Origin of the sequence: Robbsia andropogonis (assembly GCF_000970345.1) — a bacterium.
In the GTDB taxonomy this organism is placed as follows: Bacteria; Pseudomonadota; Gammaproteobacteria; order Burkholderiales; family Burkholderiaceae; genus Robbsia; species Robbsia andropogonis.
The window spans coordinates 287085-402427 of sequence record NZ_LAQU01000001.1 but is presented as its reverse complement, the minus strand read 5'-3'; the positions used below and the strand labels follow the sequence as shown (position 1 = coordinate 402427).

Here is a 115343-nt window from a genome sequence, read left to right as displayed (position 1 = left end):
TGCAGTGAACGCGCCAGCTCGGGCGGAGCATTCAATAGTAGACGAGCACCATGACGACGACAGCATATCCGCGCTTCCCGGGCGAGCCAGGCATATTGCGCTGGTGTCACCGTCTTCGCGCGTAATTGCACCAAGGTAATCCCACCGGCAAGCGCCGTTTCCAGATGATCGATGAAAGTCGACAGGGGCGCGTCAGGTGCGGGCTCCGGGGTAATAAGGTAACGCCGTGGCAATGGGGCGGACAATGTCATGGGATAAAATTGGCGCGATACCGTTACCTTACACACTTTCTATCGAGGAGGGCGCGCGCGGCGACCCTTCCGGCACGGCGCCTTACGTTCCCGCGCGGAACTCTATGCGACGATTCCGCGCGCGCCCCTCCGCGGTATCATTTGGCGCAATCGGTTGATCCGGGCCAACGCCGCTGCTGTCCATCTGCTGCGCGGGGATGCCCCGTCCCACCAGATACCCCTTCACGGCATCGGCTCGCGCTTGTGACAGCGCGATATTCGAGCGCCGATCACCGGTGTTGTCGGTATGGCCGATAATCGCCACACGCGTGCCCTGCATCGTCGACAGGGCAGTCGCCATCTGATCCAGGATCGCCTTGCCTTCCGGCGCCAGCACGGAACTACCGATCTCGAATTCGATCGTACGATTCGCCAGTGTCCGGTCTAGCAGGTTCTGCTGCTGTTGCGGCGCGGCCACCCGCAGTCCGTTGCGGATAGTGAACGTCGGATTCAACGCGACGGCCATTTCGCTGGCAACTTGCTGGCGCTGCGCTTCGTTGCCTACCTCTCCGCGGATATCGATCTGCGTGCCGTCGATCTTCAACTGCCCGCGATGCACGGTCTTCAGGTTCGGCGCCAATAACTTCTGTACATTGCCTGACCAGTTCGCAGGCGTGGATACATTGCCCACGGTGATCTGATCCTGTACGTTATCGGCGCCGTACAAGGCCTGTACGCGTGCCAGCACGGCCGCCTTTGTCGCGTCATCGGGAACGATACCACCCACCACGACCTGCCCTGGCCGCGTGGCGCCGCCGGGGCCCGATGCGGCACCATTCACCGTCGTCGTAACGGGTGCGGTCGATGTGACGGCTGCCGCACCGCGACCGTTGTTTCGGCTGATGGACCCGGCGCCGCCGTTGCCACCGTCGAGCACGGTGGCTTGCGCGTTGTCACCGCCGATCCGATTCACCACGACATTGCCACTGCTATCGTCGGCGAGTGCGGGTGTGCCAATGATCGTCGTGCCCAGTAGTATTCCGCTCGACATCGTCAGCGCCAATAACGTGTTACGCGTCTTTGGCGGTGTGTGTAAACGCTTCGAACCCATCCACTATTCCCCGGTAAAGACTTCGCGGAACGTATCCACGGCGACGCGCAACGACAGTTGCGGTTGGTCCAGATAACTGACGAGTTTGGTCAGTGACGAATCGGCTCGCGCCTGATCGTCCACCCATTCCGGATCGTCGATGTCGATGTTCTGCGTCATGTAGGCTTGCGGATCGAACACGCTGTGCAAGGTGCGTGCGGAGCCGCCATCCAGACCGATGATCAGACGGTCGCGGCCCTGAATCCTCGTCATGACGATGGCCACCTCGAAGTCCGCGCGGGACACGAACGGCGCGCATAATTCCAGCCACAGTACCGCCACCAGACTCCGATACAACGGGTCCGTCGGCAGTGGCAGGGACAAGCCCTTTTCCACGCGTGGCGTGGTATTGCCAATCAACGGCTTCAGCAGGATGCCAAGCGCCAGCAGCGTGCGGCGCGGATTGACCGCCGCGCCACCGGAAGCCGCTTTCAGCATGGTCGTCAGTCCTTCGAGCGTCTGGTGATCGAGGAAATCGTCGAACGTGCCATCGTGCGGACTGCCCGGTCCCGTCACGTCGACGGTGACCAAGGTATCGGCCAGGTTCTGCAGCGCACCCGCGGGATCTTGCGGGCCCAGCAACGGCATCATGTGGGCCTCGGCGCGTGCCCAGAGCCGGGCGAGGGCCAGCGGACTGCGCGTCTGGAAGTGCATCGGATGTTGCACTTCGAACGCCGCGGCGACGATAAATGGAAAACGTCGCTGCGATGCGTCGCCGCTGGCGGCCAGATGCCCCGCGACCGCGATCTTGCTATGTGAGCCCAGGAACGCGAAGTGCAGTGGCGCGATGGTGTCGTAGACCAGCTTCCAGCGTGGATCCTCGGCCATCATCTCCATGGTTCGCGACAGCCACTGGTCCAGCGTGTTCAGCAGTTGCGGGTTTCGCGCGCTGCGTACGAAATCGCCACGCGACGGCAACTTGCCGAAGTACTCCAGGTGTTGCTGGATCGCTTTGCTCATGGGTTACCTCCCGCGGATGCACCGTTGCCCGGCGCCGCCAGCGCCCCTGAACCGCTCGCTGTCGATACGACGCCGCTGCCAGGGTTTGCCGGTGCGCCGATCCGTGCGCCTGGCACCGGCATCGTCACGATACTGGCCGGGAGCGTCAGGCCGAGCAAGCTCTGACCTCCCGCGCCTGATTTACCCCCGGCGCTGTCGCCGCTTTGCGCACTGCTGATGATGCGCATCCGGGCGGTCACCGTCACATTGCCCTGAGTCCATGCCAGATCGAACGTGCCGTCGGCTTTTCGTTTCGGATGACCGGCATCCAGCAGTTTCTCGAGCCCATAGTTGCCCGGTTGGTTAAACAGTTCGATGGTCCGGCCGTCATACGAGGTCGCCGTCAACTGCGCGCCCGGCTGACCATTCGGATTCGGCCAAACGAAGTTCGTCCATTGCGGCGGCGTATTCCGATAACGCAATACCTGACTGTCGATCGTGATGGCGTATTCGGTCGTGCCCGGGCTCGGCTCCGGCAGGATCTGGAATACCGTCTGGGGTTGCTGCGCGGCTGCACCGCCGGATGCCGCGCCACCGGCGAGCGGCGCCACCCAGCGACCGAACCCGGCGATGAAATCAGGCGCCAACTGCAGCCCCATGTCACCCCAGGTGCGCGGGCTCAAGACATCACCGCGCCGGACTACCAGCGGTCCCAACGTGCCGGAGACGAAGGTCGAGATCGTGCCGTTCGGACCGAACACCTGACCGATCTCGGCCGGGGCGGCTTCTACCTTGCCGTTCGCGTCGAACGGATATTTGGTGGCCAGGCTGGTCTGGAACGGCTGGTAGATCTGCGCCGCCCAGATCTTGTTGATCTCGCCACTGGTTGCACGCGTAATCACCGCATACCCTTCCTGCAGCGGGCGTACCAACAGCGGCCGCAGTGCATTGCGCTGGTCCTCGCCGAGCCCGTTCAGCATCTGCTCGTCGACGTACGTCAGGGCGTCCGAGAGTTCCGAACCATTGCCATCCAGGGTCTGCTGCATCAAGAGCTTCGCGCCCGGTCCGGGCTCCCCCTGGTTCTTCAACGTATTGAAGCGTGAACGCACCTTGCTCAGGCGATCCATATACGTGCGCAGCATCGAGCCTTCCTGCCGTTGCATCACGATACGGCCCAGGCCGGTGAATGCCGTGCCCACGGGACCGATCGGCATGGCCACCGGCTTGCCGTTGATGTCGATGTTCGCCGTATCCGGCACGTTGCTGCTGTTGAACAGGTTCTTGAACCAGTTGATGACGCCGGTCTTCGCTCGCGTGATGCCGGTGTTCAGCAGCGACGGGTTGTCCCACGACGTCTGTTCATATGCAGTCTCCAGCAGCTTGCGGATCGGGGAGTCCTGCGGATCACCAAGGCGGTCGAGTGCATTCGTCGCTTGCACGAAGGTGCCGAACTCCCGCACCGAGATGCCGTTCATGAATTGCTGCCATTGCCTTGCGTACTCGGCCTTGTACATGCCGACCAGCGCCTTCTGGATCTGTTCGGGACTGCCATCCAGCGTCAGGTCATTGCTGTCGGTGCTGTCCAATACCCAGTCCTTCGCCTGCAATTCCTTTGTCGCCGCGTCGCGGATGGCCGGTTGTACATAATCGAACCAGGCTTCGCGTGTGAACGTGCCGGGAATCGCATAGCTGCCCGCCACCAGCTTGCCATCGTCGGGCCCAAGGATACGGGCGACTGTCATTGGCGCATAACGGGTGGATGCACGCGCCTTGATCTCCTCATACACACGCTCGCGTGCCGGCATGCCGCTGACCACGCGTCGCAGATCGGCGCGCGTCTGGTCGACCAGCGCGAGGTTCTCCTCGATCATCGGCCAGTCGTCGTCATTGACCCGCGACAGGTAGAACGTGATCATGCGTTCCGCGCTGCGGATCATCTGGTCGCGTGGCATCGCCCCGCGATTGGTTTCCAGCCAGCCCCGCCAGAAACGGGCCAATTGATCCGTCAGATGCGCGATTTCCACATGACGCTTGTCGCCGAGCATCAGATACGTCTTGAGCGCGTTATAGGCATCCTGCACGTTCGTCGGCGATGCATCGGCATAGAGGCCGTTGCTCGGTGGCGCGCCATTGGGCGTGATCGCATTTCTGCGCGTGGCCTGCAGCGCCGAGGGCGCGTTGGCCTGCGCATTGACTTCGCCGGGTGCGTGATTCAATGGCGATAAATCGCTCGCATGCGCGTTGACATCGCTCAGGAAGGCCGCGAGGTTCGCGGAGACCGGTGACAGCAACAACTGCTTGATACCGTAGTAGTACTCGTCAAGGAGCCGTTGTTCCAGACGATCGCCTTGGTAAAGCCCGAATGACAGCGACAGCGGCCGATTCTGGCGGAACTGTTCCAACTGCTGGATACGGTCTTCGAGGATGTCCATGCCCTCGAGTCGAGATTGCAGGTCCGTATGTTCACTCTGCAGACGCGCGACCTTGTCGAGATCCGCTTGCACGTTGCGGGTCAGTTGCTGGTTATTGAGCGTCGACCAGGTCCAGACGCCCAGCATCAACGCCAGCGCCGTCACCAGGCTGAAGAACGTCAGGTAGCGTGCCCGTGTTTTCAACGGGCTGGCATATTGCCGTACGGTCTTGCGATCGGCAAACACCACTTTCGAGAAAAAATCGCGCAGGAAGAAGCCGTGCTTGCTCAGGGTCGTCGACGCGTTCGGCAACGGGTTGCCGCCTAGCGCGAAGCGCCGCGCGATTCGTTCCGACGCCGCGCTGTTGGCCACGCCTTCCTGCAATGCGCTACTGAAGTAGAACCCGCGGAACACGGGTTGGTACTGAAAGGGATTCGTTTCGAACAACGTTGCCAGGAAGGACCGCAGCGACGCCTTGATTGCCGAGAATTCCAACGGGAAGCTCAATTGGCCAGGTGCCAGCGTGCCGTTACGACTCAACGCGATCTGCGCGATGCTGATGTCCTTCAAGCCGTCGTGCAGTTCGTCGAAACGCTTGTCGAATTGCGCCACGGCGTCCACTTTCTCGCTCGGCTCGTACGGGAAGCTCGAGCCCCATACCCGCTCGAATTCAGTGCGGTCGCCACCGCCGAAGAATTCGGTGAAACCGGTGACCAGGTCCGCCTTCGTGAACATCACGTAGACGGGTGCGAAAACTTCCAGTTTTTCTGTCAGTTCCTGGACGCGTTGGCGCAGGTTCTTTGCCAATTCAATGGCGAACTCCGGTTTGCTGCCGGTCAGTTCGGCGATACTCGCGGTGACGATGATGCCGTTGATCGGCGCCCGTGGCCGGTACTTCTTCAACAGGCCGAGGAAACCGAGCCATTCGCTGCGATCTTCTTCATGCACGGCATAGCGGCCGGCGGTGTCCAGCAGGATGCCCTCGGTCGTGAAGAACCAGTCGCAGTTTCGCGTACCCCCTACGCCGTGAATCGCGGCACTGTTTTCACCGGCGAGCGGGAATTGCAGGCCGGAGTTCAGGATAGCCGAGCTTTTGCCTGCCGATGGATTGCCGATGACGATGTACCAGGGCAATTCGTACAGTGCGCGGCTACCGCTCATCTGCCCGATTTTTGACGTCTTGATCGTCCGGACCGCTTGCGCGAGACGGCTACGCAGACCGTCGAGTTCCGCCTGGCGTGCCGGATCGGCGCCGGGTGCCGGTTGCGCCGTTTCCACCTGCTGCTCCAGCGCTTTATTGAGCCGTGCACCCGAGCGGTGCGCCTTCAGATACTTGAAGAGCCGGATCAGCAGCCACAGGAGCAAGAGCATGCCGAAGACGGCGACCGCCCAGACAAGGCGTATGCGTAAGGCGGTCGCGCCCAGGAACAGGAAGCCGACCAGCGCCAGCGCACCAATGATCGACAACGTACGGGTATGGGTCAGTATGCGAAGCAAGCGTTGCATGAAAAGAGGCGATCCTGTTCTTGGATGTCTTACGGGCCAATAGAGGCGGAAGGTGTCGCACCATTCGCATCGGGGTACGGCACTTTCGGCGGATCAGGCGGCTAAGGGTTGCACATGCGTTTGTGAATCGGCTGGTATGTTGGGGTGGGTCGGCGTGCCGCTGGAAGCGGACTGTTCGGATGTGTCCGGGGGCGATGCAATGCGCCGGTCGGTGGGGGGGACACCAGCACGCGTCACGAGCATCGCCAGGGCTTGCCGCTCGGAAAGCGTCATTGCGAGCGCTGGATGACCATGCTCGGCGGTGTCGGCGGCGGCCAGCGCGACACTCAGCAATGCGCCGGCCGCACCGGTCTCGCCGCACGCGCCACGGATGGCGAAGCAGTCGCGCCGTGCCGCCAGATGCGCGACTGCCTGCGCCCAGAACTGGGACATCTTTATCGATTCGGGCCCAGTAGCGCCGACATCGGAAAACAGCGCGCCCATCGTCTCGGCGGACGTGGCCGATGCACGCAATGTCTCGTGCGTCAGCGCTTCCCAACTTGGTGGCGGGCGGTTGCCATCGTGATTGTCGTTGCCTTCGGTCTCGGCATCGCGCGTGGGAAGGACATCATGCTCGGCAAACCCGGGCGCGCTGATGATCACGTCGGGCTCGTCGAGATACGGGTGCGCAGTGCCTGATGGCCTGCTTGCTCCCGGCTCGCGCGACGGCATTTCCCCAGGCAAGCGATCCGGCCCGGCCGATGCCGCATGTACCTCCGGCATCGCGCCTAGAACGATCGCAACGGCCGCTTCGCCTGCCGTCGCCGTCTCGCTTCCGGGGGCATCGTATATCGACGAATGCGTCGCGGCGATGATGACCACGGCCGGCGGCATGGTGTGTCCGATGCCATGCGATGCGGCGTCGTGAACCGGAGGCGGTGTGCGGTGCAGCCGGTCGATCGCATCCGCGACGACGCGATAGGCATCGTCGCTGCTGGTAGCGGTGCTGGCGTGGATCTGCATCGCGACCGTCGAGGCAACACCATGCTGGGCGGCGACCTCTTCGTGCATCTGCTGGAGTGCCCGGATGGTCTGCTGCGTCAGCGCGGATGACCAATCCGCTGGCGCGATGGCGATAAGTTCGACTGCGAACGACCGGACCGGACGCACTGTATCGGAATGCGAGGTTGCCGCAAGACTATCGGCACATGCTTGATGCAGTTGCAGGAACGCGTCCCGGCAGACGTCGAGCAGCAAGGTGACCGCGCGCAGCGTACCGTCCGCCAGGGAGGGCGGCAGGCCGCCAAGGGAAGCGCCACCGGCTTCCAGGCGCAGGCGCGTATCGGCCAGCGCCGTCGACGGCAGATCCGATATACGAGCGACACGGCGCGGATACCCGGCCTGGTTTAGCAGCGTGGGATCGAGCGGCGCCGTTTTGCCCTGCTTCAACTGGGCCTTGATCAGTCCTGCCTTGGTCCCGAGCGGGCTACGCATGATGGCATGGCGGAACGCCGCGGATGGCGCCGGTCGTGGCGTGACCTTGTTGCCGGAGGTCTCGGGTTGGGGTGCCGTATCGATGCTGCCTCCCTGCGGCGCCGCGCCGGGTGTTTGCAACGTGTGCTTGATGCTGCCGATCATGCGGCCCAGGAGCGTGTAGGCAATGACGATGACCGACGGCATGAGCACGAGGTAGTCGGTGATGTCGCGCGTCGATGGCACGCGATTGCCATGCTTCCACCACGCGATCACGGCCATCCAGACCAGCGCGAAAACCGCGAAGATCGACAGCAACGTTTTGAGGATCTGTTTGATGGGGAGCGTCTGCATGGCGCTTAACCCCGCAGGCGCGCGACGCGGCTGATGACACGGCACGACACGCCGACGGCGAAGCGCCGTGTCGTGCCTTGATGCGTTCTCCATCCCCGCCTGCGAACGGCGCCGCGTGCGCCGCTACGGTCTGGCCGGTCCCCGAGGGCGATGCGTGGCCGTATCATGCTTTGTTATTCTCTACAGTCGTCTACAAAATGGCAACACTGGCAGTGCGGGGGCGTGACGTCCGTCGATGCCCCGGCCGACCGGCCTACTCCAACGGATTCAAAGGTTTTGATACCCCCATCTTGAATCCTGGTTTGTGATACTCGACGTGTCCGTAATCATGGAACGACCAGTCCCCGCCCCAGACCAGTCCCACCTCCGCGGCAGTCTTGCCGTACAACGCATACCCCCGCATGGCCCACGGATCTTTTTCCGAGATCACGACCTTGCCATCGCGCAAGAAGGCGTTATCCGCTGCTAACCCATATTGGTGATAACTGCGATTCGCCCCTGCCTGTGTCACCTGATTCCCCGATGACGCCAGGCTGGCTTGTCGATCAGGGCTGCGATAGCCCTCCAGCAACACCATCTGATAGCCATATCGCTCCGCCATCAACTTGTAGACCAGTAACAACCGCGTCCGGAAGTCCGCATCCAGCAGGCTCCAATCGCGGCTGGCATTGCGAATTTGCGGCCGGATCTGCTCTACTTCCCGCGTCGTGAAGACTTCCGGCGGCGGCGCCGGCGGCGGTACCAATTGTTCTCCGTGCAACAAGGCATCAATCTTCGCATCGGACACGTCTGTCGTGTCCGAAAACTGGAATATCTGCTGTTTGCCACGGAGGGATAATGCAATTAATGGCGGCGTGGCGAGTGTTCCTATCGAAATGAGTAGTAACAAACGACGGCGAACTAGCATATCCCGGAATCGAGCCGATGTCGATGCAGCCGCACGCGCCGAATGCGTTAAGCCTTTTTCCCCATGGGACGCAACAGTACCAAGTGTGCCGGTAATACGTCGAAATGCCCGTGCGGTATGTTCTACCGCCTGCGCACGTGCATCGGGAAGAAATACCAGAATAGCAATGCCCACCGCGGCAAGAAAATAACCCGACAAAGCGAAAAAAATCACGATCTTAGATGCTTTCGAAAGGAGGTGTTACACATGGTGTGGCGAAGCATTTCTAATCCTGAGCGATGTGCATTAAAATCCTCCGACATGTTCGCATGCCGCCGTGCCTTATGAAAAGATTGCCAGACGTCTTAGCGACCGCATGCATGCTATTTGTCGTATTTTTTATGAAAGCGTGAACGGAGCGATGATCGACGTTCCATGGTTCTTGGTAAATGGATAGGCAAATGCGCGGTGAGGGTTAGAAGGCTGTCGTAAAATATGGATTAGAAAGGTCGGTCTGCATTACGCGTATACGCTCATATGGTTGCTTAGACATATGACGTGAAAATTGGATTGATCGGTTGTGCATGCGTCGCCATTGCGCCGGTATTGATGAACGAAAAGAATCGAAGAGAGAGGATGAGCGACGGAAACGGAGTAACGCCGCCCAAGCAGCCGCCGAGTCTGGTTGGCGGAGCCGCATCATCGTCCACCGCACCGAAGCCGGCTGGCGCGGAGCCCCGTATTCTGGCGGGTCTGGACGGGAAAGGGGCGAAGGCGGTCAAAGGCGGGGCCAAGGCCGCGCCGGTAGGGCCACGTGGCGCGCGTAAGGGGACCTGGATCGGCGTCGTCGCGTTACTGGCATTGGTCGTGGTGGCGGGCGGTGTGTGGCGCTCGCAGCAGCGTGTGAATCGTGACGAACCGCTCACCGATGCACGCGTGTCTTCCGGTACAGCGGATGGCTCGGCCGTGCGGGCGCAGCAGGGCGAGGAGCATCCGCCCCCTTCAGGCACCGCACGGATGCAAGGGACCAATAACGCAGCGGGGGGGAGTCCGCCGCCGACTCAGTCGGCAACGATCGTCAATGACACGTCGGGACAACCTGCAACTGATTCGAGAGTGACGCCGCCTGCATTGGCGGCACAGCAGGAAGATCCCGTAAAGGCGCTGGCCGAGAAAAACGATACGCCTGATAAGCGGCGTGAAACGACAGCCCCTTCGGGTGCGGCCGATGCCAAGGCAAAGCGCGCCGAAAAGAAAATGACGCGGCATGAGCGCTTGCTCGCGGAGCGGGAGGAGCGGGCGCGGGAACGGGCGAACGATCCCACGCAAGCGGCGCCAGCCGCAAAGAGTGAGGACCCGGATGCCGATATTCTCGCGGCGCTCTTCAAGCACACGAATGCGACCGATGCGAAGGGCTCGCCTGTTGCGACATCGAAAGGCGCGGTGTCGGCCAAGTCGCACGGGTCGGCAAAACCTGTCGCGGGCAGCCTTGCCGCGAAGGTGGAGGCGTGCCGCAGCAAGGGTTTCTTTAACGGTGAGGTGTGTCGCTGGCAGGTCTGTAACGGTCACTGGGGGAGCGATCCGGCTTGTCCTGGTAATCCGCAACCATCGGCTGCCACGTCCGCGCATTGATTCGGTGAGACGACGCCCACGGGCTCCGGCGAGGGCCGGATGCGCGGGCATCTTTAACCGGTACAGGCCTGTGCCTGATCGCGAAAATGCCATTGCGCGTATCGTGCATGTACTTTGGCATCGAAACGCCTGGCGATGCCCATCGTCAGGTTGGTCCGGGGATATGTCATGAAGTCTGGCAACAGGGTAAAGTGACTGACAGCGTGCCTTTGCGGGACGAGATTGCTGGTCGATCGTCATTCCTCGCGGACGCCATCACGCGTTTCCGGCCTACCTGTTTGATCGCTACCGAATTGCTGCTCATGATTGAAATCCGTGACGAAACGCCCGTATACGGGCCGCCGGACCGTTGTGAAGGGTGTCATTCACCCGAGGCCGTACCCATCGAGATGGCCTTTGCCTTCCAGCCGATCGTCGATCTGACGACGGGGATGGCCTATGCGCATGAGGCGCTGGTCCGAGGGCCTCACGGAGAGCCGGCGGAATCCGTTCTGTTGCAGATACGCGACGAGAATCGCTACCAGTTCGACCAGCAGTGCCGCACGAACGCCATTGCGCAGGCGGCGGCCTTGGGCATGCAAAGTTTCCTGTCGATCAATTTCATGCCGAACGCGGTCTATCAACCGGCGGCGTGCATTCGCAGCACGTTCGAGGCGGCTAAGAAGCATGGTTTTCCACTGGAGCGGGTTATTTTTGAGACGGTGGAGGCCGAGAACGTCATCAGCCGTCGTCATCTCGTCGAGATCTTCCGCGCGTATCAATCGTTTGGTTTTCAAACAGCCATCGATGATTTTGGTGCCGGTTATTCGGGGCTGACCCTGCTCGCCGATTTTCAGCCGGATCTCATCAAGCTCGACATGGCGCTCGTGCGGCATATCGATCAGGATACTGTCAGGCAACGGATTGTTTGCGGGGTGCTGCAAATATGCCGCGACCTGGGGGTTCGGGTCATTGCCGAAGGTATCGAAACGGCGGGCGAGCGGGACTTCCTGGCGCGTCACGGCGTGACCCTGATGCAGGGCTTCCTGTTCGCGAAGCCGGCGTTCAATGCCATTCCGGAAATCGCGAATGTGTCGTAGTACACCGATCTCCTGAAACCGAACGGTCACGCGCCGTTATCCCCTTTCGTGCCGGGAAACGACGGGGGCAGCAGGTGACCGATCTTGTTCGAATCCGGCAGGATCGGTGCCGTTTCAGACTCGGCCTCTTCTGGCGCCGATACGCGGAAAGCCCGCTACCACGAACGCTCTACCGCATGGATACCGGCCAGCTCACAGGCCGCCTCCCAGACATCGCAACGCGCGCGAGCGGCTCCGAATACCTGTACGCCCAGCGTGGCGCCGTCCAGCAGCATCACGAGAATGGGCGCCACGTCCTGCGCTTTTTGCGGGTCGATGATATCGGAGAGGATATCGGCGATAAAGCAGGTCAAATGCGACTTCTGTTCGACATTGATTCGATGGATCTGCGTTCCCTTGTCGGAGAACTCGTACGCCGCGTGGGCGAACATCGATCCGGTGAATCCCTCACTGTTGAACCAGTCACGGTGCCAGTCGAATACGCGCTTCAGGCGTTCCACCGGCTCCTGGACAGCCGTTACATAGCGTTCGAGCGATTCGGCATCGCGGTATTGGCAGGTTTTCAAGACGGCCACCACCAGATCGCCCTTGGACGGGAAATGGCGATACATCGTCATCTTCGACACTTTGGATTCAGCGATGATCCAGTCGATGCCGACTGCATGATAGCCATGCTTGCCGAACAGCGTCGTCGCTGCTCGCAATATCTGTTCTCGTTTTTCTGGCACGGAGAACCTACTTGGTCAGGACGGTTGGAAGGAAAATGTCGATCATGCACGGGTACGGCATGAACCAGGCCGGAACCCTGAGGCGCCGGCACGGCGTGGCGTGTGGAAGTCTTGTTATAGGCTACATTGTCGAACGGCGTTACAGCCCGTTCCTTGTTTTAACCGGCGAAATTTAAGAAAATTCATTGCCCGGTATTTCGATTATAGGGAAAGTTTTGGCATTCGGCAGGAGGCATCTAAAAAAGCGGTCGTGGCATGGCGAGACGCATTGGTCGGCTGCCGGATAAGAAGAGTCGTGGACGGTTGTGGAACGGTGCCTGCACGGTGTAAAGGCCGATCGATGCAGGCGTCGTGAAGTGCCAGGGCACCTGTGCGCCAAATCCTGTCGTGGGTGTGGCAAACGCGGTGTTTTGTGGGAGCGTGATGGATAATCGAGGCGGTGTGATCCACGCCACCCATCGCCTTCGTTGTTTTTTTAATCGTGAAAGCGATAACGGGATTCCTGCCTGATGACTGACGTATCGCGGCACTTGCCTACTTCCGATCCTACCGGTGCGTCTGTCACGACACCGGACATCGTGGCACGCCACGCGCTTGCATGTACGCTGGCGCGTTCGGCGGGACGCCTCGCGCTGGCCTTCTTCCGGGAGCGTGACACATTGCAGATAGAGCACAAGGGTCTGCAAGACGTGGTCAGTCGCGCCGATCGTGATGTGGAGCAATTCATCCGCGCCGGTATTGCGAACGCCTTCCCCGACGATGCATTCCTGGGTGAGGAAAGTGCGTCCGAACAGAGAGCGGCCGTTTCCTCCTTGGGCCATGTCGCGGGCGGTCAGGCTGACAAAGCCGCACCCGATGCCGGCGCGGGTGTCGAGATGGGACAGGACGGCCTGACTGGCGCCAGCCAAAGCGCGCTCTGGGTAGTCGATCCGATCGACGGAACGACCTGTTTCTTGCAGGGCATGCCGGTCTGGTGCATCTCGATCGGCGTGGTCATCGATGGCGTGCCGCGCATCGGCGCGGTCTACGATCCCAACACTGATGAGCTCTTCCACGCGATGGACGGTGCGGGTGCCTGGCTTTCGACAACCGGCCCGAACGGCGTGCCCGTCGAGAAACGTTTACTGGCGCATCATGCGGCGTCGTTTCGCGACGGGCCGCTCGGCCTGGGCTATTCGCACAAAGTGCCGGCCTCGACAGTCGTGCCGTTTCTGGACACGTTGTTGGCTGAAGGCGGCATGTTCATTCGTAACGGGTCCGGGGCGCTGATGATCGCTTATGTTGCGGCGGGCCGGTTGATCGGCTATTACGAGCCTTTCATGCATCCCTGGGACTGCATGGCGGGCCTTGTGCTTGTACGGGAAGCCGGGGGTATCGCGGAGGATTTCCTTGCCGGTGACGGCTTGCGTCGCGGCAATCGGGTGATCGTCGCGGGCCCACGGTTGTTCACATCGCTGTGGCAGGCAGTTGATCGGACGTCGGGGATCGTGGCACGTTGATGGCCGCATCGACCATCCGTATCTCGCGTATCGGTTGTGCGAATGCAATGCCGAACGCCGCGAGCCCATCGACGATGGCGAGGTTCAGCGCCTGTTGGCAATCCATGTAGGTCGCATAGTCGGGGCGCGTCACGTAGTAGACGACTTCGAATTCCAGGCCGCGCTCGGCAAAGGCGGCGAAATGGACACGATCACAGCGCGTGTGCGGAATCTGTGCAAATGCCTGCTCCACCATGGCGGGTACCGCGCGCAGACCTGTGGCGGGTGTCGCGTAGGCCAGACCGAAGCGGAAAACGATGCGTCGTGTCTGCATGCGCTGGAAGTTGTGGATTTGCTGGCGGAGCAACTCGGTATTGCCGCAAATGATTTCTTCACCGCGCAAGCTGCGGATGCGCGTGGTCTTCATGCCCACCTGTTCGATGGTGCCACTGACATCGCCGAACGCGATGAAGTCCCCAATGCGAAACGGCTTGTCCAGGCCGATCGCGAGCGAAGCGAACAGGTCGCTCAGCACACCATGCACGGCAAAGCCGATCGCGGCCGCGCCAATGCTCAGGCTTGCGACAAAGGCGGTGATGTTTACGCCACCCTGTGCCATCAGGGAAAGCAGGAAAAGCGCCCACATCACGGTGCGCACGGACCAGGCAAGCACGCGGACGATGACGGGGTTGATGCCGTCGTCGCTGTCGAGGCCGATCGATGGTTGTGGCGTGACGGATGCGGTCCGCGCGCCGTCAGGTCCAAGGGTCCGTGAATCGGTTGCCCTCGCCGCCGCCTGCGCCGCGGCGAGGGCAAGTGCGGCGCGCTGCGTTCGATGCCGTTCGAGGTAGCGATGGCTTAAAAGACCCACCGCGCGACTGGCCCATAGCGCGCATTGCAACAGGATAACGGTCTGCCATCCGCGCTGCGCCCAGGTCAGCACCCCGTTGGCGATGTCGCCCTGTGATGTGGCCACGGCGCTCAGCCCGGTCAGCACGGCAACCGCCATCATCATCGGTCTCCGCGTATCGTCCAGCAAGGCGACGACGATGTCCGTCAGTGACAACCGCGCCTTTGGTTCGCTCGTGGCGGCTATCGGCGCCCCATCTGTTTCATGTGGCCCGTCTTCCCGTGCCGTCCTTGACGCCGCGGCAGACAATTTGCACATGGCCCAGCGTCGCAAGCCGTCGAGCACGGGATAAGTAACGGCGGCAATGATTACCGCACTGGTCCATTGAAGCGGCGTGAGGCCGCAGAACGTGACGGTGGTAAGCCAGGAGGGAGGTGTCAGGGTTGACATGTGCCGATAAAGACGCGAACGTGAGGTGCGTTGCCGGGCAAGGCAATGGCATTGCCCGGCAGTTGCGGAACGTCAGTGTAAGGGCTGTGGCATCTCTAAAAAACCGGTGGATTTGTCGGATGCCGATGGCTTGATGAAAGGACAGTGAAACAACGTGATGGATAAAGAATACGACGCGCTCACCTTGCTGAAGGCGGAAGCACCGCCGATGCCACGGGGGCCTGCGGACGTGCGCCCAAGCGGGATGCCGGACCGTATCTACGGTGCATTGCTCGGTCAGATTCTAGATGGCATCTACCCGCAGGGCAGCCGTCTTCCCTCGGAACACCAACTGGCGGACGCATTCCAGACGTCGCGGCCGACAGTGCGCGAAGCGCTGGCGCGATTGCGCGCCGATGGCATTATTCAGACGCGTCACGGTTCCGGCACAACAGTGGCGCATCGTCCGGACCCGGATGTGCGCCGTTTCGCGCCGCTGGAGACGTTGTCGGATATTCGCCGTTGCTACGACTTCCGGATCGTCGCCGAAGCAGGGGCTGCGGCCCTGGCGGCAACTGATGCCGGCGAGATGGAGCGTGAGGGAGTGCATCAGGCGAATCACGCATTGATGCGGGTGATCGAGACTGGCGGAATCGGCGCCGACGAGGATTTCGCTTTTCATGCCGCCATTGCACGAGCATCGATGAATCCCTATTTCGTCACCGTGTTGGGCTTTTTGCACGAGCAAGTGCTGTTCAGCATGAACCTGTCGCGTAACCTGTCGTTGATCAAGACGGCGGCGCGGCGTCGCGAAGTGCAGGCGGAGCATGCGGAAATCGTGGCCGCAATCGATGCACGAGATGCCGAGGCTGCGTCTGTTGCAATGCGCCATCACCTTGAACACGCCGTTGTCCGCATGTTCGGCACCTAGACGGCCTTTGCCGGCACCAGGCAAAATGCGCTACAGTGCGGATAGGTAAAGTTGTTTGACAACTTGGTCGTCACGTCTGATACCGCCCGCGCGGTGCCGGTGCGACGTCCTTGGCCCGCCTGGAGTGACGATGCGAACCGATGCGTTTCTTCCCGAGGAATTGGGCGCGACCGTGATGGCGGTGCCCCCGCTGGCGCGTCGCGCGGATTTCTCCCTGGACCCGGTGCAGAACCGGCGCTTGATGGCGCACATCGCGCAGGGCGGTGTGCGCACCTTGCTGTATGGCGGCAACGCCAACCTCTACCACGTGCCCATCAGCGAATACGGGACGCTGCTTGATATGCTGGCGGAGCAGTCCGATGCGGGGATGCGTGTGATTCCGGCCATCGGCGCCGATTACGGCAAGATGCGCGATCAGGCGCGAATGCTCCGGGAACGGGACTATCGCACCGCGATGGTACTGCCGATGGCGGGTTTTACCACTCCGTCGGGGGTCTACGACGGGTTGTCGCATATTGCCGAGCTGGCAGGTTTCCCGCTGACGTTGTATATCAAGCACGAAGCGTATCTGGACCTGGATACGCTGGCGCGGCTCGTCGAGCAAGGTGTGCTGGCGGCGGTGAAATACGCGATTGTCCGCGAGCAGCCGGAAAACGACCCGTATTTGCGCGCCTTGATCGATCGCCTTGCCGGATCGGCGTGCCTCGAAAAGCTGGTCAGCGGCATGGGCGAGCGTCCGGCGATTACTCATGTCAACGCGTATGGCCTGGCGGCGTGGACGACCGGTTCCGGCTGTATCGCGCCGCGTGCCGTGATGCGTCTGTTCGACGCGGTCAAGGCGAACAGGCTCGACGAGGCCTACGCACTGCATGCCCGTTTCATGCCGCTGGAGACGTTGCGTGACCGGATATCGCTGATCCGGGTGCTGCACGACGCGGTCACGGTCAGCGGCATCGCCGACATGGGGCCGATGCTGCCGCTGCTCTCCAACACCGACGCGGCGGACATGCCGGCTGTCCGTGAGGCGACGCGGACGCTGCTCGAATTCGAGCAGTCTCTCACCTGAGCACGCTCGGTTCGCGGCTTCCTTGGACGCGCACCGCCTGCCCGACTTTGACGACGTGATCGATGTCACTGCCTTGGTGACCGCACACAACGCCGCCGCATGGCCGTTGCGCCCGCGCTTCGGCAGCGCGGCGATACAGCTGCATGACTTGTTCGTTTGCCACAGGCTGTCACAATGGCGATTTTTGCTTGGTGTAAGGTAATCGAAACTACAGCACCGGGTATCGCCATTGGATCGGCCGGTACAAACTGAAAGCACCGGGGGCGAACCTCTGGGAACAAGCGTCTTGATGGGCGTGTGACAAGTCAATGCAATGCAGGAGAGCAGGTTGAGGCAGCCGGTAGACGACTCGCGGCATGATCGCCACGAGGACGAAGAGGATCATGCAGGGCAACCCGAGGGAGCGGCGGCGTCGCGAGCAGGCGGTAATGGCGTATCGCCGCTCGTTGAACACGCGTCCGGTGCGCTATCGCAAGAAGGGATTGCGATAACGCCACTCGAAAAGCAACCGGACGCGACCCGCCGGTCTTTGGTTGGGCGTGCGGTGTTCGGTGTACCGCTCACACTTGCTGGCGCGGGATGGACCGCGCGTGCGGCTGCGGACGCGATAGAGGCGGGCGATACGTCCGCCAGGCAGTCCCGGTCGGCATCGGCCGACGCCACGCCGGGCGAGGCAAGTGTCGTGGCGCTATGGCCGGCAGGACGCATCCCCGGTGTACGAGATGCCGCGCGGTTGGCCGCGATGGGTGCGGAGCGCGTCAGTGCAAGCGGCGCGGTGCGTAACGTCTCGCAACCGCGGTTGCGTGTCTATCTGGCCGATCCGGCGCGGCGCACTGGCATGGCGGTCCTGGTAATTGCCGGAGGCGGCTATGCCCAGATCGAATGCGGCCATGAGAGTACCCCCGCGTGCCGTTGGTTGCAGTCGATCGGTATCACCGCGTGTGAGCTGATCTATCGACTGCCGCGGCCGGGCTGGGATCGCCTGGCGCCGTTGCAGGATGGGCAACGGGCCATGCGCGTCATTCGCGCCAACGCCCAGGCCTGGCATGTCGATCCAAGCCGTGTCGGAGTGATGGGGTTTTCAGCCGGCGGCCATTTGGCGGGGACGACCGCCGTCACACCCGGCATCGCGCGCTATGCGCCGATGGATGCGGTGGACGCGCTGCCATCCGGGGCGATGTTTGCAGCCCTGATATACCCGGTATTGACGCTGATGCCGCCGTTCGATCGTACCCGCACGCGACGATCGCTGCTCGGTCGCGACGACGGGGGTGACGTCCCGGCCTTACCCGCGCATGCCGACGGGCATGCCAACCGACGCGGCCATCCAAGCGTGGCAAACAGCGACATCCCCGATGCGGCGCAGAGCGAGGCAGCTGCGGCGTTGTCGGTCGATCGGCATGTGGATGCCAACACGCCGCCGATCTTTCTCGCGCAGGCGACCGACGATCCGATTGCGCCGGTGGACAACAGTCTGCTGATGTACGCCGCAATGCGCGCGGCCGGTCGCCCCGTGGATATGCATCTGTTCCAGTCGGGTGGCCATGGCTGGAGCCTGGGGCGACCCGGCACCGAACAGACGCTATGGCCGGCGTTGTTCGAGCGCTGGCTTGCGCTGATCAAGGTTTAGGCCGGCCCATTGGTCGACTCAGGCGGCGCGCCGGTCGGTGCCAATGGCGCCAGGCGCAGCCGTGTGAAATGCGAGACGAAAGGCGTGAATGCCATGAATCCCTTCACGGCCTCGAATTCCGGCGTGTCATAGACCCAGTCGCCTGCGATCGTATAGACCGCCGCGTAGGCCGGGCCGTCGTCGATGGCCTTGTAGCGGCTGCCCGTCAACCAGCCTGGGCACGACAGGATCGCGGGCAGATGCACTTCGTCATACCAGCGATTGAACGCCGCTTCCTGTTCAGGCGCGATATCGACGCGGACGATATGGATGTACGGACCCGCGGCATTGGCGGGCAGGCGATCGACGGGAAACTTCACTGTGTCTGCTCCACTGGTTTTGGCTTGACCCGCGGAAACTTCAGCGTGGCTTCGGCCTTCAGGACTTCCGTGCCTTCCTCGTTTGTCGCGCTGGCGTGCCACACGGCGGTCCGTGTCTCCGATTGCATCGCTGCGATCCAGACGCGAAAGCGTAGCGTATCGCCGTAGAATACCGGTCCGGTAAACCAGAAACGATCCTCGATCGATACCCCCAAGGTGCCAACCAACTCTGCCGTCAACACGCTGGTACAGATACCGGCCACCAGAATGCCCGGTGCCAGACGCCGGCCGAATCGGGTCTTGCCGGCATACCCTTCATCGATATGCACCGGCCCGAAATCACCGGTGGCCGCTTCATACAAGGCACCATCGGCTTCGGTGATGGTCTTGCACAGGGAGACCTCGTCGCCCACGTGCAGCGTGTCGAATGGTTTGATGTCGTACATCGCGTTCCCCTGATCAACCGACCAGCGGCAGCATGGCCGCCGTGCCGCCAATCACTTGCCTGCCGCCGTCTTCGGTGTCGATCACGCAACGCACGTCGAACGTCAGCGCGGTTGCGGCGACCCCGGTCACCGTGGCAATGGCCTCGATCGTGCTGCCCACGACCACCGGCGCGTCGAATGCCAGGTCGAGCTTGCCAAGGCGCCAGGCCTTGCCGGCTATTCGGTTCAGGCACGTCGATGCCAGGGCCAGCACAGCCATCTCGAAACTCAGCATATTTGTAAAGCCCGCTTCACGCGCGGCGGCGGCATCGACGTGCAGCGGTGCGAGGTTACCGCTTATCCCCGTGAAGAACGCTTGTTCGGCCACGGTCATCGTCTTGCGGAACGACATCGTCGCTCCGGCTTTCAGGGTCGTTTCGTTTTGCATCGCAGGAAGGCATGTGTCAGTGAATGAGGCGCGACAAGTCAGGCATGCCGAACGGGCACGGACCGGCTTGCGCACAATGGCGCCGCGCGTGCCTACAACGTCAGGCCGCGCTTGATCACGCTGCGCGCGATCAGCATGCGATGGATTTCCGATGTGCCGTCGTAGATACGCGTTACGCGGCTGTCGCGATAAATGCGCTCCAGCGGCATTTCCTTTGTGAAGCCCATGCCGCCGAATACCTGGATGCCGCGATCCGCCACGCGACCGATCATCTCCGAGGAATACAGCTTCACCATGGATACCTTGTCGCGCACGTCACGGCCTTGGTCCAATTCCCACGCGGTGTTCATCACCATCATCCGCGTGGCGAAAATTTCCGTGGCGGAGTCCGCGATCATCTGCTGCACCATCTGAAAGTCGCCGATGGGCTGGCCGAACTGCTTGCGCTCGGCGGCATGGTTGCGCATCAGCTCCAGCACGCGCTGCGCCATGCCGCAGGCGCGCGCGCCGATGTGGCCAAGGCGGATGCCGGCCACGCTATCCATGATCAACTTGAAGCCGCTGCCCAGCGTGCCGAGGATCTTGTCCTTCGGGATGCGGCAGTTTTCAAATACCAGTTCCGCATGACCATAGCCACGATGGCCCATCATCGGCTGCTTGCCGGTCACGTGGAAGCCGGGCGTGCCCTTGTCCACCAGGAACAGCGTGATGCCGCCGCGGGCCCGCTTTTCTTTATCCGTCAGCGCCATGACGATAACGTAATCGGCAATGTCGCCGTCGCTGATGAAATGCTTGCGGCCATTGATGATGAAGTCGTCACCGTCCTCGGTGGCAACCGTCGAGATCGACGCCGCATCGGAACCGGCGCCGGGCTCCGTGATCGCCATCGCGCAGATCTTCTCGCCACGCACGGTGGGCAACAGGTATGCGTCGCGTTGCGCGCCGTCGCAGGCCAGCAGCATCGGATACACCTGACCGAAGATACGGCGGATCAGTGCGTCGGACGTCTTGCCCAGTTCTTCCTCCACAAAGCACATGTCGACATGCGACAAGCCGCCGCCGCCTACGTCCTCCGGCATGTTCATGGCGAACAGACCCAGCGACATCGCCTTGTCGCGGACGACCCGCAAGGTGTCCGCCGGGATCACGCCGGTATGTTCGGTTTCCGCTTCCAGCGGCTGCACTTCGTTGGTCACGAACTTGCGGACCGTATCCACCAGCATCTGGGTTTCGGAGGAAAGGGAAAAATCGATCATGTCAGTCTTCGTGGTAAGCAGGTTCAGGCAGGCGCGGCGGCGCGGATCACGCCGCGTGCGATCAGGTCGTCGATGTCGTTTTGCGCGTAGCCCAGTTCGGTCAGAATCTCCATCGATTGCGCGCCCAGCGGCTGCGGCGCGCGCGCGACACCGGGCGCTTGCCCGTCGAAGCGCGCCGGGTGCATGACAAAGGTCACCGGCTTGCCTTCCACGCCTTCCACGGTCTGGAATGTTTCCAAGTGCGTCAACTGCGGATCGGCCTGCAGGTCGTCGTAGTCCTGCACGGGGCCGTGCCACACGTCGGAATCGGCCAGCTGCGCGAGCCACTGCGCGGTGGTCCTGGTCTTCAATCGCGCGCTGACGAGGCGGACAATCTCTTCACGGCGCGTGTAGCCGGCATCATCGGGAATATGGGCGAGGGCGGGTTCTTCCAATGCGCTTGCCAGCGCTTGTGGCGTCGCCATCGAAATGGCGAGGTGACCGTCAGCCGTGGCGTGAATGCCGTACGCGCCGCCGCTGAACCAGCTTGCCAGGCCCGCCGGTCCGCGCGGCGAATCACTGCGTGCGCCATTCAGCCAGGCCGTCAACGATTCGGCTTGCAGATCGATCGCCGCTTGCAGGAGGCTCACTTCCACCAGGCGGCCTTCCCCGGTGCGCTCGCGGTTGAACAGTGCCGCCAGAATGCTCATCACGTAGATCACGGCGGCATGCTGATCCACCACTACCGGGCCGACCGCGGTGGGGGGACCATCAGCGCGGCCCGTGCGCGCGGCCAGGCCGGAAAGCGCCTGCAACAGCAGATCCTGGCCAGGCTTGGCCGCGTAGGGGCCCGAGCCGCCATAACCGCTGGCGCTGGCGTAGATCAGGCGTGGGTTGATCGCCTTCAGCGCGTCATGGCCGAGGCCCAGACGGCCCATGGCGCCAGGCCGGAAGTTTTCCATCAGCACGTCGGCGTCCTTGACCAGCCGTTGCGTCAGCGCACGGCCTTCGGCGCTCTTCATGTCGACCGACAGGCTGCGCTTGTTGCGGCCGGTGGTCAGCAAGTTGACGCTCTGCGTGCCGACGAAGTGATCCGCCACCGCCCAGTTGCGATGAAACGCCCCATCGATGGGCTCGACGGCGATCACGTCCGCGCCCAGATCCGCGAGCATTTGCGCGGCCATCGGGCCGGCATGGAAGTGGTTGAAGCTGATGACACGGACGCCGTCGAGGAGTTTCAGCATGATGTTCCGATTGGTTTGCATACGTCTGACATGGCCCGTCTGCGGCATGGCGGCGTTTGATGCCGGCAGCGCTGGCAGACGGGTTGTTGACGCTATTCAGCATAGCAATCGGAAGAAGCGCGGCGGGCGTATCGCACTATTAAATGCATGGCGCCGACTATAAGCGAGCCTCATGATTGCCCCCCGCGCGAGAGGGGAGGGTGTACGCGACAGGAAACGTTGCGTACACCGCCGCGCGTTGCAGGGGGATGCGCGGCACTGTGTGTTGCCGCACCCTCAATGGCCGCCGCCGATTGCCCGTCGGCGTCGGCCAGCCAGTGAGGTGGCGCCGATAAAGGGTGGTTAGTCCGGCAGATGCGATTGCGCGCGTAGCGTGCCGACGACTTCGCGCGCGTGTTTGACGAAGCTTTCGGTCAAGCGCTGGCGGGGTCGATCTTTCGGCAACAGCGCGCACAGCGAGATGGGCATGCCTGAACGGAACGGACGAACGACGATGCTGCCTGGTGGCTGACTCAGTGCCGACAGTTCATCGGTCAGCGACACGCCCAGTCCCTCCGCCACCAGGCGACAGGCCACATTGGAGAAACGCACTTCGATATCCGGTACGAAATAATCGCCGTCGGCCTCGAACGCTCGCTCCACCAGCAAGCCCAGGGGACTGCGGGCCGGCGCGCCGATCAATCGGCGGCCGCGCAGCGCGGCGGGCGTGACGATGTCGCATTTCTCCAACGGGTCGCCCGGCGGTGCTGCGCAGACGATCCGTAATTCGCCGAGCGATTCGTTGATCAAGCCCGGCCGCGTGGGTGGCATCATTGACAGGCCGAGATCGGCCATGCCGGAATCGAGACTCTCCAATATCGCATCCACGCGCATGGTTTCCAGATGGACCTTGACCTTCGGATGATCGACGGCAAACCGCGCGAGTGTCTTTGGCACGAGCCATTCCGACAACTCCGCGGTGGCAAACACGCGAATCACGCCCGCGCGGCCGGTTCGCAGGTCCCAGGCCTTTGTTGGATAGCTTGATGCACGAGGAACAACGGCTCGGCGTCGTCGAACAGCATCTTCGCTTCCGAGGTGGGAATCAGGCGGTTACTGATGCGGTCGAACAGCGGAAAGCCGAGCTTGGCCTCCGCCAGGCGGATCGCATTGCTGACGGCAGGCTGCGACATGCCGAGTTCGGTGGCGGCTCCCGTGGTTGTCCGGTAGCGCATGACCGCGCGCAGTACCTCGAGTTGTCGCAGATTGATCAGGACACGTGCGCTGGGTGGATTGCCGCCCGCGTCATCCTGCCTTGACTGACCATTACCCCTGCCACTTTGTGCATTGGACCGGTATTCCGTTGCCATCCTTTCCCTTAGTTCAATTTTCCACGGCGTTGCAAATCCGGCACAGCCCCATCCGGGCCAATGCGGTGCCCGCTTGCATGCCGTCAGCGCGATTCCACGCTTGCCTCGCGCGCGACCGCCAATGAAGCAGTGCCACATCGGCCCATGCAATACGCTCGATTGCCGTTCGCGCGTAGGGTTGCCAGTCTCTTCCCGGCAATGCGCGCGGACATGCCATTCTGACAAGATCCCCTGTCGAAGCTATAACTATCGATTATAGTCGGCCGTTTTTTTTTCACTGGCGCGTCGGGATGGCGCGCCGCTAATGTCTCAATACCGCAGCCGCCTAGTCATTTACACGCCTGGCGACACACCGTTGGCGACGGCTGGCCGGTATCCCGTGTTCGCTTGCGGCATAAGCGGTCACCACACCGCATCCTGGAGAGACCATGTTTTCACGCCGCCATATTGCGCCCACCGTCGCGACCATGCTCGCGACCGCTTTGACTTCGTGCGTCGCCATGGCGGTGCTGGCCACATCCGCGCAGGCCGCGTGCATCGCGGTTCCCGCCGGTGACCTGGTGAGCAGCGGCCATCTGCAACTGTCGATCAATCCGACATTGCCACCGCTGCAGTTCGTCGACGAGACAGGCAAGATGAAGGGCATGAACGTCGATCTGGCCGAGGAGATCGGCAAGCGGCTGTGCCTGAAGGTCGACCTGCTGCGCATGGATTTCCCGGCGATGGTGCCAGCGTTGAATGCGGGCCGTTTCGATGGGATCAACACCGGTATGTTCTGGACCGAAGCCCGTTCCAAGTCGATGTACACGGTGCCGTATGCAATGTCGACGATCGACGTGATCGCCGATCCGTCGCAGAAAGCGACGCTGAACGACGTCAAGGGCCTGGCGGGCCACTCGGTGGGCGTCGAGGCCGATTCCTACCAGGAAAAGTGGCTGCGTGAGCGCGCGAAGGAAATTACCGACGCGGGCGGCAAGCCCTTGGACATCCACGCATTCCCGACGGCAAGCGACATGCTGGCGGCATTGCGCGCGGGCCAGTTTGATTTCGCGGCACTGCCCAGCTACACCGGCGCGGCCGTGGTGAAGTCCAAGCGGGCGAAACTTGTGCTCGGCGGTCAAGGTGGCACGCCTACGACGATGGCATTCCGCAAGAAGGCCGTGGCCGAAGCGGTGGCGAAGGCGATGGACGACATGATGCAGGACGGCTCGTATGCGAAGCTGATGGACCGCTATGGCATGACGAAGATCAACACACCGCATATCACGCTGGTGGGTTCCGGTCCGGCGTGAGTGTCGCCCTCGTGGCCGCCGCCCGGCGAATGCAGGCCAGGTTCGAGGTTCCCGAGGCGTTCGGCGCGGCGGCCATTTTCTATCTGTTATCGACAACCTACCGCCCGGTGCTTTGTGCAACGCTGGTTGTAAGCCTACCTTCGGGGCCGAGCATTCGGCCGCCGGTGATCGAGAAATAAGGAATGACGATGACGACGCTTTCCCTGACGGGTGTGGTGGTCGCGACCGTACTGCCGTTTGACGCGGGCCAGGAAATCGATTGGGCATCCTATGCGCGCGTGGTCCGTTATTGCGTGATGGCCGACGGCATCTCCGCCGTGCTGGTCAATGGTCATGCCGGTGAGGGTGGCGCGCTGACGCCCGACGAACGCGACGCAGTGATCCGCGCCACGCGCAAGACGATGCACGACGGCGGCCAACAGGCCAAGCCGTTGATTGCAGGCATCATCGCGCAGAGTACCCGCGAGGCGGTGCTGGAGGCGCGGCTTGCGAAGGCGGCCGGCGCGGATGCATTGACGATTTTCCCGCCGGCATCGTTTGGCGGAGCACGTACCGAGATGGTCGTGTCGTATGTGCGCGCCATCATCGCCGCGGCCGACCTGCCGGTGGCGATTTTCCAATATCCGCTCGCGTCCGGTTATGGCTATTCGACGCAGACCCTGATCGAACTGGCCAAGTTGCCGCGCGTGATCGCGATCAAGGAGGGCAGCGACACGATGCGCGCGTATGAAGAGAACCGTGCGGCCATCAAGGCCGAACGGACCGATCTAAGTGTGTTGGCATCCAACTTCGATTGGTTCCTCGCGCAACTGGCCGTGGGCGCGGATGGCATCCTGTCCGGATTGGCGGCATTGGTGCCCGATGATCTGGTGGCGTTATGGCGCGCGGGTGCGGCGAACGACCTGCCCGCGATGCGTGCCGCCAGCAACAAGATGCTGCCGCTGGTGCGCGCGATCTACGCATTGCCGCGCAATGAAATGTATGCCCGCATCAAGGTCGCATTGGCGATGATGCACGTGATAGCGTCCCCGATGGCGCGCGAGCCCTTTGTGCCGGTGCCTGACGTGGTCTGCGCCCGCATTCGCGCGGCGTTGATCCAGATGGGGCTGTTGGATGCCGAGGGTCGACCGGTGGTATCGCTGATCACGTCGCTCGATGACGGGGCAACATTGCCCGCCGAATAATGCGCATGGCGTGATACAGCGGTGACCGCATTTTCCGCCGCTAGCGCCGCGCTTTACGCAGCCTTGAGGCGAACGCGCATGGACCTTTTCTGAAACGCGCCAACCGATCCAAAAAAGCATCTCCTTCTGGCTGCGCCTGTAGACCGGAACCGCCGTCCGAAAGGGCGACTGCGCGGGACCGTCTCGGATCGTTTTTGAATGAACGCACCAATCCTGTGCGATCATCCCCAGGTATAGTGTAAAAAATCGAAAGCGCGCCGCGGGTCAGACCTGCGGTGCGCCGTCCCTCTTTACTGTCCAGTGTGTCAATTCAGCATGCAAAATCCGGCGCTTGTCGAGCAATATGGTCCGCGCGAATCGATGGAATACGACGTGGTGGTGGTAGGCGGTGGTCCCGCCGGCTTGTCCACGGCGATTCGTCTGAAACAACGCGCCGCGGAAAAAGGCACCGACATCAGCGTCTGCGTGCTTGAGAAGGGTTCCGAACCCGGCGCGCATATCCTGTCGGGCGCGGTGATGGACCCGCGTGGGTTGGACGAGCTGATACCCGACTGGAAGGCGCAGGGCGCGCCGTTGAACGTGCCGGTCACCGAGGATACATTCCTGTTCCTGACCAAGGACGGGGCGCGATCGGTGCCGGCATGGCTGCTGCCGGACAATTTCAAGAATCACGGCAACTATGTTGTCAGCCTTGCCAATGTCACGCGCTGGCTGGCGCAGCAGGCCGAAACGCTGGGGGTTGAAGTGTTCGCCGGCTTTCCGGCTGCCGAGGTCCTGTATGACGCCAATGGCGCGGTGCGTGGCGTGGCGACTGGCAATATGGGCGTCGGCAAGGACGGGCAGCCCACCGCGAATTTCCAGCTTGGCATGGAATTGCTGGCCAAGTACACGGTGTTTGCCGAAGGCTCGCGCGGCAATCTCGGGCGTGAACTGATTGCGCATTTCGATCTGGCGAAAGATGCGGATCCTCAGGTGCATGGCCTTGGTATCAAGGAAGTCTGGGAAATCGATCCGTCCAGGCACAAGGCGGGACGGGTGATGCATACGGCCGGCTGGCCGCTCGACACCGATACTTACGGCGGCTCCTTCTTGTACCACCTGGATAATAACCAGGTGGTCGTCGGTTTTGTCGTGGGATTGGGATATAGCAATCCCTATCTGTCGCCGTTCGAAGAATTCCAGCGCTACAAGACCCATCCGGCGATCCGTCAGATCCTGGAAGGGGGTAAGCGCTTGTCGTATGGCGCGCGGGCGATTACGGCGGGCGGCCTGATGTCGTTGCCGAAGTTGGTCTTCCCGGGAGGCGCCCTGGTTGGCTGCGATGCGGGTTTCCTGAACGCATCGCGGATCAAGGGCAGCCATGCGGCGATCAAGTCGGGCATGATGGCAGCCGACGCGATCTACGACGCGGTTACCGCGGGCACGGTGCCGGATGGCGTCAACGCACCACGTCGCGCGGCTGAACTGGCGGCCTACCCGGCTGCGTTCGATGCGTCGTGGTTGAAGCAGGAACTGCATCGCGCCAGGAATTTCAAGCAGTGGATGAGCAAGGGGCTGTATCTGGGCACGCTGATGGTGGGCATCGAGCAGAAGCTGCTCGGCGGCAACGTGCCATGGACACTGCATCACAAGCATGCCGATCACGAGACGCTGAAGCCGGCTTCGGAATGCACGCCGATCACCTATCCTAAGCCGGATGGCGTGTTGACGTTCGATCGATTATCGTCGGTCTTCCTGTCGAATACGAACCACGAGGAAAACCAGCCGGCGCATTTGACGTTAAAGGACCCAAGCGTGCCAGTGAAGGTGAATCTGGCGCAGTATGCGGGGCCGGAATCGCGCTTCTGTCCGGCGGGCGTCTATGAGTTTGCCAAGGACGAGGGCGGGGCGGAACGCTTGGTGATCAATGCACAGAACTGCGTGCACTGCAAAACCTGCGACATTAAAGACCCGACACAGAATATCGTCTGGGTCACCCCGGAAGGTGGGGGCGGGCCGAATTACGGCGCGATGTGATCGGGGAGATGTCAGGGCTGGTGCGGGGTCATACCGGTTGATCGAACACCCCGGCCTCGTCCAGCAATGAGATCAATTCGTCCGGATAAATTGTCGCAGTTGTCGTCGATAAGTCCTCCCGGCTCCACCATCTGTGATCCGCCATCACTTCTCTCTCCATGATGGTCCAGCCATCACGTGAGATTGCCTCCGAGGTCGTGTTCACGACGAAATATTGCTCGACTGCAAGCACCTGCTCGCCATCGGGCAACTGCAAGGGAAATTGACGCTTTCCTACCGGCGTAGATAACGTTGTCTTCTGGATGCCGGTTTCCTCTTGCAACTCTCTTATTGCGGCGTCGGTGAACGTTTCACCTTGCTCGACGCCACCGCCTGGCGTTGCCCAATAGACCTTATCTGCGAGCGCGCCAGTACGGTGTTCGAAACGGAATAGCAGCACGCGCCGCTTTGGCGTGGTGATCAGTAGTCTGGCTGATGGTCGTTCTCGCATGGGTTGATTCGGCGTTGGGTGCATGGAAGTAACGGTCACGATGCAATACGTACGGCGAAGCTAAAAAGGGGGGGGCGCTCCGAATCTTCTACTGCCTTTAATAGGGCAGTTTTACGTGCGAATCAACAGCCATAGTCCTGGGAAAGATCGATCCTTTGACGCGTCCGGTACCGGCGCAACGCCACGTCAAGGCACACTTCGCAAAAACGCGCGTACGTTCCGATTCATGCGCCGGTTCGCGTCTCAATGACGATACTTTAGATGCCCACTGCTCCGGTTTTTCGCTACGGAACGATGCCCTGCGGTTATCCACGGTGTAGCGTTTTCAGTCAGCCGCCGCCAGATCGCCGCGTAACCCGGCGTTGCGGGCAAGCCTATTCAGCGGTCCGCCCGCTTTTATATATGAATACGTGATGCCTTAGCGCTACAGAACAAGATCATACCGATGGATAATAGTCACTACGGCGATTTTCGAGCAACGCATGCCTGGTCTAACGTTCCAGACCAATGGGCGCACGTTTCCGGTCAGGGAAACAATACGGCTAATCCTTCCCCTCCCGCAAACGGACAAAATCCGGTAGCCCATTCGATCAATCCGAACTTGCAGGCGCTTCGGACAATGCAACCGCATGTTGCGTCCTCTTCCCATCCTCTTTCCACCGCGCCACGCAGCCGTAGTCCGCGATTGATCTTCGAAGGATACATGGATGCAGTGCTGCGACACAGCTTTTCGACGCTCCGGAAAAGCGTTCCGTGGTTTCCCATGCAAGCGCGCGATGTTCGCATATCAACGCCCGCGTCGATCGAAGGCGGATCGGCGGGTATATGTGAATGGGACGATCAACACTACCGGCGCACCGGAACAGTCAAAATATCGATCCGCGTAAAAGTCGAGCCGGGTAAGCCGCTGACGCCCGAGTATCTGGCATCCGTTCTATACGTCTTTGCTCATGAATTGGGAGATCATGCATTGGGTTACGCGGTATCGCTATCGCAAGGCAAACTGCCGCTTCCCGAAATGGTCGATCACAAAAAGGTATTTTCGCCGAGCGACGAAACGAACGCCTGGCATCAGGTTGTGAAATCCAACTTGAGACACATCGATGTCCCTCATACCGGGTTTCCTGATGCGCAGGCGAAGGCACGTTACGTACATGCGTTAAAAGTCGCTTTTCTAAAAGAGTATGCGACCGACGTGGAGAATCATTGCATCATGGATTACAACGGACGTGACGACGAAGATGACGATCGTTACATCTACGCCCGGGGCGATGACGACCTCTTCGATAAGGGAATGGCGTGGGCGCAAACCTTGAAAGCAAAAGCAGCTTATCCTGACGATCCATTCTGGACAACGGGTATCGCGACCGATACGCACGCCTCGCAGCATATCCAATCTGGTACGGAGCAGCATGCTCACCGCGCTTTTATGAATGCTCCTGGCTATTCGTCAGGCGAAGAAGCTGCGGCAGAAAGTAATCCGATGCGCACCACGGTTGATGATCTACATGAAGCGATTGACTACGTCGAGACGATGGACGATCGAGACAGAGACAGCCGCTATTAGATGGTGCGATGGCTTTCCGTGTACGCCCTGACGAGATGGGCGGTCATCCAGCACCAAACCGAAAATTTTTAAACCTCGAAGCTGAACATGTTTTCGTTGCACGCACCCATCATTTCGACTATATTGGAAATATGGAAGAGAAAGATGTCATCCGTGCTCTGGCAGCGCTAGCTCACGATTTACGATTGCGCGTGTTCCGCATGCTGATCGTGGCCGGGCCAGATGGGCTCACACCAGGCACCATGGCGGCGCAATGCGAGGTGCCAAACGCGACACTCTCCTTTCACCTAAGGGAACTGGTGCACGCGGGGTTGGTCACGCAGGAACGCCACGGGAGAAGCCTGATCTATCGTGCTGCGTATAACCAAATGAATTTGGTTCTCGGTTTCTTGACCGAGAATTGCTGCCAAGGGCAACCCTGCCTGGTGTCGGACGCAAATTCGTGCCTATGCTAAAGGAGCGCTGCCATGAGACGGTTCTAACGGCAAGGTGGTGATATCGCAGCTAGTACCGCGCTCTATTCGAAGCGATTTACCGCAGAGCTTTTTTCATCGATTTCGCAATGAATGCCCCACACACCACCGCTGCGCGCAGCACCTCGTCAAAGCCAGCTATCGGTTTCTTCGAGCGCTACCTCACCGTCTGGGTCGTGCTCTGTATCGTCGCGGGGATCCTATTTGGCCAGATGCGCCCTGACGTTTTTCAGGCAATCGGCCGCATGGAGTACGCCCAGGTCAATCTGCCGGTCGGCCTGCTGATCTGGGTGATGATCATACCCATGCTTTTGAGGGTTGACGTTCGCTCGTTGCATGAAGTGCGCCAACACATCAGGGGCATTGGCGTCACGCTCGTGATCAACTGGCTTGTCAAGCCGTTCACGATGGCGTTCCTTGCGTGGATCTTCATTAAGCAACTATTCGCGCCGATACTGCCCTCCGCACAGCTCGACAGCTATGTGGCCGGACTGATCTTGCTGGCCGCCGCGCCTTGTACGGCGATGGTGTTCGTCTGGAGCCGTCTGACGGGCGGTGATCCGCTTTTCACGCTCTCACAAGTTACGCTTAACGACAGCATCATGGTGTTCGCGTTCGCACCGCTCGTTGGTCTGTTGCTTGGCATCTCTTCCATCACGGTGCCTTGGGCAACGCTGCTTACTTCGGTCGCGCTCTACATCGTCATTCCCGTGATCCTCGCGCAGATCTTGCGCAAAACATTGCTCTCGCGCGGCGAGACTACCTTCGAAGCGGCAATGGCAAAGATCGGCCCATGGTCGATCACTGCGCTGCTCGCCACGCTGGTGCTGCTATTTGCTTTCCAAGGCGAGGCCATTCTCAAGCAGCCGCTTGTGATGGCGATGCTTGCCGTGCCCATCCTGATCCAGGTGCTCTTCAACTCGGCGCTGGCGTACTGGCTCAATCGCGCGGTCGGCGAGAAGCACAACATCGCGTGTCCGTCCGCACTGATTGGCGCATCGAACTTCTTCGAGCTGGCTGTCGCGACCGCAATCGGCTTGTTCGGTTTCAACTCCGGCGCAGCACTCGCGACGGTCGTTGGCGTGCTGATCGAAGTGCCGGTGATGCTGCTCTTGGTACGTGTCGCCAACCGGTCGAAGCGCTGGTATGAGTGCGCCTGAATGAAATGGAAACAACACAATGAACGAAGTCACCATCTATCACAACCCTGATTGCGGCACTTCGCGTAATACACTCGCGATGATTCGCAACGCCGGTATCGAACCCATTGTCGTGGAGTATCTGAAAACGCCACCTTCCCGCGACACGCTCGTCGAACTTATCCAGCAATCTGGGCTGGCCGTGCGCGACGTGCTCAGACAGAAAGGAACCCCGTACGCAGAAATGCATCTGGACAATCCGGCTCTGACCGATGAGCAGTTTCTCGACGCGATGATGGCGCACCCCATTCTTATCAACCGTCCCTTCGTAGTAACGTCGAAGGGCGTGCGCCTTTGCCGTCCGTCCGAACTGGTACTCGACATTTTGCAAGAGGCACAACGCGGCGCATTCACGAAGGAAGACGGAGAAGTGGTGATCGACGCGGAGGGAAAACGTGTCTACTTCGGTAACTGATCTCGCCACGGAGCTTCCGCAAGTCGATGCAATGCTGTTCCGCGTACCTGATATCCAGCGCCATCAGGTCGAGAAGGCTTCCCAGCACGCACCTCGCATCCTGGTGCTCTACGGTTCGCTGCGTGAGCGTTCGTTCAGTCGCCTGTTGAGCGAAGAAGCGACGCGCCTGCTCACGGCGATGGGTGCGGAAGCCCGAACGTTCAATCCGAGCGGTTTGCCACTACCCGACGACGCGCCCGACACGCATCCTAAGGTAGCCGAATTGCGTGAGCTGGTCCTATGGTCGGAGGGTATGGTCTGGTCCTCGCCCGAGCGCCACGGCGCTATGACAGGCATTATGAAATCGCAGATAGACTGGATTCCCCTTTCAGTGGGTGCAGTGCGGCCGACGCAGGGCAAGACGCTCGCGGTGATGCAGGTTAGTGGCGGGTCGCAGTCGTTCAACGCCGTCAACCAGATGCGCGTGCTTGGCCGGTGGATGCGCATGCTGACTATTCCGAACCAGTCGTCGGTGGCGAAGGCCTACATGGAATTTGATGAGACCGGCCGCATGAAGCCTTCGGCATATTTCGATCGTGTCGTGGACGTAATGGAGGAACTTGTGAAGTTCACCTTGTTGACGCGCGATATCGGGCCGTACTTGGTTGACCGTTACAGCGAGCGTAAGGAAAGCGCCGAAGCATTGATGAAACGCGTGAACCAGGCCATTATCTGACCGATACGTCCGTCTTCACCCTGCATAACGTCCTTTGCTGGGACATTCCACTTCCACGCTCGCTAACTGAGCAGGGCTATTACCTTCGATTATGAAACGGCAACGCCGAGCAAGCGTCCCACGCCAAATGTGAACGCGGCAGTGATAAGTCCAACCAGTATTTGGCGCACGGCGGAATAACTTGCGGAGCGACCATTGAAAAGCGACGTAAACACACCAATGCCAGCGAGTGCGACAACGCTGTAAGCGACGCATTGCGCAATTGCAGAAGCACCGCTACTCCACAAAAACGGCATCGCGGGAAAAAATGCACCTACAGCAAATAGCAAAAACGACACGCCTGCTGCAGACCATGGATTTCCGCCCAACTCAGCGGGGTCGAGTCCTAGCTCTTCGCGAACCAATACGTCGAGTGCCATCTTTTTGTCCCGCATGATTTGTCCCGCTACGCGCTTGGCTTCGTCGCTAGCCAAACCTTTTGCACGATAGATGAGTGCGAGCTCATTTTCTTCCGATTCAGGGTTGTGCTCCAACTCGTCCGCTTCTTTTGCAACTTGCGCTTGCGCGAGCTCTCGCGCGTTTGTAACAGATAGCCATTCACCAAGCGCCATCGAACAGGCACCCGCCACAAGGCCCGCGAATGCCGTCAACAAAATGATGCGAGAGCTGGCCTCGGCACCGGCTACGCCCATAATGAGGCAAAAGTTTGAAACGAGGCCGTCGTTCGCACCTAGTACGCCTGCGCGCAAATCGTTTCCTGATGATACGCCACGATGCCAAGATTCGGCCTGCGCGATATCTGGCCCGCCGACAGCCGTCGGCTTGCCAACGTTTGCCATTGCTTGCACGACATTCGCATGCTCATGTTCTTCCGCGGACATCCCGGCCGTTTCGGGACTGCCCGCATACTTATTTCTATCAGCGAACTCGGCAGCAGCCAAAGAAGGCAAAACATGCTTCGGCCCCAAAAGGTGAATGACGCCTTTCATGACGAGCGTCTTCGCATTAAACCGCGGTTTTGCGACAACCCCGTCGCTGGCCAATCGATTCAACCAAACCTGAGCATGCTGTCGCTCCGACTGCGCAAGCAGCAGAAACACGTTTCGGCGCTCAGGGTCTTTGTCGACTTTCGAAAGAGTCTCGTAAATTGCCGCACTATGCAACTCATCTGCAAGATGCGCACGATACTTTTGATGTTCTTTTTTGTTTGCCATTGTGATGATCAGCAATTAAACAGCGAGTCTAGGCTCGGTTACCAGCTATGCGAATGAGAAGAATCGAGCGGCGTCACCTTACCCTAGACGACAAGCGATAAATTGCCACCCACCAAAAACGATAATCATCCTCATTACGTATCGTCCCACTCACAGCATGCGATTTATCACCTCGTCGCGCAGAATAAATCTATGGAAAAGCGCCGCGAAAATATGAATGCCAATCAACCCCAAAAGCACCCACGCGAGCCATCCATGGACGTCGCCGAGCCAGTGGCCGAATGACGATCCAACAGCGGAAAGGGGGGGATACGGAATAAATCCGAACAACTTGACTACCCAACCTCGCGCAGACGCATTAGCCCATCCTGCCAGGGGAATAAGAACAAGAAGACAGTACAACGATAGATGCGTTATAGCGGAGGCGAGCTTCACGGCAGGCGTCAAGTCTGCCGGAGCTGGCCTATGGGTTGCTCGCCAGATAATTCGCATCGCCATGGCAAGCACGATAGCCGCGCCGACGCTCAGATGCCATGCGATAAGGCCTTCTGGGAGAGTGCCTCTTTTAACATCTGGCATCGTCCACCCTAGAAGAAACTGCGCAAGTACAAGAAGCGCTACCAGCCAATGCAACATGCGAGCCGTGGTCGAATACGCTTTTGGTTGTTCCATGTTTTCGTACATATGATTCAATCCGGGTCGAAGATACCGCCGACGAGAGTAGCAAAGCGAGTTTAAAGATTACCTTAAGAGACGCTAGAATCATTCGAATTCTGCGATATCGTTAACACGACGGTTCCTTTTTCATCCCCGTATTAATAATCATGCGCATTCTCCTTGTCGAAGATGACGACCTCATTGGGAGTGGTCTTTCAGTCGCTCTGCAAAATCAAGGGTATGCCGTTGACTGGGCACGAGATGGCAGTCACGCGCGATTGTCGCTAGATACAACAGGCTATGAGCTGATTGTTCTCGACCTAGGGCTTCCTAAGCTTGCTGGCCTAGAGTTGCTCAAAGCCGTGCGAGCCGCCGGCAATCACACGCCAGTCCTTATCTTGACGGCAAAAGATACCCCGATTGACCGCGTTCACGGACTCAACGCGGGAGCCGATGACTACGTCGGAAAGCCATTCGACTTAGACGAAGTTATAGCGCGGTGTCGGGCGCTTATAAGGCGCGCTTATCGACGCGGCACCGAGGTAATCTCGTGGCGGAATTTGCGAGTGGACACGGCTGCGGTCACCGTTCATGTACAGGGAGAGCAAATTGACGTCACCGCGCGGGAATTCGCGATTCTTGTCTATCTTCTGTCAAACGCAGGAATCGCACAGAAAAAGTCGCGGATCGAGGAAAGCATATACGGATGGAGGGATGAAATCGAGAGCAATGCAATCGAAGTGCACATCCACGGGCTGCGAAAGAAAATCGGAATGGATGCTATTCGCACTATTCGCGGCGTAGGCTATCTGATGGAACAGCAATGAATATGGTCCGCGGTTCAATACGTCGCAGACTCATCACGTTACTATTGGGTAGCGTTGGCGTCGCCTGGCTAATGATATTTCTTTGGAGCTTCTATTCCGCCAAGCACGAAATGATGCGCTGGGATGAAACACGAATCATTCAGCTTGCGCCTCTGCTAATAAAGCTCGACGTGCGAGACCTCAACCGACTTTCCGTAACAGGAATCGATGCACGTAATGAGATCCCTCAGAACGGCTGGCATGTGCGGCATGACTCGGACGTTAGAAAGCGCTTTGTTCAATTTCGCGTTTCCGATGAAGATGGAAACATCGTGTCCATATCGGAACACTTCCCATCAAATTACATTGCTGAGCATCCGGAACAGTCCATCAGCTACGTTACATTTGCCGGTGCGACCTGGCTGTCGCATGTCGCTTATGATGCGTCATCAAAACGGATACTGACACTGCTTGAGCCATTGAACCAACGAAGCGATTTGGTAACAGGCGTTGCTGCCCGTATCGCAAGACCCGCCTTGGTTGGACTGCCGTTGGCGATGGTTCTGGTTTGGTTCGTTATCGGCATTGGATTGAAACCGCTCAATACATTGACTGCTGCTGTGAGCGAGCGAGATAGCAGGAATCTAAGCCCTATCCGGTTGCCGAGCATTTCCTCAGAACTGGTACCGGTCGTGTCATCCATCAACGACTTACTCGAACGACTGAGACTATCATTGTCGAAAGAGCGCACGTTTACCGCGGACGCTGCACATGAATTAAGAACGCCCCTAACAGCAATAAAAGTACAAGCTCAAGTCGCGCTAACCTCGAGTGACCTATACCAACAGCAAACGGCGCTCCGTCGGGTCATTCTAGGCGTTGACCGGAGTGCTCACCTAATTCAACAGTTACTGCTACTGGCGCGCATCGACCACCGCGCAAATACCGAAGCGGCCGTATTTTTGCTACAAGACGTCGCCATCGAAGCTATTGGCTATCGACGCGAGCAAGCAAAAGAAAAATCAATCTCATTACAAGTGACCGGAGACGCGCAGGTTTCCTTGCACGGCGACCCTATTTTATTCCGCGTGCTCATCGATAACTTGCTTGATAATAGTATCAAATATGGTACATCGGGAGGTTTTGTTCACGTTTCATTCGAGAGAGCGCGCGGCGTAATTAAATTTATCTTATGTGATGATGGAAATGGTGTATCGGAAGAAGAGTTAGAGCGACTCACCGACCGTTTTTTTCGCAGCACGTCCGCAGCTGCACCAGGAAGTGGATTAGGACTGGCCATAGTTAAACGTATCGCAGAATACTACGATGCGTCGCTCAGCATAAGCCATGGTGAGAACAAAAAGGGGTTGTCTGTGACGGTAACCATCCCCCAAGTGGGCTAGGCTAGCAAATAGCCCACGAAATCCACTGGCATAGAACAGACGCGTTCCAGTTATCAATGCTGACACCATATTGCTCATCCATGCTCGTACCTGACAATCTGATATGGATGTCAGGCCAATCGAAGGTAAAGCGTAACCAGAAATCTTAACGGACAGTTCCCTTGAACGGTAGCACTCCCATATGCTCTGCCGTGTGTGAGCAAAGCTCTCCGATATGCCCATCTAGAAAACATTCTTATCGAAACAATTCTATTCTCGGTCATCGGCCGAGAGGATGCACTGGCCACGCCAACCGATTTCCGCCTGCCTGTTCGGCCGCAAGCTTGGCCTAAGCGGTCATTCGACACAGCGTCTTCTCATGACTGATATCGGGCAGGACCCGTCAGTCGCAATGCGTAGGCCGAAGTCTGCGTACGGATCCCGGGTTGCCATTCACCGCCTCGACGTAGACATGCGGCTCAATCCTTGGGTTTGATCCAGTAGTGCCTCGGACTGCGTCCGAAAGTACGTTTGAACGCGCTGCTAAACGCACTATCTGACGCATAGCCGACTCTTGTCGCAATCGTTGCTATCGGGTCGTTGCCGTGCCTGAGAGCGAGGCTTGCCACCGACATGCGCCAGCGAGTCAAATAGTCGAGCGGCGGCATGCCCACCAACGCCTTGAACCGTATCGCAAAGTTGGTGCGTGACATGCCTACGGCCGCGGCCAGTTCCCGAACCGTCCACCCCTTGCCGATGTCGCCGTGCATTAAATGAAGCGCGGCGCCGATCTTCAGATCTCCGAGGGCGCTGAGCCAGCCTGGCACCGGCTGCACTTCATCGATGTACGCGCGGAGAATCTCAACGAGAACGATATTGGCAAGACTTGCCGCCATTGCGCTTCGGCCGGCACGAATGGACTTCGTTTCGATACATTCTTATTACTCGCTCGCGGGCCTCGACATCGAGCGCGAACTGCTTCCCGCAATCGAAGATCAGAAGCTGGGACTGCTCTGCTGGAGCCCGTTGGCAGGCGGATTGCTGTCAGGTAAATTTGATCGCAATGGTGTAGCCGAGGCGCATTCGCGCGGTGCTCTCATTCAGTTCCCACCGGTCGATAGCGAAAAGGCCTTCGATATTATTGACGTACTAACGGATATCGGTGCGCAGCATGGCGTAAGCGCGGCACAGGTGGCACTCGCGTGGATTCTCGCACGCCCTTTCGTTACGAGCGTCATTACTGGCGTCAAGCGGGTCGAGCAACTCACTGACAACCTCGCAGCGCTGGATCTGGTGCTCAGCGAAGACGACAAAAAGCGACTGGACGAAGTGAGTTGGCCCGCGATCTCCTATCCTGGCTGGATCCAAACCTATAACGCGGCCGGGAGGTTTCCGGCGGGACATCCGTTCGGGGGGGGCGATCGTGGACCTTAGACCAAACGCCGCTTTAACGGATCGTGCCCGCGGCCACATCAACGAGTATGTATGGCTGCCGTCCTTGCGCTTTCACGACGCGAGCATCCGGGAAACCCACATATCACCCTGCCGCTAGAAGCAAGGCGGTGGATTCGCGTCGTCTAAGCACGCATCGTTCATCGAAAAAGATGAATGTCAGAAGTGGCCATTTGAACGGACCTTCGTAACTTCGGTCTGAACGGGTCGATAGCTGTCCCCCATGTCAGCATCTTTAGTCTGTAGTTGCCAATGTCCGCTGTGCGGCCAACTGTGACCATCGGCGACTGCCAAGGCCGTTGCAGCGACCGGTTGAATCCAACCCGAGAATCCGCCATCTGACTGCCGTCTCTGTTTCGGCCTTAGCGGACATGCATCATCTTGCACCGAGTGCATGAAATGTACGGAAAAAACAGTCGTTGCCAAGTCTCGGAGTACTTTTACTACCAATTTGCCAGTGAAGCCCTGTTGGTACTTCGAACTCAAACCGTTCACTCTGCTGTTCTCAAAATGGAAAGAACAGTTTCTCAGACGTGACGCTTGGTGCGCGGCTGCCCTACACCCCGTGAAGCAAGAGGAGTAGACATTACGATTGACGTGCGGGTCTCGCCGTAAAGGTTAATGCGTTCGATGAGCTGTTCTAGATCAGTCATGTTCAAAGCGACCAACCGTATGACATATGAATCCGCGCCCGTTACATGATGGCATTCAAGGACTTCGGCAATGGACTCAAGCAACTTGAGAAATTTGGATTTCGCAGGTTGCGGCACCGTGATTCCGATCATTGCGCTAACGTTATAACCAGCTGCCACAGGATTGATCCGAGCACCGTAGCTCTCTATGACTCCGCCTTCTTCCAGGCGTTTAACCCGCTCGGTCACAGCGGGAACCGATAGATGCACTTGGCGGCCCAGGTCCGTATAGGTCATTCGGCCGTTGCGCTGCAGCAGCGAAAGCAACTTCCAATCCAGATCGTCCATAGCGCCTATTTTTTAAAGTAGAAAACCGATTTTTACTTAAAAAATAACTTTTAGCTAGATCCGATAGTGCTTAATATGCATCTGCACATCGCCGCTTCTCCTCGGGAAGGAACATGCTTTTAATTAAATCAATGGCATTGGGTTTATGCATTGCTGCGCCGGTCGGACCAATTGGAATGCTGTGTATTCAGCGTTGTTTGAGCAGTGGTTTTCGTTATGGCTTTGCAACTGGGATCGGCGCCGCGTCCGCGGATGCGATCTATGGGTTGTTTGGGGCGCTGGGTGTGGCGGGCATAGCAAACGCGCAGCCCGCGCTAACCATAGGCTTGAAAATCTGCGGCGGCGCATTTCTCTTTTGGCTGGCATGGACCACAGCGCGCGAGACCCCCGTTACGCACAATGGTTACCAAGCGACGACGGGTGCGAACGTATCTCGTTACTTTTTGGCAACGTTTTTCCTGACCCTGTCCAACCCTATAACGATTCTGTCTTTTATCGCTATGTTTGCCGCGCTCGCATCAACCGCGGGCTTTCATGGTGACCGCGAATGGTCAACCGTAATGACAATGGTCAGTGGAGTGTTTGTTGGCTCGGCTGTCTGGTGGCTGTTCTTAAGCATTTTAACCAGCACATTACGCAGAGCGATGCCCAGCTCGTGGATACGTAGGCTTTCACTAATGTCGGCCATCGGAATAGCTGCATTTGGAGCTTTCCAGATGGTCACCGGTACATCTAGTTTCATCGAGGTTTTCTGACACGCAATACATCGGTACCACATTCCGCGCCGCTTGGAGCCTGACAGCATTAAAGGGCACTAGCCGACCGAAAATCTGTGAGCGTGTGCAGCGCACGGATCGCGATTTCAGCGACTGTTGCCATCGGTGAAAAAGGTCATTTGCTGGTTTTCGCCCGACAGACTGTTAAGGCCGAACAACAGCCAATGCTTTTCAGGTTCTCCCGTCCTCGGACGTGTCTGCCGGTGGAATGCCCCTACCTTTTGATGCCGATTGCGACAATCAGAATCTAGATTCGCAGCAACGAAGTCCGGCCATTCGCGCAACTTTGTCACTTTTTGCAGTAACTAAGTCACCCTACGGTAATAACAGAAACAACGTTCTTTGCTTCGCATTATTGAAGCGTCTCATGCATCATATGCTGTCCGCAGGACGTCGCGGAATGTATTGGCATGCGAAAGCGACAGCACCAGCAAACGAACATCTGCAATCGCAGTAGCCTGCTGGATGCAGGGCCATGTTTTACTTTCGGGGAGCACACACATGAAGATAAACCCCATCCTTCGTCCCGAAGGCGTTGTTCCAGGCAGCACCGACGATTCAAGCGCATCATCCGAAACAACCTTTCCGGTACACAAGCAGCTTGAGGCGTATAACGCCAGAGACATTGAGGCGTTCATGCAATGGTGGGCCGAGGATTGCGAATATTACGCATTCCCTTCGACCTTGCTTGCCAAGGGGGCTGCGGAGGTACGAGCGCGCCACGTCAGCCGGTTCGATGAGCCGAATTTGTTCGGCAGGTTGATCGCCAGGAGCGTGGTCGATAATGTCGTTGTTGACCATGAGGTGGTAACTCGGACGTTTGCAGAAGGGGAGGGGGAGGTCGACGTGCTCGCGATCTACGAAGTACAGCACGGAAAGATCGTGAAGGCGTGGTTCAAAATGGGCACGCCGAGACTGACTTGTGAAGGTGACTGAAACACCGCGGATACACCACCGCCCCATTCCTCCTGGGCGATGGCCTCCACCTCTTACTTGATACTCACCCCCGAGAACCGCACGCTACCGAGCGGATCGATCATCATGCCGGACACGCGCTTGCTGACCGGCTGGTAGACGATCGAGTGTGCGATCGGCGAGAACGGCAGTTGATCGGCGAAGATCTTCTGCGCCTGCATATACAACTTGGTCCGTTCAGCCTGATCGGTCGTAGAGCGCGCCTTGACGATCAAATCATTGAACGGCTTGTCGCACCAGCGTGAGAAGTTGTTGCCATGGATGGCATCGCATCCCAGCAACGTCCCGAGCCAGTTGTCCGGATCGCCGTTGTCACCGGTCCAGCCGATCAGCATCGCATCCTGCGCGCCGGTATGGCCGCGCTTCATGTATTCGCCCCATTCAAAGGTGACGATATTGGCCTTGACGCCGATCTTGGCCCAATCCGCCTGAATCATCTGCGCCATCAACTGACCATTCGGGTTGTACGGTCGTTGCACCGGCAGTGCCCACAGCGTGAGTGAGAAGCCATCGGCGAACCCGGCTTTTGCCAATAAGGCCTTCGCCTTGGCCGGATCGTATGGCTGGGCCTTGATGCTCTTGTCGTAGGACCATTCCGTCGGTGGCATGGCCGTCGAGGCTGGTGTGCCCATGCCTTGGTACACTGCCTTCAGGATCGCCGCCTTGTCGATGGCCATGTCCAATGCGCGTCGGACGTTGACATCTTTCAGGTAAGGCTTTTCAACGTTATACGCGAGATACCCTTCGTTGAATCCCGCCTGCGACGGCATGTCGATATTCGATGCCTGCTTCAGCGACGCGATTTCCGCTGGACGCGGATAGCTCATCACCTGGCATTCATCGGCCTTCAACTTCTGCGCGCGGACCGTTGCATCCGTCGTGATCGAAAAGATCAGGTTTTTCAGCTTCACCGCGCCGGGCTGCCAATAGTCGGGATTGCCTTCGTACCGAATGGTCGCGTCCTTCGTATAGCTGCGGAACGCGAACGGGCCGGTGCCTACCGGCCGCTGGTTCAGGTCCGGCGCCTTGTTTTCCTTCAACAGTTGCGCCGCGTACTCGGCCGATTGAATCGACGCGAATGGCATGGCGAGGTTCTGGATGAACGGCGCGTTTACTTCGCTGAGATGAAAGCGAACCGTATAAGGGTCGACCTTTTCGATACTGGTGATCAGCTTGTCCAGACCCATGTCCGTGAAGTATGGGAAGCTGGTGGGATAGGCCTTGCTGAACGGCAGGTTCGGGTCCAGCATCCGCTGGAACGAGAAAACCACGTCATCGGCATTGAAGGTGCGCGTCGGCTTGAACCATGTCGTGGTCTGGAAGGCAACGTCATGACGCAGGTGGAACGTGTAGGTCCGGCCGTCCGGCGAGACCTCCCACGATTCGGCCAGCCCTGGTACGACCTTCGTGCTGCCGGGTGCGAACTCGACCAACTGGTCGAATACCGTATAGGCGCTGGCGTTGAAATCGGTGCCAGTGGTGTACTGCGCCGGATCGAAGCCGGCGGGGCTACCTTCCGAGCAATAGACCAGCGAACCTTTCATCTGCTGCGCGGCGGCGGAGGCGGTATTGGCCACGCCGAATGATAATGCGGCAGCCAGAATCGATGCCGTGGTGACCCCCAGCCAGGTCGGCCGGCGCGGGATACCTTGCCGGCCAGCGTGCGCCTGCGCCAACGACAAATGCTTCCGCATCATGGACGCACCAGACAAATTGGCAGAAACAGTCGAGCCGGCCAGGCGCCGTGCGAGTGACGGCCTGGGCGTCGTTCCAGACGAAAATACGGTCTCCAAATGCATACTCCTTGCTTGCGGCTGTCGCGTGCGTTTGGGTGCCGGGTCGTGCGGCATGGCAAACGCCCCGCACAGGCGCGAATCGTTATTGGGAACTGTAGCGAGCGTAGCTTTCGCCCCCGCCAAAGTAAGCGCGAGCAAAAATCGTGTCAAGCGAGGGGTCTCCCGGCCGCCGGGGCCGGATTGCCTGAACAGGCGTATCATTGCCGGTCTGCCTGTTCGATTGCCCGGCCTGCGGCGTAGGCGCCTATCCCCGTTCCTGCCCGCACCGTGCGATTTGTTCAAGTGACGATATTCTTGCACGACTTCACGCCCGCCCGCAGGTGCGCCACACGCTATGACCCTACACGCTCCTTATCCGATTTATCGCCCACGGCGCCTGCGCCGTACTCCCGCCCTGCGCAAGATGTTCCAGGAAACCGAATGGAACCTGGACGACTTGATTCTGCCGATCTTCGTCGAAGAGGGGGCCACCGAATTCGCGCCGATCAACGCCATGCCCGGCGTGATGCGTATCCCGGAATCCCGTTTAGCCTATGAAATCGAACGGTATGCAAAAGCGGGCATCCGTGGCGTGATGACATTCGGCATTTCGCACCACAAGGACGACGTGGGCAGCGATACGTGGAATGAGGAAGGGCTGGTGGCGCGGATGGCACGCATCTGCAAACAGACCGCGCCCGAACTGATCGTGATGTCGGATACGTGCTTCTGCGAATACACCACGCATGGCCATTGCGGCGTGTTGCACGCGCACGGCGGCGTGGACAATGACGCGACGATCGCGAATATCGGTTTGCAGGCGGTGTCCGCCGCGCGGGCGGGTGCCGATATGATCGCCCCTTCCGCGGCGATGGATGGCCAGGTCAAGGCGATCCGCTCAGCGCTCGACGGTGCTGGTTTCCACGACACCGGCATCATGGCGTATTCGACGAAGTTCGCGTCCGGCCTGTATGGACCGTTCCGCGATGCGGCCGGCACCGAACTGAAGGGCGACCGCAACGCCTACCAGATGAATCCGATGAATCGCCGGGAAGCCGTGCGTGAGTCGCTGCTCGATGCGGCGGAAGGTGCGGATTCGCTGATGGTGAAGCCGGCTGGTGCCTACCTGGATATTATTCGTGACATCCGTGAGGCATCGGACTTGCCGCTGGCAGCCTATCAAGTCAGCGGCGAATACGCGATGATCAAATTCGCCGCGGCGGCCGGCGCAATCGATGAAGCCCGGGTGGTGCGTGAAACACTGGGGGCGATCAAGCGCGCGGGCGCGGACCTGATCCTGACGTATTTCGCGATGGATATTGCCCGCGATGGTGTGTGAGGACGCGCTGGACCCACTGCATGGCGGCACGGCACGGTCCCGGTTCTTGAATAATCCGCAGGTGCGCCGCATGTTGCCCCGTACCATGCACCACCACACAGCCCGACCCGGCGCATGCAAAGTGCTCGCCCTTCCGAAGGGCGACTGGCCGCGGGCCCTGTAGTTGTTCCGGCATCCAGTCCAGTGGCGTGGGCCGGCATTCGACATCGACGCTGCCGTCACAGACCAGCAAATGCGACCGCGCGGGCAATGGCAGCACGATACGCTGATGCAACGCCACCGCAATGCGCTGGTCGTCACCACATTGGGCAACATCCTCGGCGGTGATGTCGTCGCCGATAGCGCCAACCTTCCTGGCGCTATCGATATTCCCACGCGCGATCAACGCCGCTACGGCCGTCCGGAATGCGTGCATCCGCTCCCATGACGGCACGTGCGGCGTATGCTGACGCTGCTCGCGTAGGGACCAAGATAATCCAAACATGATGTCGCACCGGATGAGCGGGAAGCTGGAGCAACTAGCCTATCCGTTATGCCGCTGGTTTTGCGCGAAGGGGTGCGCTTGCTTGTTCGCGAGTTCGCGCATGGCGTCGTCGCCGGTGCGATTTTCGGATTTTGCTTCAGCAGCCGGTACGACGAATGCGCTCGACGGCGAGTCCGAAAGTGGGACGCAGCCGTGTACCTACTACGTTGCCGGAGAAGGCCGCCACCATCCAGAGCCAGCCGTGCAGGCTACCCGAGACGATGCCGCTGAAATACGCACCGATATTGCATCCGTAAGCGAGCCGTGCGCCATAGCCTAATAGCAGGCCACCGATGATGGCCGCCAATAGCGAACGCGGCGGAATACGCCAGACCGGTGCGTACCGTCCTGCCAGCGCCGAGGCGGCAAGCGCGCCGATGATGATGCCGATATCCATGACCGTGGTCACATCTTCACGTAATGGCGCCTGCAACGCGATGGCGTTGGCCGTCGTTTGCCAGAATGGCCAGGCGGCTATATCGATGCCCAATGCCTGAACGGCTTTCGCGCCCCACAGTGCAAAGGCCGAGGTCACGCCCCAAGGGCGGCCCGCCAACGCCATCGTTGCAAAATTCAACAGCACCAACAGGATCGCGCCCGTCCACAATGGCCAGGGACCACGCAGCCAGCGCAGCCCTGGTTGTTCGGCAATGCCATCGTTGCCCGGCAGCAGTCGACCGTGCCGCCGTTTTTCAATCAGGATGGTCGCGGCGACGATGCTGGCAAAGAGAAGCCAGTTCAACCCGAGCGCCGGCACGACACCCAGGGCGTGGACCAATGACACCTTGGGCAGGGCCGGCAGCGCCGACCAGAACGGTAGGTGAGCGGTGCCGATGACGGAGCCGACGACGAACGTGGCAAGCGTGACAATCATCCGTGTGCTGCCGCCTCCCACAGTGTAGAGCGTGCCGGAAGCACAGCCACCGCCCAGTTGCATGCCGATGCCAAACAGAAACGCGCCCACCAGGACCGATGTGCCGGCGGGTGCAACCAGGCCTGTGACGGGGCGGCCGAACAGCGAGCCGGCCGACAGCGCGGGAAAAAACAGCAGCGTGCCGATGGCGAGCATGATCATCTGCGCGCGCAAGCCTGCGCCGCGCCCGTCCGCTATGAAAACGCGCCACGCCGATGTAAAGCCGAACGCAGCGTGATACAGCGTGGCGCCCAGCAGGATGCCGACCGCGTACAGTGCGGCCTGACGGGCGCTGACCATCGTATCGAGCCATGCGAGGCCAACGAGGCATAGCACCACGGCGATGATGAAGGGGGGCGGATTCCACATCGGTGCCGGTTTGAGGGGGCGGGGCGAGGTGGGAAGGGATGATGCAGGTTGAGCCATGATTCAGAAACGGTGCGGAAAAACCGGCATTGTCGCTCGATTATGGTTTCAACGTTGACCGGCCCCAAGCAGCGATGCGCCCGTCGCGCGACGAGCCGCGCCGTTTCCTTCGCGTGGCGCGGCATCGAGCCGCGCCAGCACCCGTTCCGGTGTGAAGGGGGGCGCGCGGAAACGTACGCCCGTGGCGTCGAACAGCGCATTGGCAAGGGCGGCAGGACCGGGAACCGATGCCGATTCGCCCGCGCCCAGCGGCGGCTCACCGGGCCGGTCCATCAAAACGACGTCGATCTCGGGCACCTGCTCGAATGTCAGTAAGGGATAGCTGCCCCATTCCCGTGCGGCGGCCCGGCCATCGGCAAAGCGTACCTGTTCGAGCAGCGTCCGGCTCAGCGTCTGAATCACGTTGCCCTCCACTTGATGCCGCACGCCCTCCGGATTAATCATCAACCCGGCATCATGACCGACGACCACGCGCGAGATACGGATCTCGCCGGTGTCTGGCGACACATGTAAATCGACGTGCCAGGCCGCCCACGCCGCGCCGAAGCCCGGGAAGCGGCTATGGACGTAACGCGCGTAGGAAAGCCCGCGTCCATGCAGCCAGCGCGCGGGCTGGATCGAAGCCGATGTGGCAGCCGGGACCGATGTATCGCCACGATCTCGCGCCGCCATTTCCTGACCACCGGGACGCCAGCCAGCCTGCCATCCCGCGCGGGTTGCCACCGCACGCAACACATCCTGGGCGCGCGAATCCTGGTGGAGATGCCGCAGGCGGAAAGCAAGCGGATCCACCCCCGCATGCCATGCCAGTTCGTCGATCATTGCGTCGTGCGCAAACGCGTTGGGCAGCGCCGAGACGCCGCGCAACCAGGCCGAGCGCACCAGCGGCGCCAGATCCTCGCAGATGAAACGACGGTGTGGGCTCACATAGGGAGAGACGAGCGTACGATCTCCCATCTCGAATACCCGGGGGGTGGCGGCCACCACGCCGGTCAGCAGGGCCGGCAGCAATGGCGCGTCGTTCGATGGGTAGCGCGTGGTCAGACCGTAGGCCAGCAAGGTGCCGTCGGCGGCAACACTGCCGCGCGCCTGCATCGTTTGCGCGGCACCTTTGGGTTCCCAGAGATGCTCGTCGGCACGGGACCATTGGACGCGCACCGGCGCGTCGACCGCCCGCGACAGGAGCAGCGCATCGCCGGTGACGTCGTCGGCGCCGTTGCGTCCATAGCAACCTGACGCTTCCATTCGAATGACCTCGATGTCGGCCTCGGTCGCGCCGATCAATTGCGCGAGATCATGCCGCAAGGTCTGCGGATTCTGCGTCCCGGACCAGACTGTCGACCGGCCATCCGCGCGGTAGTGCGCCAGCGCGCACGATGGCCCGATGGACGCATGCAACTGAAACGGCCAACTGTACAGCCGATGCAGCGTGACGCCTCCCCGGGCGACGTTATCCGCTTCGGCGCGGTCGATATCGCCTTCGTCGAGCAGCAGTCGATGCCTTGCCGGGGCCGCGAGGATGGCGCGGGCAGCGCCTTCGGTGTCCTCCAATGCGTCGCCGCCGATGGCGTCATCGTGCGGCGCCTGCATCGGTTGCCATTCGACCCGAAGGTGCCGCGCCGCCAGGATCGCCTGCTCCTCGCGCTCGGCAACCACGCCGACGAAATCGCCGAGGACGACCACGGCGCGCAGTCCCGGCAAACCAGCAAGCGAGGCGTCGTCGACGTGCAACAGCGATGTCCCCACGAAGGCGCCACAATCGTGCCCTGAATAAGGCGGCCTGATCACGCGTCCGTGCAACATGCCGGGCACCCGCATGTCGTGGACGAACGTCAGTGCCCCACGCGCTTTTGCCGGCAAGTCGAGGCGTGGCTGTGCGGTCCCGACCACGCGGTAGTCGGCAACCGGCTTCAACGCCACCGTGTCGTCGAGGCGCAGCGTCAGATGCAGTCGCTGCCTTGCCAGCAACGTGCCATAGCCAACCACACGGCCATCGGGCGCAATCACCTGGCCGGCATCGGTACACCAGCCGTCGGGGCGGGTCGCGGGTTGCGTGACGGGGGGCGGCGGGTAGCCGAAATGCGCATGGGCCAGTGCGAGCAATGCGGCGCGGGCCTGTGCCGCGGCCATCCGTAGTGGCACCGCGCTGATCTGAATGGATGCGCTGGCGATCGTCGGTCCCTGGTTCGGCGTCTGATCGGCATCGCCGAGCACCATCGTCACCGCCGTCGTGCAGACGTCCAATTCTTCGGCGACGATCTGTGCAAGCGCGGTACGAATACCCGTGCCCAGGTCGACATGGCCGTTGAAGGCGTGGATCGATGCCTGCGCCTCGCCGGGCGTGGTTGTCACGGCGATAAAGAGTTCCGGCTCGTTCGGTACGAACTGCGAGCCACTGCCAGGCTGGCCGGGTGCGGGCCTTGCCGGTACCGCGGGCGCTCTGACGATGCACAGGGCACCCATGCGCGAGAGCAGGGCGGTCCTGGATGGTGGTGGAGACGCTGCGCCGATCCCATCTGCAGGCAGTGCGCTGTCGGGCTTACCATGTAAAGGCGTGGTCTGGCATGAAGCGCGCTTTGGCGACGCATGGGTGTCGGATGCGGACGAGGAAACGCGGGGCAATGCGGTCATCAGGGCCGTCCTCGGTTCGGATGCGCGAGAACGGCTATCATGGCAAAAAATTATTCCGGCCGCCCGCGCCGGCTTCATGGCTTTGCAACGGACGATTCGCATGTACGACATTTTCCAGACCGAGCGCCTGATCGCGCTTTGGCTGACCGAGGATATCGGTCATGGTGACCTCACCGCGCAGTTGATGATCGAGCCCGACGAGACCGGTAGTTTCGTCATGAACGCGCGTGAGCCGCTCATCGTGGCGGGGATCGATATTGCCGCGCGCGTGTTCCGTAGTTATGACCCGGCGTTGACGTTGGCGGTGCGTGTGCGGGATGGCGAGAAGGTCCCCGCCGGCGCCGTGCTGATGACCGTCTCCGGCAACGCGCGCAGCGTGCTGACCGTCGAACGCACCGCGCTGAATGTGATTCAGCATTTGTCCGGGATCGCCAACACCACCGCCCAATATGTCGCGGCGTTGGCGGGCACGAACGCGCGTCTGATCGATACGCGCAAGACCACGCCGGGCTTGCGGATGTTGGAAAAGCACGCGGTGGTGTGTGGTGGCGGCCTGAATCATCGGCTGGGGCTCGATAACGGCGTCATGATCAAGGATAACCATATTGCTGTTTGCGGCAGCATTGCCGAAGCAGTCCGCCGGGCGCGACGCCAACTGCCGGTGCTGACGAAACTCGAAGTCGAATGCGACCGGCTGGAACAGGTGCGCGAGGCGCTGGCATCGGAGGTCGACTTGATCATGCTCGACAACATGTCGCTCGACGACATGCGCGCGGCTGTTGCATTGGTCGACGGGCGCACGAAGCTCGAGGCGTCGGGCGGCATCAACCTGACGACGATCGGTGACGTTGCCCGGACCGGTGTCGACTACATTTCCACGAGCAAACTCACCCAGGCCGCGTCGAGCGTCGATATCGGCCTGGATGAGGCCTGAACGCAGCGGGAGGCGATGATGACGGATCACCACATCCCGGGCGAATCGCGCGGGGGAGAGCATGCCGATTTACCCATCGACGCCGGACGTCCGGTGCGCTATGGTTGGGGCGGGGCAGGACGCCGCAAGGGTGACAGGGGCGTGGAGGCTGCCGCGGTGCCGGGACAGGATGTGCCGCCCGCCGCCGATGCTAATCTCGCAGGCAACGCCGTTGCGCCGCTGCGCTCACTGCGGGATGCGGGGCAGGCACTCCGCGACGGCGACGTTCTTGCGTATCCCACCGAGGGCGTTTTCGGCCTGGGCGCCGACCCGTTCAATGCCGCCGCGGTGGCGCGGATATTTACACTGAAACAGCGACCACCCACGGTTGGGGTGCTGTTGATCGCATCGCGGATCGAGCAGGTGCTCCCGTTGATCGACCTGTCCGCGCTAGACGCGGCAACACGTGCGCGCGTCTGGGCGGAGGTAAATGATACGTGGCCGGGTCCGATGACGTGGGTCTTTCCGCGCGCGAGTGTGATTCCAGAGTGGGTGACAGGCGGGCACGCCGGCATTGCGCTGCGGGTAACCGCACATCCCCCGGCCGCTGCTTTATGCGATGCCTTTGGTGGTGCATTGGTCTCCACGAGCGCCAACCTCCACGGGCAGCCGCCGGCCCGGGACACGGCCACGCTGCTGGACTATTTCGGTACGCGTTTGGACGGTTTTGTCGACGCCCCCCTCGGGACGCAGGAAGGTGCCACGCCGATTCGCGACGCGCTGACCGGCGCTTGGCTGCGGCAATGATTCAGGGATTGGGACGATGGCGGTAGCGGCGGGCGACATTCCCCGTTTCACCCTCGCCATCGGGCGCCGTGTCTGCTCAGGTCCCCCAGCTAGGAAACGGGGACGGAGGCGACACGGGAGAGGCGGGCATCAAGACCATCCGCTCGCCAAGGATGGTCAGCGTGGGGGAGCCCTTCAAAATCGATAACGTATCTCGCGCCAGCCCGATCACCGTTTCCTCGCGCGCATCGTGATGCAGCACGCATTCGATAACGGTGCCGAATTGCACCAGCATGTCCAGCGCCGTCACGTTCGGCGTTTTCATCAAGTCGATCAGCATGGTGACCAGATTCTGATTCGCAACGGTGCCGGGAAACGCGTTAAAAAAGATCCGTGCGCGCCAGACGGCATCGTCCGGCGGCATATGCCTTGCGCTGGCGGATAAAGCGGCATCCACTCTATCGCTGACATGATGGAACGCCGATTTCATCGCCTCACGGACGATCGTTGCCGGATCGGACGAAAAACGTAATACAAACGATAGTAGGTGGTCCGCCGCATTCGGCGTTGTCAGCATCATGAGCATCGGCAGTAAGACGGCACCGAGCACATGGGTGGGCCGGATCTGCGCGCCATATTGCGCTTCCACCATATCCAGCAACACCAGTCTGTCCTGATGCAATGGTGTGACGCGTCGTTTCAGCATCTCTGCGGTCAGTACTTCTTTTGTACCGAAATGGTAGTTGACCGATGCAAGGTTGACCGACGCCCGTTCCGTGATCGTGCGTAAAGTCAAGCCTTCAACGCCTTGTGTGGCATAGACCTGCTCACAGGCGTCCAGGATGCGGTTCCTTGTCGCCGTCGCGTCCCGCCCTTGCATATGGAATCTCCATAATCCGTACCGATCTGGGGGTTGGACACCAAGATGGCGATATGTGAGCGGATTTCACATCGCCATGGACGACATCTCGTTTTACGCGCCAACCAGGTTCTCTTAGAGTATCGCGCAACGACGATAAAGTAACGTGCAATTTCTGATAACGGCGATTCAGGACAAACGATCGACTAAAAACAAGGCGCATGCTAATCCGTTCGCAGGAAGGCCTTGTTGTGGTGTTGTCTTATCACCCAAGCCTGTTTTTATAGTGGTTGGATTGGTCGCGATGCCCAACGTGGGGTATTGCCATACCCGCACATCCTCTTTTTGAAATACCGGGTTGCCACGCGCGACCCATTGGAATAGTGACGTAATGACAACGCGAATGTTTGGCATGCTGATTTTCCTGGCGGCGCTCTGGGGTGCTTCGTTCCTGTTTATCCGGATTGGAGCAGGGCCGTTTGGACCGGTGCCGCTGATGGCGATGCGCGTGACGATCGCAGCCGCTTGCCTGATCGCGTTCATGCTCGTGAAGCAGCGGACAAGGAGGGCTGCGGCGCCATCGATCGGCAGGTCCGACGGGCCGTTGGCGGAGTCGCAGGCGGCGCCCGTCTTGCCGATCGTGCCGCCCATGCCGCTCGGGTCCGCTGCCCGCCAGGCCGCTCCGAGCGGTTTTGCTGCAATGCGGGGCCACTGGCCGGCGTTGATCGTTGTCGGACTGTTGAATCAGGCGTTGCCATTCTGCCTGTTCGCGTATGCGGAATTGACGCTGTCCGCAGGCGTGACATCGGTCATTAACGCGACCACCCCCTTATGGGCGGCGTTAGTGGCGTTCGTCTGGCTCGGCGATCGACTCGGACGCCTGCGCGCGGTGGGGATGTTGCTCGGGCTCGCGGGCGTCGTCGTGCTTGTGTGGCCGGACCTGACGGGGGCGATGGGGCAGGCGTCGAACCCGTTGGCGCCGCTTGCCGTATTGGCCGCGACGCTGTGCTACGGCATTGCGGCGAACTTCACGAAGCGGCATCTCACCGGCGTCAACTCCTTGGCGGTCGCGAGTGGCAGCATGCTGGTGGCGGCCATTGCCTTGTTGCCGCTGGCATGGTTATGGTGGCCCCTGGCCCCGATCCCGCCGGAGGCCTGGATCGCGGTGGCGCTGCTGGGCCTTTTTTGCACGGCTTTCGCCTACGGGCTGTATTTCGCGCTGATCGCGAGCGCCGGACCGGCGCGCGCCGTATCGGTCACCTTCCTGATCCCGGTGTTCGGGTTGCTCTGGGGCGCGATATTCCTGAAGGAAGCGCTGACGTCTCTGACGCTGCTGGGCACGGGCATCGTGCTGGTCGGCACCATTCTGGCCAGCGGCATTGGCGGCAAGCGACCGCTGCAACCCGCCAGGAGTGTCTCAGTACGGGGTTAAAGGCTCGCGCGCCAATTCCAGCGCCGAATCGCCGGGGTTTCCCTGTCAAAGCCCAGCACGCTGATGGTCGCCGTGTCGAGTGTCAGATGGCGGCCCAGGCGGGCGTCGCCTATCCAGGTGCCGGCCAGTACCCGCAGGAAATGGCCATGCGAGAACACCGCGATCCGCGGTCGGTCCGACTGGTTGCGGGTGCTTGACAAGGCGGCACGCAGCCCATCCGCCGTGCGATGCGCACGCACGGCGATGTCGTGCAGACTTTCGCCATCGGGCATCGGCGACTCCCAGACAGCCCAGTCGGGCTCGCTGCGCCGGATATCCGCCGTGGTACGGCCCTCGTAGATGCCGTAATCCCATTCTTGTACATCGGGTTGCGCGAGGCATTCCCGTGCTGCCGCGCCGTTTGGCCCGAGAATGCCGGAGAGCATGCAGGTCTCGCGAGCGCGGGAAAGGGGGCTGTACCAGACCGCCTGGAAATCCACATCGGCAAGTGCGGGCCGGAGTGCCATGGCCTGCTCGCGACCGGTCTCGGTCAAGGGCACGTCGGTACGGCCTGTATGCTGTCCCGACTTGCTCCAGGCGGTCTCGCCGTGGCGGATCAACCAGATTTCCGCATGCGAGGGGATGACGGCGTCCGGGGTCGTGCGGAGGTTGTCTCCTTCGACCTCGGAAGGGAAACGGGTGACGGAAGGAATCGACATGAGCGTTTCGTCGTCCAGGGAGGGTAGTGGGGGCATGGCGTCGTGCACCATTAGCTTAGAATAGCGGTTTCGCACGCAGTTGTCCGACCCCGTTCCCGCAATGCGACCTCCTTTTCTGCGTCCTGGCTTCATGGTCATTCATGGCAATCAGCCGGACGCGTTGCGCGCATTGCTGGTGCAATGGATCACACGCCATCCGCTGGGGCCATTGGAAACCGAGGTCGTGCTGGTTCAGAGCAACGGTATTGCGCAATGGCTGAAGCTCGCGCTTGCGCAGGATGCGGACGCGGCGGCGGGGAGCGGCGGTTGCGGCATTGCGGCCGCGCTGGATGCGCAACTGCCATCGCGGTTTCTCTGGCAGGTTTATCGTGCCGTACTGGGTGAGGATGCGGTGCCTCGCACCTCGCCGTTTGATAAGGCGCTGATGACCTGGCGGTTGATGCGATTGCTGCCGACGCTGCTCGAGGATCCGACGTTCGTGCCCTTGCGCCGCTTTCTGGCGCGCGATGCCGATATGCGTAAGCGGTATCAACTGGCCGAGCGGCTGGCGGATCTGTTCGATCAATATCAGGTGTACAGGGCGGATTGGCTGGAGGGGTGGGCCAATGGTCGTGACGATATCCAGACCAGCCGACAAGGCACCCAGCCGATTGCCGCGTCGCTTGCCTGGCAACCGCGTTTGTGGCGCGCCTTGCTGGAGGACGTCGGGCGCGATCATCGTGATGATCGCGAAGCGGAAGAAAGCGGCAACGAGGGCGACGCGCGCGCGCGTTCGAGCCGGGCGGAAATTCATCGACGCTTCCTGACGCGAATCGCGCACATGCGCGCGTCCGTGGCGCGTCGCGTGCGCGGCACCACGGACGCGCGTGACGCGGCTTCGTTGGACGCCGATGTGTCCGATGCCGCCGATACCATCGATTGGAACGCCATCCCCGATGAGGTGTTGCAACCCGCCGTGGACGCCACGCGCGCGAGGATGCTGCCGCGCCGCCTGATCGTCTTTGGTATTTCTTCGCTACCGCAGCAGGCCTTGGAGGTCTTGTCGGCCATCGCGCCCTGGACTCAGGTGCTGTTGTGTGTTCATAACCCGTGTCGCCATTACTGGGCCGATATCATCGCGGACAAGGATCTGCTGCGCGCCACGCGGGCGCGACAGTCGCGTAAATCGAGCATGCCGGCGATATTGGACGACACGCAGCTGCATCAGCATGCGCACCCCTTGCTCGCCGCCTGGGGCAAGCAAGGCCGGGATTTCATCGGCCTGCTGGACCAGCACGACGATGCGCAGTCCTACTCGGCGCGCTTCGCCGATATCGATCGTCGCATCGACCTGTTCGAATCGTACGGCGAGACCACGCTGCTGCAACAGTTGCAGGACGACATTCTGGCATTGCGGCCGCTCGGCGAGACACGGGAACGATGGCCAGCGGTGGACCCGGACGAAGATGCATCGATCCGATTCCATCGCACCCATAGCACGCAGCGTGAAGTGGAAGTGCTGCATGATCAACTGCTGGCGGCCTTCGCCGACGACCCCACGCTGCAGCCACGTGACGTGATCGTGATGGTGCCCGATATCGATCACTACGCGCCGCATGTGCAGGCGGTTTTCGGCTTGACGGTCACCCGCGATCCGCGCCACGTCCCCTACCAGCTGGCGGATCAGGGTGCCTTGCGGCACGACCCCTTGCTCGGCGCGGTGGAGATGCTGCTGGGGTTGCCGCAGTCCCGGCTGGCGCTCAGCGATGTGCTCGATCTCCTCGACGTTCCCGCGTTGCGCGCCCGCTTTGGCATTGCCGAGGGCGACCTGCCGCTGCTGCGCCGATGGATGGTGGGCGCGAATATCCGCTGGGGACTGGATGCCGCGCAGCGAGAAGATGTCGCATGGCCGGATAGCGACGATGCGGAGTCGGCGGAGGGTCGCGGCAACCTACCCGACCTCAATGCCGGACGCGTGGGCGTGCCGGAGCAGAACAGCTGGCTATTCGGCTTGCGTCGGATGTTGCTGGGCTATGCGGTTGGCAGTGACGCCGCGTGGCGCGGGATCGAACCGCTGGACGAGATCGGCGGCCTGGACGCGGCGCTGCTCGGACCGCTGACGCATTTGCTGGACACGCTGCACCGGTATTGGCGCCTGCTGCGCGACACGGTGTCGCCCTCGGACTGGGGCGTGCGATTGCGTGGTTTGCTGGCGGATTGTTTCGACGTCGATGCGTTGGCCGGCGTCGGCGCAGGGAACGGAAAAGGCACCGACGGTCGCAATGGCGCGTGGACCAGCGGCGAGATCGAAAGCCGCGATGGGTTGACGTTGCTGCGGCTGGACGCGACCTTGCAGTCCTGGCTGGATGCCTGTGCCGAATCGCGGATGACGGATGCCATCCCGCTATCGGTCGTGCGCGAGCATTGGCTGGCGCAGATGGAGCAGCGTGGATTGTCGCAACCCTTCTTTGCCGGTGCCGTGACGTTCGCCACGCTGATGCCGATGCGTGCGATTCCTTTTCGCATGGTCTGCCTGCTCGGCATGAACGATGGCGACTATCCGCGCACCCGCGTGCCCATGGACTTTGATCTGATGGCCGCCGATTACCGGCCTGGTGACCGCTCACGTCGAGAGGATGATCGATATCTGTTCCTGGAAGCGGTATTGTCCGCGCGCGACAGGCTGCATATCAGCTGGGTGGGCCGCAGCATTCATGACAATTCGGAACGGCCGACGTCGGTGCTGGTAGCGCAACTGCGCGATCACCTTGCCGCGGGATGGCGCCTGGCCCGCCAGGATGACGATGGGGCCGCGCCGGCGTCGACCGCGTTGTTGTCGGTGGGCCACGATGATGCGCTGCTGTCGGCGCTGACGGTGGATCATCGGATGCAGCCGTTCAATCGCGCGTACTTCGCCGATACCGGGGACCCGCGCTTGTTCAGCTTCGCACGTGAGTGGCGGGACGGCCTGGTCGCGCAAGCCGAGGCACGCCGGCAACGCACGATCAACTCGGTGCCGGTTGCGGCGACAGGGTTGGCCAGCGTGTCGCGGCAATCGTCACCGTTGCCGCCCATCGCGTGGGACGGCGAGTTGACGGTGCATCACCTCGTGGATTTCCTGCGCAACCCGGTTCGTGCGTTTTTCCGCACGCGATTGAAGGTGACGTTCGAGACCGATGATCCGATCGGCGAGGACCAGGAACCCTTCGTCGTGGATGGACTGCAGACCTGGGCCTTGCAAGACGAGTTGATTCGCCGTCGTGGCGCGGTGCAGCGCGCGTTGCTGTCAGGCGATGCGCATGGCGCAGTAGACGGGAACGCGGCACACCACGTTGCCGCTGATCAAGCCGCCATCGCCGCGACGCTCCACGCCGTCGTCGATGCGCAGCTGCGGCGCTTCGCGCGGCGTGGCGCGTTACCGGTCGGCGCCTTTGGCGATGCCGCGGTGGCGGCGCTGCGCGAACCACTCGTGCCGCTTTTCGCGCAATACGATGGCCTGCTCGCCACCTGGCCGTATCGGCTGCCCGACGAAGCATTGGACTATCGATATCCGATTGATGCGGTGGATGGCGACGCCGACGCGCGCCAGGTACTCGATTGGATTACCGGCTTGCGCGGTGCCGACGACGGCGCGCGGGCGCGCATTGTCACCAGCAGCAGCGCACTGATTTCAACCACGCAAAGTTATCGGCGTGACCGGGCGATTCCGCATTGGGTGGAGCATCTTGCCGCGCATATCAGCGGCGGCCCCTTGACGACATGGGTGCTCAGCAAGAAAGGCGAAATGCAGTTCGCACCGATAGCGGACGCCGACGCATTGGCGTTCTGGCAAGCGCTGCTTCGTGCGTGGGAGATCGGCATGCGGGCGCCATTGCCGTTGGCGATCCGTGCCGGGTTCACCTGGCTCGAGCGCGGCGGGGCACGGGCGGGTCACCTTTCCGACGGCGATGATATCCGGCCCGGCGCGGCGCAGGCGTCCGCCGTCCCCGATGCCGTCGTGCCAGACGTCGATCCGGGCGGCCCCGGCAGCGACGCATGGGAAGCAGCCCGCGCCGTCTACGAGGACGGCGCGTCGACGACCCCGGCGGAACGCGACGAGAACCCCTACCTGGGGCGAGCGTTTCCGACGTTTGCGTCGTTGTGGGCGCATGGCGATGCCGCGTATTGGACGCGTACCTTGCTGGAACCGATTTATCACGCGCTGCCGCGCAAGCATCGAACAAAGGGGGAGCGGTGACGCACGGGCCTTTCATCGACGCTGATGTTCCTACGGACGACGGCATGCCAGGGGACAGAATGCCTGGCATTGTCGATCCCTTGTCGTTTCCGTTACGCGGAAGCCGCCTTATCGAGGCAAGTGCGGGGACCGGCAAGACGTTCACGATCGCCGCGTTGTATCTGCGTCTTGTCCTGGGGCTGGGGACGGCGCGGGCACTGTCGCCGCCCGAGATTCTCGTCGTCACTTTCACGGATGCCGCCACCAAGGAACTGCGTGACCGCATTCGCGCGCGCTTGAGCGAGGCGGCCGCGTTGTTTCAGGCGGTGGCAACGCAGTGGGACAGTACGACAGCCGGATTGCACGATGGTGACGTCGGCGTGGAGGACGTCGAAGCGGCGGTACAGGACGCCGCGTTGCGTGGCGATCTGTTGTTTCGACTGTTGGCGATGATGCCTCCGGATCAATGGGGCGCGGCGGCGCACAAGTTACGCATTGCCGCCGAATGGATGGATGAAGCGGCGGTATCGACCATTCACGGCTGGTGCTATCGAATGTTGCGTGAACACGCATTCGACAGCGACAGTTTGTTTGCGCAGCGCCTGGAGACCGACCAGCGCGACCTGCTTGCCGAGGTGATCCGCGATTATTGGCGGACGTTCCTCTATCCCGTCGATGATGCAGGTGCGGCCGCGATCCTCGGATGGTGGTCCGGCCCTGATGATCCGCCGACGGGGCCGCTGCTCGGCAAGCCTTCCCTGTATGCGCAGGTCACGCGGTTGTTGGCGCATGTTGGCGTATTGCCGCCCGGCGAGATCCCCGTGGACGCGATTGCAACGGCGCGCGCCGCGGCACAGGTGCGATTCGATGCCTTGCGCGCGCCATGGGCGGCATGGGTCGATGAGCTCGCGGTGCTGCTCGATGACGCGTGCGCGGCCAAGCGCGTGGACGGGCGTAAGATCCAGGCACGCTATTACAAGCCCTGGCTGGAGATCTTGCGAAACTGGGCCGCGCAGGAAGCGCCCGCACCGTTGCTGCTTCCTGATGCCGCATGGAATCGCCTCTCGGAGGCGGGGTTGGCGGAAGGATGGAAGGTCGGCGAGCCGCCTGACCATCCGGCGTTATCGGCGTTGCCGTTGTTACGGCAGGCATTGGCCGCATTGCCTGATGCGCGCGATACCATTTTGCGACATGCGGTGCATTGGGTGGCCGGACGTTTTGCGCTGGAGCAGGAGCGGCGCGCGCAGATGGGCTTCGACGACCTGTTGCGCCGTCTCGATGCCGCCCTCCAGGGCAACAATGGTCAGCGTCTGGCCGCGTTGATCCGACGCCAGTTCCCGGTCGCGATGATCGATGAGTTTCAGGATACCGATCCGCTGCAGTATCGAATTTTCGATGCGGTGTATCGGGTGCGTGGAGCCGACACCGATGCCGGAAGTGAAGCTGAATTGGAATGCGCAGTCGAGGGTTCACGTGACGAAGACGGTAGCGCGCATGCGTCTTCCAACGGGGCGGTAGAGGCGGATGCGGTGCCGTCCGGCGCACCGGTCCATGCACTGATTCTGATTGGCGATCCGAAGCAGGCGATTTACGCGTTTCGGGGTGCGGACATCCACACCTACTTGCTGGCGCGCGAGGCGACGGCTGGCAGGCATTACACGCTGGGAACCAATTATCGATCGACGCTATCGATGGTGGCGGCCGTCAATCACTGTTTCGAACAAGCTGAAATCCGCCCTGAAGGCAGAGGCGCCTTTCTGTTCCGCGCGGCTACGGACGTGTTGGCGGCGCATGCCGGCGTAACGCGTAATCCGCTGCCGTTCTTGCCGGTGGACGCCTCTGGCCGGAATCGGGCATGGTGGGTCGACGGGGAAAGGTCGGCGGCCCTGACGGCCTGGTGGACCGATAGCGACAACGGCATCGCGCTGCCGCGCAACGCTTACCAGCATCGCTTTGCGCACGCATGCGCCGCGCATATCGTGCATCTGCTTGCCTTGGGCAAGCAGCATCGCGCCGGGTTCCGCGACGCCTCCGGTCATGTGACCCCGGTACAGCCCGCCGACATCGCCATACTGGTCAATACCGGTGCCGAAGCCCGTGCCATCAAACAGGCATTGCAGGCGCGAGGTATCCGCTCCGTGTATCTCTCGGATCGGGAATCGGTTTTCGCGAGCGAGGCCGCGGATGATGTGCAACGCTGGCTTGCCGCCTGTGCGACACCGGATGACGACCGCTTGCTGCGTACCGCGTTGGCTTCCCCGATACTGGGGTTGGATTGGAGCGACCTCGATCGGTTGAATTCGGACGAAGCCGTCTGGGAAGCGCATGTGACGCAATTCCGCGAATACCGTCGATCATGGCAACGCCAGGGTGTGCTGCCGATGTTGCATCGCTTGTTGCATGATTTTGGCGTGCCGGGCCGTCTGCTGGCGGCGAACCTCGAACGTGCCCTGACCGATGTGCTGCATCTTGCCGAACTGCTGCAACAAGCCAGTAGCGTGCTGGATGGCGAACACGCCTTGATTCGGCACCTGGCCGAACAACGGCGTGATGCCGGTAGCCAGGACGATGCACGCAAGCTACGCCTGGAAAGCGATGCGGAACGGGTCAAGGTCGTCACCGTACACAAGTCGAAAGGGCTTGAGTATCCGTTGGTGTTCCTGCCGTTCGCCAGTGCCTATCGCGCGGTGAAGGACAGTGATGTTCCACTGATCTGGCACGATGCGCGGCACCAGACGCACGTGCGCTTGCGCGGCGACGCCGATGCGGTGCGCCGTGTGGATGACGAACGGCTGGGTGAAGACCTGCGCAAGCTGTACGTGGCATTGACGCGTGCCCAGTATGCGACGTGGATCGGTGTGGCGCCGTTGGCGGACTTGCATCGCGGTGCGCTAGGCTATTTACTGCACGGTGGCCAGCCGATTCCGCCGGGCGATATTGCCGCGGTGCTCGAGCGTTTCCGCGGCGGCTGCGGCGATATCGCGGTGACCGCGTTGCCGACCACTGATGTGACGTCGTCCCTGGACGACAGGGCGGATGTAGCACTGCATGTGGCCGAGGCCGCGCACGCGGACGGGCAGGAACTCGCGGCATTGGCGCCGGAACGGGCACCGCCCGCCGTTCCGCGAGAGACCTGGTGGATTGCGAGCTATACGGCGCTTGCCGCGATGGCGCAGGGTTCGCGTGTGCAGATGGCGCCGCCCTTGGAAAGCGCGCACGAGGCCCTGTACGCCGAGGAGGTGGACGATGCCTTCTTCGCCACGAGCGACGAACTGGGTACGGATGCATTGAATACCTCTCCGCCGTCCCCGCTCGATGCCATGCATGCTTTTCCGCGCGGTCCCGGACCGGGTAGTTTTCTGCATGGTCTACTGGAATGGGCTGGTGAAGAAGGATTCGATCGTGTGGTGACAGGCGACAGCCTGCGCGACGAGATTGCGCGCCGTTGCCAGGTGCGAGGATGGGATGTCTGGATCGCGCCGCTTACCCAATGGCTGCAAGACTGGCTTGCCACGCCGCTTCCGCTGCCGATTGCAGTGGGGAAGCCGGTTGAGGGCGACGTAGGCGATGCAGTCGACGAGGAATCGACTCATCGGGACAGTCCCGCCGCCACGTTGAAATCGGCGGAGCGCGTTTCAACGGTCTCGTACGGCCCGTCATTGGCTGACTTGCATGGCTATCAAGTGGAAATGGAGTTCTGGTTCAGTCTTCACGACGTGTCAGCTCCGCTGCTCGACCAGATCGTACGGCGCCACACGCCCGAGGATGCGCCGCGTGCGCGACTGACCCCGCATCATATGAATGGGATGTTAAAGGGGTTTATCGACCTGGTGTTTGAATATCAGGGGCGCTACTACGTCGTGGATTACAAGTCGAACTGGCTGGGGGACGATGCGCGTGCCTACACGAGGCAGGCCATGGCGGAAGCGGTGGCGGCAAAACGGTACGATTTGCAATACGCCCTGTATGTGTTCGCATTGCACCGCCTGCTGCGCGCGCGATTACCGGATTACGACTACGACACCCATGTTGGCGGCGCGCTCTATCTTTTCTTGCGCGGTGGCCGGGCTGCAACGCATGGCGTCTATCATGCGTGCCTGCCACGCGCGATGATCGACGAGATGGAGGCGTTGTTCACCGCCTCGCCATCACAGGTACAAGATGTCGCTGGCGCACCGACCGATTTCGACGGCATGTCGGAGGGGGGGCGATGAGCGGCGTGCGCGATAGCGACAAGAAGGGCCGGACGACGCGTAAGCCGACGCATCAAGGCGATGCGCGCGCGCGGGACGATGTTCAAGCGCAGGCGCAAATGGCGTTCACATTCGCCCAGGAGCCGGATCTCGGCCTAGCCATGGCACCGTCGAGCGCGACCGCCGAACCGAAATCGATCACCCCACCGAAGCCCGCCTCCGAACCGCAACCGATTATTGAACCGGAGCCCCCCAGCGAGCGAGACGCTGACGTGCCGCCGAACGTGCTCGTCTTATCGGGCGCGGAGATGCTGGTGATCCTTCGTGACTGGGCGCGACGCGGTTGGCTGCGGGAGTTGGACCGTGCCTTTGCCGCCTTTCTCATGGAGCAGGTGCCCGCCGCGCCGGCGTTGCTGCTGCTGGGCGCGGCGCTGGCCAGTCACCAGCTCGGGCGAGGCCATGTTTGCGTGACGCTGGCCGATACCTTGCACGATCCGCGTTTTGCCTTGTCCTTGCCTCCCGAGGAAAGCGCCGCGTTTCAGGCGTCCGGTGCCGTGCTCGCTTCATCGGATGGCACGTCCTGGGGCGGGCCACCAATGCGTGGCGCACCATTCAACCATGTGGCCGATGACGCGCGTGCGCTGGATACTTTCGCGCGGCGCGTTGCGGAACGAGCGGTAACGCCGGAAGTGCTGCTGAATGGTATCGACGTCGCGGTCTGGCGTTCGGCCCTGCTCGTGCCGGGCCTGGTCACACGCGTTGCGACATCGACGATGCCCGCCATGTCGCATGTCGCATCGGCAATGGCATTTTTCGATCCGCCACCCGACGCGGCTTCGCCACTCGTTCTGGTGGAGACGGACGAGGGCGATGCGCGTTTGTATCTACGTCGGTATTGGCGGTACGAGCAAGCGGTCCGCACCGCCATCTTCCAGCGGGTCGCCGCGCCCACATCGCGAACCGGCGCAGCGACCGACGGCACCTTGCGTGCGTTGTTGAACTGTCTTTTCCCTCCGTCCGGACGCTTGCCCACGGACGTCACCGATTGGCAAAAACTGGCGTGTGCATTGATGACGCGTCAGCGTTTCGGGGTCATCACCGGCGGTCCCGGGACCGGCAAGACGACAACGGTCGTTCGTCTGCTCGCGTTACTGCAATGTCTCGCCCTGTCGGATGGCGGCGCATCCGGCGTTCCTCCAGCGCAGACGGCGGATGCATCGATGGCGACCCGTCATGGCACGGCCGATGGCCCGCATCGCCGCGGCCGTGCCTTGCGCATACGCCTTGCCGCGCCCACCGGCAAGGCGGCGGCGCGCCTCAACGACGCCATTTCCCGCGCGGTGGCATCGCTACCGTTGTGCGACCTTGCCGCGCTATTGCCCCCCACGACGCACGGCGAGGGTGCGTCATTCCCGGCGCACGTCGATATCGCCACTGCCGCCCATCCCGATTCGACCAACGCCATCGTGGCGCGCTTGCGGGCCGCGATACCCACCGAGGTGACCACGTTGCATCGGTTGCTGGGGAGCCGCCCCGACAGCCGACGTTTCAGACATGATGCCGATACGCCGCTGGCGCTGGACGTATTGGTCATCGACGAAGCGTCGATGGTCGATCTCGAAATGATGGCCGCCGTGCTTGCTGCATTGCCGACGGGTGCGCGGTTGATTCTGCTAGGGGACAAGGATCAATTGGCCTCGGTTGAGGCCGGCGCGGTGCTCGGCGAACTGTGTGCACGCGCGCAGCAAGGTCATTACACGCCCGAGACTTGCGCATGGATTGCCTCCGCGACGGGCGCATCGATCGATGCGTCGTTGCGCGATCCCGACGGCGCCCCGCTGGATCAAGCCATCGCGATGCTCCGGCATAGCCATCGCTTCACGGCGGACAGTGGTATTGGTCGCCTGGCCCACGCCGTGAACGAGGGAGATGCTCGCGCGCTGCGCGAGATCCGCGCGACACCGTATCCGGATCTTGCATACGTCGCGCTGTCACCGGCGTCCGACGTGGATGCAACGGTTTTCAGGAATCTCGTGATCCATGGCGGGGTCTCGGATGCCGATGTGTCGACGAACGGCACGCTGGCGTCGGCGGCGGATACGCCAGCGTCGCGGTCCGGCTATGCGCGTTACCTGCGCGTATTACGGGAGCAAGCCCCGCACGGGGCGTTAACCGCCGACGGCACGGCACCAGGCGTGGCAGTGCCAATACCCGATGCGCGCCATGGTCTGCACTCAGGGACATCCGCATTCGGGGAGGCGCGCCATGATCGGGTAACGTCGTCGCATCCGTTCAATGTCGTGCGCGATGATTACGACAACTGGGCGCGCGCCGTGTTGGACGCCTACGGTGGTTTTCAAATGCTTTGCGCGCTGCGGCGGGGCGAATGGGGCGTCGATGGTTTGAACGATCGCATTGCAAGGACGCTGCATGAAGCGGGTTTGATTGCGTTGCCATCGATGCGTCAAGTTCGCGCGCCTACGCCGTGGTACGTTGGACGTCCGGTACTGGTGACACGCAACGATTACGGGCTGGGGCTGATGAACGGCGACATTGGCATGACGTTGATCGGGCCGCCCTCCGATCCGGCGAACGTCATATCGACAGTCGATGACACGGGAGCAACCATCAAGGCAGGCACGCCCCCGTTTGCCGCGCAGACGGGCATGTACGAGCGTGCCGGGCAGGGATTGAGTCGATTACGTGTGGCTTTTCTTGCAAGCGATGGCAGTCGCGCGGTCAAGTGGGTGCTTCCCAGCCGATTGCAGGCGGTGGAAACGGTGTTTGCCATGACCGTACATAAATCCCAGGGCTCGGAGTTTGCCCATGCGGCCCTTGTCCTGCCGCCCCGGATGAATCCGATCCTGACCCGTGAATTGGTGTACACCGGCATGACGCGCGCCCGACAATGGCTCACATTGGCCAGCGCCGCCCGTGACGACCATGTGTTGATGCAGTCCATCGAGCGGCGTGTGCTCCGCGCGAGCGGCTTGATGCGCTAAAACCATTCGCCAAGCTGTCGTTGCAACGATTTTGCGTTGCCTTTTGAAGGCACGGCTGGTATTGGCGTTCCTATCTAGCGGCGTATCCTATCGCCGTCGTGATGCGGTGCGAAGTTGCGTCACGGAAAAAGCAGTCATGCTGTCTTCAACGTCGCTTAGCCGGCATTCCAATCGTAGAATCCGCCATTGCATTAAGACCTTATTGCCATGCCTCATTTGGCATTACGTGGAGGCGTATAGGCAATAACTAGTCGAATCTTCTGCTTTTATCGTACGGCGATGGGCGCGACACGGAAAGACGTCATTAATTAGGATGACGATGTATTTGCGTGATGAAATTTATCGATAGGGTGGTGTTGTTTTAAAGCGCATGACTTCGCAAAATGGTTGCAATAGAAGTCGAAAAGTTGATTGGTTGGTTACGAAAAAAGAGATTTACACAATGCCAGATGGAACGCTCGTTTATAAGAGAAGGGATGTTTGGTTCGTACGACGCCATATGAAAATAGTGATATGCGCACTATTTTCAACCTTATCGTGTCAAGCTCTCGCGCAGATCACGGCGGACCCCACCCACGGGCCGATCCCGAACGTTGTTAGCACGCACAACGGCCTGCCGCAGGTCGATATCGTTGCGCCTTCTCCCGCGGGCGTATCTCACAATCACTATTCACAATTCGATATCGGTGAGCGCGGCGCTATTCTGAATAACGCACCATACGGGGCGAACACCCAATTAGGCGGTGAAATTCTCGGCAACCCGGCGCTGCTTGGCCGATCCGCGACGCTTATCATCAATGAAGTGCATGCCAATGCGCCTTCGCATTTGCGTGGTTTTCTTGAAATAGCGGGGCAGCGCGCGGATCTCATCATCGCGAACCCGAACGGCATCATGGTCGATGGTGGCGGTTTCATCAATACGTCGCAGGCGTGGTTGAGCACTGGCGTGCCGCGTTATTCAGCGGGTGGGTTGGTCGACGGCCTGCGCGTTGATGACGGGACGATCACGGTGTCCGGAAAGGGGCTTGATGCGCGCCAAACTGACGGGGTGGCACTGCTGGCCCGTGCGACGCAGATCAACGCCGCAATACATGCAAACGAATTGACGATTGCAACAGGCCAAAATGATATCGACTATCAAGGGATGCGGGTAACGCCGAAGCCGCGGGCAGGCGATGACCACGGTATGCCCCCATGCACGGCGTCATCACCGGGCGCGCGCAAGGGCGTCGCGATCGATGTCGCAAATCTGGGTGGCATGTATGCAAATGCAATCACCTTGACGGGAACAGAGGATGGGATGGGCATGCGGGTGGCGGAGGGCGGCAAGTTGTCGGCCGGTCGCACACTGGCGTTGAACATCGAAGGCCACCTCGAATGGGATGGCCCTCATCGGGACGGCCCCGGGGGCCATGCTTCGGCAGCGCCGCATCTGGTGGCCGACGGCGAGGCGGAAACGCTTACGTTCAAGGCACGGTCCGCCGACATCCGTGCGGGTCTGCTCGCGGGGAAAGACATCGACATACAGGCGGACCAGGTTGCCTATGGCGGGTGGGCCGAAGCGGGAAACCAGTTGCACATCCAGGCCGGCGAAGCGAACGTCGCGGGAAACCTTCGGGCCACCGATGCGGTGGTGGAGGCCATTGACCGCATCACGCTTACCGGCGTGGCACACGCGGATGCGGGGGTGCGGTTCGCCGCCAATCACGTCGTGCAGCGGGGACAACTGCGCGCGCCCAATGTCACGATCAATAGTGCTAAAACGGTCCTTCACGAAGGAGATACCACGGCGAACACGTTTTGGGTGAGCGGTGGTGACGTTGATATGGCAGGGAACGTCACGGCACGAAATGCGCTGACAGTCAATGCACGCGGTCCCTTGCGCTTGCGTGGTACGTCCAGGGCACGGGGGCCCGTTACCTTCGAGGGGAGCGGAGTTGACTGTACGGTCGCACGGACGTATTCGGGTGACGTGCTGACGATCAAGGCACGCGGCGAGGATATTGTCCATGATGACGCCGTGTCTATCGGTAGGCAGCTAGCCATGGAATCCCCTGGGACGGTGTTCAATCGCCGTGGCCAGATCGAGGCAAGGGATGATCAAGCCTCTGCGGATAATGCGCATGGTCCTGCGTCAGCAAAACATGATGCCTCCGGAGGCGTGTCAATAAAGACCAAGACGCTGACAAATGCGGCCGGTGATATCCGTGGCCGGGACGTTGACATTGCCGTTGCGGATTACAAAGGCGGCGATGGCATGGCCTTTGGATCGAAGCAAATCCGGATCGTGGGCGGCAGTACTTTCTCCCTTGATGCAAATGGCAGTATTGGCGGGCAAGGCGCGGTTGAAATCGTGGCCGACGATATACAGAACGCAGGTACGCTCTCTGGCGGGTCTGTGCTGATAACCGCCGCGAACCAGCTTGGGAATAGCGGGAAAATACGTGGCGTCGACGTGTCATTACTGACAAGAAGCAAACTATTCAACATCGGAGGCGAGGTTGTTGGCAACAATGTCAATATTCTTGCGGCTGACCTTTTAGTGGCGGACGGGTCGCTCGATGGACGACGTAGTCTTACCATCGAAGCAGACAAAGGGGTGTCGCTATTAAAAACGGGTCATATAGGCGGCGACGGTTGGGTTGATATCAAAGCGCGGCGTCTTGATAATGCGGGAGAAATCAACGGATCAGACGTTGCCATCGATGTTGGCGAAAGCGGCGTGCTGTCCAACCAGGGCGGCAAGATTGTGACCAAGGAACAACCCGTCGCTGCCACGCCGGGTGCCAATGGTTGGGTGGGCAGTGAAACCGTATCCTTAAACGCAGGGCGTGTGGATAACAGTGCCGGCGGGGAAATCGGCGGCCGCAATATCGATATCGCGGCGGATATCTATGACGGCGGCAATGGCACGATTGCCGCGACGAATGACGTCGTCATCAAGACCGTTGGTACGGTATCACTCGACAGCGGCGGCGTGATCGACGGCAACCGTCATGTTGAGATTAGCGGCAGCGGTATCGTCAACGGTGGGAAAATCAGCGGGCAGCATGTCGCGTTGCAAGCAAAAAATGCCATTACCTCCGAGCGTGGTGGGCGGATTGCGGGAGGCCAAGTCGATGTTCACGCTAAGACCGTAACGGTGCCCGGTGGTGCGATCGAGGGCACAAGGCAGGTCATGGTGAATGCTGACCATCTTGTAGCGTTGGAGGTCGACGGATTTATCGGGAGCCACGGCGCGGTCGATATCAATGCGGAGGAAATCCGCAACGCGGGGGAAATATTCGGGCAGGAAGTGTCGTTGTTTGGAACGAAACATATAGTGAATCAAGGTAGATTGATCAACGCCGGTCCTGATCCGCTGAAACCCGAAGGCTCGATCTCTATCCAGACACCGCTTTTGCATAATCCAGGTGGCCGCATCACGGCCAAGGATATAGCGATTCACGTCGATGAATATCAAAGCGGAAACGGCATTGTTCTCGGCACGCACCAGGTAAAGATACTAGGGAAAAAACGGGTATCTCTCGATGAACATGGTTATGTCAAGAGTGCCGGTCATCTCGCTATTGACGTACCCGAGATTCTAAACCGTGGCGAAATCAGGGCGGCGTCCGCAGACCTTCGCGCGACAGACATGCTGTCTAACGAAGATGGCATTCTTGGAATCCACGCCGCCGGCAGCGCCATGGGCGAAGGCGCCTCGCTGGACAGCAATGGTCGTGCACGGATTGAAACGTCTTTACTGAAAAACCATCGTGGTCAGATAACGGCGCATGACATCGAGATTGATGCCACGAAAGTCCAAGGCGATGGCGGTGTCATTGTAGCGAGCGGCGACGCCCGTATCACCAGCCTTGAAACGGTGGCGCTCGCTTCGGGGGGGTATATCGGAGCCGATGGGCAGGTAGCAATAGATGCCCGTGATATCTGGAATGCCGGAGAGATTTCTGCGTCCAATTTGCATCTCACCGCAAAAAACAGACTTTTGAACGCGGGTGGATTGGTCAAGATCGAACCGATCTTGACGCACGCGTCGTGGGAGAAAGAAGGGTCATGCCTTCAGGCGCGTGAATTGGATAATCGAGGCGGAAAAATACAATCTCGGTCGCCGGATTCGATACGGGTTGTCGCTGACGCCCTGGACAACCAGGATGGTGAGATATCTCATCGCACGACGCATCTCGCCGCGCATCGCCTCGATCCCATGCTCGCTTTCGATATCGGCACGGTTCGTGGCGTTGGTAAGGTTGCCGCGGATTTTGACGTTGCGTTGCATGTGAAGGACCCGTTGCGGCTATCGGAGCGCGACGTTGTTGACGCTGGCGGAAAGCTGGATATCGCGCTCGATAACGGCATGTCGCATGCGGGCACGATGCAGAGTCGATCGGACATGACGTTAGCCAGCAAGCAGGATATCGTGCAAGAGGCTTCGGGGGCGATGGAGTCGGGTGGTTTGCTGGACATTCGCACAGACGCCGCGATTCGTAACGTCGGCCGGATGCATGGTGCAAAGGGCCTGACCGCTCGTGCCAATGCATCACTGGAGAACCGCGAAAAAGGATCGATCGACAGCGATGGCGATATCGGACTGACGACAAATTACTTGCATAACGATGCGACGATTCGTTCATCCATAGGTAAGTTGGACGTAAGCGCGAACCATGTAAAAAACACTGGTTTGATGGATGCCGAAGCGGTAAGCGTAACGGCGTTGGATATAGAGAATCACGCTGGATTGTTTGGTGGAAACGTCACGCTGAAAGCCGATTGGATCAAGCAGTCGGGTAACCAGGCGCGGATCGTTGCACGGGACAATGTTGCACTCTGGGTTCGGGATCATCTTTATAACGCCGACCGGGCACGGATATACAGCGGGGCGTCAGTGATGATTGGCGGGGAGGCGTTTGCTAACGTTGAAGCCTCGCGTACTGCAACGAAGACGCAATTGGTCGAGAACGTGGACGCCGAGATTGTTGCGATGCGCGATATGGGTGTGGCTGCGCAGACGTTGCGTAATGTCAATAGTCGCCCTGGACGCATTGAAGAGCGCACTGAAACCACGACAACGCGACTGCGGCCTTTACCGTGGTTTCATCGTACCGATCCAACTGAATCCGGTACCCCATGGCACAACGCCAATACAAACCAGTTCGATGTCTATTTCGTCCGGCCAGAGGACATTCTGTCCACGCATCACGTTGTCACGCCGGACGGGATAGACCTCGATCGCGTGGTGATACGGACGCACGGTAATGACTCGGCTTTCAGGCTCATCGAGGGTGGGACGAGCTATCACGATAAAGTCCAGCATCGATTCGAAGAACGGCTGGACGTTAGCGCAGGTACGCGAGAGGTTTTTATTCATCGTCGCGAAGACAATGTCGAAAACCCGGACCATGTTCTTGGCGCACCCGTCTTCGGGCCGAATGGCCGCAGGCCTGCGGAAAATATGCATGGCGCAATCCAGTTTGACAAGGCTGCTCGGGGGGCAGCCACGGGTTGGGTGAGGCTGGACGCGGAATCAGACTATCGAGATCCGATACTTGATCTCGTGACCACACAACGGAAAAGCAGGGAATCGCGCTATCCGATCGAGATATGTCGCGATGCTAAAACGACGGTTACGCGCCAGGTACATGTTCCTGATTCTCAAGCCACACCTGCGCGTATCGCTTCCGGTGGGGCAGTGCACATGGCAATGGGTGAGCGCCTTGAAAATCTCCATGGCGAGATTACGAGCGCTGGTGACTTGCAAATCAATGGTCGACTGCGATCGGGAGATGGCACGGATCCCGGCGGAGATGCGGGCGGCGGCGCGACAATTGAAAATAGCGGAACGCGGCTAACGCAACGGACCACTTTCGACATCACGTCATCTTATGGGCGTGCGCTTGGATCTTTTGCTGACAAGGAGACGCAGGCTGATCGAGAAAAACAGATAAAGGAACAAGTGCATTGGAAAGCGCCACCTCGAAGTGCCGTGATTGGTCACGTCGGAGGTGTCATACGTGGCGGCGCAATGGCTGCTGTCGGTGTTGGCGAGGTATTCAGCGTCGCCCAACCGATCGCCCAACCGATCGAAAAATCCTGTCGCGCATCGGATGCTCATTCAAGCAACTTCGCCCCCCCCAGTGGCCATCGGTTTGTTGCAGGAAATGAAAGTACGCTAGTACATGACGAAGCACACCGGTTTTCACAGAAACCGGAGAATCTCGGCGGGAACCTTGATCTCAGCACCATCGTCGGTAAGACGGGCCGACCACTGTCGGACTTCACTTCGACTCCGCACGATCTCGCTGGCGATGTACAACCGAAAAGTGCTGGAACGACTCCGAATCTCGTTTGGCAAAATGTCTTTGCCGATAACACCACGGCGGCGCGCAGCAACGGGGAGAGCGACTCTGCTGCAGAAACCCCAACACTGACCTCGCCAAGTGCAATACCGACCGGTGCGTCGCCACCCAATGCATCGGGCTTTGCGCAAGACCCGCATGCCAAACGGCCTCACAACGTGGAGTGGGAGGTCGATCTGACTGACCTTGAGTCAGGTGGCGGTGTGTCTGATTGGTTAGGCATCGCACCGCGCCAAGGTGTGCACATTCTCCACCCGGCGCTGGACGCTCGATATCTCATTGAAACGGATGCGCGCTTTACGAGCCGCACTGCATTGACCGCCTCGGAATATTACCGACGAAAAATACTGAAGACAGTTGTTGCATCGGTGGAGGACGATGAAGGTTTTTCGTCGAGCGAATACGTGCTGCGGGCGCTTGGAGAAGATCCGCGACTATACAAACGCTTAGGCGATGCGCAATACGAACTGAATCTTGTTGTTCGGCAGATGCTGGCGGTAAACGGAATGGTACGTCGCGCGGATGACGCTGACGCCTACGCGGGCTATCGCGCGTTGATGGATTCCGGGGTCGCGCAGGCTGCGGCGTTGGGTCTTCGCGTGGGGCAACCATTGACCGAGGCCCAGATATCAGCGTTATCCGAGGATATCGTTTGGATGGTGAACAAGCGGGTCCGCCTGGCCGACGGTAGCGAACAGACGGTGCTGGTACCTCGGGTCTACCTGGTCCGTCCGGAAAGTGATGACGCAGGCATCGCGTTCACGGAACGTATGTCGCCGGTGCATGCTGTCAACATCGAAAATTGGGACGGCACGCTGGGAGCAAAAAACGCATATACGTTTCACAAAGCGTCGTTGACTGAGAAACTATTTCACCGTGAGTCGACGAACGCGCATCCTGTGGCGAGGCTTGCCAATTAAGTCTCAATCGTTCGTTGTGCATTTAAACGGCAGGATTGTTCGTCGTGTCGCTTTGATGTTGCAATTGAGGGGTTTCGGTATTTCAATTCAGGCCCTTTTATAATGATATGTACTACATATGAAATAGCGTTGAACTATGAAAAGCCGTTGCGCGCGTTCATCCGCATCATTACTGCGGGTTGCATGGCGTTCGCAATGGCTTCCCCTGTCAACGCCGTGGAAAGCGACGAGTCGCATAATGAACGTACTGATCTATTTTCTGAAGACGCACGTCGATTGGAGCAGGAGCGCGAGGCGCGTGATAGAGAGCATGCACTTAATGCACCTTCAATGCGCTTGCAGACCCGTGCTCCTGCGACCTACCCGGCACTGCCTGTCGAATTGCGCTGCGTGCCCATAGAACGCATTGTTTTGAGTACATCTCCGAATGCGGCATTGGCACAAGACAACAATGCTGTTTCGCAATGGGGCACCGACAGAGAGCCCGGGGCATTCAGGTTTGCGCAGCGATGGGTGGATCACTATGCCGGTCAATGCATCGGCCCGAAGGGTGTGCAGGCATTGGCTACGGGTGTTACCCGTATATTGTTGCAGCATGGATATGTGACATCGAGTGCCCATCCGGTGCCGCAAGACCTCAGCAAAGGCACGCTCGTACTCGGATTATCGCCCGGCGTCATTCGCGCCGTACGTTTTGAAGGGGATGCGCCACGTGCCGGATTGATGCTGGCGTTTCCCACCGGCGCTGGCCGCATCTTGAATATTCGTGATCTGGAGCAAGGTCTCTCGAGCATCATGCGCACACGCGGCCAGAGTGTGACGATGCGTATCGAGCCTGCGGACGGGGTTGTGGGCGACAGCGCGAACGCCGCAATGCAAATCGGCGGCAGGGACGACACGACGCGCGGCGGTGTGACGGAACTGCACAATCTGAGCGATGTCGTGTTCGTGGTCCGTCACACCCGGCCATTTTCGTTCCAGGTCGGGTATGACGACGGCGGCAGTGCGGGAACGGGGCGACATCGCGGCACGGTGGGCGCGAGTGTCAGCAATCTGTTCGGTCTGAACGAAACGTTCGAGGCGAGGGTCTTGCAGGATGTCTTATGGCGCCGACCATCGGGCGTGCGTCATCAGAGCGGAAGTTTCAGCATTCCTTTTGGATACTGGACGTTCGATGTATCAGGCGGACAGACGAAGTATGCTGTTTACATACCTACCAACACGCGGAATTTTTTCTTCAATGGCGAGATGCGGTACGCGGATTTCCGATTGCAGCGTGTCATATCGCGGTCGGCGTCGCAAGTCACGACATTAGGGGTCCGACTCGGCAAGCGGATGGGCAATAATTTCGCCGATAGCCATCGTCTCGAAAATCAGCGGCGTAATGAAACGCTGCTCGATCTCTTCGCGTCGCATCGGCATTATATCGGTCGTGGGCAGGCCGATATCACACTGACATGGCGACAGGGTTTAGGTTGGTTGGGCGCGCGGCCTGACCCCGCATCGGCTCGACCGGAAGGCTTGGTTTCGGACCCGACCGGCGTTTTTGGCACGACGCGCTACGACATGATGCTGGTGGATGCGAGTCTGCTCTGGCCGTTTCGCGTCTCCGGCCAGACGTTCTCTTTCAGCACGGTCTGGCATGGACGTTATACGGAACAGGCGTTGCTCGCGATCGATATGCTGACGATCGGCAATCGCTTTTCCGTGAGGGGTTTCGATAGTGATAGCGTACTCGCGGCCGAGAAAGGGGTTTTCGTCCGTAACGATCTTGCCTGGCATATCGGCCAGACCGGCGCGCAGCTTTACCTGGGAGTGGATGCCGGTCATGTCAGCGGCGCGTCCTCGCGCTATCTTGCAGGGCGGCACCTCGTCGGCGCCGTGCTCGGCTTTCGCGGTTACATCGGCTCCGCAGGGCTCGGCGGCGTTTCCTATCACGGTTTCGCCGGCAAACCACTCGTCAAGCCGAACGGCATGCCGACTTCGCGTTGGGTCAGTGGTATCGAGCTAGGTTACCGCTTCTGACGCGGCCCTGAATCGGTATCGATGATCTCTCGCAGGAACGTCCACAATGCCGGATCGTCGGACGTGGCCACGTTGAACCGGAACCACGCCGACGGCTCGTCGCCAGGGCGAAAATACGTGCCCGGCGCCAACCAGATGCCGCGCGCCAGTGCCTGTTCGCTGATCACCACCGCATGATCCGGTGCGATCGGCATCCGCGCCCATAGGAAAAGACCGGCGCGTGGCAAATGCATCGGTTTCAGCCCGGCTGCCAGCAGGGCGGGGCTGACGCGGTCATGGGCGGCCGCGAGCCGCTCCTGCAATCGCACGACGTGCCGTTCGTAATGGCCTTCCACCAGCACGTTCGCCACGGCCCGCTCGGTGATCTCGGAAGATGTCAGGCCCACGGCCATCTTTGTCAATGCCAGTTGCGACACAACGGACGGTGAGGCGGCGACGTACCCCACCCGCACTGCCGGCGTGATGGTCTTGGAAAATCCTGACAGGTAGATCACTCGGTCGAGGCCTGCCATTGCCGCAAGCATGGGTGCGCCGGCCGGCGCGAGTTCGCGGGAGATATCGTCCTCGACTACCCAGATCCCATGTCGATCGGCAGCCTGTAAAAGACGAAACGCGGCCGAGACGGTCAGTGACGTACCGGAAGGATTCTGCAGCACCGTGTTGACGAACAACGCCTTTGGCCGATGTGTGCTTATCGCCTGTTCCAATGTCGCGATATCGAAGCCGTCGACGGTTCTCGGCACGCTGACGACGTTGACACCAGCAAGCTTCAGGATCTGCAGCAGATTGCAATAGCCGGGGTCTTCGACCAACACGGTGTCGCCCGCCCGCAGCAGCGTGCGCACGACGAGGTCGAGACCCTGGGTCACACCTTGGGTCAACAGAATCTGACCCGCATCTACGCGCAACGACCACCGCCGTAACGTCGCGGCGATATGCTCACGTAACGCGGCCCAGCCATAGGGATGCCCGTAGCGGCCCATGCGTGCGCCAGGTGATCGGCTCACACGCCGCAAGGCATGTTGCAGTCCTGCATCGTTCACCCAGTCGCCCGGCATCCAGCCGCAGCCGGCCTTGATCGGCACCTGGCGGTCGGCGAACACATCGGACAAGAGCCAGGAGGCACTCAACGCGTTGTCCATCGGTGGCGGAACGGGGGGCGGCTGCCATTGACCCAGTCCCGTATCGGCCACCTTGTAGCCCGCGCCGGCGCGAGCGACGATCAAGCCCATTGCTGCCAGCCGCTGGTAGGCTTCGGCAATGGTATAGGGGCTCAACGACTGTTGTTTCGCGAATGCGCGCACCGATGGCAGCGTCGCGCCCGCGGGGACAATGCGCTGGTTGATCGTCGCTGCGATTCCGTCCACCACTTGGTCAACAAGGGACCCATGTTGGCGACGATCGCGGGAAAGGGACAGATGAAACATCGTTAAGGTCGGAAGACTTACGGGCGCGGCGCGTGCACTGAAGGCGGGGCTCGACGATCGACAGCGGCTACCCATGACGCGACTGAAAGCGTAACACAACGCCCCGTGCACGCCATGCGCAAACGCCCAATCCTCTTCAGCGTCCGCTTGGCCGTCATGATCCGCATCGCATCGCGTGATAAGAGACTGGCTAATCGGCCAGGGGATGCGCTCTATCGGTTTGGCGCAACGCGCGGCACACTCGCAGTGGAGATCGGCAACGGTGAAGGGCCATAAAGATATGCAGGTAACGTACGAAAAAACGCGGACGCCTCGCGCGGGCATCATCGCTGATAATGACGCGAGTGCCATCGGCTGCGAGCATGCACAGACAAACGAGGCGTCCGACACGACGGAGCTGGGTTCGGCAACGGCCTTGAGACAGTTGCCGACACCCGTGACAATGCTTGGCACGGGCTATCGCGTCGAGGAGCCACGCCGGAACCTTTGGCACGCCGGCGAAAGCCTTCCTACGTTGCAGGCAACGGATCATCGTGCATCGGCGAACGAAGAGATCGTGATCATTCCAGGGTGTGCTACCGTACGATCCGGTCCGAATATATTGACGCCTTCTCACATGGCTTTCTTCGAAGTGCGGAGTGAGCATGAGATAAAGCCCGTCATATACGATACAGCGTCGGGTAAATGGTGCGACGCCGACGATGACACCCCTATCGATTCGTCCGCACCCACGGACGCGATGATGGGGGCGTTGACGTTGTTTCGTCCCCGCTGCGTGGCGGAGACCTTTCCTGACGCGAGACCCATTCCCAAAATCGCATTCAGCTTCTGGGTTGGAGCTCCGCCGCCGAAGCATTACCTCAAGAAGGTAAGGCATAACGCCAAGGTGTTACGCCGGTCCGGGTACCGGTTCGCATTGATCCTCGATACGCATGATCCAGTCGGCGATGGCACCGAGGATGCATTGAAATCCGGCATCTGGCCTTTCAAGCGCAGCCATATCCAGATAGAACGCTGGCGTGATACCAAAAAAACGCTGCGCGACTTTTGTCGCGGTCATCCGGATCGCCTCGCGATGATTACCGCCGCGCTGGAAAATTACCGCGCCATTTCACATCTCGGGATCTATGCCGGCGCGGCCGACATCGCGCGCTATCTGCTGTTGTTCCAACGCGGTGGTTTGTACATCGATATGGACGACGCCTTGCCTGGCGGATTCGACGGTGTGTTACTGGCGGATTCGCATATGGTGTGGTCGCCGCTTCTGGAGGGGGGGCCACATGAGAGCGTCCTGGGCGATACCCGATCGCTTGCGAACAATATGCTCGCCGCGCAAGCAGGGTCGCCGATCATGGCACGGGCGTTGTCGTTGAGTAACGAGCGCCTGGCGAACGGCGGTCTTGCCGCGCTGACGCGTGCCGCTAGTCCAGGTGCCGGACTGCGTAAAGATGGCGGTCAACATTACCATGGCGGACAACGGGCATTGGTGACGCGCGAAAGAGCACAGGCGCTGTTCATTAACACGGGGCCGGTGCTGCTGCACGACGCCGCACGCGAGGTCGCACCGGGCTTTGTCACGTACTTGGAGAGGGTCGACTCCGCTCGCAAACGTGCTGCCGATTTGATTCGGGACGGCGCGTATCAAGCGCGGCTCACCAGGACAATGCTGCCATTGGATGCCGCGTACGAAGTCCGAACCGAGACAGGGGCGAGCTGGGATCGCACACCTGTACCATTCTCCAGGAGGTTCTCGCGACGATGTCCTCCGCGATCGAACAGCGACGGTGTGTGAGCGGTGTGATCGAACCCGATGTCGCGGACGGTGTCGCTCTCTCAGATTATCGCGTGATTACCGCGCATGAAGCGATTGCCGTGTGCGCCTGAGCGTTGTTGCGGAGCGCAGTACCCATCGTCGGAGGTCTGATCGATGCGTGCCTTTACACCAGCGACTCGATCCGATTCAGGAAGTCCGCTTTTGAGATGACGCCCAGAAAAGTCCGATCGTCCGGCGAGGCCACCACAGGCAGACGTTCGCCTTCATGACGCAAGAACGCTTGCAAGGCGACGGCGGCGCTGTCGTCGGGGTAGAGTACGGGAACATGGGACGTTGCCATTTCCTTTGCCGGTGCGTCGAGGTTCAGTTTGCCCGCGGCGACGAGCTGGTTGAAGTCGCTGAGCGCGACGAAACCGTACAATTTGTGACTGGCATCCACAAGATAGACATACTTGACCGGCATCGCCAGGAAGACGCGCCGGACCGCTTCCAGCGACGCGTCGACATCGACGATCTGCTCGGTGGTTTTCATCAGTTCGCGCACGCGGGTGCCACGTGCGCGTTCGTCCGCTGCGCGTTTTGCGTTGATGCGTGACGTAGCCGAATACATCGGATCGGCGGTGAGTGAACGGCTGACGAAAAACGCAACGATGGCACACAGCATCAGCGGCAGCATGATCTGATAGCTCGACGTCATCTCGAAGACCATCAGGATGGCCATCAAGGGTGCCTGGGCGGTGGCCGCCAGGAACGCGCCCATGCCGACGATGACACAGGTGATTGTGTCCGGATGAATCGACGGCATGATCACTGCCAGTATCTTCGCGCATAACGCACCCAGCGCGGCACCGACGAACAGCGTGGGCGTAAAGACCCCGCCGACGGCCCCCGATCCGGCCGAGATGACCGTCGCCAGCACCTTGAAGAGCAGTATCAGCACCAACGTGGTCCAGGGCCAGGAAACATGCATTAGCTGGTTGACCACGCCATAGCCGTTTCCCCATGTCTGCGGCAGCCAGATCGATATGGTGCCAACCAGCAGTCCGCCCAGTCCCAGACGCACCGGCAGCGCACAGGCGGGCGGCAACGGCAACGCCTGCCATGCGGTTTTGCCCCCGCGGAGTGCCGCCATGAACAAGGGCGACAGAAAGCCAAGTACCAATCCAATCAGCGGAAAGGCCAGAAACTGGATGGTGTCCAGTTCGGGCAGGGCCGGCGGCGTATAGAGCGACGCGTAGCCGGGGAGCGCGCGCATTGTCACATTCGAGACGACCGCGGCAACGATCAACGGGCCCATCCGTTCGGCAACCACCGAGCCCAGGACGATTTCCGAGACGAAGAAGGCACTGGCGAAAGGGGCGCCGTAGGCCGAGGTCAATCCGGCCGCCGCGCCACAGGCGACAATGGTCCGCAGGCGCTCTGGCGAGACGCGGCGTGCTCGTCCGATCAGTGAGGCCGCGAGCGCCGCCATTTGCACCATCGGGCCTTCGCGACCAATGGAGGCACCCGAGACGATGGAGCAGAGTGATGCCGCGGAGCGGACCAGCGTCTGTCGCACGGGGAGGACACCCTCACCCAGCGTGATGGCTTCCATGTAGTCCGAGTGACGCGTCTTGTCGGTGTAGCGCCGCGCCAGCATCAGTAACAGGCCCGCCAGGATGCCGCCTGTCACTGGCACGATGATCCGCGTTTGCCACGGGACCAGCGCCGCCAAAGTGGCCATGTCGCCGTCGCGGCCAAAGATCAGGCGTTCGAGGCTGTCCATCGTATCGCGAAACGCGAGCGTCGCCAGTGCACCAGCCATACCGGCAGGCACCGCCCACAGCAGGGCGATCTGTCCGTCGGACGGATGCAGACGTTCGACCAGGGACAGCAGGAGCCGTGTCTGCAGGAGCGTTTTCCAACGTTGCCAACGCGATGGCGGGGCGCGATGAGAAGGATCGGGGTGGGACGGCAAGATCGTGAACAGTGAGTATCCAGCGAAGGGCGGGACGTGCCTACGATCATACCAGTGCGCCGCGGGCGTATCGCGGCACACTGGTACTGGTTTGTTCCAGCCGGATCAGGTCGATCTGCGCTTGCGTGCGGTCGTGCGTCGGGCCATCGCGACGCAGCCGACGACGGCCGCGCTGACGAACAACATCGACGGCTTGATCGTTTCGCCGAGTACCACGCCGGCAAGGAGCAGTCCAACGAAGGGCTGTAGCAACTGCAATTGCCCCACCGCCGCGACCCCACCCATCGACAACCCGCGATACCAAAAGAAAAATCCTATCAGCATGCTGAACAGCGAGACGTAGGCGAGGCCGAGCCAGGCGCCGACGGGGACCGACGATACCCAGTGCAAGAAGGTTGGCGGGGCGCTGGATGTCCGGTGCGCGTGCAGTCCCGGCAGACCGATGGTGTCGAACAGCGGTCCCGATGACCATGGGCGATCGAACCAGCCGGCCATCAGCATGAACGGCAGCGCCAGCACCAAGGCCCAGCAGATGACCTGCCAGCCGCCTAGATCCCGTGCCAGGCGCGCGCCTTCCGCGTACGCGTAGCCACAGACGATGATGGCGAGCAGCATCATCATCTGCCCCAACAACACCGCGGCGCTCGCGGGCGATGCCCGAGGCGAGGCTGGCGCATGCCCGATCATTTGATGGAGCGCGTAGCCAACGATGATCGCCGCGCCGAACACGGAATAGATCCAGAACCACCGCGAGGGTCGTTCCGACGTCCTCAGCACGCCGAACAAGGCGGTGCTCAGCGGCAGCAGTCCGATAAATACCAGTGCTTGCGCCGAGGTGATAGATTGCAGCGCGATGCCGGTGAACAACGGAAAACCAACCACCGCGCCAAGCGCGACCGCCGCCAGCGCCGTCCATTGCGCCACGGTGGGGCGCCGGCTACGCGTCAGCCACAAGGCGGCCAACGCAAGCACACCGGCCAATGAGGCGCGCGAAAACGTGAGAAACGTCGGGGAAAAACCTGCCAAGGCGACACGGGTCGCGGGCAACGAGCCCGAGAATATCAACATGCCAAGCAGGCCGTTCAGCCATCCGCCGATCGCGTCGGGCGTCGTTTGGACGCGGATATCGACATCCCTGTTGCGTGCGGAGAATGACGCGCCGGGCGCGCGCGCGCCATACGTAGTCGCCGGTGCGTCGGACGACAAGGGTCCGATGGGGGCGGCGGAAGCGGAGGAGGAATGGGACATGTCGGTGCAATGCCTTGGTTCGAATCTACATGAGTGCCTAGCGTGCGCCGATCGCGTTGCGTTGCCCAGACACACACCGGTACAATTGGAGAAAACTGTACCGGTCCTTGTTGCAGTACGGTACTGCGGAGCGCCCCGGTGCGTAGGTTGCGCGGGTCGCGGGAATCTCGAATGACGGATCGATTGACCAAACTGGCTGGAACGGCGGGCGCGCCCCCGGACATCCTGGCCCAACGACGTAGCGAACCGAGCGCGGGTGTCACCACGCGCATCGACGAGGTGATCGCATGGGTTCGCTCACGGGTGGATGCGCGCCTGCTGTCACGGGGTGAGCGATTACCATCGCTGCGGCAGATGGCGCACCTGTTGCAGGTGTCGAAAGCGACTGTCGTGACGGCCTATGATCGGATGCTGGCACAGGACCTGATCGAATCCCGGCCTGGCTCCGGTTTCTATGTGCTGGGCCATGCCCCGGTGCGGGCATTGCACACGGAAACACCGGAGCTGGTGCGCGAAATCGATCCGCTATGGGTAACCCGGCAGTCGCTGGAAGCCGCGGAGGGCTCGTTGAAGCCGGGCTGCGGCTGGATGCCCGCGTCCTGGATGCCGGACGAGGCGATCCGGCGCGGCTTGCGCGCCTTGTCCCGTGGACGTACACAGACCTTGAGTGAATACGGTGTGCCGCTCGGCTTACCGGCGTTGCGGCAACAACTGAGTCAGCGTCTCGCGAAAAACGGTGTGCCTGCGGCGCCGGAGCAGATCGTGCTGACGGATTCAGGGTCACACGCCCTGGATTTGCTTTGCCGCTACCTTGTGGTTCCCGGCGATACGGTGCTCGTCGACGACCCCTGTTATTTCAATTTCCAGGCGCTGTTGCGCGTGCATCGGGTCAGGGTGCTGGGCGTGCCGGTGACGCCGGATGGCCCGGACCTGGAGGTCTTCACGCGAATTGCCACCCAGGAGCGGCCGCGCTTATACCTGACGAATTCGGCGGTGCAGAATCCCACGGGTGCGATCCTGACACCGGTGCGCGCGCATCAGGTGCTCAACGCGGCCCATGCGCACGGCGTCACCATTGTCGAGGATGATATCTTCGCGGACTTCGAGCACCGTCCCGCGCCGCGTTATGCCGCTTTCGATGCACTGCAACGGGTGATCGTGCTGGGCAGCTTTTCCAAGACGCTGTCGGGTGCGGCGCGATGTGGCTATATCGTACTCAGGCCGGACCTGGTGGACGCGTTGGTCGACTTGAAACTGGCCACCACCTTTGGTAACGGCGGCGTATCGGCCGCACTGGTCGCGCAGCTATTGCAGGATGGCACCTACCGACGGCATTTGGACAGCCTGCGTGGCAGACTCGCCGATGCCATCGGCGAGACACTGCGTCGGCTCGAACGGGCCGGACTGACGCCATGGCTACGTCCGGAAGCCGGCATGTTCGTCTGGGCGCGACTGCCCGACGGATTGGACGCGGCGGCGGTAGCGCGACGGGCGCTGGATCGTGACATCGTGTTGGCGCCGGGTGATGTCTTCAGCGTTGGCCGGAGAGCGCCGGATTACCTCCGCTTCAATGTCTCGCAATCGTTACATCCGGCGGTCTTCGACGGACTTCGTGCCGCCATCGACGACACCCGCCGGGCGGCGGCGCGAGGCGCCTGACGCTGTGTGAGGGGCCTTGATCAGGCAGGATGGGTAAATGACGGCGATGCACGTGGCGGGCGCGTCCTGGTTGATTCGTCCACGCGCGAAGGCATTCTTGATGCGTACCCATGGGTTTGCCCTGCCGCGGGCGCGCGGGGCCGCGCACGTTATTTCCGGTTGGTCTACGATGCGAACGTGATGGCTGACACGCGCGATGTGAGCCGTCTCTTCATACTTTGATTGATGTTACCGCTGAAAGGAACCGACCATGACGCATGCCGAGCAAGCCGACGATGTCCATTTTTACCATCCCGACGAAGGACATCGCCTGGCGCATGATCCGTTCAAGGCGATCGTGGCCCCACGGGTGATCGGCTGGATTTCGACGCAGGACAAGGCCGGCAACGTCAATTTGGCGCCTTACAGTTTCTTCGGCGCCTTCGCGAGCTTCCCGCATGTCATCGGTTTTTCAAGTGAGGGGCGTAAGGACAGCCTGCGCAATATCGAGGAGACGGGGGAGTTTGTCTGGAACTTGACCAGCGCGGAACTGGCGGAGCAGATGAACCAGAGCGCGGCGCCGGTGGCGCATGGTGTCGATGAATTCGATCTCGCCGGGCTTGCGAAGGGTGCGGGGAGGAACGTCCAGGTGCCCCATGTGGCCGATGCCCCGGCATCGCTCGAATGCAAGTTGCTGCAGATCGTGCGGCTCAAGGGATTGGACGGCAAGGACCTGAATAATTGGTTGGTACTGGGCCAGGTTGTCGGCGTGCATATCCGCAAGGCCTTCTTGAAGGATGGCCTGTTCGATACCGTTGCGGCCAATCCCGTCATGCGCGCCGGCTATCGCGGCGACTATCTGGGCATTGGCGACACGTTCGAGATGATTCGCCCATCGGCCTGACCGGCGCGCGATGCGACAGGCCGATTGGGCACTGTCAAGTTAGCGAGAACATCGGTAAGCCAGTCAGATGAAATCCTAGTTCATCTATCGCGGCCACCGTTTCCCGCCTGCCATCATCATGCAAAAGCACCGCGATACCTCGGCAGCCCAGCGATTCTTTAAAAGGATATTGCGCAATCACCCGGCACCGAGGGTCATCGTCATCGATCAGCTCCGCAGTTACCCTGCGGCGTTTGCTAAGACGAAGCACGTATTGGTATGCGCTGCCGCATGGATGGATTAGCTTGCATCAAGACCAAAGAGAACATATTCACTAATTTTTAATTGTTAAGCGAACGAATTCATTTAAAAATCATTACGGTCTGGCCGTATGCTGCATGCAGCGCAATAATTTCCTGCCTCAAGAAAAATAAGAAACAATTACTCCTCGATCGAAGCTAACCGTCGTGCGCTCGCCATTACCTTTGAAACGATATTGAACTGTCTGGTAGTGGCCGGTAATATTACTTGTTAATCTCGCCGAGTTAATCGAACGGGCTAGTCATTTTGGCTATTTTGGACTATCCATTTGGTGTGCGTCACCGATGCGATCACGCGTTTCGAATGATGTTTGTTCGACAAGCTTTTTCATAACAGAGAGACGCGTGCCCATGGCTCCAACGACCGCCGTGCCGAGACTTGTGCGGCAGTTCAAGAATGCCTGTTCTCCATATACTCGCGGCGTACGTCGAGTCTGAGCTCAGGAGCCGATAGACAGCGCTACCCGCTATTTCCCTAAGCCAAGCCGGCTTTAATGAAAACGATGACCAACAGCGCGTAACCGCGCTGTGAAACGAACTCAAAAATCATGGATGTCTACGAGCAGATCCAGTCCGGTAACCCGCTGGGGGTACAGAACAACCGGCCGCTGAAGCTCGATACCCCGGCGGGAAAGGATGTATTGATGCCATTGCGCGCGGTAGGGCACTCACGCATCGGTCGCGGTTACGCCTTCACGGTCGACATGGTGTCAACGTCGCGCAAGCTCGAACTCAAGCAGTTGATCGCACAGCCCGTCACGCTTTGGATGCGCCAGAACGACAAGACGTACAAGCCGCATCATGGTTACGTGCATACAGTGCGTCGCCTTGGCATGGACGGTGGGCTCGTCCATACGCAGCTGGAATTTGCGTCCTGGCTTCACTTCCTGCGCTTTCGTAAGGATGCCAGGATCTGGCAAGGTAAGACGGTCATCGACATACTGACTGACGTGTTTAATGCGCATCCTCAGGCACGGGGCAGATTCAAGTTCAAGCTGTTCGGGGAACTGCGCGATCCCTTGCCGCAACGCTCGTTCTGCATGCAGTACGAGGACGACTGGAACTTCGTGCACCGGCTCCTGGAGTCGGAGGGATTGTGGTTCTACTTCGAGCAGTCGCCGGATGGGCAGTCCCACACGATGATCATCACGGACTACAACTACTACTGCGACGAACTGCAGCCCGGTCAGATCGATTTCTCCCGTGCACAGATGGACGCCGAGGTGGAAGGATTTTCGCATTGGTCCGGCACCCGCAGGCTGCAGAGCACGCGCTATACCGGTGTCACCGGCGACTACAAGTCCCCGGGCTCAAGCAAGGCGCGCAGCAAGGATACCCTACCTAACCAGGGCGATTTGCCGCAGCAGACCGAAGTCTACGAATACACCGGCAAATATACGTGGCCCGACTATAAGCGTGGCGACCATCTGGCTACCTTGCGGATGGAGGAGATGGAGTCACGGGCCAAGCGGTTTCATGGCGCGGGCAGTATCCGCCGGATGGACGCGGGCCGATATTTCGAGTTGCGAAATCATCCGGACCATCAGAATGATGGGCAGCAGGAACGTGAGTTTCTCGCCATCGACGTGCGGTGGTTTATCGCAAATAACTTGTTGACGGGCAACACCCGACCATTGCCCGGGAGCCTGGAGACGGAGATAGCCGATGCGCGTGCAGACTACCTCGGTGACCAACTGGGGGCTGAGAAGACCGGGAACGCAAAACTGAGTGCGTCCGCGAGCGGTGGGAGCGCCGGCTTCTTCCTGACGCTGGTTGAAGCGCAGCGCATGAGTGTGCCGTACCGCAGCCCGTTCGAGCACAGGAAGCCGCAGATGCGGATTCAGACGGCGACCGTGACGGGACCTGCGGGCTCGGAGGTCTACACGGATTCGCTGAACCGCATCAAGGGCAAATTCGAGTGGGACCGGCTGAATAGCGGAGACGAAAATGCCTCGTGTTGGCTACGGGTGGCGATGTCGGATACGGGTGGCAGTTACGGCGGTGTGCACGTGCCCCGCGTGGGCGAAGAAATCTTGGTGGATTGGGTCGACGGGGATTGTGACAGGCCGATTGTGACGGGGCGCGTATACAACGGTTTGAAGACGCCAAATTGGCATTCGAACGGACTGCTGTCGGGTTATCGGTCAAAGGAGCACAGCGGGGATGGCTATAACCAATTGGTGATGGACGATGCCACCGGCCAGAGTCGCACGCAGCTTTATTCGAGTACGGCAGATACAGGGCTGCACCTAGGATATCAAGTCGCGCACGAAGGTAACACGCGGGGGCAGTACCTGGGCAGTGGCTTTGATTTGAAGTCGCGGGCTTATGGTGCCATTAGGGCCACGCAAGGGCTGTTTGTTTCGACTTACGCTACTTCGGGAATACAGCCGTATGACACAACGCAAGCGCGTACGCAATTGACAAGCGTTAAAACACTTGTCGAGCGTATGTCGAGCGCGAGTAGTGCCAATCAGGCCGAGTCGTTGGACGGCGCTAAAAGCGCTGCTGGGAGCTTGGTTGATGCGACACAGCACACGGATTCTGGTGCAATCGGCGGTGGTGGTGGCAGTACCGCTGGAGGCGGCACGGGCGATGCAGCCGGTTTCTCGCGTCCTGTGATTGTAATCGGCAGCCCGGAGAGCGTTGCGGTGTCATCGCAACAAACAGCGCAGCTTTCGGGCAGTACGCACGTCAATATCGTCAGCGGTGAAAATACACACGTTGTGGCCGGCCAGTCTCTGCTAGCAAGTGTTGCGGAGAAAATCAGCATTTTCGTCCAGAACGCCGGCATGAAATTGTTTGCCGCGAAAGGTCCGGTGCAGATTCAGGCGCAAAGCGACGCAATGACGTTGAAGTCTGCGCAAGATCTAACGATCACCAGCACGGAAGGAAAGATCGTCATATCTGCGAGTAAAGAGATCTGGATCGGGGCTGGTGGGTCCTACATCAAGCTTGGCGAAAATATGATCGAGCATGGCACTCCTGGTGACCTGACGTTCAAATCACAGGCTTTTAATAAGGTCGGCCCAGCCATGATGCGCGTCAACGATACGTTGAAGAGTACCGCGCCAGGATGTTCGTGGAAATCAGCGAGTGCTAGCGCGGATAGTGCCTCAGCGCTCACGCTGGATTAATCAGTGCGATGTCGAATAAATTTCAAGACAACATGCGTGTGAGAGACCAACGTCAGTGTCCGATCCAGAAAATCTAAAGAAGCAAATTCGAGCGGCAATCCAAAAACAACTGGCGCGGATGGAAGACGCACGCCTTTTAATCGTCGTCGACCCCGCGGCGTCGCCGCTTGAGTCATTGGATGCGGAGCCGTCGTTTCGCGGTTTGTCATCCAGTTCAATCTTGGTGCAGCACGACTTGTTTCCGTCGTCAGACTGTCCGTACTTGATTGAATTGGATATTGAGATTCCGGAAGTAAGGACGTTGCTCGAACGTAGCATTAACACTGTCTTGTCCGATCGGACGGCAGATCGGATGGCGCGCGGCGCCGGGCAGCGTATCGGAGGTTGGATCGTTACTCAAGAGACACCAGAAGCACTGGCGGCGTATTGGGGCAATTTAATTTTGCAGCGCGACGAACGAGAACGAGCAACATTGCTTCGTTTCTACGATAACCGCGCCTTAGCATTGCTTTGGCCGATGTTAACGATGCGACAACGGCAAGGGTTATTAGGTCCCGTGACGACCTGGCTGTCCCTGGATGCCGTGGGCGACTTGACGACATACGAAGTGTCCGAGCCGTCCATGGCCGGGATGAGTATTGCCGCGGCGCAATGGCCTGCGATCCGTCGGCATGGGCTTGTGAATAAAGCACTGGCACGATTTGCATTTGACGGTGGCACAGTGCGGCCCGTGAGCGTCGATACGGCAATCGCAGCAGCAGAGAGAGCGGACGTATTGGAGTTAGAGGACGCTGCCGATGCGGCGCTCTTTGTCAGTCACGCATTGATCTGGCATCCGCGATTTTACGAGCATCCTGCGGTGGAGAGGGCCTTGGGTGAAGTTGGCCCGGAAACATTCTACGCAGAAGCGATCTCCGTGCTCAGTGATACCGAGATAGAGGATATCAAGGGCGGCAGATGGCTGGAGGCGCAGAGGCGCAATACAGTCGAGGAACGCGACGGGCAACAACGTGTGATTGGCAGCGTAAAGACATGATTACGCGTGGGCGATATGAAGGTATGAACCATGGATAAAACAATAGGTGGCGTTGTATCTTGCGTGAATTGCCAAAAGGCGGGCCTTGCTATCTTACCGGTGCGATATGCGGTGGTGCCCACCACAATGCCCGGGATACTTCCCGCCGGCATGACGGGGCCCGGCGTTCTCGACGTCCCCTTGACGATGCATCGTTATAGCCTTCGCACGCTTCGAGAAGGGTGGGTGTACGTATTCTACGAACAAGGCGCGCGTGGGAAGCATTATTGGGAAGCGTATCAGGTCACGGCGGATGGCTTGCTGTGGAAGTTGAACCCGCCGCCGCTTCCTCCCGAGCCGAAGATCCATATGTCGTGCGCCGCACATTCTGTTGCGGTGCCTATGGCGTTGCTTGTGATTGAGCGGCCGGAAAAAGCCACCAAAGTGTATGTGGCGTTCTCTGAGCACGCCTGGGTTGACGATACGTTTAAACAATACGCATCGAATGCGAAAATTCGCAGCGAGCGTATGCAGATGATCAAGCCTTCTAGCTGGATCACATCCGGCGATGGGAGCTTTGGTGGCAGCAAGGGTGAGCACGGGCATGCCGTGGCTGCGACGACCGCTGGTATCGAGACCGTTGTTGAATATCATCCTGGTATAGACCCGAAAAAACTGCAGCCGAGCGCGCCTGTTTTTAATGCGGATGCGGACGGGGTAGTCAAAGATTCGAATGTTTGGCGACAAGCGTCGACCCGTTACCCGCTTCATATGCGTCAAGCGTCGACGGTGTCGGTTAGCGCCGAGACGCTGAAGTTGATGGAGCACATCGGTCACCGGCCCTCGGGTAAGCCGTATACGCCGATGCTTTTGGGGTTGTGGGATGGTATTGGTATTACGCATGAACTGAATGGGTTTAGCAATGATCCGGCGGGCGTGTTGATGCAGTACACGAGTTCGCAGGATATGCGCGTGGATGCGGTGCAGTTGATCGGGGCATCTGAGGCGGCGGTGCGCAGCGGGGCGGCCCAGTCAAAGAGCCGGTGGCGGAAGACCTGGATGACAATGGCGTTGGCGGGCGGTGGCGTTGACGATCCCATGGCACTCTCGCGCCCCGGCGCGCAGGAAATGATCAATGACGCGGGCAAGCTTACGCCGGCGGAGGTCAAGGAAGCAGGTGATAGCGCATGGAAAGACTACGTTTCTTACTTGAAAGATAAGGCATGGCCCAATAAATTTAAAAATGGTTTGGACACAGCGAGCAGCGAGTGTACGCACATACAGTCGCAGCGAACGGTCGACGTCGGATCTTGGATTGGTTCCGACGTTTTTTTGCACGCCTTACATGACTACGATCAGGCAAATATTGCTGACGGACTAGCATTTGTTCGAGTAATCGACACGGCATTCTCGGGGCTTTCTGGAACAGCGGTCGGGCAAGCTATCATCGAGAAATACGTTAAAAACTTCGATGCAACGGATGATAAAAGTTACTTCTGGCGCGCTTTCGCATATAACCAGGCAGAGACGCGTCAAGAGGTAAAGCAGTTGGTTGTGGCGGCCGCTAATGATCCGCAGGCGTGGGTTGCAGACCACCAAGCGACGCTTTATTTGTACATGGGGTATATAAAGTCGTTCAGCAAGCTTTACGAAAAGATGGAGGAAGTCGCAAAGCATGAGACAGCGATCTCCGGCACAGAGAAAGCTGTGAAGGCGATAGGTGCCGAACGCCTGATGCTCTGGGCGGGACGAAATTTAGTCAAATTCCTCGGTCCCATCTCCAATACGGTCGGGGGCGTGGCGATCAAAGGAGCCCTGCTTGTCCGGGCCGGTATCGCTTTAGAAGATGCGAAAAAACTCATTGCCGAAGTAGCTACTTGGGAAGCGAGCATTGCCGGAAAACTTGCGGAATACGAGCAAGCAGCCTTGGCAAAAGGGGTTGCTGCGCTCGAGGCAAGGACAACCGCACTCGAGCAGCTATCCCGAGAGCGGCGAAGTGAGGTGGTCCAGGCACTCTATGTCGATGCGGAAAATAACGCGAGCACCGGGGTAGCAAAAGCGATTACTGCCAAGGCACTTTATGGAACCCTCTTGATAATAGAGTTGATAAATTTTAGCGTAATGGCGGCGAAGCCCCATAAGTCTGGTGCCGACTATCTAACATTGGGGAGTGGGACGTTATCACTTGTGGGGGCATGCCTAAATGTCCCGAACAAATGGCTGGGGGGCTTTGCGAAGACAGCTGCGGCAACCACTCTCGCGAATATGAAGGTGGCGGCGAGTTATTTGAGTGGGCTTAGTGGTTTCATCTCTTTATATGCCGATGCGGATAAAGCGATCAGCAATTGGCGCGACGGCAAGCTGACGGAGTCACTTTTATACGGCGTCAAGGCAGTCAATGATTTTACTTCCGGAACGGCATATGTGTTGACGGCAATGTCATCATCGGCATCTGTCATAGTCAGGTCGGTTCAAGGCGGAACGAACGGTGCTGCGAAAGTACGCTTTTTAGGACGACTCGCTCTCGGGAATTTGGCGAATGCAGAGCGAGCGACGCAGCTTGCGGCAGGAGCTGGTAAAGACGCCGCTGCAAGTGCCGCGCGCAAAGTTGCGGCCACCGCGCTTTCAGAAGCTGCGGGCGAAGTAGTTACCGAGCAACTTGCCTCAAGGGCGGCATTAATGATGATGGGACGCCTTTTAGTCATAGCCTCAGGTTGGGAAATCGCTGTCCTAATTCTTATTGTTCAAGTTGGCCTGAATTATTTCCTCCCGAATGATTTGCAAAATTGGATTAGCCGATGTGTTTTCGGTAAGGCCCCATGGGGCGAATGGGACATCGAGAAACAACGATTGGAATTTCACAAAGCTATGACCTCACAGGGTTTCGAGAATGACACAAAAAATTGAAGGGCCGCAAGGTACAACCGTGCTCAAGGGCCGTATAAGTAAGTTGCATGTCCGGATCGAGTCACGCGAGGCTCTTTTTACTGCGGATGACAAACAAGCTTTGCAAGGTACCGCAGTAGCGGCAGCGGCGATGGGATTAGGTGGGATTGCGATCGGTTTGAGCGCATCGGACGATTTCACTGCCGACGACGGGGAATTAATGACATTTGATTTGGAGGATGAGCGCGTAGAGGCTTGGGTATGGCATAGCGAATTTAAAGACGGTGATGAAGTCGAAGTCGTTGCAGAGAAAATAAACGGTCGATGGATAGGTTTTGCGATTAGGCGAGTCGCTGATGGCTTAATTGCGGTATATCCGCATTGTGAGCGAGGCAGTGCTGCGTTCTATGTATATGCTTTAAAGTTTGTTGGAGCGCTTTATGGATCCGGGTTTGTCGTTGTATATATTGTTGGGATGTTAATAAATTATTTCAAGTACAACAATGAATGGCTTTCGATAAATATTATGATGGGATGGTTGCTTCTCATCACTTTGGCGATGGCTGTATTTATTACGTGGCGAGTCGGGTCAAGGTTCTCAAAAGCTAGGAAATTAGCAGATCGAATTTTCTCAGCCTACGGTTGGAAGAGACCCTCGTTCATAAATCTGCCAAGAGAATCGAATCGTGATCGACGAGCCGGTGATACATTGTATATGGGAATTTCTATCTTTCGATATAATCCAAAATAAATTACAGATTTATAATTTTAAAAGCGATTGTTGAAGAGATTTTTTGTATTTTATTTCTCAAATTTCGCGATTTAGAAATATTGCTGTAGTATTTCCAAGTTTTTCGCTGTTAATTTGATTATCTGGGGTTAAGTCCTTGCGATTGCCGTGTTTATATACGGTACATGCTGCGAAGGGCTCTGGCACCGATACGCAAGAAGACGGGCGCGCGCGCGTGCTTGATGGCGATCTTGTTCTGTGCCCATGCTAGAAAAACCTTGTAAAAGCCAGTGTTGAGTACCGGGGTAGCAAAAAGCGATTACTGCCAAGGCACTTTATGGAACCCTTTTGATAATAGAGGTGATAAATTTTAGCGTAATGGCGGCGAAGACCCATAAGTCTGGCGTCGACGTATCTAACGTTGGGGAGTGCGACGTTGTCACTCGTGGGGGCATGCCTAAAGGTCCCCAACAAATGGCTCGGCGGCTTCGCGGAGACAGCTGCGGCAACCACTCTTGCGAATATGAAGGTGGCAGCGAGTTATTTGAGTGGGCTTAGTGGTTTCATCTCTTTATATGCCGATGCGGATAAAGCGATCAGCAATTGGCGCGCGGGCAAGCTGACGGAGTCACTTTAATACGGCGTCAAGGCAGTCAATGATTTTACTTCCGGAACGGCATATGTGTTGACGGCAATGTCATCGTTGGCATCTGTCATAGTCAGATCGGTTCAAGGCGGAACGAACGGTGCTGCGAAAGTACGCTTTTTAGGACGACTCGCTCTCGGGAATTTGGCGAATGCAGAGCGAGCGACGCAGCTTGCGCCTCCGTAAACTTGCTCGTCTTCATGGCATCTCTTCCCGGTTCGGACCAGTCAAATAATGCCGGATTCTCTAGTTTTCAACGAGACTATTTTCTGGGGTAGGGTCATCAGCGTTCATCTGATTGTTGGGCTCAATACTCTAACCGATTCGCGCCGCCTATTTGCACCAGAGCCGTCTCCCGCACGTTTGCGTTCTCAGGCGGATGAGCGCCGGCTCAGGCGGAAAACCATGACGAAGGCGATGAACATCAGGAAGCCGCCGGTGATGAGGCTGGTGCCGATGGCACCTTGATAGGCGTGCGCCAGCATGTGCTGTTGCGCGACGGGCAAGGCACGCATGGCGCTGATGCCATGCTCCAGCAACGTCGTGACATCCACGTCCAGAGGCAAAGACGCCAGGCGCTGATGCAGGGCGAATGCCATGACGCCGCCGGACAGCGCCGTGCCCAGCGAGCCGCCAAGCGACCGTACGAAGGACATGGAGGCGGTGGCCGCGCCCAAGGACGTGGGGGGTACGGCGTTTTGCACGACAACGGTGGCGTTCGGCATGCCGATCCCCATGCCCATGCCGAGCAGTGCCATCACCGCGAGAAACGCCCATACGGGCGCGCCGAAATGCGCACACGTGGCAAGCAGTGCCAGACCGAGGAATTCGAGGAACACGCCTAGCGCCAGCAGTTGGGTGAAGCGCTTCGTTCGCGACGAAATCCGGCCACCCACCACTGAGCTGATCATCATCGCGATCACCTGTGGCAGCATCATCATCCCGGATTCGGCGGGCGTCTGGCCCAACACCAACTGGTAGTACAGCGGCATGAACACGAGTGAGCCCATCATCGCGAATGCCATGCAACCGGAGGCGGCAACGCTGATCGCGTAGGGGGGCAATCGGAACAGGGTCAGATCGAGAATCGGCTCCGCCGCCCGATGTTCCACCACCAGTAACAGGCCGAACGCCAATACGGCCAGCAGGCCGAGCCCGATTCGCGACAGCAGCGCGTCCATCGCGGCATTGGCGTGAGCACTCGCCACCTCGGTTGCCGCACCACCGCTGTTGAGCAGCAGCAGGAGCGCCGCGGTCCCGATGCTCAGCAACGCGGCTCCGGCGTAATCGATTCGATGGCGGCCGCCACGTAACCCTTTTGGTAGCGCGGACATCACCAGCGCCAGGGACACCACGCCAATGGGCACGTTGATCAGGAAAACCCAACGCCACGACGCGTGGGACGTGATTATCCCCCCAAGCAACGGCCCCGCGACACTACTGACCGCAAACGCCCCGGTAAACAGGCCCTGGTAACGTCCGCGTTCCGTCGGTGTGACGATGCTGCCGATAACCGTTTGCGACAGCGTCATCAGCCCGCCGGCCCCCAGTCCTTGCAGGCCACGAAACAGGATCAATTGCATCATCGTCTGCGCGGAGCCGCAGAGCCCCGATGCCACCAGGAACAGGACGATGCTGATGGCGAAGAGGGGGCGTCGCCCGTACATGTCGGACAACTTGCCGTAAAGTGGTGCGCTGATCGTCGAGGTCAACATGAAGGCCGTCACGACCCACGTCATATGCACCAGTCCGCCGAGGTCGCTCGCGATGACCGGTAATGCCGTGGAGACAATGCTCTGATCCAGCGCGGCCAGAACCATTGCCAGCATCAGCCCCGCGAAAATGACCTTGCGCCGACTCGGCGCCACCAGCACGATATCAGCAGTGCGATCGGCATCGGCATGCTCCCTAGTCTGCGGGTCCGACGCGCCGGCCGTCTTTCCGGCGGCGTTGTCGGGTGAGGGGTAAGGGGATGGCGGTGTAGGGGAATCCGGCAAAACAGAGCTCCAGGGAAAATGGGGCGACGATGTCGACCGATGGTATCCGTTTCCGGGATGGAAAGTCTTTGTAAGGATTCTGTGCATCAAGGGCCAGGAGGATCATCGCGGTATGATGTCCTCGCGTGGCGCTTGTCTGTCTTGCTCGAAGACACGGCGCCGTCATGGCTCAACCCACCAATACACACGAAAAATACGATGAACGAGGCCAGTCACCAGTTATCGATGACGGTGTTGATGACGCCGGACATGGCGAATTTTTCCGGCAACGTCCATGGCGGCGCGGTCCTGAAGTTGCTGGACGGCGTTGCCTATGCTTGCGCGAGTCGCTATGCGGGGCGATATGTCGTGACGTTGTCCGTCGATCAGGTCGTATTTCGTCAGCCCATTCACGTGGGAGAACTCGTCCATTTTCTCGCGGCGGTCAATTACACCGGACGCAGCTCGATGGAAATCGGGATCAAGGTCGTCACGGAAAATATCCGAAGCCAGGTCGTCCGCCATACCAACAGCTGCTATTTCACGATGGTGGCCGTCGACGACGAGGGCCGCTCGGTCGAAGTGCCGCAATTGCAGCCGTCGACCGTTGAGGAGCAGGAACGGTTCCGCAAGGCGCAACTGCGGCGACAGCTGCGCAAGGAGATGGAGGATCGCTATCAGTCGATCCGTGCGTCCGGCTTCGATGTCGCGGGAGGCGCGAAAGGCGACTAGGCGATCCACGTCCGCTTCCAACGGGGTTTCTCCGCCGGTTGCTACAGAGCCGCCGCCGGCGCGTTGCTCGACTGGTTGCCGATGCGCGCCCTGACCCTGAAGATGATGGCCGCGCATCCCGCCAGCGTGATCGTGAAAATGGCCGTGGCGGCGGATATGCCGAGCCAGTCCGACAACACGCCGAAGGCGAGGATCGGCATCGTGCAGCCAACGTAGCCGATCACGTAGAACAGGGACACCACTGCCGCGCGGGCATGTTCCGGCGCCGCATGATTGACGAGGGTAGCCGCGCCGACGAACGCGGCCCCATATCCCACGCCAAGCAGCACCATCGAGGCCGCGAACAGCATCGGCAGCTTCAGCCAGGCGGCGGTGGCGCACAAGGCCAGCATCACCGCGACAACCACGACACCGCCGATGATGGCGCCATGCGGCGGCATTTTTCGTGCGACGAGCTGCGTGCTGCCGGTCACCAGTTGGAACAGGCTCAGCAGCAGTGCGATCGATGCCGGATCATGGATCTGCATCAGCGTGTCCGCAAGGGACGGGGTCAACGTCATGACGAACGTGCCCGCGCACCACACCAGACCCAACGCGGCCGAGGCGATCAGGAACGGGGCACTGGACATCGCCTGCCATTTCGCCGGGGCCGCCGCCGTCGCGGTCTTGCCGGCGTCCCGCGTATCATGGGCGCCCGTGGCAGCATCGGGCGCCGAGGGCGGCGTATTCGCTCCCGCTGACACCGCAGCCGCGGCGGCTGCGGCGGTTGCCACCGGGACCGTTGCGCCGTGTTGCAGCGCCGCCTCGAAGGCGTCGGCGACGATGTCCACGCCCGTCCCGGACGCGAGCGGCGCGAACGCCGACGGAATCGATGCGTCGGTTGCCGAGGCCGGGGGCAGCACTACCAGAGTGTCTGTTTCCTGCACGTCGGGCGCGAGGTCGAGCACCGTTTCCCGAACGGGCCAGTACACGCGGGTCAACGCCACCACCGTCGCCAGCCCGGCGGACGCAATCAGCAGGAAGGACAGCCGCGTGGGGATCACATCGATCCACAGCGCGCCCGCATCCAGCAGCGGACCCAATGCGCAGCCGAATGTAATGGCGCTGGTGCCGAACAGGGCAGCACGCTTGCGCAATTCGACGGGCGCCAGTTCGACGATCGCGGCGCTGGCCGAACCGGTCAATGCCCCCACGCCGAGGCCTGAAATAATCCGGCCTCCCACCAGCCACCCGATCGACTGCGCGAACGCCATCGATACGGCGCCAATGCATACGCAGACCAACGCCGGAATCAGGATGACACGCCGGTCGGGCAGACGGTCGGACAGACGGCCCGTGGTCAGCAATGTCACCAGCACGCCCGCCGAATGCACCGCATAGATCACGGTTAGCATGGTACTGTCAAAGCCCATCCGCACCTGTAACTGGTGGTACAGCGGGGACGGCGCCGTGCTGTTGGCCGAGGCGATGACCAAGGCAAGCACGGCGAGCAAGAGGGCCCTCAGGGAGGCGTCGGGAGAGGGCGAACGCGAAGACGAATCCACTTGAAAACCGCGTCGGTCGCGGAAAAAGAAAGGGTGGCAGGGCCGGGACGTGGCAACGAGGTCGGTTTTCGTGCGAACGCAGCGATGTCTTCGGACATGGATACCGCGCGGAAACCGGCCGACGGGGACGTAGCTAGTGTAGTTTGATGCGGGGCGTCGACGATTTGCGCAGCCGCTGCGCAATGGCGTCGAGCAAGGCGTGCATCGGGCCAGTCAAGGCCATGAGGTGCTTACGATACAAGGACACGTACATCAAGCGGGCCAGCAAGCCTTCGATAAACAGGCTCTTGCCGCTGACCCCGCCCATCAAACTGCCCACCGCGGTCCAATGGCCCAGCGAAATCAACGAGCCGAGATCACGATACACGTACTGCGGCAGTGCCTCACCGCGCATGTGCATGGGTAGCGCCTTGGCAAGGAACGCCGCCTGCTGGCTGGCCGCTTGCGCGCGCGGCGGCACCAGGCGGCCAGTGGCGGGCCAGGGGCAGGCGGCACAGTCACCGAACGCAAAGATGTTCGGGTCGTCCTTCGATTGCAGCGTCTGATGAACGTCGATCTGGTTCGAGCGCGTAACGCTCAGCCCCGCCAAGGTGCCAAGCACCGCGGGGCCCTTGATGCCGGCAGCCCACACAGTCAGATCGGTCGGGATGTACTGGCCACCCTTGGTCTGCACGACGTTTTCCTCGACCTTCGCCACGACGTCGCCCGTCAGGATCGACACGCCCAGCTCGCTGAGTTGCTGCGCGGTCGCCGTGGCCACGCGTTCTGAAAGCGCCGGCAGGATGCGCGCATTGCCTTCGATCAGCGTGATGGTCACGTCCTGCCACGGGTCCAGCTTATGTACACCGAAATCGCGCAGTTCGCTGGCCGTCGTGCGCAGTTCGGCCGCCAGTTCGACGCCGGTTGCGCCGCCGCCGATGATCGCCACGCGGACCAGCGGGCGCGCGTTGTGCTGGGCCTTGGCCGGCGCACGCACCAGTGCGCTGATCAGCAGACGCCGGAAACGCTCCGCCTGCGCCACGGTGTCGAGTGCGAGCGCGTGCTGTTCGGCACCTTCCACATTGAAAAAGTTCGTCGTGCTGCCAATTGCCAACACCAGCGTGTCATAGGGCAGCGTACGTTCCGGCAACAGCGCCACGTCCTCGCCGCTGTCGCTGAACACTAGCGGCGCCAGCGTGATCGTCCTTGCTTCCCGGTCCAGCGCAACGAACTCGCCTTGCTCGAACTGGAAGTGATTCCAATGCGCCTGTGCCGCGTACTGTACCTGATGAATGTACGGATCCATGCTGCCGGCCGCAACCTCGTGCAGCATCGGCTTCCAGATGTGCGTGGCGTTGCGGTCGACCAGCGTGATGTGGGCCGTACCTGGCTTGCCCAGCTTTCGGCCGAGTTGCGTGGCCAGTTCGAGACCCCCGGCACCGCCGCCGACAATCAGGATCCGATGGCTGGTTTGCGTCTGCATCTTGGGTTGCACCTTGCTGAAGATCACGCCGCGCGGGGTGCGTCGACGTTAGGTCGGGACAAAAACATTATTGTAGCGACTGCCTGCCGCCGCTGTCGGTCCCGGCGCGTGTATCGCATCGCGTTTTACGACGATCGTGGTGCCTTCGGTCCCAGGGCGGACGCTTTGCCGCGCTTGCGCGATGATCGTTGCTATTGTTCATCCGACGCCTTCGGGGCGGTCTTTTCGGGGGAAGGCGGAGCGGGTTGTGCCGCCGGGGCGGATGGCGCGGCCGATGACCCCGCCGATGGCGTCTCGCCCGCGTTGTCCGGATGCATGGTTTCGGGCGGATGCGCCTCTGTGGTCAATGTTGACGTGGAGAGCACCACTGCGGTGGGCTTTGCGTGCAGGGTGATGTGCAGCAGCTTGCGCGTCATCAGCACGGCGATGAACGCGGCGCCTGCCGTCAGCAACATGCCCATATGAACGGAACCCACCAGCACGTCGCGGCTGGTCGCGATCAGGGCACGGCCCGCGACACCGATTTCTCGCAGCGCATCGAGGACCTGTTGCTGCGCGGCCGGATCGACCAATAACTGCGGATCGCGAAACCGCTGGGCAAGGGCTTCCGGCAGCGGCGTGTCGAGCGTGGCAGCCAGTCGCCGGCCCACGCCATTTTCGTAGCTATGCGTGACCATCACCCCAATCAGCGTAGTGCCCATCATGCCGCCAATCATCCGGGACGACTGCATCAGCGCGGTGGCAATGCCGAAACGGGCCTTGCCGGCGATATTTTGCGAAAAAATATTGAGATTGTTCAGCGTGAAACCGAGGCCCAGTCCGGCGAACATGACGGACAGCACCAGGAACCAGTGAGGCGTGTAGGACTGCGTGGCCATCACGCCCATCGCCGACGCCAGCATCAATGAAAAGCCGATCGTCAACGTGAGGGCCGGCCGACGCAACCGTATGACGATCGACGTATTGACGACGCTGCCCACCGCGATAAACGCGGCTTGCGGTGTTGCCAGCAGGCCCGCCAGTTGCGGCGACAGGCCGAAACCCCCTTGCAGCAGCAGCGGCGTGAAGAACAGCAACGAGAACATCACGAAGCCGGCCAGTACGGACATGATGAACAGCCGCACCAGTTCTGCGTTGCGAAACAAGTCCAGCGGGATGATGGGATGCGACGCCCGCTTCTCGCACCATAGCAGTCCGGCGATACTGCAGATGACAATGCCCAGCAGCCAAAGGTTGTAGGTCGTCAAACCTTCCCGAGGGATGGCCTCCACGGACATTTGCAGCGCCCCCAGCGCGACGGTGATCAGCACCGCGCCGCCGATATCCAGCTTGACTTGTCCGGTATGCACGTGCCGCACCCTCGGGAGGAAGCGCATGATGCAGAACAGGCTTGCGGCGCCCACGGGCAAATTGATCAGGAACGTCGATCGCCAGCCATATTGTTCGGTCAGAAACCCACCCAACGACGGGCCGGCCGCCGTACCGATGCCGTACGCGGCGGCCATCACGACCTGCCACCGCACGCGGGCACGCGCATCGGGAAACAGATCGGGGATCGACGCGAATGCCGTGGCCACCATCATGCCGCCGCCAATCCCCTGCAGGGCGCGCGCCAGTACCAGGAACAGCATGTTCGTCGCCAGACCGCACAGGATGGAAGCGACGGTGAAGACAATCACCGCCGCGACGACAAACGGCTTGCGACCGAAGAAATCACCGATACGCCCAAAGATCGGCACCGTCGCGATCGATGCCAGCAAGTAGGCATTGGCGATCCAGGCGTAATACTCGAAGCCTTTCAGCTCGGAGATGATGGATGGTAAAGCGGTACTGACGACAGTCTGATCGAGCGCAACCAGCATGTTGACGAGAGCGATACCGATCATCGCGAACAACGCTTGCTGGAAACGCAGCGCGGAAGGCGTTGCGGACTGAGGCATGGGTGGGACCGGGCAGGCTGGTGAAAAAGATGAGAGAGGCGCGTGGGGCATATAGTGGCGCTGCAAGCGCAATGCCACGCTGCCAGTGGCAACTCGGCGGTCCGCGCGATACTTAGCGCAGCGTGACTTCGATCGGTGCGGTATCGGTGAAATCCGGCATGGCTGCGAGCCGCATCTCAAGGCGTTCTACCCACTGACGCGCTTCGTCGCGTGTGACATCGATCCAATACGGATCGCCGGCCATGTCATTAAGACGATGCTGGGGAAATTGGATGATCAAGGAAGGCGTGGGCTGTGCGGGCATGGTCAAGGTGTCGGCAGGGGAGCGGCTTGAGCGCGGGGCCGAAGCCGTCGCGCGCTCAAACCTGTATTGTGCCCCTATCCCGGACGGCGCGCCTGTCCGAATCGCGCCATCGATGCGATCCGCGCCACAAAACTGTTCTCGCGGCGACGCGACGGGGTTTCCGCGGTCGCCGCTTTTTTGCCGGTGTTAGAACGTATAGCCCACGGACACGAAGGTCACAAGCGGGTTCACGCGCAATCGGGTCTTGCTGGTCACCGTGCCCACTGCTGACTGCGTCGTCAGCGTGGCGTCCGTGTTCAGCCACATGTAGGAGACCGATGCACCGATGGACCAATGCTTGTCGAACTTATATGACGCACCGGCATTGATCACGGGTGCGAATGAGCTGCTCAGGTCCGCACTGGTCTTCCCGACCAGCAAGGGACTCTGCGCGGCAAGGAATGCACCGTTGGCCATCTGGCCCGACAATTTGACGTTCGAGTACCAGACGTATGACACACCCGCACCCAGGTAGGGACGGAATTTCGCCTCGGGCTTGAAGAAGTTGTATTTCACAAGCAAGGTCGGGCTCCACTCGTTCGCCGTGCCCAGTTCTCCTAGCGAAGACAATCTGCCCTGACCATTCAGCTTCATTTTCGGCGGATAACCGAACACGCCTTCGACCGAAATGTGATCGGTGACGAAATAGTTCAGCGTGAGGCCGGCCGTGTTCGCATTGCTGACACTCGCGCCGGTATTGGCGACCGTCGTGGACGTGCCCCGCGCGCTGACCGTCAACGGCTTGCTTGAATCCTGAGGCGCCAGATGAAACCAACCGGCATTGACCGTAAAGCTGCCGGCGGATTGCGCCATTGCCGCGGTGCTGATACCGCATGCACAGGCGGTGAGCGCGGTGAACGCGCACGCTTGGCGGATTGTCATTGCTGTCTCCTTGTACCTTGAGCCTCAGGCGGGGGTGCCCGTTTATTAGATGTGGCTGCAAGTGATAATACGACGAACGATCGTGCTTTTTCGATTCGGTATTATCCCTGATGAGTCAAATAGGTAACACTCGACAGGTCAAGGTTTCGGGAGGATGGCGGAAAAAATCGGCGCTGTTAGCGGGAAGTAAAAAAATAAGCGTCCGAAGACGCTCGTTGGTTATGCCGCGCGACGGATCAATCCCGCGCCAGACCCTGATTCTCGGCACAACCCAGGTGCAGGTTCATGCATTGGATGGCGGCGCCGGCGGCCCCCTTGCCGAGGTTATCGAGCCGCGCAATCGTGACGATGCGGTCTTCATCGCCGAAGGTGAACAGATCGACGCGGTTGGTGTCGTTGCACGCTTGCACGTCGAAGAAGCCGCCATCGAGATTATCGGCCGCGCCGATCGGACGGACGTTGATGAAGTGTTCGTCGGCGTAATGCGCGCGCATGCAGGCGTGGATATCGGCCACGTCGGCTTTTCGGGCGAACTGGCGCGGATGCCAATAAGTCGTGACCGCCAGACCCTTGAGGAAGTTGCCGACGATCGGCGTGAAGATCGGCGCCGCGTCCAGCCCACCATGCGCCTTCATTTCCGGCAAGTGCTTGTGTTTCAATTCCAACGCGTACGGACGCGGACCTTCCAATGCGGGGGAGAGCGGAATCGACTGGTAATCAGCGATCATCTTCTTGCCACCGCCGCTATAGCCGGTCAACGAATAGGCGGACACCGGATAGGATGCCGGCACGATCCCCGCCTTGACCAGCGGATGCACGCTCAGGACGAAGGCGGACGCATGGCACCCTGGCACTGCGATGCGCTTTTTCCCGCGGATGGCGTCACGGTAGGCAGCGCCTAGTTCCGGCAGGCCGTATGCCCAGTTCGGATCGGTACGAAATGCGGTACTGGCATCGATGATGCACGTATGCGGATTCGTCACCAATTCGACCGACTGCCGCGACGCGACGTCGGGCAGGCACAGGAAGGTGACATCGGATGCGTCGATCAACGTACGACGTGCTTCCGGGTCTTTGCGTCGGTCTTCATCGATACGGAGGATCTCGATATCGGCGCGCGCGCTCAGGTATTCGAAAATCCGCAGGCCGGTCGTGCCTTCCTGCCCGTCGACAAACACTTTGAAGCTCATTGCGCTTCCTCTATCACGTCATGGGAACGCCACACACGGCGCATCGGCGCGCATCGCTCGTCGCAACGCGCACCCTTGTATTTTAAAGCCAACCGTGAGGCATTTGTCCGGTTTTCTGCAAAAGCCGCCAACGACGGCAGGACATTGTCGTGACGGGCCGTGCCGCCTGAAAGCCACGGCCAGACTACATCGCGCGGCTTCCTTCAGGGTTCCGAGAAGACCGGCGGCACGGCGCGCACTTCGATACTGGCTTGCGCAATCGCGTCATTCGCGATTTCATGCTCGAAGAACGGCGCCGGCAAGCCTTGTGCAACATGACCAATCGGCCCTTTCATGGCGTAGACGGTCAATATGTATCGGTGCGTTTCGGCGTACGGCGCGGTGGCCCAAAGGGGGTGGTCGACTGGCTTTTGCGGGAGTTCGCCGCTGGGGCGGTTCGTCATGCAGGGGCCGGTGTATCCCCCTTCGCTTGCGTCGTTGCGCGCTTGTACCGCCCCGAGCGCGGCGAGGGCACCAGACGCCGCCGCATTGGCGGGCAGTTGACTGATGCTGGCGGGGATACCCGCGACGGCCCAAAACCACCAGCCATGCCCAGGGGAATCGCGATCGAAGAACGTAATGGCGAAGGAGGTCGTGCCCTCGGGGGCATCGCGCCATTGCACGGCGGGTGATCGGTTCTTCCCTCCGCAGTCGAGACCGATCTGCGCTACGTCCAGCGGCATGCCCGGTACAAAATCCGGACTGCTGATGGAGAAAGGCGGTGCGGCGTAGGCGGATGGCAGCGTCATGCGGCAGACCAAAACCGCGCCCACGATCAATCGGACAAGTCGACGCCGAAGAGGGGATACCTCGAACCGCCTCGCACCCGTGCCGGTCCGGCGCGAAAAGGGGATGCCAACGAGGCCATCGAGGATGGCGGCGTCCCACGCTTGCGGGGCCGGCGCGTCGATCCAATCGACGCCTGAACGGAGAGCAAGCGGCCTCATGAGATATGCATGCGATTGAGCTGACAACGATAATCGAGTCTATCACGCCCCAGGCCCGATCGGTCGGTATCCCTCGGGCAGGGACCGGTGCCGTCGGACATGCCACGGCGTTGCGTCATCGATGTCATTCAAGCGTGTGTTGCACCGTGTGTAATGCGATAGGAGAGAGCAACGATGAGTGGAAGGGAGGACGCAGGCGCGTGCGCCATCCGGGTGATGCTGGCGGACGATCACCATGTCACGCTATGTGGCATGGCGATGATATTGGACGTGCCATTCGCGTTGGAGTGGCTGTATCGATCCGAGGCGCAGGGGCGTACGCCCACCGGCCAGGTCGCCAACGGGACGCGCTCGTGCGCGACACAGGGTGTCAAGGAGCGCGCAAAGCCGCGCGATGCCGGCGCGGCGCGCGGGATCGTGCCCAATGCGATCGACGCGCCGAATGGCATGTCCGACCGCATCGTGGTCGACGTCAACCGGGGGGGAATGGCTGCAGATGGGCCGCCGTCGCCGCCCGTTTCGTCATTGCAGCAGTCCGTGTCCGCGTCACCGGCGCTGGCATCATCAGCGGGGCCGTTGGCGCCCGCCGCCTGGCATCCCGCGACGAACGGTTTCACGTCAATGCCCTCAGCGCGCGCGCCACGGCGATCCGCATTGCCGCGGGTCGATCATGGCGATATCGATGACGATGAGGATGCTGGCGAGGTGCGTGCGTTATTCGCCGTGCGTGGCGGCTTTGAAGCGATCGCGGCGTATCGGGGATACACACAAGCGTGCATGCGTGACGGCCTCAAGACTGCCGCGCGGACAGGCGCGCGCGGCGCCGTCAAATACGCTTCACCCCGTCGCGACCGGCCGCCGTTCGACGTCGTGGTGACCGGCGCCTACTCGCGGTCGGTCGATCTGTTCGACGCCTTGGCCGGTACGCCGTGCGATGTACTGATCTGCGATCTTGCCATGGGGGAGGGGCCTCATGGCGATGGACTGACGATGATCGGTTATCTACGTCGGCATTATCCGCGCATCAAGTTGATCGTCCATACGATGTGCCTGCATGCTTGTGTGTTACGCAACCTGCAGTTGCTCAACGTGCAAGGCATCCTCAGCAAGATGGACGATCTCGCCCTGGTGCCCACGGCGATTCAAATGGTGCAGAAAGGCGGGACATTCCGCGGGCCGTCTATAACGGCGGCGTTGGTGCAGGCGGGCTATCCGGAGAGCGAGACGACGCGACCGGCGATCTGGAGCCCACGGGAAGCCGAGGTGATTCGTCGTTTCGTTAATGGCGATCCGGTAAAGCACATCGCGCAGGCCTTGAACCGCAGTGTCAAGACGGTCAGTACGCAGAAGATGAGCGCGATGCACAAGGCCGGTATCAGCAGCAATGCCGAGTTATATCAATACGCTGCCGCGAACGGTCTGCTGTCGATACCCGGTGTCGCTTCCACTGCGTGGCAGTGGCATGACGGTGGCGTCGACGATTGACCTTATCGTGCATCGGCAGTCCGTCACATCGGCCTGCGGACAATGACGTTGAAAGCACAACGCGCGCATCGGGCGCAACCGGAATTGCGCGCGCCCGCTGTCGCTATCAACAGCCTGTCAGGCAGATACGCCGTTTGAGCCGCCGTTGCGCGCTGACCAGCCTGCCGGGTCTTTCAGGAAGGCTTCCACTTCATCCAGCGTGTTCTGGTCGAAGTACGATTGCTTGCGCGCCACGGCGAGCACATCGTGCCAGGTCGCCAACGCGTGCAACTGCACCCCGATATCGGCCAGCGCCGTCTTGCTCTGTTCGAAGATACCGTAGTGGAATAGCACGAAAGTGTGCTTTACCTCGGCGCCCGCGGTGCGCAGGGCTTCGCAGAAATTGATCTTGCTCTTGCCATCGGTCGTCAGGTCCTCGACCAGCAGCACACGCGATCCTTCTTTCAGGTATCCCTCGATCTGTGCATTACGACCGAAGCCTTTCGGCTTCTTGCGCACGTACTGCATCGGCAGGTCGAGCTGATCCGCGATCCATGCGGAGAAGGGGATACCGGCCGTTTCACCGCCGGCAACGGAATCCAGTTGCTCGAACCCGATATCGCTCAGGATGACGTCCTTCGCCATTTGCATCAGTGCACGGCGTGCGCGTGGGAACGAGATCAGCTTGCGGCAGTCGATGTAGACCGGGCTTGCCCAACCGGAGGTCAGCTTGAACGGCGTTTCGGCGTTGAAATGGACCGCCTGGACTTCCAGCAGGATCTTGGCGGTGGTTTCGGCGATTGTTTGGCGGTCGGCGCTATTCATGTCGATGGCGTTCGGTGGAAATCCAATGGGATGCGCGGCGCCCTGGTGCGTACTGACGTCGCTGCGGCAGGCTGCGCACCGGCGCGCCGTGAGGCGGCATCAGTCGCAGACCACATCGGGCGATCGCGTCCCGGTCGGGACGCGCGCCAGGGGCGCGGGCGCGAGATGCGCGCCCGGCAACGGAATTGGGGCCACATTTTACATCAGTTGGACCACGTGCCAGGGCAAATATCGCTTTTTGATCGGCAGGAGCAACATTCCAGCCTCATTGTAACCGGCAATGATCATAAAGGTGCTGAGACCGAAGTCTTGCTGTATTTGTATGCCTTCGCTTTGGTGGTTTGCATATTCGCGGATCAATGGGCGGCCAAACAAGTCGACATCGACACTACGGAGACTATTTACCGGAGTGACATGATGATTGCTTTTCCCTCCCGATTCGTTGCAACCTTGCCCGTGTATCGCGGTATGCCTGACCCCGGGACGCATACGATGTTTGTCCACCGTGCCCGTGCAAGTGTAGCCGCCCACGACGATGCGGGAGCCGTCGGCAAGGGGACCGGTAAAAGATTGGCCTTTGCCGTCATTGTGCTTGCCTTATCATGCGCGGCACTCAGCGGCCGCGAAGCGCGAGCCGATCTTGTGGACCCCGGTGGCACGGTGACCGTGGTCTCGCCCTACGGCTTGAAGACCAAGATGGATTCCCGGTGGCGCGGGTCGATAAATGGTGGTTTCACCGGGGTCAATGGCGACGTACGCTCTTTCGCCGTCAATCTCGATGCGGATGCGCAGCGTTCAACCGGCATCGACACGATTACTTTAACCGGCATGGCGGTAAGGGGCCTGACACGTACCGCGAATGGTGTGTCCGCGCAGACCGCGAATTATCAACGCGGCCTGCTGCAGTACGATCGAAACATTAGCGATCGGGTGTACGGCCTCGGATATGTCGAACTCGAACGCGCACCATTACGCGGACTGTCGATGCGGACGACTTTCGGTGTTGGCGCGGGCTATCATGTTTTCAAGGATGTAAGCAAAACGTTCGACGTGTTTGGCGGTATCGGCTATACCACGGAGCGCTACGCAGCGTCGGATACCCAGCCCGGTGTTACGATCAAGGCACCGGAATTGATGGTGGGTGAACGCTTTACGTATCAGTTTTCCGAGCGGTCACGATTTGAACAACGCTTTGTTGTTTATCCCAGTGTGGGGCCGTTCGGTCGCGTCCGCACGCAGTTGGAACTGGCATTGAGTACTGCGATATCGGATCGATTGCAGGTAAAAATGTCCTTTCTGAATATCTATCGCAGCCATCCGCGTGCCAATAATAACAAGATGAATTCGATGTTAATGGCCAGCATTGGCTATGTGTTTGGCGGTTGATATGTCGGAGCCCGTCGCGCTGCGGCGGCGCGTCGGCGTGATGAAAGGTCATGAAAGATCCGTTCGTCCATTCGTGTTTCACGAAGAAAAGTGACATGCGGCAAGCGTCGTTCATGTCAAAAGCATTTTGGTTGCTCGCACGCGCGAATTGTTTGTCTGTTCTATGATCAGAGAGCAGCCGGTGCAAATGGCGGGGGCGCGTATGCGGTCGCGCTTTCCGTTTTTGCACTGGAAATCCAGGCTGTAGATGTGTCCGGTTCACGAATCGGGTCTCGCTTCCCTCATCCGCCTCTCTGACAACATGAAATTGAAAAACTTCCCTGTTCTGCCGCTTTTCATGATGTTCGCCAGCGCGCCTGTCTGGGCAGATCCCGTTGCTCTTGAGAGTAGCGCGGCCGTCAAGACAGACGGGCAATGGCGAGGATCGTTCAACGCGGGGCTGAGCGCCGCGTCGGGTGACACCAGTTCCATGGCCGTCAACGCCGCGGCCAACGCACAGTGGGCCAATACGACCGACAAGTTCGTGGGATCCTTGACTGGCCTCTACGGCTGGACGAAAGACAGCGACGGTACAAAGTCCACATCAAATAATTTGATCAAGTTCGATGCCGAATACGATCACGACCTGACGCCGAAGGTATATGCGCTAGGGGTGTTTCAGGCGCAACGTAATGAATTGCAGGATTTGAACTTTCAGTCTTCAGTAGGCGGCGGTTTTGGTTATCACGTCGTGAAGACGAATCCCACCGTGTTCGATGTCTATAGTGGTGTGTCGTACAACTATGAGCAGTACCACAGCAGTTCACGCAATTACCCTGAACTATTGATGGGTGAGAACTGGGTGCAGAAAATCGGCCCCAATACGACGTTCAACGAGCGCATCGCGGTGTATCCCAACCTTGGCTACATCGGCAACGTTCGTACGCAGCTCGACGCTGGCCTGACTACCCAAATCACCGATCACTTGAACTGGAAGATCACGGTTTCAAACAGCTATCAAAATCATCCAGTCTCAGGCGTCAAGAAAACAAATACGATTGTGATGACGTCCATCGGATACAACTTCGGTCCGAAATAAAGCGTATTGCATCGCAGCATCATGACACCGCTTTATTGCGTCGCAACATCCTGCCAGGAAGGCATTTCCGCGCTGGTTGCGTGCTTTGTCGCATGATGCAAGGCAGTTTGCATGTGACGTTCTGTCGCGCCCTGAGCGTGTAGCGATGCAAGGCCGGGACCATTTGTGCCCTCGTACAGCGTCCCCGGCGAGATCGTCGCGCTCTTTCCTTTTTGCATTGCCGGCAGTTCTCGCGTCGGACCCTTCGTGTCATTTCTTCGTAACGCCCCGCGCCATTTGCACGGATCCATGCATGAATGGCACACCTCACGCCTTGCGCCACATAATGTTTCGGCCCTTTAAATAAGAGGTAGAACGCGAGCAATTGGTTTGTTCCGTTTTGCTTCTCAATATATTCAGGGTGCCCGTCGCACGCTTTCCGCCAAGCGACGCAACTCGTGCCGCCCTCTCTCCATATGTGCCCCGCTGGCGGTTTGTGCTGGCAAAGGTGTACACTGGGCGCCGCTTATACTGGCCTAGCGTGGCCATCGTAAAGATATTATTGCGCGGTGTTATGGATGATCGGCGTGCTGGTATCCGTGACACCGCGTTGTTGCTTTTGATTCAGGTAACCAGGGGAGATGCAGATGGATGAAGAACTGAAAAAGAACGCGCTGGCTTATCACCAGTTTCCGCGTCCTGGGAAAATCTCTGTTACGCCAACGAAGCCATTGTCCAATGGCCTTGATCTATCGTTGGCGTATTCCCCTGGTGTGGCGGCCGCTTGCATGGAGATTCATGCGGACCCGCTGAATGCCAATAAATACACGTCGCGCAGCAACCTGGTGGGTGTGATCAGCAACGGGACCGCGGTACTGGGCCTGGGCAATATTGGCCCGCTTGCGTCAAAGCCGGTGATGGAAGGGAAGGGCTGTCTTTTCAAGAAATTCGCCGATATCGATGTCTTCGATATCGAGTTGGCCGAGACGGACCCCGACAAGCTGGTGGATGCTATAGCGATGCTCGAACCAACGCTAGGCGGCATCAATCTTGAGGACATCAAGGCGCCCGAGTGTTTCTATATCGAAAAGAAGCTGCGCGAGCGAATGAAGATCCCGGTCTTCCACGATGACCAACATGGCACCGCGATCATCGCCGCCGCTGCGATTCTGAACGGATTGAAAGTCGTCGGCAAACAGATCGGCGATGTGCGCCTTGTTTGCTCCGGCGCTGGCGCGGCGGCCATCGCCTGCCTTGACTTGTTAGTGCACCTCGGCGTGAAAAAGTCGAACATCCTGATGGTGGACTCCAAGGGCGTTGTGCATACCGGGCGCGATAATCTCGATCCGTCGAAGGCTGTCTATGCGGTGGAGACGAATGCCCGGACACTTGCCGATGCCACGCGCGGCGCGGATATCTTCCTGGGTTGCTCGGCTGCCGGTTTGTTGAAGCCGGAGATGGTCAAGGACATGGGGACGCAGCCACTGATCCTGGCACTGGCCAACCCTGAACCGGAGATCCGTCCGGAAGCGGCGCGTGCCGTGCGCCCGGACGCAATCATCGCCACGGGTCGGTCGGATTATCCGAACCAGGTCAACAATGTACTGTGCTTCCCGTTTATTTTCCGTGGAGCATTGGATGTCGGCGCCACGTCGATCACCGAGGAGATGAAGCTCGCGGCGGTGCATGCCATCGCCGAACTGGCCCAGGAAGCCGACCAGGGCGACGAAGTAGCAAAGGCGTATGAGGGCCATACGCTCGAATTCGGTCCGGACTACTTGATTCCCAAGCCATTCGACCCTCGTCTGATCATCAAGATCGCGCCGGCGGTGGCACAGGCAGCGATGGATTCCGGCGTGGCAACCTTGCCGCTCGATAGCCTGGACGCCTACCGCGACAAGCTGGCTTCCACGGTCTATCACACGGGCATGGTCATGCGTCCTGTTTTCGTCGCGGCCAAGGCGAACCAGGCGCGCATCGTCTTTGCCGAAGGGGAGGATGAGCGCGTATTGCGGGCCGCGCAATATGTCCTGGCTGAAGGCATTGCGAAACCGATCCTTATTGGTCGTCCTGCCGTTGTCGAAATGCGCTTGAAGAAAATCGGCTCGAAACTGCTGGCCGGTGAGCATTTCGATCTGGTGGATCCTGAAGACGATCCTCGCTTCCACCAGTGCTGGCAGGCATATCATGAGATTGGTGCGCGCGAAGGGGTGACGCCGGAGGTCGCGAAGGCGTCGCTGCGCAAATTCAACAGTCTGATCGCAGCGATTCTCGTGCGCCTTGGCGAAGCCGACGGCATGATCTGCGGCTTGATCGGCGGCTATCACGACCACCTGAAGTACATCGATCAGGTATTGGGTCGTGCCGACGAAGCGAAGAACTTTGCGGCGATGAACCTGCTGATGTTGCCGGGCCGGAACCTGTTCATTTGTGATACCTACGTGAACGAAGTGCCCACCTCCGAGCAACTGGCGGATATGGCGGTCCTGGCTGCCCGGCAGATCGCGCGTTTTGGTATTCAGCCGAAGGTCGCCTTGTTATCGAATTCGAACTTCGGTAGCGTCCCCAGTGCATCGGCAAAGCGGATGGCGAAAGCCCGCGAGCTCATTGCCGCACGGGAACCTGGTCTGCAAGTGGAAGGCGAAATGCATGGCGACGCGGCACTGTCGCAAAGTATCCGCAAGGCGGCGTTCCCGGCGTCGGCGCTGGAGGGCGAAGCCAATCTGCTGCTGATGCCGAATGTCGAGGCGGCCAATATCGCGTACAACCTGCTGAAGATGACCGGCGGGGAAGGCATCACCGTGGGCCCGTTCCTGCTGGGCGCCACGCATCAGGCGCATATCCTCACACCCGCCGCCACGGTCCGTCGCATCATCAATATGACGGCAGTCGCCGCCGCGAATATCGCGCAGGAATAAGTCGATGGAAAACGCCCGCTTTCCGTCGTCCGAGAGATCCGGGGCGGGAAAGCGGACGTTTTTCTTATACGGTGGGCATGTGCGCAGTGGGCGGTCGCACTACGCGGTGCCGGCGACATACCATGTTTTATGCTTGTGCCGACAAGGCTTTGGTGATCAGTTGGTGCAATTCCGCGAAAGAGGGCTCGCCAACGTACCGCTTCAGGATCTTGCCATCGCGGTCCACCAGGAAGGTGGTGGGGGTGAGTTGCACATTGCCGAATTCCTTCGATGCGTCGCCGGTGTTATCGAAAGCGACTTGGAACGGCAGGTTGCGGCTCTTCGTGTAGTTTTCCACATACGATCGATTGTCGTAATTCATCGCCACGGCAACGAACTCCAGGCCATCGTTCTTGAACTGGTTGTAGGTGCTGATCATCTGCGGCATTTCCTGCATGCAGGTTTCGCAGCTGGTTGCCCAGAAATTGACCAGGTACACCTTGCCTTTCAATTCGCCGGTAGAGACTTTCTGACCCGAGAGCAACGTGAACGTGGCATCTGGAACATGTTTTGTCGACGTAAACGCGAACCATCCCGACAACGTGAGCGCTGCGACGATGATGGCGGCGGCAATGCCGTAGATGCCCTTGCGACTCGTGGCCGTGGACGATGTTGGACGCATGACGTCAGCCTCTATGACCGCGCGAAAAAACGCGAATGGGGAACTGCGGCGATAATACACCGGTTTCTTAAATTGTATTGATTATGATCTTTCGCTTTGCTTCCGGTGCGACAGCCAGTGCCGAATGGACCCGTCGCGGCGTGGTTTCTCTCTGTATCGTGGGTGGTGTCGTCTGTGGCGTGTTTGCGCTGGGCGGGTGCAGCGATAAGACACGCTGGCGCAGCGCAACCGACGCCACGGGGAAATACAGCGCTGATTTCCCCGATGCGCCGCAGATGGAAATTGACAAGATCGTGCTGGACGAGACGCATCAGGTTGGCATGCGCACGCAGACCGCTACCAATAAGGATGGGGTGACCTACGCCGTAGGGGCGATGATCTTGCCGGAAGACAGCGACGCCATGCGCCGGCTTGCGCAGCGTGCGTTGCTCGATGGCATGGCGCGCAACGTGGCGCACGCCGTCGCTCCGGCGCCTGTTTCGATGACGGCTGCGGATGGGACGGTATTGTCCGGCGAGTCATGGCAGTCGACAGACACCGTGCCTGGCACCCGCCAGTCGCGCGTGGTGCGGGCGCAGTTCGTCTCCCGCGGCGATCGGGTCTATGAGGTGGTCATCGTCGGCGAGCATTTACCATCCGATCAGGATCAACAGCGATTCTTTAATGCTTTCAAGCCTTTCTGAGCGACGCGTCGCGCTGGATGGGCGCGGACCCAATACCATCGGACAGCCTGTGGATAACCTTGTTCACAACTTTTTTTCACTTGACGCAAAGTTGAAGGGGCTTGTCAATAGTCGATGCGTGTCAAATTTGTTTGGTAATTATTTTTATAAAAATCAATAACTTATTAAAAATATATTACGTAATGCGATACGCGAAGACCGATTGTGTAAGCGCATGCCTACGACGCGGTTTTGTGTATAAGTCAAGTCTTGACAAGGCAGTCATTTTGACTTTCCCGTCAGTCCCTTGAAATAACGAGCTTACTTTTCCCATACGCCGTTCAGGGCCGGCAAGAAAAATATCAAAACGTGACCGCGATGGCGCCTGGAAATATTGCCAAAGCAATAATATAGCGTGGTCGGCACATCGCGGCCCGCCCGCTGGTCACCGTCTCACCGCTGCCGCGGCGCGCGATGTTGGCGATTTGCCGGGCTTCTTTATGGCGCAAGCCGCGTGCAATCGGTTGCCAGGCGCTTGCTGATGGTGCGCTGGAAGTCTTCCAACCCGCACGCGCCGTTCGCGTCTGAAGCGTCGCAATCGCGCAACCGCAATGCGCTGCTGTTCGCCAGTGTAAATGCCGTTGATGTTGGTAGCGCGCCCCGATTGCCTGAGCGTCCCTTCATCACAGGCGTCGGCGTGTCGACGGCGTTGACCCGCACATAATAGTGCTGGTCCGCTGGATCGCGCCAAAGGGAGAACAGCCATTGTGCGGGCTGTCCCGCGTGTCTGATCGCTCGGGGCGCAGTGGTGGCGCCGTCGAGCATCGATGTCACCGCATCGAACATGGAGCCATCTCCCGAGATCCAATACACGCGGCTTTGCGTGCTCGCATATGTCCAGGGTACCGTTACGCCGAAACGTTGCTGGGTCAGCGCCCCCAATACCTGACGCATTGCCAGCGTGCCGCGACGCGCCGTCAAGTAAGGCGATGCTCGCAACAAGGGTCCTTCGTCGTTTAGTGCGAATGCCACCACTCCCTCCGCGGTCGTCTTGCCCTGAATCAGCCGGGCACCGGGGCCGGAACGCACATCGCGCCGCAGCGCCGTGGCGTCGATCAGGCAGGCGCGACTGCCCATGCTGTCGAAAAGGGGATCGGGTCGACCCAGGTCGTTTTGCCGATGCACGGGAACGCCGCAGCCGGGCGCCATGGCATCGGCTGCGTGACGCGCGCTATCCGTGGCGGCAGCGGTGATATCGGCATGAACGTACAGTTGATCCGGGGCGGGGCAACCGTGTAGCGGCAGTAATTGCCAACTGCGCAGCCAGCCTGCTTCGTTCCGGGCCAATCGCGTTGCCGCTTCCGGGCGCGTCAACGCGATGACCGCCTGCAACTGCCAGCCGTTCGCGTCATTGGCGGACACGGTACCGGGCCGGCTGTCGCCATCGGTGCCAGGTTGCAACGCCCGTACCTTCGTCGGGCCCGTGGCAAGCGCCAATGCCAGGCGCAGCGTATCGGGATCGATTGTCCTGACGCGCGGTGCCGGTGTCGCGGCGGTATTGTTGACGGATTGATCGTTCGGCGAGGCTGGATTCTGTGCGGCTTCATTGTCTACCGCCGTGCCGGCCGCGACGCTTGCAACGCGGCGGTCGGATCCGACCGTGATGACGCGCAGGTCTGACGGCACGGGGCGCGTGTCTACCACGGTGGACGTCGGGGTGGCCGGGCGCGATGCGGCGTTGGCGGGAACCGTCATGCTGACGGTCCCCGACGAGCGGGGCTGATCGGGTCCGGAAAGGGGGGCGGCCGTCGATGACGCCTTCCACTGCGCGATGAGCGCGCAACCTCCCATGCCAAGGCCTAAAGACAGACCGAGGACAAGCGGTGCGTGGCGGACATATCCGCCGAATAGCGCATGCACCGAGGCGCATGCGCGGGCGATCCGTGCTTTGTGTGTCATCGGTGCCATGGGTGCCTGCGCCCGATCTGCCAGTCTCGCATACGCTTCTCGTTCCATTCCTCGCGCCGTCATGTCGCTCCTTCTCAGCCGCATGTTTCGCGTGTGCCGCGTGTTCGAGGAAAGCCGCCGGTAGAGCGATTGGCGTTCTTTGATATCGTTGCGCACACATCAAATTAATTGTCGCGCCATTTTCCAGAAAGCCGCGCGGAACGACAAGAGCTGTTTGAGCGCACAGGGGCGCGGACACGACGCGGCGATGCCCGTATCGCCGGGCGGGGGCGTACACGGGTGCCGGTGCGGCGTCATGGCGGAGACGATGGCGTGGGTAACGATGATGTGGATGTGGACATAGACTCGCGGTCGTGCTGCGGTCCGTGAAGGGGATCGCTACAATGGATTTTTTACCGGTGTACGTACGACGTACGGCGAAGCAGCGTGTTCTTCGTTGCCGGGACGCAATCAAGCGAAGGAACCCGTAATGTTGTTGTCGAATTGGGAAATGATCGGACGGCTGACCGGAGCGGCCATACTTGGTGGCGCGATCGGGTTCGAGCGGGAAAGGCTGTCGTGGGCTGCTGGCCTGCGCACGCATATGCTGGTCAGTGTCGGCAGTTGCTTGATGATTCTCGTATCTGCCTACGGATTCTCGAACATCATGCAGGCTGATCATGTGGTCCTAGACCCGTCTCGGATTGCCGCGCAAGTGGTTTCAGGGATTGGTTTTCTCGGTGCGGGTTCGATTATTCTGCGCAACGAAGTGGTTCGGGGTTTGACCACGGCGGCAAGTGTCTGGGCAGTCGCCGGTGTCGGTCTTGCGATGGGGGGCGGCATGTACATTCCCGCGACCGCGGCGACCCTGATCATCCTGCTGATTCTGGCAGGGATCAAGCCGCTGGAGGAACGATATCGCGCCAACCGGCAATCACACCAGATCGTCCTCGATGCGGAGCGAGGTGTGTTGACGCTGCATGTGCTGCACGATGTGCTGGGGCCCGAGGCGGGCCGGGTGCGGCAATTCGTTGTCGAACGTCATGAAGAAGACGATAACCTTGATCAGATCCGTATCACGTTCTCGCGCGTGACGACAGGGCAATACCGGAAATCCGTGGAAGCGCTTCGGAAACTGCGGGGCGTTACGGTTCGGGATTGAGAAAGGCAGCGTCAGCGCGTAACGCGGAAGGCTGTCTCGGCGGACACCATACGATGCGAGCACTTAGCAGTGCATCCGCTTCCAGAGATCTCGTCGGCGTTATACACGCCCCCGTTCGCGTTCTGGATGCGCCCGCCATCGGCGATGCGCACCTC

84 protein-coding genes and 1 pseudogene (1 of these 85 only partly in view) are annotated in these 115343 nt (G+C 60.2%); 44 read left to right on the top strand and 41 right to left on the bottom strand.

Annotated features, from left to right (window positions below; genetic code table 11):
* The 6 genes from WM40_RS01775 to WM40_RS01750 form a co-directional block, all read right to left on the bottom strand.
* Nucleotides 1-251, bottom strand: partial view of a thiamine phosphate synthase gene (locus tag WM40_RS01775; protein WP_024905553.1) — the 5' end (the start) only. The gene continues 346 nt to the left of window position 1, outside the view; 251 of the gene's 597 nt are visible here — the first part of the coding sequence; its start codon is at nt 249-251; the stop codon falls past the left edge of the window.
* A gap of 82 nt (nt 252-333) precedes the next feature.
* Complete coding sequence (locus tag WM40_RS01770; protein ID WP_046152031.1) at nt 334-1281, bottom strand: OmpA family protein; 948 nt, start codon at nt 1279-1281, stop codon at nt 334-336.
* Between the two features lie 63 nt (nt 1282-1344).
* The gene (gene tagF / locus WM40_RS01765; RefSeq protein ID WP_024905551.1) at nt 1345-2340 is read right to left on the bottom strand and encodes a type VI secretion system-associated protein TagF; all 996 of its coding nucleotides are present in this window, start codon (nt 2338-2340) and stop codon (nt 1345-1347) included.
* Nucleotides 2337-6236: a type VI secretion system membrane subunit TssM gene (tssM, locus tag WM40_RS01760; protein ID WP_046151939.1), complete on the bottom strand. Its 3900-nt coding sequence runs from the start codon at nt 6234-6236 to the stop codon at nt 2337-2339. Before tssM ends, tagF begins: the two co-directional genes overlap by 4 nt.
* Nucleotides 6237-6329: 93 nt before the next feature.
* Complete coding sequence (locus WM40_RS01755) at nt 6330-8042, bottom strand: hypothetical protein (protein ID WP_046151938.1); 1713 nt, start codon at nt 8040-8042, stop codon at nt 6330-6332.
* A gap of 253 nt (nt 8043-8295) precedes the next feature.
* On the bottom strand, nt 8296-9162 hold the full coding sequence (locus tag WM40_RS01750; protein ID WP_024905548.1) for a M15 family metallopeptidase: 867 nt from the start codon (nt 9160-9162) through the stop codon (nt 8296-8298).
* 402 nt (nt 9163-9564) lie between these two features.
* Between WM40_RS01750 and WM40_RS01745 the strand changes: the two genes are divergently transcribed.
* Together WM40_RS01745 and WM40_RS01740 are read left to right on the top strand one after the other, a co-directional pair.
* A complete protein-coding gene (locus WM40_RS01745; RefSeq protein WP_046151937.1) occupies nt 9565-10560 on the top strand; it encodes a hypothetical protein in 996 nt (331 codons plus the stop codon).
* A 302-nt stretch (nt 10561-10862) separates the two neighbouring features.
* A complete protein-coding gene (locus WM40_RS01740) occupies nt 10863-11639 on the top strand; it encodes an EAL domain-containing protein (RefSeq protein WP_024905546.1) in 777 nt (258 codons plus the stop codon).
* 155 nt (nt 11640-11794) lie between these two features.
* Here WM40_RS01740 and WM40_RS01735 read toward each other — a convergent pair whose 3' ends face one another.
* Entirely contained in the window at nt 11795-12343 is a 549-nt protein-coding gene (locus WM40_RS01735; protein WP_201779107.1) for a TetR/AcrR family transcriptional regulator, read from the bottom strand.
* Between the two features lie 533 nt (nt 12344-12876).
* Between WM40_RS01735 and WM40_RS01725 the strand changes: the two genes are divergently transcribed.
* Nucleotides 12877-13866, top strand: coding sequence for an inositol monophosphatase family protein (locus tag WM40_RS01725; protein ID WP_046151935.1), 990 nt, complete (start codon nt 12877-12879; stop codon nt 13864-13866).
* On the opposite strand, the gene WM40_RS01720 is transcribed toward WM40_RS01725, so the two are convergent.
* Nucleotides 13814-15145 carry a mechanosensitive ion channel family protein gene (locus WM40_RS01720; RefSeq protein WP_052738119.1) on the bottom strand — a complete coding sequence of 444 codons (1332 nt, stop codon included), beginning with the start codon at nt 15143-15145 and terminating at the stop codon, nt 13814-13816. The genes WM40_RS01725 and WM40_RS01720 overlap by 53 nt on opposite strands.
* A 208-nt stretch (nt 15146-15353) precedes the next feature.
* On the opposite strand from WM40_RS01720, the gene WM40_RS01715 reads away from it, so the two are divergent.
* The 3 genes from WM40_RS01715 (at nt 15354) to WM40_RS01700 (ending at nt 18751) form a co-directional block, all read left to right on the top strand.
* Complete coding sequence (locus WM40_RS01715; protein ID WP_036012851.1) at nt 15354-16055, top strand: FadR/GntR family transcriptional regulator; 702 nt, start codon at nt 15354-15356, stop codon at nt 16053-16055.
* Nucleotides 16056-16185: 130 nt separating this feature from the next.
* On the top strand, nt 16186-17121 hold the full coding sequence (locus tag WM40_RS01710) for a dihydrodipicolinate synthase family protein (protein ID WP_046151934.1): 936 nt from the start codon (nt 16186-16188) through the stop codon (nt 17119-17121).
* Between the two features lie 487 nt (nt 17122-17608).
* Nucleotides 17609-18751, top strand: a complete 1143-nt coding sequence (locus tag WM40_RS01700; protein ID WP_046152029.1) for an alpha/beta hydrolase — start codon at nt 17609-17611, stop codon at nt 18749-18751.
* On the opposite strand, the gene WM40_RS01695 is transcribed toward WM40_RS01700, so the two are convergent.
* The 7 genes from WM40_RS01695 to WM40_RS01665 form a co-directional block, all read right to left on the bottom strand.
* Nucleotides 18748-19110 (bottom strand): DUF4286 family protein, encoded by a 363-nt coding sequence (locus WM40_RS01695; protein WP_024905538.1) that lies wholly within the window; start codon nt 19108-19110, stop codon nt 18748-18750. The genes WM40_RS01700 and WM40_RS01695 overlap by 4 nt on opposite strands.
* A complete protein-coding gene (locus WM40_RS01690; protein ID WP_024905537.1) occupies nt 19107-19556 on the bottom strand; it encodes a MaoC/PaaZ C-terminal domain-containing protein in 450 nt (149 codons plus the stop codon). The genes WM40_RS01695 and WM40_RS01690 overlap by 4 nt, the downstream gene beginning before the upstream one ends.
* A 13-nt stretch (nt 19557-19569) precedes the next feature.
* Nucleotides 19570-19983, bottom strand: coding sequence for a MaoC/PaaZ C-terminal domain-containing protein (locus WM40_RS01685; RefSeq protein WP_024905536.1), 414 nt, complete (start codon nt 19981-19983; stop codon nt 19570-19572).
* Nucleotides 19984-20075: 92 nt separating this feature from the next.
* The gene (locus WM40_RS01680; RefSeq protein WP_036012837.1) at nt 20076-21239 is read right to left on the bottom strand and encodes an acyl-CoA dehydrogenase family protein; all 1164 of its coding nucleotides are present in this window, start codon (nt 21237-21239) and stop codon (nt 20076-20078) included.
* Between the two features lie 23 nt (nt 21240-21262).
* Nucleotides 21263-22462 carry a CaiB/BaiF CoA transferase family protein gene (locus tag WM40_RS01675; protein WP_201779105.1) on the bottom strand — a complete coding sequence of 400 codons (1200 nt, stop codon included), beginning with the start codon at nt 22460-22462 and terminating at the stop codon, nt 21263-21265.
* Between the two features lie 342 nt (nt 22463-22804).
* Complete coding sequence (locus WM40_RS01670; RefSeq protein ID WP_236693336.1) at nt 22805-23398, bottom strand: LysR substrate-binding domain-containing protein; 594 nt, start codon at nt 23396-23398, stop codon at nt 22805-22807.
* A 38-nt stretch (nt 23399-23436) separates the two neighbouring features.
* Nucleotides 23437-24036 carry a LysR family transcriptional regulator gene (locus WM40_RS01665; protein ID WP_157685666.1) on the bottom strand — a complete coding sequence of 200 codons (600 nt, stop codon included), beginning with the start codon at nt 24034-24036 and terminating at the stop codon, nt 23437-23439.
* Between the two features lie 203 nt (nt 24037-24239).
* Here WM40_RS01665 and WM40_RS01655 point away from each other — a divergent pair, with 203 nt between their 5' ends.
* The 4 genes from WM40_RS01655 to WM40_RS01640 all read left to right on the top strand — a co-directional run bounded on the left by WM40_RS01655 (nt 24240) and on the right by WM40_RS01640 (nt 28303).
* A complete protein-coding gene (locus WM40_RS01655) occupies nt 24240-25103 on the top strand; it encodes a transporter substrate-binding domain-containing protein (RefSeq protein ID WP_052738118.1) in 864 nt (287 codons plus the stop codon).
* Nucleotides 25100-25282, top strand: a complete 183-nt coding sequence (locus WM40_RS01650) for a hypothetical protein (protein ID WP_046151931.1) — start codon at nt 25100-25102, stop codon at nt 25280-25282. The genes WM40_RS01655 and WM40_RS01650 overlap by 4 nt, the downstream gene beginning before the upstream one ends.
* Nucleotides 25283-25291: 9 nt before the next feature.
* Entirely contained in the window at nt 25292-26287 is a 996-nt protein-coding gene (locus WM40_RS01645; RefSeq protein WP_157685196.1) for a dihydrodipicolinate synthase family protein, read from the top strand.
* A 315-nt stretch (nt 26288-26602) separates the two neighbouring features.
* The gene (locus WM40_RS01640; RefSeq protein WP_046151930.1) at nt 26603-28303 is read left to right on the top strand and encodes an electron transfer flavoprotein-ubiquinone oxidoreductase; all 1701 of its coding nucleotides are present in this window, start codon (nt 26603-26605) and stop codon (nt 28301-28303) included.
* A 28-nt stretch (nt 28304-28331) separates the two neighbouring features.
* On the opposite strand, the gene WM40_RS01635 is transcribed toward WM40_RS01640, so the two are convergent.
* Entirely contained in the window at nt 28332-28793 is a 462-nt protein-coding gene (locus WM40_RS01635) for an NUDIX hydrolase (protein WP_046152026.1), read from the bottom strand.
* Between the two features lie 703 nt (nt 28794-29496).
* Between WM40_RS01635 and WM40_RS01630 the strand changes: the two genes are divergently transcribed.
* The 5 genes from WM40_RS01630 to arsH all read left to right on the top strand — a co-directional run bounded on the left by WM40_RS01630 (nt 29497) and on the right by arsH (nt 33162).
* Nucleotides 29497-30360 carry a hypothetical protein gene (locus WM40_RS01630; RefSeq protein ID WP_157685665.1) on the top strand — a complete coding sequence of 288 codons (864 nt, stop codon included), beginning with the start codon at nt 29497-29499 and terminating at the stop codon, nt 30358-30360.
* 131 nt (nt 30361-30491) lie between these two features.
* On the top strand, nt 30492-30815 hold the full coding sequence (locus tag WM40_RS01625; RefSeq protein ID WP_024905525.1) for an ArsR/SmtB family transcription factor: 324 nt from the start codon (nt 30492-30494) through the stop codon (nt 30813-30815).
* Between the two features lie 107 nt (nt 30816-30922).
* Complete coding sequence (gene arsB / locus WM40_RS01620) at nt 30923-31993, top strand: ACR3 family arsenite efflux transporter (RefSeq protein ID WP_024905524.1); 1071 nt, start codon at nt 30923-30925, stop codon at nt 31991-31993.
* Nucleotides 31994-32012: 19 nt separating this feature from the next.
* Nucleotides 32013-32447, top strand: a complete 435-nt coding sequence (gene arsC / locus WM40_RS01615) for an arsenate reductase (glutaredoxin) (RefSeq protein WP_024905523.1) — start codon at nt 32013-32015, stop codon at nt 32445-32447.
* On the top strand, nt 32428-33162 hold the full coding sequence (gene arsH, locus WM40_RS01610) for an arsenical resistance protein ArsH (protein WP_082102368.1): 735 nt from the start codon (nt 32428-32430) through the stop codon (nt 33160-33162). The genes arsC and arsH overlap by 20 nt, the downstream gene beginning before the upstream one ends.
* An 89-nt stretch (nt 33163-33251) precedes the next feature.
* Here the strand turns inward: arsH and WM40_RS01605 are convergent, their stop codons facing one another.
* Together WM40_RS01605 and WM40_RS01600 are read right to left on the bottom strand one after the other, a co-directional pair.
* Nucleotides 33252-34376: a VIT1/CCC1 transporter family protein gene (locus WM40_RS01605; protein ID WP_046151927.1), complete on the bottom strand. Its 1125-nt coding sequence runs from the start codon at nt 34374-34376 to the stop codon at nt 33252-33254.
* A gap of 150 nt (nt 34377-34526) precedes the next feature.
* On the bottom strand, nt 34527-35060 hold the full coding sequence (locus WM40_RS01600) for a cytochrome b (protein WP_024905520.1): 534 nt from the start codon (nt 35058-35060) through the stop codon (nt 34527-34529).
* A 140-nt stretch (nt 35061-35200) separates the two neighbouring features.
* Between WM40_RS01600 and WM40_RS01595 the strand changes: the two genes are divergently transcribed.
* Nucleotides 35201-35860 (top strand): response regulator, encoded by a 660-nt coding sequence (locus tag WM40_RS01595; RefSeq protein ID WP_024905519.1) that lies wholly within the window; start codon nt 35201-35203, stop codon nt 35858-35860.
* A complete protein-coding gene (locus WM40_RS01590) occupies nt 35857-37242 on the top strand; it encodes an ATP-binding protein (RefSeq protein ID WP_046151926.1) in 1386 nt (461 codons plus the stop codon). Before WM40_RS01595 ends, WM40_RS01590 begins: the two co-directional genes overlap by 4 nt.
* 458 nt (nt 37243-37700) lie before the next feature.
* Here WM40_RS01590 and WM40_RS01585 read toward each other — a convergent pair whose 3' ends face one another.
* The gene (locus WM40_RS01585) at nt 37701-38117 is read right to left on the bottom strand and encodes a helix-turn-helix transcriptional regulator (protein ID WP_052738117.1); all 417 of its coding nucleotides are present in this window, start codon (nt 38115-38117) and stop codon (nt 37701-37703) included.
* A gap of 19 nt (nt 38118-38136) precedes the next feature.
* Here WM40_RS01585 and WM40_RS01580 point away from each other — a divergent pair, with 19 nt between their 5' ends.
* A complete protein-coding gene (locus WM40_RS01580; RefSeq protein WP_046151925.1) occupies nt 38137-38655 on the top strand; it encodes an aldo/keto reductase in 519 nt (172 codons plus the stop codon).
* A 545-nt stretch (nt 38656-39200) separates the two neighbouring features.
* Here the strand turns inward: WM40_RS01580 and WM40_RS01575 are convergent.
* Nucleotides 39201-39653, bottom strand: a complete 453-nt coding sequence (locus tag WM40_RS01575; RefSeq protein ID WP_024905804.1) for an Lrp/AsnC family transcriptional regulator — start codon at nt 39651-39653, stop codon at nt 39201-39203.
* A gap of 113 nt (nt 39654-39766) precedes the next feature.
* Here WM40_RS01575 and WM40_RS01570 point away from each other — a divergent pair, with 113 nt between their 5' ends.
* Both WM40_RS01570 and WM40_RS01565 read left to right on the top strand, forming a co-directional pair.
* Nucleotides 39767-40408: a LysE family translocator gene (locus tag WM40_RS01570; RefSeq protein ID WP_046151924.1), complete on the top strand. Its 642-nt coding sequence runs from the start codon at nt 39767-39769 to the stop codon at nt 40406-40408.
* A gap of 522 nt (nt 40409-40930) precedes the next feature.
* Nucleotides 40931-41365 (top strand): nuclear transport factor 2 family protein, encoded by a 435-nt coding sequence (locus WM40_RS01565; protein WP_024905806.1) that lies wholly within the window; start codon nt 40931-40933, stop codon nt 41363-41365.
* Nucleotides 41366-41418: 53 nt separating this feature from the next.
* Here the strand turns inward: WM40_RS01565 and WM40_RS01560 are convergent, their stop codons facing one another.
* On the bottom strand, nt 41419-43101 hold the full coding sequence (locus WM40_RS01560; RefSeq protein ID WP_236693335.1) for an ABC transporter substrate-binding protein: 1683 nt from the start codon (nt 43099-43101) through the stop codon (nt 41419-41421).
* A 433-nt stretch (nt 43102-43534) separates the two neighbouring features.
* On the opposite strand from WM40_RS01560, the gene hemB reads away from it, so the two are divergent.
* Nucleotides 43535-44518 (top strand): porphobilinogen synthase, encoded by a 984-nt coding sequence (gene hemB / locus WM40_RS01555; protein ID WP_024905808.1) that lies wholly within the window; start codon nt 43535-43537, stop codon nt 44516-44518.
* On the opposite strand, the gene WM40_RS31035 is transcribed toward hemB, so the two are convergent.
* The 3 genes from WM40_RS31035 to WM40_RS01540 form a co-directional block, all read right to left on the bottom strand.
* On the bottom strand, nt 44451-45002 hold the full coding sequence (locus WM40_RS31035) for a hypothetical protein (protein ID WP_157685663.1): 552 nt from the start codon (nt 45000-45002) through the stop codon (nt 44451-44453). The genes hemB and WM40_RS31035 overlap by 68 nt on opposite strands.
* A gap of 136 nt (nt 45003-45138) precedes the next feature.
* On the bottom strand, nt 45139-46380 hold the full coding sequence (locus WM40_RS01545) for a YeeE/YedE family protein (protein WP_082102367.1): 1242 nt from the start codon (nt 46378-46380) through the stop codon (nt 45139-45141).
* Between the two features lie 48 nt (nt 46381-46428).
* The gene (locus WM40_RS01540) at nt 46429-48843 is read right to left on the bottom strand and encodes a xanthine dehydrogenase family protein molybdopterin-binding subunit (protein ID WP_046151921.1); all 2415 of its coding nucleotides are present in this window, start codon (nt 48841-48843) and stop codon (nt 46429-46431) included.
* Here WM40_RS01540 and nadC point away from each other — a divergent pair.
* Nucleotides 48842-49945, top strand: coding sequence for a carboxylating nicotinate-nucleotide diphosphorylase (nadC, locus tag WM40_RS01535; protein WP_236693334.1), 1104 nt, complete (start codon nt 48842-48844; stop codon nt 49943-49945). The genes WM40_RS01540 and nadC overlap by 2 nt on opposite strands.
* A gap of 18 nt (nt 49946-49963) precedes the next feature.
* Entirely contained in the window at nt 49964-50731 is a 768-nt protein-coding gene (locus WM40_RS01530; protein WP_081765206.1) for an L-threonylcarbamoyladenylate synthase type 1 TsaC, read from the top strand.
* A gap of 76 nt (nt 50732-50807) precedes the next feature.
* Here WM40_RS01530 and WM40_RS27585 read toward each other — a convergent pair whose 3' ends face one another.
* Together WM40_RS27585 and WM40_RS29860 are read right to left on the bottom strand one after the other, a co-directional pair.
* On the bottom strand, nt 50808-51590 hold the full coding sequence (locus WM40_RS27585) for a TetR/AcrR family transcriptional regulator (RefSeq protein ID WP_024905813.1): 783 nt from the start codon (nt 51588-51590) through the stop codon (nt 50808-50810).
* Between the two features lie 168 nt (nt 51591-51758).
* Entirely contained in the window at nt 51759-51983 is a 225-nt protein-coding gene (locus WM40_RS29860; protein ID WP_157685230.1) for a hypothetical protein, read from the bottom strand.
* Between WM40_RS29860 and WM40_RS01520 the strand changes: the two genes are divergently transcribed.
* Entirely contained in the window at nt 51961-53001 is a 1041-nt protein-coding gene (locus WM40_RS01520) for a DMT family transporter (protein ID WP_046151920.1), read from the top strand. The genes WM40_RS29860 and WM40_RS01520 overlap by 23 nt on opposite strands.
* Here the strand turns inward: WM40_RS01520 and WM40_RS01515 are convergent.
* Nucleotides 52998-53699 carry a histidine phosphatase family protein gene (locus WM40_RS01515; RefSeq protein WP_081765208.1) on the bottom strand — a complete coding sequence of 234 codons (702 nt, stop codon included), beginning with the start codon at nt 53697-53699 and terminating at the stop codon, nt 52998-53000. The two genes, WM40_RS01520 and WM40_RS01515, sit on opposite strands and share 4 nt — an antisense overlap.
* A 100-nt stretch (nt 53700-53799) precedes the next feature.
* On the opposite strand from WM40_RS01515, the gene WM40_RS01510 reads away from it, so the two are divergent.
* The 5 genes from WM40_RS01510 (at nt 53800) to WM40_RS01490 (ending at nt 74390) form a co-directional block, all read left to right on the top strand.
* On the top strand, nt 53800-57915 hold the full coding sequence (locus tag WM40_RS01510; protein WP_046151919.1) for an exodeoxyribonuclease V subunit gamma: 4116 nt from the start codon (nt 53800-53802) through the stop codon (nt 57913-57915).
* 59 nt (nt 57916-57974) lie between these two features.
* Complete coding sequence (locus tag WM40_RS30860; protein WP_413783792.1) at nt 57975-62108, top strand: UvrD-helicase domain-containing protein; 4134 nt, start codon at nt 57975-57977, stop codon at nt 62106-62108.
* A complete protein-coding gene (locus WM40_RS31030; protein ID WP_052738116.1) occupies nt 62105-65089 on the top strand; it encodes an AAA family ATPase in 2985 nt (994 codons plus the stop codon). Before WM40_RS30860 ends, WM40_RS31030 begins: the two co-directional genes overlap by 4 nt.
* A gap of 499 nt (nt 65090-65588) precedes the next feature.
* Complete coding sequence (locus WM40_RS01495; RefSeq protein ID WP_046151918.1) at nt 65589-72365, top strand: two-partner secretion domain-containing protein; 6777 nt, start codon at nt 65589-65591, stop codon at nt 72363-72365.
* Nucleotides 72366-72494: 129 nt separating this feature from the next.
* Nucleotides 72495-74390: a ShlB/FhaC/HecB family hemolysin secretion/activation protein gene (locus WM40_RS01490; protein WP_052738115.1), complete on the top strand. Its 1896-nt coding sequence runs from the start codon at nt 72495-72497 to the stop codon at nt 74388-74390.
* On the opposite strand, the gene WM40_RS01485 is transcribed toward WM40_RS01490, so the two are convergent.
* The gene (locus tag WM40_RS01485; RefSeq protein ID WP_046152019.1) at nt 74378-75817 is read right to left on the bottom strand and encodes an aminotransferase-like domain-containing protein; all 1440 of its coding nucleotides are present in this window, start codon (nt 75815-75817) and stop codon (nt 74378-74380) included. The two genes, WM40_RS01490 and WM40_RS01485, sit on opposite strands and share 13 nt — an antisense overlap.
* 262 nt (nt 75818-76079) lie before the next feature.
* On the opposite strand from WM40_RS01485, the gene WM40_RS01480 reads away from it, so the two are divergent.
* The gene (locus tag WM40_RS01480; protein WP_157685662.1) at nt 76080-77609 is read left to right on the top strand and encodes a glycosyltransferase; all 1530 of its coding nucleotides are present in this window, start codon (nt 76080-76082) and stop codon (nt 77607-77609) included.
* Between the two features lie 145 nt (nt 77610-77754).
* Here the strand turns inward: WM40_RS01480 and WM40_RS01475 are convergent, their stop codons facing one another.
* A complete protein-coding gene (locus WM40_RS01475) occupies nt 77755-79548 on the bottom strand; it encodes a ClcB-like voltage-gated chloride channel protein (RefSeq protein WP_052738114.1) in 1794 nt (597 codons plus the stop codon).
* A gap of 105 nt (nt 79549-79653) precedes the next feature.
* Nucleotides 79654-80796: a DMT family transporter gene (locus tag WM40_RS01470; protein WP_082102362.1), complete on the bottom strand. Its 1143-nt coding sequence runs from the start codon at nt 80794-80796 to the stop codon at nt 79654-79656.
* 171 nt (nt 80797-80967) lie between these two features.
* Here WM40_RS01470 and WM40_RS01465 point away from each other — a divergent pair, with 171 nt between their 5' ends.
* The 7 genes and pseudogenes from WM40_RS01465 to WM40_RS01440 all read left to right on the top strand — a co-directional run bounded on the left by WM40_RS01465 (nt 80968) and on the right by WM40_RS01440 (nt 91426).
* The gene (locus tag WM40_RS01465; protein WP_082102361.1) at nt 80968-82455 is read left to right on the top strand and encodes an aminotransferase-like domain-containing protein; all 1488 of its coding nucleotides are present in this window, start codon (nt 80968-80970) and stop codon (nt 82453-82455) included.
* A 250-nt stretch (nt 82456-82705) separates the two neighbouring features.
* Nucleotides 82706-83338, top strand: a complete 633-nt coding sequence (locus WM40_RS01460; protein ID WP_024905825.1) for a flavin reductase family protein — start codon at nt 82706-82708, stop codon at nt 83336-83338.
* Nucleotides 83339-83450: 112 nt separating this feature from the next.
* A pseudogene (locus WM40_RS28490) lies at nt 83451-83609 on the top strand (DDE-type integrase/transposase/recombinase); the annotation flags it as partial.
* A gap of 576 nt (nt 83610-84185) precedes the next feature.
* Nucleotides 84186-86774: a type VI secretion system Vgr family protein gene (locus tag WM40_RS01455; RefSeq protein ID WP_046151916.1), complete on the top strand. Its 2589-nt coding sequence runs from the start codon at nt 84186-84188 to the stop codon at nt 86772-86774.
* Nucleotides 86775-86829: 55 nt separating this feature from the next.
* Nucleotides 86830-87810: a DUF4123 domain-containing protein gene (locus tag WM40_RS01450; RefSeq protein WP_157685661.1), complete on the top strand. Its 981-nt coding sequence runs from the start codon at nt 86830-86832 to the stop codon at nt 87808-87810.
* 30 nt (nt 87811-87840) lie between these two features.
* A complete protein-coding gene (locus WM40_RS01445; protein ID WP_046151915.1) occupies nt 87841-90696 on the top strand; it encodes a T6SS effector BTH_I2691 family protein in 2856 nt (951 codons plus the stop codon).
* Complete coding sequence (locus WM40_RS01440) at nt 90680-91426, top strand: putative type VI secretion system effector (protein ID WP_046151914.1); 747 nt, start codon at nt 90680-90682, stop codon at nt 91424-91426. The genes WM40_RS01445 and WM40_RS01440 overlap by 17 nt, the downstream gene beginning before the upstream one ends.
* A gap of 996 nt (nt 91427-92422) precedes the next feature.
* Here WM40_RS01440 and WM40_RS01435 read toward each other — a convergent pair.
* On the bottom strand, nt 92423-94048 hold the full coding sequence (locus WM40_RS01435) for an MDR family MFS transporter (protein ID WP_236693332.1): 1626 nt from the start codon (nt 94046-94048) through the stop codon (nt 92423-92425).
* A 198-nt stretch (nt 94049-94246) separates the two neighbouring features.
* Here WM40_RS01435 and WM40_RS01430 point away from each other — a divergent pair, with 198 nt between their 5' ends.
* Nucleotides 94247-94759, top strand: coding sequence for an acyl-CoA thioesterase (locus WM40_RS01430; protein ID WP_024902453.1), 513 nt, complete (start codon nt 94247-94249; stop codon nt 94757-94759).
* Nucleotides 94760-94800: 41 nt separating this feature from the next.
* On the opposite strand, the gene WM40_RS27580 is transcribed toward WM40_RS01430, so the two are convergent.
* From WM40_RS27580 to WM40_RS01400, 7 genes are all read right to left on the bottom strand, one after another.
* On the bottom strand, nt 94801-96303 hold the full coding sequence (locus WM40_RS27580; protein WP_157685658.1) for an MFS transporter: 1503 nt from the start codon (nt 96301-96303) through the stop codon (nt 94801-94803).
* A gap of 133 nt (nt 96304-96436) precedes the next feature.
* The gene (locus WM40_RS01420; RefSeq protein ID WP_024902455.1) at nt 96437-97765 is read right to left on the bottom strand and encodes an NAD(P)/FAD-dependent oxidoreductase; all 1329 of its coding nucleotides are present in this window, start codon (nt 97763-97765) and stop codon (nt 96437-96439) included.
* 191 nt (nt 97766-97956) lie between these two features.
* Nucleotides 97957-99705 (bottom strand): MFS transporter, encoded by a 1749-nt coding sequence (locus WM40_RS01415; RefSeq protein WP_390173990.1) that lies wholly within the window; start codon nt 99703-99705, stop codon nt 97957-97959.
* Nucleotides 99706-99817: 112 nt separating this feature from the next.
* On the bottom strand, nt 99818-100009 hold the full coding sequence (locus WM40_RS28485) for a hypothetical protein (RefSeq protein WP_081764812.1): 192 nt from the start codon (nt 100007-100009) through the stop codon (nt 99818-99820).
* A gap of 186 nt (nt 100010-100195) precedes the next feature.
* A complete protein-coding gene (locus WM40_RS01410; protein ID WP_024902457.1) occupies nt 100196-100930 on the bottom strand; it encodes an OmpW/AlkL family protein in 735 nt (244 codons plus the stop codon).
* Between the two features lie 236 nt (nt 100931-101166).
* Nucleotides 101167-102120: an N-acetyl-gamma-glutamyl-phosphate reductase gene (gene argC / locus WM40_RS01405; RefSeq protein WP_024902458.1), complete on the bottom strand. Its 954-nt coding sequence runs from the start codon at nt 102118-102120 to the stop codon at nt 101167-101169.
* Between the two features lie 203 nt (nt 102121-102323).
* The gene (locus tag WM40_RS01400; protein WP_024902459.1) at nt 102324-103106 is read right to left on the bottom strand and encodes a YbhB/YbcL family Raf kinase inhibitor-like protein; all 783 of its coding nucleotides are present in this window, start codon (nt 103104-103106) and stop codon (nt 102324-102326) included.
* A 174-nt stretch (nt 103107-103280) separates the two neighbouring features.
* Here WM40_RS01400 and WM40_RS27575 point away from each other — a divergent pair, with 174 nt between their 5' ends.
* Entirely contained in the window at nt 103281-104591 is a 1311-nt protein-coding gene (locus WM40_RS27575; RefSeq protein ID WP_082102359.1) for a LuxR C-terminal-related transcriptional regulator, read from the top strand.
* A 117-nt stretch (nt 104592-104708) separates the two neighbouring features.
* Here WM40_RS27575 and WM40_RS01390 read toward each other — a convergent pair whose 3' ends face one another.
* Nucleotides 104709-105395, bottom strand: coding sequence for an orotate phosphoribosyltransferase (locus WM40_RS01390; RefSeq protein ID WP_024902461.1), 687 nt, complete (start codon nt 105393-105395; stop codon nt 104709-104711).
* A gap of 417 nt (nt 105396-105812) precedes the next feature.
* Between WM40_RS01390 and WM40_RS29830 the strand changes: the two genes are divergently transcribed.
* The 3 genes from WM40_RS29830 (at nt 105813) to WM40_RS01370 (ending at nt 110756) form a co-directional block, all read left to right on the top strand.
* The gene (locus WM40_RS29830) at nt 105813-106781 is read left to right on the top strand and encodes a DUF481 domain-containing protein (protein ID WP_157685657.1); all 969 of its coding nucleotides are present in this window, start codon (nt 105813-105815) and stop codon (nt 106779-106781) included.
* Nucleotides 106782-107082: 301 nt separating this feature from the next.
* Nucleotides 107083-107859: a DUF481 domain-containing protein gene (locus WM40_RS01380; RefSeq protein WP_024902463.1), complete on the top strand. Its 777-nt coding sequence runs from the start codon at nt 107083-107085 to the stop codon at nt 107857-107859.
* A gap of 626 nt (nt 107860-108485) precedes the next feature.
* Nucleotides 108486-110756: an NADP-dependent malic enzyme gene (locus tag WM40_RS01370; protein WP_046152010.1), complete on the top strand. Its 2271-nt coding sequence runs from the start codon at nt 108486-108488 to the stop codon at nt 110754-110756.
* 127 nt (nt 110757-110883) lie between these two features.
* Here the strand turns inward: WM40_RS01370 and WM40_RS01365 are convergent, their stop codons facing one another.
* Nucleotides 110884-111417, bottom strand: coding sequence for a TlpA disulfide reductase family protein (locus tag WM40_RS01365; RefSeq protein WP_024902466.1), 534 nt, complete (start codon nt 111415-111417; stop codon nt 110884-110886).
* Between the two features lie 83 nt (nt 111418-111500).
* Here WM40_RS01365 and WM40_RS01360 point away from each other — a divergent pair, with 83 nt between their 5' ends.
* Complete coding sequence (locus WM40_RS01360) at nt 111501-112100, top strand: hypothetical protein (protein ID WP_024902467.1); 600 nt, start codon at nt 111501-111503, stop codon at nt 112098-112100.
* A gap of 477 nt (nt 112101-112577) precedes the next feature.
* Here the strand turns inward: WM40_RS01360 and WM40_RS01355 are convergent, their stop codons facing one another.
* Complete coding sequence (locus WM40_RS01355; RefSeq protein WP_046151911.1) at nt 112578-114110, bottom strand: histidine phosphatase family protein; 1533 nt, start codon at nt 114108-114110, stop codon at nt 112578-112580.
* 409 nt (nt 114111-114519) lie between these two features.
* Between WM40_RS01355 and WM40_RS01350 the strand changes: the two genes are divergently transcribed.
* Entirely contained in the window at nt 114520-115188 is a 669-nt protein-coding gene (locus WM40_RS01350; RefSeq protein ID WP_024902469.1) for an MgtC/SapB family protein, read from the top strand.
* The last annotated feature ends 155 nt before the right edge of the window (nt 115189-115343 follow it).

What these genes read in the sequence shown, in the direction of transcription:
- WM40_RS01580 (WP_046151925.1), top strand. Translation starts at nt 38,137, where the DNA reads ATGGACTTCGTTTCGATACATTCTTATTACTCGCTCGCGGGCCTCGAC.
- WM40_RS01415 (WP_390173990.1), bottom strand. Translation starts at nt 99,705, where the DNA reads ATGCCTCAGTCCGCAACGCCTTCCGCGCTGCGTTTCCAGCAAGCGTTG.
- WM40_RS01510 (WP_046151919.1), top strand. Translation starts at nt 53,800, where the DNA reads ATGCGACCTCCTTTTCTGCGTCCTGGCTTCATGGTCATTCATGGCAAT.
- WM40_RS01520 (WP_046151920.1), top strand. Translation starts at nt 51,961, where the DNA reads ATGACAACGCGAATGTTTGGCATGCTGATTTTCCTGGCGGCGCTCTGG.
- WM40_RS01445 (WP_046151915.1), top strand. Translation starts at nt 87,841, where the DNA reads ATGGATAAAACAATAGGTGGCGTTGTATCTTGCGTGAATTGCCAAAAG.
- WM40_RS01720 (WP_052738119.1), bottom strand. Translation starts at nt 15,145, where the DNA reads ATGTCAACCCTGACACCTCCCTCCTGGCTTACCACCGTCACGTTCTGC.
- hemB (WP_024905808.1), top strand. Translation starts at nt 43,535, where the DNA reads ATGACCCTACACGCTCCTTATCCGATTTATCGCCCACGGCGCCTGCGC.
- WM40_RS28485 (WP_081764812.1), bottom strand. Translation starts at nt 100,009, where the DNA reads ATGCCCGCACAGCCCACGCCTTCCTTGATCATCCAATTTCCCCAGCAT.
- WM40_RS01455 (WP_046151916.1), top strand. Translation starts at nt 84,186, where the DNA reads ATGGATGTCTACGAGCAGATCCAGTCCGGTAACCCGCTGGGGGTACAG.
- WM40_RS29860 (WP_157685230.1), bottom strand. Translation starts at nt 51,983, where the DNA reads ATGCCAAACATTCGCGTTGTCATTACGTCACTATTCCAATGGGTCGCG.
- WM40_RS01365 (WP_024902466.1), bottom strand. Translation starts at nt 111,417, where the DNA reads ATGCGTCCAACATCGTCCACGGCCACGAGTCGCAAGGGCATCTACGGC.
- WM40_RS01570 (WP_046151924.1), top strand. Translation starts at nt 39,767, where the DNA reads ATGCTTTTAATTAAATCAATGGCATTGGGTTTATGCATTGCTGCGCCG.
- WM40_RS01770 (WP_046152031.1), bottom strand. Translation starts at nt 1,281, where the DNA reads ATGTCGAGCGGAATACTACTGGGCACGACGATCATTGGCACACCCGCA.
- WM40_RS01460 (WP_024905825.1), top strand. Translation starts at nt 82,706, where the DNA reads ATGACGCATGCCGAGCAAGCCGACGATGTCCATTTTTACCATCCCGAC.
- WM40_RS01600 (WP_024905520.1), bottom strand. Translation starts at nt 35,060, where the DNA reads ATGTACGAAAACATGGAACAACCAAAAGCGTATTCGACCACGGCTCGC.
- WM40_RS01355 (WP_046151911.1), bottom strand. Translation starts at nt 114,110, where the DNA reads ATGACGGCGCGAGGAATGGAACGAGAAGCGTATGCGAGACTGGCAGAT.
- WM40_RS01740 (WP_024905546.1), top strand. Translation starts at nt 10,863, where the DNA reads ATGATTGAAATCCGTGACGAAACGCCCGTATACGGGCCGCCGGACCGT.
- WM40_RS01410 (WP_024902457.1), bottom strand. Translation starts at nt 100,930, where the DNA reads ATGACAATCCGCCAAGCGTGCGCGTTCACCGCGCTCACCGCCTGTGCA.
- WM40_RS01370 (WP_046152010.1), top strand. Translation starts at nt 108,486, where the DNA reads ATGGATGAAGAACTGAAAAAGAACGCGCTGGCTTATCACCAGTTTCCG.
- WM40_RS29830 (WP_157685657.1), top strand. Translation starts at nt 105,813, where the DNA reads ATGATTGCTTTTCCCTCCCGATTCGTTGCAACCTTGCCCGTGTATCGC.
- WM40_RS01625 (WP_024905525.1), top strand. Translation starts at nt 30,492, where the DNA reads ATGGAAGAGAAAGATGTCATCCGTGCTCTGGCAGCGCTAGCTCACGAT.
- WM40_RS01680 (WP_036012837.1), bottom strand. Translation starts at nt 21,239, where the DNA reads ATGATCGATTTTTCCCTTTCCTCCGAAACCCAGATGCTGGTGGATACG.
- WM40_RS01440 (WP_046151914.1), top strand. Translation starts at nt 90,680, where the DNA reads ATGACACAAAAAATTGAAGGGCCGCAAGGTACAACCGTGCTCAAGGGC.
- WM40_RS01675 (WP_201779105.1), bottom strand. Translation starts at nt 22,462, where the DNA reads ATGCTGAAACTCCTCGACGGCGTCCGTGTCATCAGCTTCAACCACTTC.
- WM40_RS01465 (WP_082102361.1), top strand. Translation starts at nt 80,968, where the DNA reads ATGACGGATCGATTGACCAAACTGGCTGGAACGGCGGGCGCGCCCCCG.
- WM40_RS01540 (WP_046151921.1), bottom strand. Translation starts at nt 48,843, where the DNA reads ATGGGTGCCCTGTGCATCGTCAGAGCGCCCGCGGTACCGGCAAGGCCC.
- WM40_RS01530 (WP_081765206.1), top strand. Translation starts at nt 49,964, where the DNA reads ATGACGGATCACCACATCCCGGGCGAATCGCGCGGGGGAGAGCATGCC.
- WM40_RS01575 (WP_024905804.1), bottom strand. Translation starts at nt 39,653, where the DNA reads ATGGACGATCTGGATTGGAAGTTGCTTTCGCTGCTGCAGCGCAACGGC.
- WM40_RS01715 (WP_036012851.1), top strand. Translation starts at nt 15,354, where the DNA reads ATGCCACGGGGGCCTGCGGACGTGCGCCCAAGCGGGATGCCGGACCGT.
- arsB (WP_024905524.1), top strand. Translation starts at nt 30,923, where the DNA reads ATGAATGCCCCACACACCACCGCTGCGCGCAGCACCTCGTCAAAGCCA.
- WM40_RS01630 (WP_157685665.1), top strand. Translation starts at nt 29,497, where the DNA reads ATGGATGCAGTGCTGCGACACAGCTTTTCGACGCTCCGGAAAAGCGTT.
- tagF (WP_024905551.1), bottom strand. Translation starts at nt 2,340, where the DNA reads ATGAGCAAAGCGATCCAGCAACACCTGGAGTACTTCGGCAAGTTGCCG.
- WM40_RS01515 (WP_081765208.1), bottom strand. Translation starts at nt 53,699, where the DNA reads ATGTCGATTCCTTCCGTCACCCGTTTCCCTTCCGAGGTCGAAGGAGAC.
- WM40_RS31035 (WP_157685663.1), bottom strand. Translation starts at nt 45,002, where the DNA reads ATGTTTGGATTATCTTGGTCCCTACGCGAGCAGCGTCAGCATACGCCG.
- WM40_RS01560 (WP_236693335.1), bottom strand. Translation starts at nt 43,101, where the DNA reads ATGATGCGGAAGCATTTGTCGTTGGCGCAGGCGCACGCTGGCCGGCAA.
- tssM (WP_046151939.1), bottom strand. Translation starts at nt 6,236, where the DNA reads ATGCAACGCTTGCTTCGCATACTGACCCATACCCGTACGTTGTCGATC.
- WM40_RS01595 (WP_024905519.1), top strand. Translation starts at nt 35,201, where the DNA reads ATGCGCATTCTCCTTGTCGAAGATGACGACCTCATTGGGAGTGGTCTT.
- argC (WP_024902458.1), bottom strand. Translation starts at nt 102,120, where the DNA reads ATGAGCTTCAAAGTGTTTGTCGACGGGCAGGAAGGCACGACCGGCCTG.
- nadC (WP_236693334.1), top strand. Translation starts at nt 48,842, where the DNA reads ATGCGCGAGAGCAGGGCGGTCCTGGATGGTGGTGGAGACGCTGCGCCG.
- WM40_RS01725 (WP_046151935.1), top strand. Translation starts at nt 12,877, where the DNA reads ATGACTGACGTATCGCGGCACTTGCCTACTTCCGATCCTACCGGTGCG.
- WM40_RS31030 (WP_052738116.1), top strand. Translation starts at nt 62,105, where the DNA reads ATGAGCGGCGTGCGCGATAGCGACAAGAAGGGCCGGACGACGCGTAAG.
- WM40_RS01745 (WP_046151937.1), top strand. Translation starts at nt 9,565, where the DNA reads ATGAGCGACGGAAACGGAGTAACGCCGCCCAAGCAGCCGCCGAGTCTG.
- WM40_RS01590 (WP_046151926.1), top strand. Translation starts at nt 35,857, where the DNA reads ATGAATATGGTCCGCGGTTCAATACGTCGCAGACTCATCACGTTACTA.
- WM40_RS01755 (WP_046151938.1), bottom strand. Translation starts at nt 8,042, where the DNA reads ATGCAGACGCTCCCCATCAAACAGATCCTCAAAACGTTGCTGTCGATC.
- WM40_RS27575 (WP_082102359.1), top strand. Translation starts at nt 103,281, where the DNA reads ATGAGTGGAAGGGAGGACGCAGGCGCGTGCGCCATCCGGGTGATGCTG.
- WM40_RS01640 (WP_046151930.1), top strand. Translation starts at nt 26,603, where the DNA reads ATGCAAAATCCGGCGCTTGTCGAGCAATATGGTCCGCGCGAATCGATG.
- WM40_RS01685 (WP_024905536.1), bottom strand. Translation starts at nt 19,983, where the DNA reads ATGCAAAACGAAACGACCCTGAAAGCCGGAGCGACGATGTCGTTCCGC.
- WM40_RS01690 (WP_024905537.1), bottom strand. Translation starts at nt 19,556, where the DNA reads ATGTACGACATCAAACCATTCGACACGCTGCACGTGGGCGACGAGGTC.
- WM40_RS30860 (WP_413783792.1), top strand. Translation starts at nt 57,975, where the DNA reads ATGCCTGGCATTGTCGATCCCTTGTCGTTTCCGTTACGCGGAAGCCGC.
- WM40_RS27585 (WP_024905813.1), bottom strand. Translation starts at nt 51,590, where the DNA reads ATGCAAGGGCGGGACGCGACGGCGACAAGGAACCGCATCCTGGACGCC.
- WM40_RS01545 (WP_082102367.1), bottom strand. Translation starts at nt 46,380, where the DNA reads ATGGCTCAACCTGCATCATCCCTTCCCACCTCGCCCCGCCCCCTCAAA.
- WM40_RS01710 (WP_046151934.1), top strand. Translation starts at nt 16,186, where the DNA reads ATGCGAACCGATGCGTTTCTTCCCGAGGAATTGGGCGCGACCGTGATG.
- WM40_RS01585 (WP_052738117.1), bottom strand. Translation starts at nt 38,117, where the DNA reads ATGGCGGCAAGTCTTGCCAATATCGTTCTCGTTGAGATTCTCCGCGCG.
- WM40_RS01565 (WP_024905806.1), top strand. Translation starts at nt 40,931, where the DNA reads ATGAAGATAAACCCCATCCTTCGTCCCGAAGGCGTTGTTCCAGGCAGC.
- WM40_RS01605 (WP_046151927.1), bottom strand. Translation starts at nt 34,376, where the DNA reads ATGGCAAACAAAAAAGAACATCAAAAGTATCGTGCGCATCTTGCAGAT.
- WM40_RS01645 (WP_157685196.1), top strand. Translation starts at nt 25,292, where the DNA reads ATGACGACGCTTTCCCTGACGGGTGTGGTGGTCGCGACCGTACTGCCG.
- arsC (WP_024905523.1), top strand. Translation starts at nt 32,013, where the DNA reads ATGAACGAAGTCACCATCTATCACAACCCTGATTGCGGCACTTCGCGT.
- WM40_RS01360 (WP_024902467.1), top strand. Translation starts at nt 111,501, where the DNA reads ATGATCTTTCGCTTTGCTTCCGGTGCGACAGCCAGTGCCGAATGGACC.
- WM40_RS01430 (WP_024902453.1), top strand. Translation starts at nt 94,247, where the DNA reads ATGAACGAGGCCAGTCACCAGTTATCGATGACGGTGTTGATGACGCCG.
- WM40_RS01380 (WP_024902463.1), top strand. Translation starts at nt 107,083, where the DNA reads ATGAAATTGAAAAACTTCCCTGTTCTGCCGCTTTTCATGATGTTCGCC.
- WM40_RS01470 (WP_082102362.1), bottom strand. Translation starts at nt 80,796, where the DNA reads ATGTCCCATTCCTCCTCCGCTTCCGCCGCCCCCATCGGACCCTTGTCG.
- WM40_RS01485 (WP_046152019.1), bottom strand. Translation starts at nt 75,817, where the DNA reads ATGTTTCATCTGTCCCTTTCCCGCGATCGTCGCCAACATGGGTCCCTT.
- WM40_RS01390 (WP_024902461.1), bottom strand. Translation starts at nt 105,395, where the DNA reads ATGAATAGCGCCGACCGCCAAACAATCGCCGAAACCACCGCCAAGATC.
- WM40_RS01495 (WP_046151918.1), top strand. Translation starts at nt 65,589, where the DNA reads ATGAAAATAGTGATATGCGCACTATTTTCAACCTTATCGTGTCAAGCT.
- WM40_RS01635 (WP_046152026.1), bottom strand. Translation starts at nt 28,793, where the DNA reads ATGCGAGAACGACCATCAGCCAGACTACTGATCACCACGCCAAAGCGG.
- WM40_RS01655 (WP_052738118.1), top strand. Translation starts at nt 24,240, where the DNA reads ATGTTTTCACGCCGCCATATTGCGCCCACCGTCGCGACCATGCTCGCG.
- WM40_RS01420 (WP_024902455.1), bottom strand. Translation starts at nt 97,765, where the DNA reads ATGCAGACGCAAACCAGCCATCGGATCCTGATTGTCGGCGGCGGTGCC.
- WM40_RS01400 (WP_024902459.1), bottom strand. Translation starts at nt 103,106, where the DNA reads ATGAGGCCGCTTGCTCTCCGTTCAGGCGTCGATTGGATCGACGCGCCG.